The organism is Streptomyces odonnellii (genome assembly GCF_000981895.1).
Taxonomy (GTDB): domain Bacteria; phylum Actinomycetota; class Actinomycetes; order Streptomycetales; family Streptomycetaceae; genus Streptomyces; species Streptomyces odonnellii.
On sequence record NZ_LATD01000024.1, the window covers coordinates 1 to 91,955 of the forward strand.

At 72.0% G+C, this 91,955-nt stretch carries 28 protein-coding genes and 2 pseudogenes; 17 read left to right on the forward strand and 13 right to left on the reverse strand.

What is annotated here, in order from left to right:
- Positions 1-63 precede the first annotated feature (63 nt).
- Together WH07_RS03510 and WH07_RS03515 are read left to right on the forward strand one after the other, a co-directional pair.
- Positions 64-6,249, forward strand: coding sequence for a type I polyketide synthase (locus WH07_RS03510; RefSeq protein WP_046495147.1), 6,186 nt, complete (start codon positions 64-66; stop codon positions 6,247-6,249).
- A gap of 146 nt (positions 6,250-6,395) precedes the next feature.
- Complete coding sequence (locus WH07_RS03515; protein ID WP_046495149.1) at positions 6,396-7,580, forward strand: cytochrome P450; 1,185 nt, start codon at positions 6,396-6,398, stop codon at positions 7,578-7,580.
- A gap of 131 nt (positions 7,581-7,711) precedes the next feature.
- Here WH07_RS03515 and WH07_RS03520 read toward each other — a convergent pair whose 3' ends face one another.
- From WH07_RS03520 to WH07_RS03535, 4 genes are all read right to left on the reverse strand, one after another.
- Complete coding sequence (locus WH07_RS03520) at positions 7,712-7,906, reverse strand: ferredoxin (protein ID WP_198533712.1); 195 nt, start codon at positions 7,904-7,906, stop codon at positions 7,712-7,714.
- Positions 7,907-7,908: 2 nt separating this feature from the next.
- Positions 7,909-9,099, reverse strand: coding sequence for a cytochrome P450 (locus tag WH07_RS03525; RefSeq protein WP_046495153.1), 1,191 nt, complete (start codon positions 9,097-9,099; stop codon positions 7,909-7,911).
- 115 nt (positions 9,100-9,214) lie between these two features.
- Complete coding sequence (locus WH07_RS03530) at positions 9,215-10,273, reverse strand: DegT/DnrJ/EryC1/StrS family aminotransferase (protein ID WP_046495155.1); 1,059 nt, start codon at positions 10,271-10,273, stop codon at positions 9,215-9,217.
- Between the two features lie 12 nt (positions 10,274-10,285).
- The gene (locus tag WH07_RS03535; protein WP_046495157.1) at positions 10,286-11,677 is read right to left on the reverse strand and encodes a glycosyltransferase; all 1,392 of its coding nucleotides are present in this window, start codon (positions 11,675-11,677) and stop codon (positions 10,286-10,288) included.
- A gap of 282 nt (positions 11,678-11,959) precedes the next feature.
- Between WH07_RS03535 and WH07_RS37010 the strand changes: the two are divergent.
- From WH07_RS37010 to WH07_RS03570, 8 genes and pseudogenes are all read left to right on the forward strand, one after another.
- Positions 11,960-16,003 (forward strand): annotated as a pseudogene (locus WH07_RS37010) (type I polyketide synthase); the annotation flags it as partial.
- Positions 16,004-16,343: 340 nt separating this feature from the next.
- Positions 16,344-25,964: a type I polyketide synthase gene (locus tag WH07_RS36055; protein WP_052744222.1), complete on the forward strand. Its 9,621-nt coding sequence runs from the start codon at positions 16,344-16,346 to the stop codon at positions 25,962-25,964.
- Between the two features lie 54 nt (positions 25,965-26,018).
- A complete protein-coding gene (locus WH07_RS03545; RefSeq protein WP_052744223.1) occupies positions 26,019-58,961 on the forward strand; it encodes a type I polyketide synthase in 32,943 nt (10,980 codons plus the stop codon).
- Positions 58,962-59,225: 264 nt separating this feature from the next.
- The gene (locus WH07_RS03550; RefSeq protein WP_046495159.1) at positions 59,226-59,981 is read left to right on the forward strand and encodes a thioesterase II family protein; all 756 of its coding nucleotides are present in this window, start codon (positions 59,226-59,228) and stop codon (positions 59,979-59,981) included.
- A 485-nt stretch (positions 59,982-60,466) separates the two neighbouring features.
- Positions 60,467-63,370 (forward strand): helix-turn-helix transcriptional regulator, encoded by a 2,904-nt coding sequence (locus tag WH07_RS03555; RefSeq protein WP_046495161.1) that lies wholly within the window; start codon positions 60,467-60,469, stop codon positions 63,368-63,370.
- Positions 63,371-63,388: 18 nt separating this feature from the next.
- Positions 63,389-66,370, forward strand: a complete 2,982-nt coding sequence (locus tag WH07_RS03560) for an AAA family ATPase (RefSeq protein WP_052744224.1) — start codon at positions 63,389-63,391, stop codon at positions 66,368-66,370.
- Positions 66,360-69,212, forward strand: a complete 2,853-nt coding sequence (locus WH07_RS03565; RefSeq protein WP_046495163.1) for an ATP-binding protein — start codon at positions 66,360-66,362, stop codon at positions 69,210-69,212. The genes WH07_RS03560 and WH07_RS03565 overlap by 11 nt, the downstream gene beginning before the upstream one ends.
- 404 nt (positions 69,213-69,616) lie before the next feature.
- On the forward strand, positions 69,617-70,291 hold the full coding sequence (locus WH07_RS03570) for a helix-turn-helix transcriptional regulator (RefSeq protein WP_408645795.1): 675 nt from the start codon (positions 69,617-69,619) through the stop codon (positions 70,289-70,291).
- Positions 70,292-70,817: 526 nt separating this feature from the next.
- Here WH07_RS03570 and WH07_RS03575 read toward each other — a convergent pair.
- The 3 genes from WH07_RS03575 to WH07_RS03585 form a co-directional block, all read right to left on the reverse strand.
- Positions 70,818-71,501: a hypothetical protein gene (locus WH07_RS03575; protein WP_046495167.1), complete on the reverse strand. Its 684-nt coding sequence runs from the start codon at positions 71,499-71,501 to the stop codon at positions 70,818-70,820.
- 432 nt (positions 71,502-71,933) lie between these two features.
- Positions 71,934-72,620, reverse strand: a complete 687-nt coding sequence (locus tag WH07_RS03580) for a hypothetical protein (protein WP_157877183.1) — start codon at positions 72,618-72,620, stop codon at positions 71,934-71,936.
- Between the two features lie 124 nt (positions 72,621-72,744).
- The gene (locus tag WH07_RS03585; protein ID WP_232788700.1) at positions 72,745-74,328 is read right to left on the reverse strand and encodes a glycosyltransferase family 39 protein; all 1,584 of its coding nucleotides are present in this window, start codon (positions 74,326-74,328) and stop codon (positions 72,745-72,747) included.
- A gap of 379 nt (positions 74,329-74,707) precedes the next feature.
- Here WH07_RS03585 and WH07_RS03590 point away from each other — a divergent pair, with 379 nt between their 5' ends.
- Together WH07_RS03590 and WH07_RS03595 are read left to right on the forward strand one after the other, a co-directional pair.
- Positions 74,708-75,976 carry a hypothetical protein gene (locus WH07_RS03590; RefSeq protein ID WP_046495172.1) on the forward strand — a complete coding sequence of 423 codons (1,269 nt, stop codon included), beginning with the start codon at positions 74,708-74,710 and terminating at the stop codon, positions 75,974-75,976.
- A 74-nt stretch (positions 75,977-76,050) separates the two neighbouring features.
- A complete protein-coding gene (locus tag WH07_RS03595; protein ID WP_046495174.1) occupies positions 76,051-76,869 on the forward strand; it encodes a M23 family metallopeptidase in 819 nt (272 codons plus the stop codon).
- 153 nt (positions 76,870-77,022) lie between these two features.
- Here WH07_RS03595 and WH07_RS03600 read toward each other — a convergent pair whose 3' ends face one another.
- Positions 77,023-77,805 (reverse strand): FAD:protein FMN transferase, encoded by a 783-nt coding sequence (locus tag WH07_RS03600; protein WP_332836339.1) that lies wholly within the window; start codon positions 77,803-77,805, stop codon positions 77,023-77,025.
- A 178-nt stretch (positions 77,806-77,983) separates the two neighbouring features.
- Between WH07_RS03600 and WH07_RS03605 the strand changes: the two genes are divergently transcribed.
- The 5 genes from WH07_RS03605 to WH07_RS03625 all read left to right on the forward strand — a co-directional run bounded on the left by WH07_RS03605 (position 77,984) and on the right by WH07_RS03625 (position 84,686).
- Entirely contained in the window at positions 77,984-78,733 is a 750-nt protein-coding gene (locus tag WH07_RS03605) for a response regulator transcription factor (protein ID WP_046495176.1), read from the forward strand.
- Positions 78,734-78,774: 41 nt separating this feature from the next.
- Positions 78,775-80,280: a sensor histidine kinase gene (locus WH07_RS03610; protein WP_046495178.1), complete on the forward strand. Its 1,506-nt coding sequence runs from the start codon at positions 78,775-78,777 to the stop codon at positions 80,278-80,280.
- Between the two features lie 114 nt (positions 80,281-80,394).
- Positions 80,395-81,741, forward strand: coding sequence for a 6-phospho-beta-glucosidase (locus WH07_RS03615; protein ID WP_046495180.1), 1,347 nt, complete (start codon positions 80,395-80,397; stop codon positions 81,739-81,741).
- Positions 81,742-82,082: 341 nt separating this feature from the next.
- Positions 82,083-83,555, forward strand: a complete 1,473-nt coding sequence (locus tag WH07_RS03620; protein ID WP_046495182.1) for a DUF2252 domain-containing protein — start codon at positions 82,083-82,085, stop codon at positions 83,553-83,555.
- 81 nt (positions 83,556-83,636) lie between these two features.
- Positions 83,637-84,686 carry a zinc-binding alcohol dehydrogenase family protein gene (locus tag WH07_RS03625; protein WP_046495184.1) on the forward strand — a complete coding sequence of 350 codons (1,050 nt, stop codon included), beginning with the start codon at positions 83,637-83,639 and terminating at the stop codon, positions 84,684-84,686.
- Between the two features lie 36 nt (positions 84,687-84,722).
- Here WH07_RS03625 and WH07_RS03630 read toward each other — a convergent pair whose 3' ends face one another.
- The 5 genes and pseudogenes from WH07_RS03630 to WH07_RS03650 form a co-directional block, all read right to left on the reverse strand.
- Complete coding sequence (locus WH07_RS03630) at positions 84,723-87,128, reverse strand: glycoside hydrolase family 65 protein (protein WP_046495186.1); 2,406 nt, start codon at positions 87,126-87,128, stop codon at positions 84,723-84,725.
- 2 nt (positions 87,129-87,130) lie between these two features.
- A complete protein-coding gene (locus tag WH07_RS03635) occupies positions 87,131-87,892 on the reverse strand; it encodes an HAD family hydrolase (protein WP_046495188.1) in 762 nt (253 codons plus the stop codon).
- 251 nt (positions 87,893-88,143) lie between these two features.
- Positions 88,144-90,609, reverse strand: coding sequence for a phosphoketolase family protein (locus WH07_RS03640; protein ID WP_079022916.1), 2,466 nt, complete (start codon positions 90,607-90,609; stop codon positions 88,144-88,146).
- Between the two features lie 155 nt (positions 90,610-90,764).
- Positions 90,765-91,565 carry a hypothetical protein gene (locus tag WH07_RS03645; protein WP_079022917.1) on the reverse strand — a complete coding sequence of 267 codons (801 nt, stop codon included), beginning with the start codon at positions 91,563-91,565 and terminating at the stop codon, positions 90,765-90,767.
- A pseudogene (locus WH07_RS03650) lies at positions 91,562-91,955 on the reverse strand (serine/threonine protein kinase); the annotation flags it as partial. The pseudogene WH07_RS03650 and the gene WH07_RS03645, both read right to left, overlap by 4 nt.

Genomic DNA, 91,955 nt, shown 5'->3' on the forward strand with positions numbered 1-91,955 from the left:
CCCCCGACCATCCCCGCCGCCGCACTCCCTTCGCACGCGAAACATCTCAGGAAGGTTCGGACCATGCCGGACGAAAAGAAGCTCGTCGATTACCTGAAGTGGGTCACGGCGGATCTGCACCAGACCCGCCAACGGGCCCGAGAAGCCGAATCCGGCCGCCACGAACCGGTGGCGATCGTCGGGATGGGATGCAGGCTCCCCGGCGGGGTCCGGTCCCCCGAGGACCTGTGGGAGCTGCTCGCCTCCGGCCGCAGCGCCATCTCCGGCTTCCCCGCGGACCGCGGCTGGGACCTGGAGGCCCTCGCCGGGGACGGCCCGGGCGGCAGCGCCACCCAGGAGGGCGGCTTCGTCCACGAGGCACCGGACTTTGACCCGGGATTCTTCGGGATCTCGCCGCGCGAGGCCCTCGCCATGGACCCGCAGCAGCGGCTCCTCCTCGAAGTGTCCTGGGAGGCGTTCGAGCGCGCCGGTATCGACCCGGGCGGGCTGCGCGGCAGCAGGACCGGGGTGTTCGTCGGCACCAACTCCCAGGACTACGCGCATCTCGTCCTCGCCTCACGGGACGACATGGGCGGCTACGCGAGCAACGGTCTCGCCGCGAGCGTCCTGTCCGGCAGGCTCTCCTTCGTCCTCGGGCTCGAAGGGCCCGCGGTCACCCTCGACACCGCCTGCTCGTCGTCGCTGGTGACCCTTCATCTCGCCGCGCAGGCCGTACGGAACGGCGAGTGCGCGCTGGCGCTGGCCGGCGGGGTGACCCTGATGGCCACCCCGGCGAGCTTCGCCGGGTTCAGTGTCCAGGGCGGACTCGCCGCCGACGGGCGCTGCAAGGCGTTCTCCGACGCGGCCGACGGCACCGCCTGGTCCGAGGGCGTCGGCATGCTGGTGGTCGAGCGCCTGTCGGACGCCCAGCGCAACGGGCACCCCGTCCTCGCGGTGCTGCGCGGCAGCGCGGTCAACCAGGACGGCGCCTCCAACGGTCTGAGCGCGCCCAACGGCCCCTCCCAGCAACGGGTGATCCGCCAGGCCCTGGCCGGTGCCGGACTTACCCCGGCCGATGTGGACGCGGTCGAGGCGCACGGTACGGGCACCACCCTGGGCGACCCCATCGAGGCGGGCGCACTGCTCGCCGCCTACGGCCAGGAGCGCGAACCCGGCCGCCCCCTGTGGCTCGGCACGGTCAAGTCGAACATCGGGCACACCCAGGCCGCGGCCGGTGCCGCGGGCGTGATGAAGATGGTGATGGCGCTCCGCAACGGTGTCCTCCCGGGGACCCTCCATGTGGACACGCCCTCCTCGCACGTGGACTGGTCGGCCGGTGACGTACGGCTGCTCACCAAGGCCGTGGAGTGGCCCGAGGGCGAGCGGGTGCGCCGCGCCGGAGTGTCGTCCTTCGGGATCAGCGGCACCAACGCGCATGTGATCATCGAGCAGGCCCCGCCGACGGCGCCCGAACTGGACGAGGAGACGGCCCCACGGGTGGCGCTCACCGCCGTACCGTGGCCCGTGTCGGGCAGAAGCGCCGCGGCGCTGGACGCCCAGCTCGACCGGATCCGCTCCTTCGCCGAGGCTCCGGCGGCCTCCGGTCCCCTCGACATCGGTCACTCGCTGGCCACCACCCGCTCCGCCTTCGAGCACCGCGCCGTGCTCCTCGCCCACGCCGACGGCGCGACGCCCGCCGAGGTGGCCCGCGGGGTGACCGGCAAGGGCCCGCTGGCCGTCCTGTTCACCGGCCAGGGATCCCAGCGCCTCGGGATGGGCCGGGAGCTGTACGCGCGCTTTCCCGTCTTCGCGGAGGCACTGGACTCCGTACTGGCGGAGCTGGACGGGCGGTTGGACCGTCCGCTGCGCGAGGTGATCTGGGGCGACGACGAAAGCCTGCTGAACGACACCGGGTTCACCCAGCCCGCGCTGTTCGCCGTCGAGGTGGCGCTCTTCCGGCTGGTCGGCTCCTGGGGAGTCAAGCCCGACTTCGTGGCCGGTCACTCCATCGGCGAGATCACCGCCGCGCATGTGGCCGGGGTGTTCTCCCTCGCCGACGCCTGCCGGCTGGTGGCCGCGCGGGCGAAGCTGATGCGCGCGCTGCCGGCCGGCGGCGCCATGGTGGCCGTACGGGCCACCGAGGACGAAGTGGCCCCGCTGCTGACCGGCCGGGTCTCCCTCGCCGCTGTCAACGGCCCGGACTCCGTGGTGATCTCGGGAGCCGAGAACGAGGTGAACGGGGTCGCGGAGCGGCTCGCGGCCCAGGGGCGCAAGACCACCCGGCTCTCGGTGAGCCACGCCTTCCATTCGCCGCTGATGGAGCCGATGCTCGACGAGTTCCGCGCCGTCGCGGCCTCCCTCGACTTCCGGCGCCCGGCCGTACCCGTCGTCTCGAATCTGACCGGGGAGTTCGCCTCGCCGGACGGACTCGGCTCCGCCGACTACTGGGTACGCCATGTCCGCGAGGCCGTACGGTTCGGCGACGGGGTACGGACGCTCGCCGCGCGCGGAGTGAAGACCTTCCTCGAACTCGGCCCGGACGGTGTGCTCTCCGCCCTCGTGGCGGAATGCCTTCAGGACCCGGCCGTCACCGCCGTGCCCGTACTGCGCAAGGACCGGCCCGAGGAGACCGCGGCCGTCACCGCGCTCGCCGGGCTGTACGTTCGGGGGACCGCGGTCGACTGGGCGGAGTTCTTCTCAGGTACGGGCGCCCGCCGGACGGATCTGCCGACGTACGCGTTCCAGCGCGAGCGGTTCTGGCCCACCGTCGCCGCCGTCAGCGGGGACGCCGCCGGGCTGGGGCTGGCCGCCACCGGGCATCCGCTGCTGGGTGCGGCCATGACGATCGCCGACTCGGACGAGACCGTACTGACCGGCAGTCTGTCCCCGCGCGCGCACCCCTGGCTCGCCGATCACCGGATCGAGGGCCGGACCGTGCTGCCCGGCACCGCCTTCGCCGAACTCGCGATCCGAGCGGGCGACCAGACCGGACAGGACCGGGTGGCGGAACTCACCCTGCTCGCCCCGCTCGCACTGCCCGAACGCGGCGCGGTCACCGTACAGGTACGGGTCGGCGCTGCCGACGAGCAGGGGCGGCGCCCCGTGAGCGTCCACTCGCGGCCCGCCGTCGAGGAGGGTCAGGACGCGCGGCCCTGGACCGCGCACGCACGCGGGGTGCTCGCCCCGGCCGACGACACGTCCACCGCGGACGCGGGGGCCCTTGACACCGGCGAGTGGCCGCCGCGCGACGCGAAGCCGGCCGGTCGGGCCGAACTGCACGAGCGGCTCGCCGCCGCCGGACTCGCCCACGGACCCGCCTTCCAGGGCCTCACCGGACTGTGGCGGCGCGAGGGCGAGGTGTTCGCCGAGGCGGCCCTGCCCGCCGAAGCCGGTGACACCGCCGGGTTCGGCATCCACCCCGCGCTCCTGGACGCCGCGCTCCGCGCCGCCGGGGCCCTGGACGCGGCGGGCGCGCCCGCCGCCCCGGTCCCGCTGGCCTGGACCGGACTGACCCTGCACGCCGCGGCGGCCACCGCGCTGCGCGTACGGATCACCCCGGCCGGCGAGGACTCGGTGACCCTCACCGCCGTCGACACGGGCGGCGCCCCCGTCCTCACCGTGGACTCGCTGCGCCTCGGCACGCTCTCCGGACAGCAGCGGCCCGAGCCCGCCGGGGGCGGCGCCGACCAGGGCACGCTCTTCGCTCTCGACTGGGTGCCCGCCGCCCTCGCGGCGCCCGCCACCGGCACCCGCTGGGCGGTCGTCGGCGCCGACGAACTCGACCTCGGGTACGCCATGCACCGCGCCGACGAGACCGTCAGCGCCTACGCGGAGTCCCTGAGCGGCGCGGTCGGCGACAGTGGAGTCGCGCCCGATGTCTTCCTGGTGCCCGTGGTCGGCGACCCGGCGCTCGACGGGCCCGAGGCGGTGCGGGCGCTGACCGCCTCGGTGCTGGGCCTCCTTCAGGAGTGGCTCGGCGAGCCCCGGCTAGCGGGCTCCCGGATGGTCTTCGTCACGCGTGGTGCCGTCGCCGTCGACGGCGAGAAGATCCAGGACCTGGCCGCGGCCGCCGTGTGGGGCCTCGTACGGTCCGCGCAGACCGAGAACCCGGGCAGCTTCCTCCTTGTCGACATGGACGACACGTTCCTGTCGGCCGGGGTCCTGCCCGGTCTGCTCGCCCTCGACGAGCAGCAGATGGTCGTACGCGCCAACACCGTCCGCGTCGGGCGCCTCACCAGGGCGCCCGAGGGCGACCGTGCCGCCACGGTCCCGGGCGCCCCGGCCACCTGGAACCGCGAGGGCACCGTACTGATCACCGGTGGTACGGGCGGACTCGGCGGACAGCTCGCCCGGCATCTCGCCGCCCGGCACGGCGTACGGCATCTGCTGCTGGCGAGCCGTCGCGGCCCCGGCGCGCCCGGCGCGGCGGAACTCCTCGCGGACCTGGCCGAATCGGGCGCCGAGGCCTCCGCCGTCGCCTGTGACCTGGGCGACCCGGATGCGGTCGCCGCACTGCTCGCCGCCGTGCCCGCCGCGCGTCCGCTGACCGCGGTGGTGCACACGGCCGGTGTGCTGGACGACGCGATGACCGGCTCGCTGACCCCCGGGGCACTGGAGCGCGTCCTGCGTCCCAAGGCCGACGCCGCCTGGTATCTGCACGAGGCCACTCGCGGGCTGGATCTGTCCGCGTTCGTGCTGTACTCCTCGGTCTCCGGTGTCCTGGGCAGCCCCGGACAGGCCAACTACGCGGCCGCCAACGCCTACTTGGATGCCCTGGCCAGGCACCGCAGGGACGAGGGGCTGCCCGCGGTCTCCCTCGACTGGGGTCCCTGGGGCCGGGGCAGCGGGATGACCAGCCATGTCAGCGAGGCCGATCTGGAGCGGATGGCGCGGGGCGGCATGCCGGCCCTCGCCCTCGACGAGGGCCTGGCCCTCTTCGACGCCGCCACCGGGCACGGCGCCGAGGCGCTCGTTCCGGCCAGGATCAATGTGGCGGGGCTCCGCGCCCAGCAGGGCCTGCCCGCGCTCTGGCGCGAGCTGGTGCCCCGTACCCGGCGCGCCGTGTCGGCCGGTGACCGGTCGCCGGTCACCCTGCGGGAGCGGCTGCGGAATCTCGTCCCCGCCGAACAGGAAAGCCTTCTGGTCGAGCTGGTGACCGGCTACACCGCCGGGCTGCTCGGCCACCGTGACGCGAGCGGTGTCGACCCCGAACGCAGCTTCCTGGAGCTGGGGTTCGACTCGCTGGTCTCCGTCTCGCTGCGCAACCAGCTCGCCGAAGCACTCGGGCTGCGGCTGCCGACCTCGGTGGTGTTCGACAACGAGACACCCGTCAAACTCGCCCGGTGGCTGCACGGAGAGATCGCCGGGCAGCTCGCCCCGGCCCCCGGCCCCGGCGTGGGTTCCTCCGGCGCCTCCGTGGCGGCCCGGCCGGCCCATGACCCGGGCGAGACCCTGGAGGGCCTCTTCCACAGTGCGGTCCAGGGCGGCAAGCTGGTCGAGGCGATGCGGATGCTGGTGGCCGTCGCCAAGACCCGGCCGACCTTCGAGACCCCGGCCGATCTCGAGGAACTGTCGCTGCCCGTCACCCTCGCCGAGGGCCCGAGCAGCCCCCGTCTGGTCTTCGTCAGCGCGCCCGGCGCCACCGGCGGTGTCCACCAGTACGCCCGGATCGCCGCGCACTTCCGCGGCAAGCGGCATGTCTCCGCCCTGCCGCTGATGGGCTTCGCGCCCGGTGAGCTGCTGCCCGCCACCAGCGAGGCCGCGGCGCGAGTGGTGGCGGAGAGCGTCCTGCACGCCAGCGACGGCGAACCCTTCGTCCTGGCCGGCCACTCCACGGGCGGCTCGCTCGCCTATCTCGCCGCCGGGGTGCTGGAGGAGACCTGGGGGATCAGGCCCGAGGCCGTCGTCCTGCTGGACACCGCGAGCATCCGCTACCGGGTGGGCGAGGGCAACGACCTGGACAGGACCACCCAGTACTACCTCGCCGACATCGACTCGCCGTCGGTCACCCTGAACAGCGCCCGGCTGTCGGCGATGGCGCACTGGTTCATGGCCATGACCGACATCGAGACGGTGCCCACCACCGCCCCGACCCTGCTGGTGCGGTGCACCCGGTCCTTCGGCGGATTCCTCTTCGACACCGCGTCGGTGCCCGCGGACGAGATCCGGGACATCGACGCGAACCATCTCTCCCTCGCCAAGGAACACTCCGCGCTGACCGCGAGGGCCATGGAGGAGTGGCTCGGCGCCCTCCCCGCCGGCGGCGCGTAGCCCCGGCTCCGCACCGACTCGCCGCACCGGCTCCACCCGTACATCCCGGGGCGGCCCCCGTACCGTCGTACGCGACAACGGCGGGGGCCGCCCCGGGCCGGGCGCGGCGAGCACCCACAGGCACCCACCGTCCGAGGAGACACCCGATGACCACATCCCCCGAGCTGCCCGCCCTCACCGCACGGCCGCCGTCCGTCCTGCGGCTCAGCCCGCTGCTGCGCGACCTCCAGACCAGGAGCCCCATCTGCAAGGTGCGCACCCCCGCCGGCGACGAAGGCTGGCTGGTGACCCGGCACGCCGAACTCAAGGAACTGCTCCACGACGAGCGTCTCGGCCGTGCCCACCCCACCCCCGCCACCGCTCCCCGCTATGTGCAGAACCCTTTCCTTGACATGCTCGTCACGGACGACTTCGCGCTGGCCCACAAACTGCACACCGAGACCCGCGCGCTGCTCACCCCCAACTTCTCCGCCCGCCGTGTCCTCAACCTGATGCCCAAGGTCGAGGCCATAGCGGAAGGCGTGCTGGAGAGCTTCATCGCCCAGGGGCCGCCCGCCGATCTGCACGGCGGCTTCTCGCTGCCGTTCTCCCTGGCCGTCCTCTGCGAACTGATCGGCATCCCCGCCGAGGACCAGGGACTGCTGGTCGTGCTGCTCTCCCGGATGGGCGGACTCGACGACCCGGCCGCCGTCCAGGGCGGACAGCAGGACCTCTTCCGCTATCTGGTGGAGCTGGCGGGCCGCAAGCGGGCCGAGCCCGGCGACGACGTCATCTCCCGGCTCTGCGAGAGCGACCCGTCCGACGAGCGCATCGGCCCCATCGCGGCCGGGGTGCTCTTCGCCGGGCTGGAGGCCGTCGCCAGCCATGTCGACCTCGGGATCATCCTGTTCACGCTCCACCCCGACCAGCGCGACGCCGCGCTGGGGGACCCCAAGCTGATGGCCGGCGCCGTCGAGGAGATCCTCCGCTCGGCGAAGGGCGGCGGCTCGGTACTGCCGCGGTACGCGGGCGAGGACGTCGAGATCGGCGATGTGACGATACGCGCCGGAGACCTGGTGCTGCTGGACTTCACCCTCTCCAACTTCGACCGGCAGGTCTTCGACGAGCCCGAACTCTTCGACATCAACCGCTCGCCCAACCCGCATCTCACCTTCGGCCACGGCATGTGGCACTGCATCGGCGCCCCGCTGGCCCGGATGCAGCTCAGGACCGCGTACACCCTGCTCTTCACCCGACTCCCCGAACTGCGCCTCGCGCTTCCGGTGGAGCAGCTCCAGGTGCTGGGCGGCCAGCTCTCCGCCGGCCTCACCGAGCTGCCGGTCACCTGGTAGCGGCGCACCTCCCGCGGAAACGGCGAACGGGCCCTGCTCCCCGTGGCTTCGGGGGCAGGGCCCGTTCCGTGTTCCCGGGCGCCGTACGACGCTGTACGGCGCCCGGTGTCAGGGGCCGGTACGGACAGCCGTCAGCTCTCCGCGACCGTGATCGCCTGCGACGGGCAGACCAGTCCGGCCTGCCGAGCCGCGTCCCGCGCCGGCTCGTCCGCCGGCTCCTCCAGCACCGTCACGATGCCGTGGTCGTCCTGGTCGAAGACATCGGGAGCCGACAGCACACACTGCCCCGCCCCCACACAGCGCTCGGTGTCCACGCTGATGCGCACCATCACTCCTCCGTCGATGACCAGCGGACGGGCAGCTCGTGCAGCCCGAACAGCACTCCGTCGTACTTCAGACTCAGCTCCTCGACCGGCACCGCCAGCTCCAGCGTGGGGATACGGGAGAACAGCGTCCGGTACGCGATGTCCATCTCGACCCGGACCAGGTTCTGCCCGAGGCACTGGTGCACCCCGTACCCGAACGCGACATGCGACCGGGCGGACCGCTCCGGGTCGAACTCGTCGGGCCGGTCGAAGACGGTTCCGTCATGGTTGGCCGCGGCGACCAGCGGCACGATGCCCTCGCCCGCGGCGATGAGCTGCCCGCCGATCTCCACATCCTCGACGGCCACCCGGAACGCCACCAGATCCGCCACCGAGTAGTAGCGCAGCAGCTCCTCCACCGCGCGCTCGTCACCGATCCACCGCGGATTGCTCAGCAGCGTGACCACGCCGAGCCCGATGTTGTTCGCCGTCGTCTCATGGCCCGCGATCAGCAGCAGCATCGACACCCCGGTCAGCTCCTGCCGGGAGATGGTGCCGTCGGCCAGCAGCCGGCTGATCAGATCGTCGCCCGGCCGCCGCTGCTTGATGGTGATCAGCCGGTTGAGATAGCGCATCAGCGCCTTGGTCGCCGACTCCCGCTCCGCGTCCGTGGAGGTGAGCGTGACCAGGACCCGGGTCTTCGCCTCGAAGAAGTCACGGTCCACATGGGGCACCCCGAGCAGATCGGAGATCACCAGGGACGGCACGGACAGCGCGAAGTCCGCGATCAGATCGGCCGTGTTCCCCGCCGCGAGCAGGGCGTCGATACGGGCGTCCACGATCTGCTGGATGGCGGGCCGCATCTCCCTGACCTTGCGGACCGTGAACTCCGGGATCAGCGTCTTGCGGAACCGGCCGTGCTCCGGCGGGTCCAGCGCCACGAACCAGCCGGGCACCTGGTCCTGCGAGGGCACCCCGCCCGTCTTCGCCGCCCGGGGAAAGCCCGGATGGGACGGATTGGAGCTGATCCTCGGATCGGTCAGCACGGTCCGTACGTCCTCGTGCCGGGTCACCAGCCAGACCGGGACCCCGCTGGGCAGCGTCGACTTGACCAGCCCCTCCGTGCGCCGGAAGTCCGCGTACTCCACTGGTGGAAAGGGCCGGCCCGGCCGCCGCAGCGGGAAGGCGACCGGGCACCTGTCGGTAGTTGTCATGTCTCGGATTCCCCTGGGGATCGGAACTGCCCGTGCTGGACTCGGAACTGCCCGTGCGGTACGGAGCTGGGCGCGTGCCGTACGGAGACGGGCGCCGCCGTCCCCCGCACGGGCCTCACGCCGCGCCGTAGAACTTGCGGATCCTGCCGGTGATGAACTCCTGGTCCTCAGCGGTCAGTCCGGTGTGCGTCGGCAGATAGAAGCCGTCCTCGCTGAACCGACTGGCGTTCAGCGACGGCCAGTCGGCGTCGTAGTAGCCGGGCTGCCGGCTCATCGGCTTGAAGAACAGCCGGGTCTCGACGCCCTCGGCCGCGAGGAACTCCCGCAGCTCGTCCCGGCGTTCGGCGCGGACGTCGTACATCCACAGCACATCGCGCGGCGGCATCATGGTGATCCCGTCGATGCCCCGCAGCCCCTCGTCGTAGCGGCGCTCGATCTCCCGGCGCAGCTCCAGGATCGTGTCGAGCCGCTCGGTCTGCGCCAGCGCCACCGCCGCCTGCATGCTGGTCATACGGAAGTTGTAGGCCAGCTTCTTGTGCAGGAAGCTGTGGTCCTTCGTGAACGCCATCGCGCGCAGATGCGCCATCTGCTCGGCGAGCCGCGGGTCCTCCGTCAGACAGATACCGCCCTCGCCGGCTGTGATGATCTTGTTGGCGAAGAGCGAGAAACACGCGATGTCGGCGACCGGCCGCACGCCGTGCGCCTCGGCGGAGTCCTCCACCACCCGGAGGTTGTACTGCAGGGCGAGATCCATGATCGCGTCCATGTCGCAGCGGCGCCCGTAGATGTGCACCGGCAGGATCACCTTGGTGCGCGGGGTGATCTTCTCCTCGATCAGCGAGACATCGATATTGAGATCGTCCCCGCAGTCCACGAAGACCGGTGTCGCCCCCGTGTACGTCACCGCCCACGCGCTCGCGATCATCGTGAACTCGGGAACGATCACCTCGTCGCCCGGGCCGACCCCGAGCGCCCGCAGCGCCAGGGTCAGCGCCGTCGTCCCCGAGGAACAGGCGACGCCGTGCGCCACCCCGTTGTACCGGGCGAACTCCTCCTCGAACCGCCGTACATACGGTCCCTGCGACGAGATCCAGCCGTCGCTGACGGCCTCCGTCACATAGTCGAGCTCCCGCCCGCCGAGCCAGGGCCGGGAAACCGGATGGGTGAATGACATGGAATACCCCGATCAGTGGGAGGCGAGTACGGGCAGGCCGAGCAGCAGATCCGCCGCGGCGCCCCGGCCGCCCGCCGCGCGCAGCAGCTCCCCGAAGTGCTCCGCGCGCTCGCTGAAGGAACGGTCGTCGAGCACCCGGGTGAGCTTGTCGAAGACATCGTCGGGATCGACGGTCTCCGGACGGTCGAGGGTCAGGCTGACTCCGAAGTCCTGGCCACGGACGGCCTGGTCGTCGCAGTCCACCCAGAGCGGGCGCACCACCAGCGGCTTCCCGAAGTACAGCCCCTCGTGATAGCCGTTGCCGCCGGCGTGCGTGAAGAACACCCGGACATTCGGATGGGCCAGAACGTCGAGCTGCGAGGGGACCCAGCTCTCGATCCGCAGATTCCCGGGCAGCGAGTCCCGCGGCGGCAGCAGCTCCTGCTGGTCCTTGGGGAGTTTCCACAGCACCGAGTGGCGCCCCGCCAGCCGCCGGGTGACGTCCACCAGCGAGCCGACCTGCTCCCGCGTCAGCCGGGTGATCGTACCGAACCCCATGTACACCACGGACTCCTGCGCCGACAGCCAGTCGGACAGACCGTCGTCGTCAGGGGCCTGCGGCAGCGGCGGCACCATCGCGCCGACCAGCCGCATCTTCTCCGGCATCGGGAACGGATAGTCCAGTTCGGGCACCGAATAGCACAGCACCATCTCGGCGTGGTCGACACGGGCCATCATCTGACGCGCCTCGGGCGCGATGCCCAGCTCCTCGCGGATCCGGTTGTCCACCTCGACCACCTTCCGCATCGAAGGGGCCATGAACATCCCCAGAGTCCGCAGCCGGAAGAGCTGGTTGGCCACCCGCTGGGCGAGGCTCATCTCCAGCGGCAGGCCCGAGTGCGGCACCGGGAAGCCCGCCGGGGTGTACGACTTGGCGAACGGCACATGCGAGGTGAGGACATTGCTGGGTACGAACGGCACACCCAGCACGAACGGAATGTTCTTGGTGATCGCCAGCTCGTACCCGAACTGGCACATGCTCTCTATCACCATCAGCGCCGGCTTGACCTCGTCGACGATCGCCTCGAGCCGCCGGTACTTCTCCACCCGTGCCTCGGGCGCGAAGGAGTGCCTGATGACCGCGCGATGCGCCTTGAACCGGGAGCGCTGCGTCACCTCGCGGTAGGTCTCGTCGTCCCAGGTGACGGCCGACATCTCGGAGACGACCTCACCGAGTGACGCGAACTCCACGGGAGTTCCCGCTTTGCCCGCCGCCGCAATGTCGTCGCGCGCCTTTTCGTCGGCCGCGAACCACAGATCCTCCACCCCGCGCCGGGACAATTCCTCCGCCAGCACGAGCAGTGGATTGAGAAGACCGCTTTCGGCATAGCTGACAAACAGGATCGGCCGCCGGATCGAGCCCATGGACAACACCCTTCGGAAGTGGCGGTCCGATGGCTCGGCGCCACAAGTACCCACCCGGCGGGTCGCCGGGTGGCCGCGCCGCGCGATCGGGCGGGACAGTTACTTGGTCTCACACCAGGCTCCGGAGAATCCCTAGTCTTCGGAGCTCCTCCGCCCACAGGCCCGGGCCAAGGCCCCTGAATTCCTTAGGGAAAAGTACAGCCCCGCCCCCCATACGATCCGGCACGGAGAGGTGTCCCAGGCCCGACTTTCCGAGGGGTGTGCATCGTCATGACGATCGGAGCCGACGAAGACCCGGTAGTGGTCGTCGGGATGGCATGCCGTTATCCGGGCGGAGTCCGTTCCCCGGAGGAACTGTGGGAACTGGTCCTGGCCGGCCGTGACGCGATCTCCGGATTCCCCGCCGACCGCGGCTGGGACCTGGAGGCGCTCACCGGTGAGGGACCGGGCGCGAGCGTGACCCGAGAAGGCGGATTTCTGCATGACGCCGCCGACTTCGACGCCGGATTCTTCGGCATGTCACCGCGCGAGGCGGTCTCCACCGACCCCCAGCAGCGGCTGATCCTCGAAACGTCCTGGGAGGCGGTGGAACGGGCCGGGACCGACCCGTACAGCCTGCGCGGCACCCGTACCGGCGTCTTCGTCGGCACCAACGGGCAGGACTACTCCACCGTCACCCAGCGCTCGGCGGAGGACCTCGCGGGCCACGCCGTGACCGGCCTCTCGCCCGGTGTCGCGTCCGGGCGGCTCGCCTACACCCTCGGCCTCGAAGGACCCGCGGTCACCGTCGACACCACGTCCTCCTCCTCACTGGTCGCGCTGCACTGGGCGGCGGGTTCGCTGCGCGCGGGGGAGTGCTCGACGGCCCTCGCGGGCGGAGTGACCGTCATGTCCACACCGGTCGGCTTCATCGGCTACTCCCGGCAGGGCGGTCTCGCACCCGACGGGCGCTGCAAGGCGTTCTCGGACGACGCCGACGGCACCGCCTGGGCCGAGGGCGCCGGCATCGTCGTCCTGCGGCGGCTCTCCGACGCGCGGCGCGACGGGCAGCCGGTCCTCGCGGTGGTACGCGGCTCCGCCGTCAACCAGGACGGCGCCTCCAACGGGCTGACCTCGCCCAGCGGTCCGGCACAGGAGCGGGTCATCCGCCAGGCGCTGGCCGACGCGGGACTCTCCCCGGCCGAGGTGGACGCGGTGGAGGCGCACGGTACGGGTACGAAGCTGGGCGACCCGATCGAGGCGCACGCGCTGCTCGCCACCTACGGCAGGGACCGCGACCCCGGGCGCCCGCTGCGGCTCGGCTCCCTCAAGTCGAACATCGGCCACGCGCAGGCGGCGGCCGGTGTCGCGGGGGTCATCAAGATGGTGATGGCGATGCGCGAGGGCGTCCTGCCCAGGACGCTCCACGCCGGGCGGCGGACCTTGCGGGTGGACTGGTCGGACGGGGTGGAACTGCTCACCGAGGCGGCCCCCTGGCCCGGGACGGACCGGCCGCGGCGCGCGGGCGTGTCGTCCTTCGGCATCAGCGGCACGAACGCGCATCTGATCCTGGAGCAGGCGCCGGCCGAGGCTTCCGGCTCCGCGGCGGTGCCGTTCTCCGGCCCCGCGCCGACCGCGCGGCCCGTACCGGCGCCGCGCGCGGGTTCCGGCCGTGCCCTGGCCGCGAGCCCCGCCCCGGCTGCGGTCCCGAGCGAGGAGTCCGCACCGGCCTCCGGCGCGACCCCGGCCGGCGCCACAGCTTCCGGGCCCGCCCCCGCGCCGGAGTCCGGGCCCGCCACGGTCCCGGACCTCGCACCGGCCCGGGACGCGGCCACCGTGCCCGCGCCGGTCGTGCCGGCCGTTGTGCCCTGGCCGGTGTCGGCCAAGTCCGAGGCCGCTCTTGACGCACAGATCGCCCGCCTCACCGACTTCGTGGCCGCCCGGCCCGGCACCCGGCCTGTCGACATCGGCTACTCGCTCGCCACCGGCCGGGCCGCCCTGCGCCACCGGGCCGTCCTGCTCGCCGACGGCGACGTGGTCACCCCGGTCGCCCGTGGCGCCGCCGCGGACGGCACCACCGCCGTGCTCTTCTCCGGACAGGGCAGCCAGCGGCTCGGGATGGGGCGCGGACTGTACGGGCGGTTCCCGGTCTTCGCGGGCGCCCTCGACACCGTACTGTCCACGCTGGACCGCCATCTCGACGGTTCTCTGCGCGGGGTCATGTGGGGCGACGACCCCGAGCCGCTGAACCGCACCGGCTGGACCCAGCCCGCCCTCTTCGCCGTCGAAGTCGCCCTCTTCCGGCTGGTGGAGTCGCTGGGCGTACGGCCCGCCGTCGTCGGCGGGCACTCGATCGGCGAGATCGCCGCGGCCCATGTGGCGGGCGTGTTCGCGCTGGAGGACGCCTGCCGACTGGTCGCGGCCCGCGCGAAGCTGATGCAGGCGCTGCCCTCCGGCGGTGCGATGGCCGCCGTACAGGCCGCGGAGGACGAGGTCGTACCGCTGCTCGCGGGCCATGAGGACCAGGCGTCCGTCGCCGCCGTCAACGGCCCCGAGTCCGTCGTGGTCGCGGGCGAGGAGAGCGCCGTGCTGGAGATCGTCGCGCACTTCGCGGGCCAGGGGCGCAGGACCAGCAGGCTGCCGGTGTCGCACGCCTTCCACTCCCCGCTGATGGACCCGATGCTCACTGAATTCCGGGCCGTGGCGGAGTCACTGACCTACCACGAGCCCGTCGTCCCCGTCGTCTCCAACCTCACCGGGGAACTGGCGACCGGACAGCTCGGCACCCCCGGCTACTGGGTACGGCATGTCCGGCAGGCCGTACGCTTCGCCGACGGCATCCGGGCGCTGCGCGACGAGAACATCGACGTCCTGCTGGAGCTGGGCCCCGGCAGCGTCCTGTCCGCGATGGCCCAGGACACCCTCGGCGAGGCCGCCCGCCGTATCACCGTCGTACCGGCCCTGCGCAAGGACCGTGCGGAGGAAGCCGCCCTCGTCTCCACCCTGGGCCGCCTCCACACCGCCGGTGTCCCGCTCGACTGGCCCGCCTTCTTCACGGGCACCGGAGCCCGCCGGGTGGATCTGCCGACCTATGCCTTCCAGCGCGAGCGCTACTGGCCGGCCCCGCCGCCCGGCGGCGCCGGGGCGACCGGCGCGGGCGCCACCGGACACCCACTGCTGGGCTTCGCGCTCGAACTCCCCGCAGGCGAGGGGCTGGTGTTCACCGGCAGCGTCTCCGTCCGCACCCACCCCTGGCTCGCCCAGCACACCGTCGCCGGACGGATCACCCTGCCCGGAACGGCACTGGTGGAGCTGGCGGTCCGCGCGGGCGACGAGGCGGGCTGCGACCGCGTCCAGGACCTGGTCCTCGCCGAGCCGCTCGTCCTGCCCGAGCACGGCGCGGTGCGGCTGAACGTACGCCTCTCCGCGCCGGACGGCATCGGCTGGCGCACCGTCACGGTCCACTCCAGGCCCGAAGGAGCCGCCCACCGGACCTGGACGCGGCACGCCAGCGGCGTACTGACCCCGGGCTACGGCGAGCCCGGAGAGGCCCTGGGGAACTGGCCGCCCGAGGGCGCCGAGCCCGTCGACCTCGAAGACCACTACGAGCGCCTCGCCGACCGGGGCTTCGACTACGGCCCGGCCTTCCGGGGACTGCGGGCGCTCTGGCGGTACGAGAACGAGCTGTACGCCGAGGCCGCGCTGCCCGCCGACATGACCGACGCGGAGGCGTACGGGCTGCACCCGGCCCTGCTGGACGCCGCCCGGCACGCCGCCATGACCGACGGCGGCACCCTCCCGGCCCGCTGGCGGGGCGTGTCCCTGCACGCCTCCGGCGCCACCGCGCTGCGGATCCGGCTCACCCCGGCCCACGACGGGGCGTTCGCGCTGAAGGCCTTCGACGTCTCCGGGGCACCGGTGCTCACCGCCGAGGAACTGCGCGTACGGCCGCTCTCCCCCCAGGAGACGGCATCCGCCCCCCGGGGAACCCGCGAGGTCCGGGCCGCCCAGGAGTCCCGCGGCCGGACGCCGTCCGCGGAGACGAGGAGCGTACGCCCGCCCGCGGCACGGCCCGGTATGGCGGGCACCGGAACGCCCGAGCTCATCGGGCGGCTGGCGGAGATGCCCGAGGCCAGGCGGGCCCGCCATCTGCTCGATCTCGTACGGACCGAAGCCGCGGCCGTCCTCGGCCATGGCACCCCGGACGCGGTCGGCCCCCATCACGCCTTCAAGGAAATGGGCTTCGACTCGCTGGCCGGGGTCGAACTCCGCGACCGGCTGTCCGCTCTCACCGGCCGCGACTTCCCCAGCACGCTCGTCTTCAACTTCCCGACCCCGGTCCTGGTCGCCGGCCATCTCGCCGCGGTCCTCACCGAACCCGTCACCGCCGCGACGGGTTCCGCGGACGACGAACTCACCCGGTTCGAGTCCGTCATCCAGTCGGTGCCGGCGGACGGTTTCGAACGCCAGGTGATAGCCGACCGCCTGGAGAAAATCATCTCCTCGCTGCGGCGGTCCGCACCCTTCACCTCCCCGGAAACGGAAACAACCGCCGAGGACATCGAGACGGTGTCGGTCGACCGGCTGCTCGACATCATCGACGAAGAGTTCGAAACCACTTAGAGAATCGCTGAGATCCGCTGCTTTCGTTTGTGACCCGACGCGACCCGATGACGAGGACGGACCGGTGCCAGAAGACCAGCAGGAAAAAGTCGTCGATTACCTGAGGCGGGTCACTTCCGATCTCCGCCGCGCGCGCCAGCGCATAGGAGAACTGGAACTCAAGAACAACGAACCCATCGCACTCGTGGGAATGAGCTGCCGCCTCCCCGGCGGAGTCCGCTCCCCGGAGGCCCTGTGGGATCTGGTCGACTCCGGTGGCGACGCCATATCCGGATTCCCCGGCGACCGCGGCTGGAATCTGGAGCGGCTCACCGGCGACGGCGAAGGAAGCAGCGCCACCCACGAAGGCGGATTTCTCTACGAGGCGGCGGAATTCGACGCCGGATTCTTCGGGATCTCCCCGCGCGAGGCGCTCGCGATGGACCCCCAGCAGCGCATGCTCCTGGAAGTGTCCTGGGAGGCGCTGGAGCGCGCCGGAATCGCCCCCACCTCCCTGCGCGGCAGCCAGACCGGAGTCTTCGTCGGCGCCTACCACTGGGGCCAGCCGTCGGCCGCCGCGGCCGGTGAACTCCAGGGGCACGCGCTGACCGGCACCGCCGCCAGCGTGCTGTCGGGTCGGCTCGCCTACACCCTCGGTCTCGAAGGCCCCGCCATCACGGTCGACACCGCCTGCTCCTCCTCCCTGGTGGCGCTGCATGTGGCGGCCCAGTCGCTGCGCAACGGCGAGTCCTCGCTCGCCGTCATCGGCGGTGTCACCGTACTGAGCGAACCCTCCGTCTTCGTCGAGTTCAGCAAGCAGGGCGGTCTCGCCCCCGACGGCCGCTGCAAGGCGTTCTCGGACGACGCCGACGGTACGGGCTGGGGCGAGGGCGTCGGCGTGCTCGTCGCGGAACGCCTCTCCGACGCGCGGCGCAACGGGCATCGGATCCTGGCGGTGCTGCGCGGCAGCGCGGTCAACCAGGACGGCGCGTCCAACGGGCTGACCGCGCCCAACGGCCCCTCGCAGGAGCGCGTGATCCGCCAGGTCCTCACGGCGGCCGGGCTGTCTCCGGCCGATGTGGACGCGGTGGAGGCGCACGGTACGGGGACGAGACTCGGCGACCCGATCGAGGCGCAGGCGCTGCTCGCGACCTATGGTCGTGAGCGTGATCCGGAGAGTCCGCTGTGGCTGGGGTCGCTGAAGTCCAACATCGGGCACACGCAGGCGGCGGCCGGTGTGGCCGGTGTGATCAAGATGGTGATGGCGCTGCGGAGCGGTGTTCTGCCGAGGACGCTGCATGCGGAGGTTCCGTCGTCGCATGTGGACTGGTCGTCGGGTGCGGTGCGGTTGTTGTCGGAGGCGGTGGAGTGGCCTGATACGGGCCGTCCGCGCAGGTGTGCGGTCTCGTCCTTCGGTATCAGCGGCACCAATGCCCACGCGGTACTGGAACAGGCCCCCGCCGACCAGGAGCCGGAGTCCGGGGCCGAAGCGGCGCCCGAGCCGGGTGTCCCCGCCACCGGCCCGGTGCCCTGGGTGGTGTCCGGGCGCGGCACGTCCGCGCTCCGCGACCAGGCGGAGGCACTCGTCACCTGGCTGGAGACCGCCCCGCGGCCCCGGCCGGCCGACACCGGGCTCTCGCTCGTCTCGACCCGCGCGCTCTTCGAACACCGCGCCGTCGCGGTCGGCACGGACCATGACGAACTCCTGGCCGCTGCCCAGGCGTTGGCCGCGGGACGCTCCTCGGCCGAGCTGACCGAAGGGGTCGCCGATGTCGAGGGCAAAACGGTGTTCGTCTTCCCCGGGCAGGGTTCGCAGTGGGCGGGCATGGGTGCGCAACTGCTCGATGAATCACCGGTGTTCGCGGCACGGATCGCCGAATGCGCCGAGGCACTCGGTGAGTTCGTCGACTGGTCGCTGGTGGATGTGCTGCGCGGGGCCGAGGGTGCTCCGACGCTGGAGCGGGTGGATGTGGTGCAGCCGGCGTCGTTCGCGGTGATGGTGTCGCTCGCGGCGGTGTGGCGCTCGTACGGCGTCGAGCCCGAGGCCGTGGTGGGCCACTCGCAGGGCGAGATCGCGGCGGCTGTCGTGTCGGGCGCGCTGTCCCTGGAGGACGGTGCGCGGGTGGTGGCGCTGCGGAGTCAGGCGATCGGGCGGCGGCTGGCGGGGCGTGGCGGGATGATGTCGGTGCCGCTTCCGGTGGCCGAGGTCGAGAGCGGACTGGAGGCCTGGTCCGGCCGGATCTCCATCGCCGCTGTGAACGGCCCGCGTTCGGCGGTGGTCTCGGGTGAGCCGGAGGCCCTGGACGGACTGTTCGCGGAGCTGACCGCTCAGGAGGTACGGGTCCGCCGCATTGCCGTCGACTACGCGTCGCACTCGGCGCAGGTCGAGGATCTGCGCGACGAACTCCTCGATGTGCTCGGCCCGGTGCGTCCTCGTGCGTCGCAAGTTCCGTTCTTCTCCACCATGACCGGTGGGTGGCTGGACACCGAGGAGATGGACGCCGGCTACTGGTTCCGCAACCTGCGGCAGCGCGTCCTCTTCGCCGACGCCGTGACCGAACTCCTCGCCGCCGAGCACCGCGCTTTCATCGAGGTCAGCTCGCACCCCGTACTGGCCATGCCCGTACAGGACATGATCGAGGAGTACGGCGAACCGGCCGTCGTCGCGGGCACCCTGCGGCGGGACCGGGGCGGGCTCGCCCGCTTCCTGCTCTCCGCGGCCGAGGTCTTCGTACGCGGCGTCGAGGTCGACTGGGCCCCGGTGTTCGCGGGTACGGACGCCCGGCGGGTGGATCTGCCGACGTACGCCTTCCAGCGCGAGCGCTTCTGGAACCTCCCCTCCGCCGCCGACGAGACCGTCGCGGCCGATCCGCTGGACGAGGAGTTCTGGGCGGCGGTCGAGCAGGAGGACGTCTCGGCGCTGACCTCGGCGCTGGGTACGGACGAGGGTTCGGTGGCTGCGGTGCTGCCCGCGCTGTCGTCGTGGCGCAGGTCGCGCAAGGACCGTACGACCGTCGACTCCTGGCGCTACCGCGTCACCTGGTCCCCGCTGGGACATGTCCCGCCGACACCGCTGACCGGCACCTGGCTGGTGGTGTCCGCCGAGGGCACCGACGACACCGAGACCGTGAACACCCTGAACGGCCGGGGCGCCGAGGTACGGCGGCTCGTCCTCGACGAGGCCTGTGTGGAGCGGGAGGTGCTCGCCGGGCGGCTGGCCGGTCTCGACGGGATCACCGGAATCGTGTCGGTGCTCGCCACGGCCGAGGAGCCCGGCGAGCGCTACCCGGGCCTCGCGCTCGGTCTGGCCCTGACCGTTTCGCTGGTCCAGGCGCTCGGCGACGCCGAAGTGGATGCCCCGCTCTGGTTCCTGACCCGGGGAGCGTTCTCCACCGGCCGCAACGACGAGATCACCTCGCCCGTTCAGGCACAGGTCGCCGGAGTGGGCTGGACGGCCGCGCTGGAACACCCGCAGCGCTGGGGCGGCGTCGTCGACCTGCCCGGGACCCTGGACGACCGCGCCGCCGGCCGGCTCGCCTCGGTCCTGGCCGGGGCCGCCGGTCAGGAGGACCAGCTCGCCATCCGCTCCTCCGGGGTGCTCACCCGCCGTATCGTGCGTGCCGGATCCGGCAGCCCGAGCCCCTCCCGTACCTGGACACCGCGCGGCACCACCCTCGTCACCGGCGGATCCGGGACGCTCGCCCCCGATCTCGCACGCTGGCTCGCCGCGCAGGGCGCCGGACATGTGGTGCTGGCCAGCCGCCGGGGCATGGACGCGCCGGGCGCGGCCGAACTCGTCGCGGAACTCGCCGAGTCGGGCACCGAAGCCGTCGCGGTCGCCTGCGATGTGACCGACCGGGACGCGGTCGCCGCACTGCTGGCGGGACTCAAGGCCGAAGGCCGTACCGTACGGACCGTCATCCACACCGCGGCCGTCATCGAGCTGTACACCCTGGCCGAGACCACGATGGAGTCCTTCTCCGACGTCGTGCACGCCAAGGTCGCCGGGGCCCGCCATCTCGACGAGCTGCTCGACAACGACGAGCTGGACGACTTCATCCTCTACTCGTCCACGGCCGGCATGTGGGGCAGCGGCCACCACGCGGCCTATGTGGCGGGCAACGCCTATCTCGCCGCGCTCGCCGTCGACCGCCGCGCCCGCGGTCTGCGCGCCACCTCGGTGCACTGGGGCAAGTGGCCCGACGACATCGAGCGCGAGCTGGCCGACCCGCACCACATCCGCCGCAGCGGGCTGCGCTATCTGGACCCGAGGCTCGCGCTGAACGGCCTGCGGAAGGTCCTGGACGACGACGAGACCGTCATCGGCCTCACCGACATCGACTGGGACACGTACCACGCCGTCTTCACCGCGGGCCGACCCACCCGTCTCTTCGACGAGGTGCCCGAGGTGGCGCGTCGGCTCGCCGAGAACGAGGAACGCGCCACCGCACGGCCGGAGACCAGCGATCTCGCCGCGCGGCTGCGCGACCTGGCCGCCCCCGAGCAGGAGCGTCTTCTGCTGTCCCTGGTCCGTACGGAGGCGGCGGCCGTCCTCGGCCATGCCTCGGCCGAGGCGTTCCCCGAGCGGCGCGCCTTCCGCGACATCGGCTTCGACTCGGTCACCGCCGTGGATCTGCGCAACCGCGTCGTGGCCGCCACCGGTCTGCCGCTGCCGTCGACCATGGTCTTCGACTACCCCAACGCCGTCGCGCTGGCCGGCTTCCTGAAGTCGGCGGCCCTGGGCGGCGACGGTACGGACACGGCCCCGGCGCGGCCGGCGGCGGCCGGTCCGGCCGGCACCGACGACGATCCGATCGCCATCATCGGCATGAGCTGCCGCTACCCCGGCGGTGCGGACACGCCCGAGGAGCTGATGCGGCTCGCCCTGGACGGCGCCGATGTGATCTCGGAGTTCCCCGCCGACCGCGGCTGGGACGGGGCGGGCATCTACGACCCGGACCCGGACCGGCAGGGCAGGACCTACTCGCTCCAGGGCGGATTCCTGCACGAGGCCGCGGAGTTCGACCCCGGCTTCTTCGGGATCTCGCCGCGCGAGGCGGTCGCCATGGACCCGCAGCAGCGGCTGCTGCTGGAGACGTCCTGGGAGGCCTTCGAGCGCGCCGGGATCGAACTGGACTCCCTGCGCGGCAGCGCGGCCGGCACCTTCTTCGGCGCCAGCTACCAGGACTACTCGTCGAGTGTGCAGAACGGCACCGAGGGGTCCGAGGTGCACATGGTCACCGGCACGGCCGCCAGTGTGCTGTCCGGGCGGGTGTCGTACCTCTTCGGGTTCGAGGGCCCGGCGGTCACCGTCGACACCGCGTGCTCGTCCTCGCTCGTCGCGATGCATCTCGCCTGCCAGTCGCTGCGCAGCGGTGAGAGTTCCCTGGCGCTCGCGGGCGGCGCGGCCGTGATGGCCACCCCGCATGCCTTCGTGGGCTTCAGCAGGCAGCGGGCCCTCGCGCTCGACGGCCGCTGCAAGCCGTTCGCCGAGGCCGCCGACGGGATGACCCTGGCCGAGGGGGTCGGTGTGGTGCTGCTGGAGCGGCTCTCGGACGCGCGGCGCAACGGACACCGGGTCCTCGCGGTCGTACGGGGCTCGGCGATGAACCAGGACGGCGCGTCCAACGGGCTGACCGCCCCCAACGGCCCGTCCCAGCAGCGGGTCATCCGCCAGGCCCTCGCCAACGCCGGTCTGACGTCCGCCGATGTGGACGCGGTGGAGGCGCACGGTACGGGTACGAAGCTGGGCGACCCGATCGAGGCGCAGGCGCTGCTCGCCACATACGGCCGTGACCGGGATCCGGAGCGTCCGCTGTGGCTGGGGTCGCTGAAGTCCAACATCGGGCACACGCAGGCCGCCGCCGGTGTGGCCGGTGTGATCAAGATGGTCATGGCCATGCGCGAGGGTGTCCTGCCCAGGACGCTGCACACCGGGACCCCGTCGTCGCACGTGGACTGGTCGGCGGGCGCGGTGGAGCTGCTGCGCGAGCAGACCGAGTGGCCGGACGCCGGCCGCCCGAGGCGCGCCGGGGTGTCGTCCTTCGGGATCAGCGGCACCAACGCGCATCTGATCCTGGAACAGGCCCCCGAGCCCGACGAGGCCGAGACCGCTCGGGCGACCGCGGACGCCACGGACGGAGCGGGCGTGGTGCCCTGGCTGATCTCCGCCAAGTCCGCTGCTGCCCTGCGTGAGCAGGCGGCCCGGCTGCTCGCCCGCGCCGACGCCGACCCCGCGCTGTCGCCCGCGCGTATCGGCTGGTCGCTGGCGACCACCCGGTGCACCTTCGACCACCGCGCGGTGGTCCTCGGCGGGAGCCGGGACGACCTGCTGCGCTCCCTCGACGCCGTCGTCACCGCGGGCAGCGCGCCCGGTGCGGTGAGCGGCGCCGTCGGCGAGGGCTCCGCGCGGCCGGTCTTCGTCTTCCCCGGCCAGGGTTCCCAGTGGTGGGGCATGGGCCGCGAACTCCTCGACTCCTCCGCGGTGTTCAGGGAGTCCGTCGACGCCTGCGCCGCCGCCCTCGCCCCGTACACCGACTGGTCCCTGCACGAGGTGCTGGCCGGTGAGGGAGACCCCGCGCTGCTCGAACGGGTCGACGTGGTCCAGCCCGCGCTCTTCTCGATGATGGTGGCGCTGTCCGCGCTCTGGCGCTCGTACGGTGTCGAGCCCGCGGCAGTCGTCGGACACTCCCAGGGCGAGATCGCCGCCGCCCATGTGGCGGGCGCCCTGACCCTGGAGGACGCCGCCGCCGTGGTCGCCCTGCGCAGCCAGGCGCTGCCCCGGCTGTCCGGTCTCGGCGGGATGATGTCGGTGGCCGCCCCGGTCGACAAGGTCACCGCACTGCTGGAGCCCTGGGCCGAGCAGCTCTCCGTCGCGGCCGTCAACGGTCCCTCCTCGGTGATCGTCTCCGGTGACACGGCGGCGCTCGACGAGCTGCTCGCCGTCTGCGAGAAGCAAGGGGTCCGGGCCCGCAAGGTGTCCGTGGACTACGCCTCGCACGGCGCGCATGTCGAAGCCGTACGCGACGAACTGGCCCGGGTCCTCGCCCCGGTCACCTCCTCCGCTCCGCAGGTGCCGTTCTACTCGACGGTCAGCGGCGGCCGGGTGGAGGACGCGGTCTTCGACGGCGCCTACTGGTACACGAACCTCCGGCAGACCGTACGGATGGAGGAGGCGACCCGGGCACTGCTGGCCGACGGACACCGGGTCTTCATCGAGCTGAGCCCCCATCCCGTACTGGCCGCGCCCATCCAGGAGACCCAGGAGAGCGAGGAGACGGCGGCCGGAGCCGTGGTCCTCGGATCGCTGCGCAGGGACGAGGGCGGCCTCAGGCGCTTCCTGACCTCGCTGGCCGAGGCCCATGTCCACGGCACACCGGTCGACTGGCGCACCGCCTTCCCCGAGGGCGGTCACGAACCGGTCGAGCTGCCGACGTACGCGTTCCAGCGGCGCCGGTACTGGCCCGAGCCCGCGGCCGGAACCGGCAGCACCGGCTCCGGGACCGGCGTGGGCTCCGGTGGCGAGGCCGACGCGGCGTTCTGGCGGCTCGTCGAGAGCCAGGACCTGGAGTCCCTCGCCGGTGAACTCGGTGTCGACGCCCATGGCGAACTGTCCTCGCTGGGCGCGGTCCTGCCCGCCCTCTCCGCCTGGCGCGCCAAGGCGCGCGAACGCACCACCGTCAACGCGTGGCGCTACCGCGTCGACTGGACCCGGCTGCCCGAACCCGGCGCCACCGCGCGCCCCGCCGGCCGCTGGCTCGCGGTGGTGCCGGCAGGCCAGGCCGCCGACGATCCCTGGGCCGCCGCCGCGCTCGCCGCGCTGGGCCCCGACACCGTACGGTTCAAGGCCGATCCCGGCGCCGACCGGGCGGCCTGGGCCAAGCGGCTGGCCGAACTGGCCGCCGAAGAAGGGGAGTTCACCGGCGTACTGGCGCTGCTGGCCCCGGCCGAGGAACGGCACACCGGCTTCGGCTCGGTGCCTGTCGGCCTGGCCCTCACCCTCACCCTCGTCCAGGCGCTCGGCGACGCCGGACTGCGCGCCCCCCTGTGGTGCGCCACCCGCGGCGCCGTCTCCGTGGGCCACGACGACCGGCTCGCCCACCCGGTGCAAGGAGCGCTGTGGGGCCTCGGCCGGGTCGTCGCCCTGGAACACCCGGACCGCTGGGGCGGTCTCGTCGACATCCCCGAGACCCTCGACACCAGGGCCTGCGCCAGGCTGGCCTCCGTACTGGCCGGCCTGGACGGCGAGGACCAGCTCGCCGTCCGCACCTCCGGTGTGTACGCCCGGCGCCTGGTGCACGCCGCGCCCGCGGACGCCGCCCCCGACCGCCCCTGGCGGGCCCGCGGCACAGTGCTGATCACCGGCGGTACGGGCGGTATCGGCGGCCGGGTCGCCCGCTGGCTGGCCGAGAGCGGCGCCGCGCATCTGGTGCTCACCAGCCGGCGCGGCGAAGAAGCGCCCGGCGCGGCGGCACTCCGCGCGGAACTGGAGGCGCTGGGCGCCCGGGTCACCATCGCCGCCTGCGACGCCGCCGACCGCGTCGCGCTCACCACCGTACTCGCCGCGATCCCCGCCGACACCCCGCTGACCTCGGTGTTCCATGCCGCGGGAGTCGCCGACGGCGACGATTCCGTGGAGGCGCTGACACTGGCGCAGCTCGACGCGCTGATGCGTTCGAAGCTGACCGCCGCCCTGCACCTGCACGAACTGACCCGTGACAGCGGCCTGGACGCCTTCGTGCTCTTCTCCTCGGGCGCGGCGGTCTGGGGCAGCGGCGGCCAGCCCGGTTACGCGGCGGCCAACGCGTTCCTCGACGCCCTGGCCGAGCACCGCAGGGCCGAGGGCCTCCCCGCTGCCTCCGTCGCGTGGGGCACCTGGGCCGAGGTCGGCATGGCCACCGTCGACGAGGTCCACGAGCGGCTCCGCCGCCAGGGCGTCATGCCGATGGAACCGCCGCTGGCCATCGCCGCGCTCCAGCGGATGCTGGAGGACGGCGACACGCAGCTCACCGTCACCCTGATGGACTGGGACAGGTTCACCCCCAGCTTCACCGCGACCCGCCGCAGCCCGCTGCTCTCCGGGATCCCGGAGGCCGGCCGGGCGCTGGCCGCCGGGGACTCCGTACCCGAGGGCGACGGCGCGACAGCCGCCCCGCCGCTCAGGCAGCGGCTCGACACGCTGCCGGCCGCCGAACGTGCCCGCACCCTGCTCGACGCCGTACGGGCCGATGCCGCCTCGACACTCGGCCACGACTCGGCCGGCGCGATCCCCGCGACCCGCGCCTTCCGTGACGTCGGCTTCGACTCGGTGACCGCCGTCGAACTGCGCAACCGGCTGCGGTCCGCCCTCGGACTGCCGCTGCCCGCCGCCCTGGTCTTCGACCACCCCACCCCGGCGGCCCTCGCGGACCACCTGGGTTCGCTCCTCTTCGGCACCGCCCCCGGTACGGACGGAGCGGACCGCTCCGACCGGGCGGCCCGCGCGGACGACCCGGACGCGCGGATCCGCGACGCCCTCGCCTCCGTTCCCATCAGCCGGCTCCGTACGGCGGGACTCCTGGACACGGTGCTCGAACTCGCCGACCCCTACGCCGACGCCGCGAACGGGGCCCCCGCCCCGGCCGCGGCCGACGGGAACGGCTCGCTCGACGACCTCGACGACATGGACGCCGAAAGCCTGCTGCGGCTCGCCACCGACATTCAGTGACCGCCCGGCGCGGACCGTCCGGCGATGCGAACTGAAAGAGATCTGGAGAGAACGATGAGCACGTCCACCAACAAGTACGTCGAGGCGCTGCGGTCGTCACTGAAGGAGATCGAGCGGCTCCGTCAGCAGAACCAGCGGCTGGTGGCGGCCGCCGAGGAGCCCATCGCCGTCGTCGGGATCGGCTGCCGCTACCCCGGCGGTGTGACCTCCCCCGAGGACCTGTGGGAGCTGGTCACCGAGGGCCGCGACGTCATGGCGGACTTCCCCGCCGACCGGGGCTGGGACCTGGACCGCCTGGCCGGTGAAGGACCCGGCCACAGCCTCGCCCAGCAGGGCGGATTCCTCTACGACATGGCGGAGTTCGACCCCGGCTTCTTCGGTGTCTCACCGCGCGAGGCCGTCGCCATGGACCCCCAGCAGCGGCTGCTGCTGGAGGTCGCCTGGGAGGCGCTGGAGCGGGCCGGGCTCGACCCCGGCACCCTGCGCGGCAGCCGGGCGGGCGTCTTCGTCGGCACCGCCGGGCAGGACTACGGCACGGTCATCAGGGCGTCCGACGAGGACACCGAGCTGTACGCGATGACCGGGCACGCCGCCAGTGTGATCTCGGGCCGGCTCTCCTACACCCTCGGCGCCGAGGGGCCCGCCGTCACGGTCGACACGGCCTGCTCCTCCTCGCTGGTCGCCCTGCACTGGGCGGCCCAGGCCCTGCGCAACGGCGAGTGCACCATGGCGCTGGCCGGCGGCGCGTCCGTGATGGCCACCCCGGGCCCCTTCGTCTCCTTCACCGCACAGGGCGGCATGGCCGCCGACGGGCGCTGCAAGTCGTTCGCCGACACCGCCGACGGCACCGGCTGGGGCGAGGGCGCCGCCGTCCTCGTACTGGAACGGCTCTCCGACGCCCGCCGCGCCGGGCATCCGGTGCTGGCGGTCATGCGCGGCAGCGCGATCAACCAGGACGGCGCCTCCAACGGCCTGTCCGCGCCGCACGGCCCGTCCCAGCGCCGGGTCATCCGGGCCGCCCTGGAGAACGCCCGGCTGACGCCCGCCGACGTGGACATCGTCGAGGCGCACGGTACGGGCACGACCCTCGGCGACCCCATCGAGGCGCAGGCGCTGCTCGCCACCTACGGCCAGGACCGCGAACGCCCGCTGCGGCTGGGATCCCTCAAGTCGAACATCGGGCACACGCAGGCCGCTTCCGGCGCCGCCGGAGTGATCAAGATGATCATGGCGATGCGGCACGGGCTGATGCCGCGCACCCTGCACGCGGCCGAGCCGTCCGCCGACGTGGACTGGACGGCCGGCTCCGTGGAACTGCTGCGCGAGCCCCTCGCCTGGCCGGAGACCGGCCGGGCCCGGCGGGCCGCCGTCTCGTCCTTCGGTGTCAGCGGTACGAACGCGCACGTCATCCTGGAGCAGGCCCCGGCCGACGACGAACCGGAGAGCGCCGTCGGCGACGCGGGCTCCGTGGTGCCGGGGGTCATCCCCTGGACGCTCTCGGGCCGGACCGCCGCCGCCCTGGAGGCGCAGCGGGCACGGCTGCTGTCGTACATCGAGCGCAACCCCGGTGTGCGGCCCGTCGATGTGGGCTACTCCCTCGCCACGGGACGCTCGGCGTTCGAGCACCGGGCGGTGCTGTTCCCCCAGGGAAGCGATCACACCGCCGAGGTCACCGAGGAGGCCCAGCGCGTCACCGAGGCCGCCCGGGGCGTCGTCGACGAAGGGCTGCTCGCCGTCCTGTTCTCCGGCCAGGGCTCTCAGCGCCTCGGCATGGGCCGCGAACTCCACGCCCGCTTCCCGGTGTTCGCCGAAGCCCTGGACTCCGTACTGGCGCTGCTGGACGGCGGTCCCGAGCCGGAGCGCCCGCTGCGCGACATCATCTGGGGAACCGACGCCGCCGAACTCAACCGGACCCGCTGGACCCAGCCCGCGCTCTTCGCGATCGAGGTGGCCCTCTTCCGCCTCGTCGCCTCCCTCGGCATCACCCCCGACTTCGTCGGCGGGCACTCCATCGGCGAGATCGCCGCGGCCCATGTGGCGGGCGTGTTCCCGCTGGAGGACGCCTGCCGTCTGGTGACCGCGCGCGCCTCACTGATGCAGGACCTGCCGGCCGGCGGTGCCATGATCGCCGTCCAGGCCACCGAGGACGAGATCGTCCCGCTTCTCACCGGACAGGTGTCGGTCGCCGCGGTCAACGGCCCCCGGTCCACGGTGATCGCGGGCGACGAGAGCGCCGCACTGGAGATCGCCGCGCACTTCACGGAACTCGGCCGCAGGACCAGCCGCCTCCGCGTCTCGCACGCCTTCCACTCCCCGCTGATGCGGCCCATGCTGGCGGACTTCCGCACCGTGGCCGAGAGCCTCACGTACCACGAACCCCATATCCCGGTCGTCTCCCATCTCACCGGCCGGATCGCCGCCGTCGAGGAGCTGTGCTCGGCCGACTACTGGGTACGGCACGTCGCCGAGCCCGTGCGGTTCGCCGACGGCGTCCGCACCCTCAGCGGCCGGGGCGTCACCACCCTGCTGGAACTGGGCCCCGACGGAGTGCTCTCCGCCATGGCACAGGAATCGCTCCCGGACGGCGCGCTGACCGTACCGCTGCTCCGCAAGGACCGCCCCGAGGAAGCCGCCGCCGTCACCGCCCTCGCGCAGGCGCACGTCCGGGGCGCCACCGTACGTTGGGCCGCCCTGTACGAGGGCTGCGGCGCCCGGCGTGTGGACCTGCCCACCTACCCGTTCCAGAAACAGCGCTACTGGCCCGCCACCTCACTCAACAAGGCCGGTGACATGCGGGCCGCCGGGCTCGGCTCCGCCGGGCACCCGCTGCTCGGCGCGGCCGTCGAACTCGCCGACGGCGAAGGCGCTCTGTTCACCAGCAGACTGTCCGTCCAGACCCACCCCTGGCTCGCCGACCACGGAGTCGGGGGCCGGGTGCTCCTGCCGGGCACCGCCTTCGTCGAACTCGCCGTCCGCGCCGGGGACCAGGTCGACTGCGACCGTATCGACGAACTCACCCTCGCCGCGCCGCTGGCCCTGCCCGAGCACGGCGCCGTACAGCTCCAGGTCCGCGTCGGCGCCGCCGATGCCACCGGCCGCCGCCCGCTGGGCATCCACTCGCGCCCCGAGGACGGCCCCGACCTGCCCTGGGCGCAGCACGCGAGCGGCTTCCTCGCCCCCGGTGCCGGAGCGCCCGCCGCCGACTTCGACGCGACCGTATGGCCCCCGGCCGGTGCGGAACCCGTCGACCTGGACGGCTGCTACGAGCGGCTCGCCGGGCTCGGCTTCGACTACGGCCCGGTGTTCCAGGGCCTGCGGGCCGCCTGGCGGCTCGGCGACGAGGTGTACGCCGAGGTCGCCCTGCCCGACGGCGCGGGCCCCGACGCGAGCGCCTTCGGCCTGCACCCCGCGCTGCTCGACGCCGCCCAGCACGCCGCGGCCTACACCGACCTCGGCGCCATCAGCACAGGCGGACTGCCCTTCGCCTGGGAAGGCGTGTCACTGACCGCCTCCGGCGCCTCCTCGGTCCGCGCCCGGATCGCCCCGGCCGGCGACGACACCGTCTCCATCGCGGTGTACGACATGGCCGGCGGCCCGGTCCTCTCCGTGGACTCCCTCGTCTCCCGCCCGGTTCCCACCGAGCCGCGGCACGACAGCGGCGCCGTGCACCCGGACTCGCTGTTCCGCGTGGAGTGGACCGGGCTCAGGGGCGCGGCCCCCGCAGGATCCGGCGGTGCGGTGGCCGTGGTCGGCGCGGACCCCTTCGATGTCGCCGGTGCGCTGCGCGCCGGTGGCACGACCGTGACGGTCCACCCCGGCCTGGCGTCGCTCGCCGCGGCGGACGGCCCGGTGCCGGAAGTGGTCCTGATGGCCGTCTCCGGCGTGCCGGAGGACGACCGTACCGCCGCGGCACCGGTCGTCGAGGCCACCCACAGACTCGGCGCCCTTGTCCTCGGCCATGTCCAGCAGTGGCTGGACGACGACCGGTTCGCCGGCTCCCGCCTGGTCTTCGTGACCCGCGGCGCCGTCGGCGGCGCGGACCTGGCCGCCGCCTCCGTGCACGGACTCGTACGGACGGCCCGCACCGAGAACCCGGGGCGCTTCGGCCTCCTGGACCTGGACCCCGGCACGGCCTCACTCCCCCCGGAGGCCGTGCCGGCCGCCGTCGTGTCCGCCGTGGCGGCCGCCCCCGACGAGCCGGACCTCGTGGTCCGCGACGGCACCCCGCTCGCCGCCCGGCTGGCCCGCGTCCCCGCACCCGCCGAACGCGTCGCGTGGAACGCCGACGGTACGGTGCTGATCACCGGCGGCACCGGCGGTCTGGGCGGCGCCCTCGCCCGGCACCTGGTCGCCGAACGCGGCGTACGGCACCTCCTGCTCGTCAGCCGCAGCGGCCTCGCCGCCGAGGGAGCTGGCGCGCTGGCCGCCGAACTGATCGGCCTGGGCGCCGAGGTGAGCGTCGCCCCCTGCGATGTCAGCGACCGCAGCGCACTCGCCGAACTCCTGACGACCGTGCCGGCCGCCCATCCGCTGACCGCCGTCATCCACACCGCGGGTGTGGTCGATGACGGTGTGATCGGCTCGCTGACCCCGGAACGGCTGTCCGGTGTGCTGCGGCCCAAGACCGACGCCGCCTGGCATCTGCACGAGCTGACCCGCGAACCGGACCTCGCCGCCTTCGTCCTGTTCTCGTCCGTCGCCGCCACCCTCGGCAGCCCCGGCCAGGCCAACTACGCGGCGGGCAACGCCTTCCTCGACGCCCTGGCCCGGCACCGGCGGGCGGCGGGACTGCCCGGACTGGCCCTCGCCTGGGGACCGTGGACCCAGAGCGTCGGAATGACCAGCACACTCACCGACATCGACGTCGAGCGCATCGCACGCTCCGGAATGCCCCCGCTCTCCCTCACCCAGGGCATGGCCCTCTTCGACGCCGCGCTCGCCACCGGCGAGGCCGCTCTCGCACCCGTACGGCTCGACCTCCCGGTCCTGCGTGCCAAGGGCGACATCCCGCCGCTGCTGCGCGGCCTGATGCGAGCACCTGCCCGTCGCGCCGCCGCCCCGGCCGCCGTCTCCGAGACGGCCGGGGGCCTGGCCCAGCGCCTCGCGGGACTCAACGCGGCCGAACGCCGCGAGCTGCTGCTCGAACTCGTACGCGGCCAGATCGCCCGCGTCCTGGGGCACACCGACCCGGCGGCGGTCGAGGCCTCGCGCCAGTTCCAGGACCTCGGCTTCGACTCCCTCACCGCCGTCGAACTGCGCAACGGCCTCAACACCGTCACCGGCCTGCGCCTCCCCGCCACCATGGTCTTCGACCACCCGACCCCGAGCGCGCTCGCCGAGCATATGCGCGACGAACTCCTCGGCGAGGAAGCGGATTTGGGGACGGACCTGAGGACCGGCGCGGCGGTGGCCCCGGTCGCCGCCCTGCCCCCGGCGGGCGACGATCCCGTCGTGATCGTCGGCATGGCCTGCCGCTACCCGGGCGGGGTGACCTCCCCCGAGGACCTGTGGCGCCTGGTCACCGAGGGCACGGACGCCATCTCCCCGTTCCCGGTCAACCGGGGCTGGGACATCGAAGGACTGTACGACGCGGACCCCGACCGCCCCGGCAGGACCTATGTCCGCGACGGCGGATTCCTGCACACCGCGGGCGAGTTCGACCCCGGCTTCTTCGGGATGTCACCGCGCGAGGCGATGGCGACGGACTCGCAGCAGCGGCTTCTGCTGGAGACGTCGTGGGAGGCGATCGAGCGGGCGGGCATCGACCCGCTCTCGCTGCGCGACAGCCGCACCGGTGTGTTCGCCGGTGTGATGTACAACGACTACGGTCCCATGCTCACGGGCGAGGAGTACGAAGCCTTCCGTGGCAACGGCAGCGCACCGAGCATCGCCTCGGGCCGGGTCTCGTACACACTGGGCCTCGAAGGCCCGGCCGTGACCGTCGACACCGCCTGCTCCTCCTCCCTGGTCGGTATGCACCTCGCCGCGCAGGCGCTGCGCGGCGGCGAATGCTCGCTGGCGCTGGCCGGCGGTGTGACGGTCATGTCCACCCCGAGCACCTTCGTGGAGTTCTCGCGGCAGCGCGGTCTCGCGCCCGACGGCCGCTCCAAGGCGTTCTCCGAGTCGGCCGACGGCGTGGGCTGGTCGGAGGGCGTGGGCGTGGTGGTGCTGGAGCGTCTGTCGGACGCCCGGCGCAACGGGCACCAGGTGCTGGCCTTACTGCGTGGGTCGGCGGTGAACCAGGACGGCGCTTCGAATGGTCTGACGGCTCCGAACGGTCCTTCGCAGCAGCGGGTGATCCGGCAGGCGTTGGCCAGCGGCGGTCTGTCCGCCGCCGATGTGGACGTGGTCGAGGCGCATGGCACGGGTACGACGCTGGGTGACCCGATCGAGGCGCAGGCCCTGCTTGCCACGTACGGACGCGACCGGGATCCGGAGCGTCCGCTGCTGCTGGGGTCGGTGAAGTCCAATATCGGGCACACGCAGGCGGCTGCCGGTGTGGCCGGTGTGATCAAGATGGTGCTGGCGATGCGGCATGGAGTGCTGCCGCGGACGCTGCATGTGACCGAGCCGTCGTCGCATGTGGACTGGTCGGCGGGCGCGGTGGAACTGCTGACCGAGCAGACCCGGTGGCCGGAGGTCGACCGCGCACGACGTGCGGCGGTGTCGTCGTTCGGAATCAGCGGTACGAACGCGCACGTCATCCTGGAGCAGCCGTCGGCCGGGGCCGCGGAGCCGGAGGTCTCTTCGGAGGCGTCGGCCGGTGTGGCTGAGCCCGCTGTGGTGCCGTGGGTGCTGTCGGGGAAGTCGCCGGAGGCGCTGCGGGACCAGGCGGCGCGGCTGATGTCACTGGTCGAGTCGCGGCCGTCCGGGCTGCGTCCGGTGGATGTCGGTTTCTCGCTGGCGACGGGCCGGTCGGCGTTCGACCACCGCGCGGTGGTCCTGACGGGCGGCGGAACCGCGAGTGCGGTGGATGCCCTGAGCGCGCTGGTGTCCGGTGAGCCGGATCCGTTGGCGGTGTCGGGTGCGGTTGTCGTCGGTAAGTCGGCGGTGTTGTTCTCGGGTCAGGGTTCGCAGCGGCTGGGTATGGGCCGTGAGCTGTACGGGCGGTTCCCGGTGTTCGCGGAGGCGCTGGATTCCGTACTGGCGCTGCTGGATGAGCAGTTGGGTGGTTCGCTGCGGGAGGTGATCTGGGGTGAGGACGCGGACCGTCTGAATGAGACGGGGGTTACTCAGCCGGCGCTTTTCTCGATCGAGGTGGCGCTGTTCCGGTTGGTCGAGTCGTGGGGTGTGCGGCCCGATTTTGTGGCCGGTCATTCGATCGGTGAGATCGCGGCGGCTCATGTGGCGGGGGTGTTTTCGCTGGAGGACGCCTGCCGTCTGGTGGTGGCGCGGGGCTCGCTGATGCAGGCGCTGCCGGCCGGTGGTGCGATGGTGGCGGTCCAGGCGAAGGAGGACGAGGTCACCCCGTACCTGTCCGACCAGGTCTCCGTCGCGGCCGTCAACGGCCCGTCCTCGGTGGTGTTGTCCGGCGCTGAGAGCGCGGTCGTGGAGGCTGCGGCAGCGCTGGAGGCCCTGGGTCGCAAGACGAGCCGTCTGCGGGTTTCGCACGCTTTCCATTCGCCGCTGATGGATCCGATGCTGGATGACTTCCGGGCGGTGGCCGAGGGCCTGGCCTTTGAGGCGCCTCGTATTCCGGTGATCTCGAATGTGAGCGGTGCTCTCGCTTCCGCCGATGAGCTGTGCTCGCCCGAGTACTGGGTACGGCATGTCCGCGAAGCCGTCCGGTTCGCGGACGGTGTGCGGGCGCTGGGGGAGCGGGGCGTACGGACGTTCCTGGAACTGGGCCCCGACGGCGTGCTGTCCGCGATGGCTCAGGAGTCGGTGCCCGACGGCTCGGCGACCGTACCGGTACTCCGCAAGGACCGCCCGGAGGAGAACGCGGCGCTCACGGCCCTCGCTCAACTCCATGTGCGCGGCACGGCCATTGAATGGCCGGTGGTCTTCTTCCAGGGCACGGACGCCCGGCGGGTGGACCTTCCCACGTACGCCTTCCAGCACCGCTGGTTCTGGCCGTCCGGGCAACTCGGCGGTACGGGCGACATGCGCGCGGCCGGCCTCGGCTCCGCCGGGCACCCGCTGCTGGGCGCCGCTGTTGAACTGGCCGAGGGCGAAGGGGTGTTGTTCACCGGCCGGCTCTCGGTCGGTACCCACCCCTGGCTTGTCGATCACACCGTCATGGGCCGGGTGCTGCTGCCCGGGACCGGGCTGCTGGAGCTGGCGTTCCGGGCGGGTGACGAGGTGGGCTGTGACCGGATCGAGGAGCTGACCCTTGCCGCGCCGCTGGTCCTGCCCGAGCAGGGCGCGGTGCGGGTGCAGGTGCGTGTCGGAGTCGCCGACGACACCGGCCGCCGCCCGATCGCCGTCCACTCCCGCCCCAACGGGGCCGACGAACGGCCCTGGACCCAGCATGCGACAGGTGTGCTGACCGTCGGCGCCCAGGAGCCCGTCACCGGCTTCGACGCCACCCAGTGGCCGCCAACAGGTGCCGAAACACTGACGGTTGACGGCTGCTACGAGCACTTCGCGGAGATCGGCTTCTCGTACGGTCCGGTGTTCCAGGGGCTGCGGGCCGCCTGGCGCCTTGATGGTGAGATCTTCGCGGAGGTGAGTCTCCCCGAGGGCACTGAGCCGGGTGCGTTCGGTCTGCACCCCGCCCTGCTCGACTCCGCCCTCCACGCCTCCCTCCTCGCGAGCCAGGACGGACAAGGCGGCGGGCTGCCCTTCTCCTGGGAAGGCGTCTCGCTGCACGCGACCGGCGCCTCGGCCCTGCGCGTACGGATCGCCCCCGCCGACGGCAAGGATGCCGTATCGATCGCCGTCGCCGACACGGCCGGTGCGCCCGTCGCCTCGGTCGACGCACTCCTCGTACGGGCCGTGTCGGGCGAACAGCTCAGCGGCGCCGCCGAGTCGGCACGCGACGCGCTGTTCGCACTGGAGTGGGTACCGGTTCCCGAGGCCGCCCGGCCCGGGGCGGACCGGCTCGCACTGGTCGGCCCCGACATCATCGGGCTGGCCGGAGGCCTGGACGGCACGGGCATCGAGGTCGAGGCATACCCCGATCTGGCGTCGCTGGCGGCGGACGAGTCCCCGATGCCCGGCACCGTACTGGTCGGCATCGACGGCACGCACAACACCGAGGCGGCACAGTCGGCCCACACCCTGACCGCCGAAGCCCTGGCACTGGTCCAGGAGTGGCTGTCCGGGGAGCGGTTCGCCGGCTCCCGGCTGGTGTTCGTGACACGGGGAGCGGTGGCGGCCGGCGACGAGCAGGTCACCGACGTGGCCGCCGCCGCGGTCTGGGGCCTGGTCCGCTCAGCCCAGACGGAGAACCCCGGCTGCTTCGGCCTGCTCGACCTCGGTTTCGAGGACGACGGCCTCGCCCGGCTCGCGGACTCGCTTGCTACGGACGAACCGCAGGTGGCCGTCCGCGACGGAGGACTCCGGGCCGGCCGCCTCGCGCGCCTCGACTCCGGTACGGGACTGGTCCCGCCGGCCGGAGTGCCCTGGCGGCTCGACAGCCGGGAGAAGGGCAGTCTGGACGGCCTGGCCCTGGAGCCCTTCCCCGAGGTGCTCGATCCGCTGACCGGCCACGAGGTACGGGTGGAGGTCCGTGCGGCCGGAGTGAACTTCCGCGATGTCCTCAAGGCGCTCGACATGTATCCCGGCGACGCCGGGCGCATGGGGCGCGAGGCCTCCGGGGTGGTCGTCGAGGTCGGCCCCGAGGTGACCGGGCTGCGCCCGGGAGACCGGGTCACCGGACTGGTCTCGGGCGGTTTCGGCTCACTGGTGGTGGGCGACGCGCGGCTTCTCGCCCCGCTGCCCGAGGAGTGGTCGTGGGAGACGGCGGCCTCGATGCCGCTGGTGTTCCTGACGGCCTATCACGCCCTTGTCGAACTGGCGGGCTTGAGCCGGGGCGAGCGGGTACTGATCCACGCCGGTGCCGGTGGTGTGGGTATGGCGGCCGTGCAACTGGCCCAGCACCTGGGCGCCGAGGTGTTCGCGACGGCGAGCGAGGGCAAGTGGGACGTCCTGCGCGGGCTGGGCGTGACGGACGACCACATCGCGTCGTCCCGTACCACCGACTTCGAAGCGGCCTTCTCCCGGGTCACCGACGGTGAGGGAGTCGATGTCGTTCTGAACTCGCTGGCCGGTGAGTTCGTAGACGCGTCGCTGCGGCTGATGAGCCCCGGCGGGCGGTTCCTGGAGATGGGCAAGACGGACATCCGCGAGGCAGACGGCCTGCCCGAAGGCGTGGACTACCAGGCCTTCGACCTCGGCTGGGTGGAGCCCGAGGGCATTCAGCGGATGCTTGTCTCCCTGATTGGTCTGTTCGGCCGGGGTGTGCTGGAGCCGCTGCCGGTGCGGTCGTGGGATGTGCGGCGGGCGCGGGACGCGTTTCGTTTCATGAGTATGGCCAGGCATGTGGGCAAGATCGTGCTGACGATGCCGCGGGTGTGGGATCCGGAGGGTACGGTCCTGATCACCGGCGGCACCGGAGGCCTGGGGGGTCTGCTGGCCCGGCATCTGGTCCAGGAGCGGGGTGTCCGGCGTCTGCTGCTGACCAGCCGTCGTGGCCCGGCTGCCGAGGGTGCTGAGGAACTGGCTTCTGGGTTGCGGGAGTTGGGGGCTGATGTCTCGATCGCGGCGTGTGATGTGGCGGATCGTGAGGCGCTGGCCGGACTGTTGGCGTCGGTGCCTGCTGAGTATCCGCTGACGGCTGTGGTGCATACGGCGGGTGTACTGGACGACGGTGTGGTCGGTTCGTTGACGCCCGAGCGGCTCGCTTCCGTACTCCGTCCCAAGGTCGACGCAGCCTGGCACCTTCATGAACTGACCCGGGATCTCGACCTGGCCGGGTTTGTGGTGTTCTCATCGGTCGCAGGCACGTTCGGCGGCCCCGGGCAGGCCAACTATGCGGCGGGCAACGCCTTCCTGGATGCCCTGGCCGCCCGGCGACAGGCCGAGGGCCTGCCGGGTCTCTCGCTCGCCTGGGGGCCCTGGGGCCAGGGCGCGGGCATGACCAGCGGGCTCGACGAGCGCGATGTGCGCAGGGCCGCCGAGTCGGGCATGCCGCTGCTCTCGGTGGAGCAGGGCCTGGCCTTGTTCGACGCGGCACTCGCGACCGGCGACGCCGCTGTCGTACCCGTACGGCTCGACCTGCCCGTCCTGCGGGCCAAGGGCTCCGTACCCGCAGTCCTGCGCGGGCTGGTCCGCACGGGCACCCGGCGGGCCGTGGCGACCGGCACCGGAGCGGCCGGAGCGGGCGCGGACGGCGGTCTGGCCGAGCGCCTCAGGCGGCTGGAGCGCGCCGAACGGCACACCGCACTGCTCACTCTGGTCCGTGACCAGGCGGCCATGGTGCTGGGCCATGCGAGCGGCGACGGGGTCGACCCGGCGCGTGCTTTCCGCGATCTCGGCTTCGACTCCCTTACCGCAGTCGAACTGCGCAACCGGCTCAACAGCGCGACCGGGCTGCGGCTGCCCGCCACCATGGTCTTCGACTACCCGACGATCGTGGCCCTGGCCGATCACCTCCTCGAAGAACTCCTCGGCCCGGACACCGACTTGGCTGCCACCGTTCCCGAACTCTCCCCGGCCCTGCTCGACGACGACCCGGTTGTGGTGGTCGGTATGGCCTGCCGCTTCCCCGGCGGCATCGGTTCGCCGGAGGATCTGTGGCGCGTGGTGTCGGAGGGTGCGGATGTGGTGTCGGACTTCCCGGTGAACCGTGGCTGGGACGTGGAGGCGCTCTACGATCCGGATCCGGAGCACAGCGGTACGTCGTACACCCGCCGGGGCGGATTCCTGCACGACGCGGGGGAGTTCGATCCCGCGTTCTTCGGGATGAGTCCACGCGAGGCGATGGCCACGGACTCGCAGCAGCGGTTGCTGCTGGAGACCTCGTGGGAGGCCATCGAACAGGCCGGAATCGACCCGCTCTCACTGCGCGACAGTCAGACCGGTGTCTTCGCCGGTGTGATGTACAGCGGCTACAACACCACTTTGAACGGCAAGGAGTTCGAGGGTTTCCAGGGCCAGGGCAGCGCACTGAGTGTGGCCTCGGGCCGTGTCTCGTACACCTTCGGCTTTGAAGGCCCCGCGATGACGGTGGACACGGCGTGCTCGTCGTCGCTCGTCGCGATGCATCTCGCGGCCCAGGCGCTACGGAGCGGCGAATGCTCGCTCGCGCTGGCCGGCGGTGTCACCGTCATGTCCGTCCCGGACACCTTTGTGGAGTTCTCGCGGCAGCGCGGTCTCGCCCCCGACGGCCGCTCCAAGCCCTTCTCCGAGTCGGCCGACGGCGTCGGCTGGTCCGAGGGCATCGGCATGCTCCTCCTGGAACGCATGTCGGACGCGCGCCGTAACGGTCACGAGATTCTGGCTGTCGTGCGGGGCAGTGCGGTCAACCAGGACGGCGCGTCGAATGGTTTGACGGCGCCAAATGGTCCTTCGCAGCAGCGGGTGATCCGGCAGGCGCTGGCCAGTGGTGGGTTGTCGGCCGATGACGTGGACGCGGTGGAGGCGCACGGTACGGGTACGACATTGGGCGACCCGATCGAGGCGCAAGCACTGCTTGCCACATACGGACGGGACCGCGACCCGGAGCGTCCGCTGCTGCTCGGCTCGGTGAAGTCCAACCTCGGCCACACCCAGGCCGCCGCCGGCGCCGCGGGCGTGATCAAGATGGTCATGGCGATGCGGCACGGCACCTTCCCGCGCACACTCAATGTCACCGAACCCTCCTCCCACGTCGACTGGTCGGCGGGCGCGGTGGAACTGGTCACCGAGCCGACCGCGTGGCCGGAGACCGACCGGGCGCGGCGGGCCGGTGTGTCGTCCTTCGGTATCAGCGGGACGAACGCCCACGTCATCCTTGAGCAGCCGCCCACCGTGATCGGCGAGACGGTGGCCGAAGGCGCCGAAGCGCCGATGGCCGAGCCCGCTGTGGTGCCATGGGTACTCTCGGGCAAGACTCCCGAGGCGCTGCGCGGCCAGGCCGCCCGTCTCCTCTCGTATCTCCAGGCCCGGCCCGGACTGCGGCCGGTGGACATCGGTTTCTCGCTGGCCACGGGCCGGTCGAGGTTCGAGCACCGCGCGGTGGTGTCGGCCGGTGAACCCACGGACACGGTACGGGCGTTGGCGGCGCTCGCGGTGGGCGAGCCGGATCCGCTGGCGGTGTCGGGCTCGGTCGTCGGCGGGAAGACGGCGTTCCTGTTCACCGGCCAGGGGTCGCAGCGGCTGGGCATGGGCCGCGAGTTGTACGGGCGGTTCCCGGCGTTCGCGGAGGCGCTTGACTCCGTACTCGCCGTACTGGACAGGGAGTTGCGGCTCCCGCTACGGGAGGTGATCTGGGGCGAGGACGCCGAGACGCTGAACGACACCGGCTTCACCCAGCCCGCGTTGTTCGCGATCGAGGTGGCGCTGTTCCGGCTGGTGGAGTCGTGGGGCATGATTCCGGACTTTGTGGCGGGTCATTCGATCGGTGAGATCGCCGCCGCCCACGTGGCCGGAGTGTTCTCGCTGGAGGACGCCTGTGCGCTGGTGGTGGCGAGGGCCTCGCTGATGCGGGCACTCCCGGACGGCGGCGCGATGGTCGCGGTCCAGGCCACCGAGGACGAGGTCACGCCGTATCTGTCCGACCGCGTCTCGATCGCGGCTGTCAACGGCCCGTCCTCGGTGGTCATCTCCGGCGACGAGGACGTTGTGCAGGAGGTCGCGGCGCGTCTGGAGCAGCAGGGCCGAAAGACCAGCCGGCTACGGGTCTCGCACGCCTTCCACTCGCCTCTGATGGATCCGATGCTGGACGACTTCCGCGCGGTGGCCGAGGGCCTGGCCTTCGCCGAGCCGACCATCCCGGTGATCTCGAATGTGAGCGGTGCTCTCGCATCGGCCGGGGAGCTGCGCTCGCCCGAGTACTGGGTACGGCATGTCCGCGAAGCGGTCCGGTTCGCGGACGGCGTTCGTACCCTCGCCGATCAAGGCGTCACCGTACTGCTGGAGTTGGGCCCCGACGGAGTCCTCTCCGCGATGGCCCGTGAGTCGTTGCCCGACGGTGCGATCACTGTGCCGGTACTCCGTAAGAACCGTTCCGAGGAACTGTCGGCCGTCACGGCACTCGCTCAGCTCCATGTGAGCGGTACCGCCGTCGACTGGCACCGGTACTTCGCCGGGACCGGCGCCTCCCGCGTGGAACTGCCCACCTACGCCTTCGAACACCAGCCGTTCTGGCCGGACGGAGCACGCGGCACCGCCGACGCGGCCGCGGTCGGACTGATGTCCGCGGGGCACCCGCTGCTCAACGGGGTGGTCGAACTGGCCGAGGACGAAGGCGTGTTGTTCACCGGCCGCCTCTCCGTACGATCGCACCCCTGGCTGGCCGACCACGCGGTCATGGGCCGGATCCTGCTGCCCGGGACCGCCCTGCTGGAACTGGCGATCCGCGCCGGTGACGAGGTCGGCAGCGACCGCGTCGAAGAGCTGACGCTCGCCGCCCCGCTGGTGCTGCCGGAGCGCGGCGCCACACAGACACAGGTACGTGTCGGTGTCGCCGACGAGCGCGGCCGGCGTACGGTCACCATCCACTCGCGGCCCGAAGGCGCGGCCGAGGAACCCTGGACCCAGCACGCCACGGGCGTACTGGCCGTCGACCCGCACACCGCCGCCACCGACTTCGATGCCACGGTCTGGCCACCGGCGGGTGCAGAACCCGTCGATCTGGACGGTTTCTACGAAGCCCGAGCCGAGCACGGTTTCGCGTACGGTCCGGTCTTCCAGGGCTTGCGCGCCGTCTGGCGGCTCGACGGCGACGTCTTCGCCGAACTGAGCCTGCCCGAAGGTGACGTGGGCGACGCGGACGCGTTCGGACTGCACCCCGCGCTGCTGGACGCGGGCCTCCACGCGGCCTGGTTCATCGACGCGCCCGCCGAAGGGGCGGAGCGGCAGGGCGGCCGTATCCCCTTCTCGTGGAGCGGAGTGTCCCTGCGGGCTTCGGGGGCGTCGTCCGTACGGGTCAGGCTGTCCCGTACCGGCGATGGCGCGGTGTCCATCGCCGTCGCCGACACCACGGGCGCGCCGGTCGCGTCGGTGGAGTCGCTGGCGATGCGGGCACTGTCCACCGACACGCTCGACGACTCCGCGGCCCTGACACGGGACGCGCTGTTCCGGCTGGACTGGACACCGGTCGCGGCTCCGACGTCCGGTGCGGTTGCGGGACCGGGCCGTACGGTGGTGGTGACCGGCCCGGACACCCTGGGGCTGACCGGTGCCCTGACCGACGCCCTGGTCGGCGCGTCGGCCGAAGTGCTGCCCGACTCCCCGCATGACTCGGCCGCCTCCCCGCATGACGCGGCCGCCGATGTGGTGCTGATCCCGGTGGCGGGAGCGCCCGACACCGACACCGCCGACTCCGCGCACGCCCTCACCCACCAGGTCCTGGCGCGGATCCAGGAGCGCCTGACCGAGGAGCGCTTCACCGGTTCCCGCTTTGTCTTCGTCACACGCGGCGCCGTGGGCGGGCACGATCCGGCGGCGGCCACAGCCAGGGGCCTCGTACGGTCAGCGCAGTCGGAGAACCCTGGCTGCTTCGGCCTGATCGATCTCGACCCACGCGTCGATCCCGGTGTCGACCCCGCCGTCGTTCCCGGCCTCGCACGCGATGAGACGGCGGATCTTCCGCTGTGGGCACTGGACCTGGACGAACCACAACTGCTCGTACGAGGCGGCGAGGTCCGCGCCGGACGCCTGGTGCGCAGGCCGGCCGCCGACCGCGACGCGCGCCCCGCCTGGGACACCGATGGCGGCACTGTACTGATCACCGGTGGTACGGGCGGTCTGGGCGCCCTGCTGGCACGTCACCTGGTGGCGGAACACAACGTACGACGGCTCCTGCTGGTCAGCAGGCGGGGCCCGGCCGCCGAGGGCGCCGCGGAACTCGTCGCAGAGCTGGAGTCGCAAGGCGTCGACGCCACCGCGGAAGCCTGCGATGTGACGGACCGCGACGCACTCGCGGAACTGCTCGACCGGCACCGGATCTCCGCCGTCGTACACGCGGCTGGCGTCCTGGACGACGGTCTGGCCGGCTCGCTCACCCCGGAGCGGCTGGACCATGTGCTGCGGCCCAAGGTCGACGCGGCCTGGCACCTGCACGAACTGACCCGGGAACTCGACCTCACCGCGTTCGTCGTCTTCTCCTCGGCGGCGGCCATGTTCGGCAGCCCGGGGCAAGGCAACTACGCGGCCGGCAACGCCTTCCTGGACGCGCTCATCGAGCGGCGCCGGGCCGAGGGGCTGCCAGGAGTCTCGCTGGCCTGGGGCCCATGGGACCAGTCCGGCGGTATGACCGGCACACTGACGGACGCCGACACCGACCGGATGGCCCGCTCGGGCGTGCCGCCGCTGCCGGTGGCCCAGGGCCTCGCGGTGTTCGAAGCGGCACTGGCCACCGGGGACGCCGTACTGGCGCCGGTACGACTGGACCTGCCGGCACTTCGCGCACAGGGCGAAGTCCCGCCGTTGCTGCGGGCGTTGATCCGTACCCGTTCCCGGCGGGCGGCGGTGGCCGCGTCGGCCGCGGCGACAGGACTGGTGGAACGACTGACCGGCCTCACCGGTGTCGAGCGTCAAGAGGTGCTGCTGGATCTTGTACGCGGGCAGGTCGCCCTCGTCCTGGGCCACGCCGACGCGGCGGCCGTCCATCCGGGGCGCGCCTTCCGCGAGCTGGGCTTCGACTCGCTCACAGCAGTGGAACTGCGGAATCGGCTCAGCACTGTCACCGGGCTCCGGCTGCCCGCCACAATGGCCTTCGACTACCCGACCGTCCAGACACTCGTCGACCATCTTCTCGATGAACTGCTCGGCTCCGCAGCCGAGTTGGCGGCACCCGTCGCCGTACGGCCGGCCGCGGTGGCCGACGATCCGATCGTGGTCGTCGGGATGAGCTGCCGGTATCCCGGCGGTGTGACCTCGCCCGAGGACCTGTGGCAGCTTGTCACGGAGGGCGGGGACGCCATCTCGGGCTTCCCGACCAACCGTGGCTGGGACGTCGACGGACTGTTCCACCCGGACCCCGACCACTTGGGCACCTCCTACACCCGCGAAGGCGGATTCCTGCACCAGGCGGGCGAATTCGACCCGGACTTCTTCGGAATGTCACCGCGCGAGGCGCTCGCCACGGACTCACAGCAGCGGTTGCTCCTGGAAGCGTCCTGGGAGGCCGTCGAGCGGGCCGGGATCGACCCGGTCTCGCTGCGGGGCACGGCGACCGGTGTGTTCGCCGGTGTGATGTACAGCGACTACACCGCGGTCCTGGCGAGCCCCGAGTTCGAGGGCTTCCAGGGCGGAGGCAGCACCAGCCTGGCGTCGGGCCGGGTGTCGTACACCTTGGGTCTTGAGGGTCCGGCGGTGACGGTGGATACGGCGTGTTCGTCGTCGCTTGTGGCGATGCACTGGGCGATGCAGGCGCTGCGGAGTGGTGAGTGCTCGTTGGCGCTGGCCGGCGGTGTGACGGTCATGTCGACACCGACGGTCTTCGTGGACTTCTCCCGCCAGCGGGGCCTGGCCCCCGACGGGCGGTGCAAGGCGTTCTCGGATGCGGCTGATGGTGTGGGCTGGTCGGAGGGTGTGGGCATGCTGGTGCTTGAGCGTCTTTCGGACGCTCGGCGCAATGGGCACCAGGTGCTGGCTGTGGTGCGGGGCAGTGCGGTGAATCAGGATGGCGCTTCGAATGGTCTGACGGCGCCGAATGGTCCTTCGCAGCAGCGGGTGATCCGGCAGGCGCTGGCCAGTGGCGGGTTGTCGGCCGATGACGTCGATGTCGTGGAGGCGCATGGCACGGGTACGACGTTGGGTGACCCGATCGAGGCGCAGGCGTTGCTTGCGACGTATGGTCGCGACCGTGACCCCGAGCGTCCGCTGCTGCTGGGGTCGGTCAAGTCCAACATCGGGCACACCCAGGCCGCGGCCGGTGTCGCGGGCGTCATCAAGATGGTCATGGCGATGCGCCATGGACTGCTGCCGCAGTCGCTCCACGCCGATGTGCCGTCCTCGCATGTCGACTGGTCGGAGGGCGCGGTGGAGCTGCTGTCCGAGCAGACCGCCTGGCCGCAGGTCGACCGGGCACGACGAGCGGCGGTGTCGTCCTTCGGTATCAGCGGTACGAACGCGCATGTGATCTTGGAGCAACCGGCGGCTGTGGCTGAGCCTGTGACCTCTTCCGGGGAATCGGTTGATGCGGGTGTGGTGCCGTGGGTGTTGTCGGGTAAGTCGTCGGAGGCGTTGCGGGATCAGGCGGTGCGGTTGCTGGCTCTGGTGGAGGAGGCCGGGCCTCGGTCGCTGGATCTTGGTTTCTCGTTGGCGACGGGCCGGTCGGTGTTCGATCAGCGTGCGGTGGTGCTGGCGGGTGATCGGACGGATGCGGTACGGGCCCTGTCGGCGCTGGCGTCCGGTGAGCCGGATCCGCTGGCGGTGTCGGGTGCGGTTGTCGTCGGTAAGTCGGCGGTCTTGTTCTCGGGGCAGGGTTCGCAGCGGCTCGGCATGGGGCGTGAGCTGTACGGGCGGTTCCCGGTGTTCGCGGAGGCGCTGGACTCCGTACTGGCGCTGCTGGATGGCGAGTTGGGTGGTTCGCTGCGGGAAGTGATCTGGGGTGAGGACGCGGACCGTCTGAATGAGACCGGCTTTACTCAGCCGGCGCTCTTCGCCATCGAGGTGGCTTTGTTCCGGTTGGTGGAGTCGTGGGGTGTGCGGCCTGATTTTGTGGCCGGGCATTCGATTGGTGAGATCGCGGCGGCTCATGTGGCGGGTGTGTTTTCGCTGGAGGATGCGTGCCGTCTGGTGGTGGCGCGGGCGTCGCTGATGCAGGCGCTGCCGGCCGGTGGTGCGATGGTGGCGGTGCGGGCGACGGAGGACGAGGTTACCCCGTACCTGTCCGACCAGGTCTCGATCGCTGCGGTCAACGGTCCGACCTCGGTGGTGTTGTCCGGCGCTGAGAGCGCGGTCGTGGAGGCTGCGGCAGCGCTGGAGGCCCTGGGCCGCAAGACCAGTCGGCTGCGGGTCTCACACGCCTTCCATTCGCCTCTGATGGATCCGATGCTCGATAGCTTCCGGGCGGTGGCCGAGGGTCTGGCCTTCCGGCCGCCGTCCATTCCGGTGATCTCGAATGTGAGCGGTGCTCTCGCTTCCGCCTATGAGCTGTGCTCTCCCGAGTACTGGGTACGCCATGTCCGCGAAGCCGTCCGCTTCGCCGATGGAGTACGGGCCTTGGAGGCCGCGGGCGTACGGACGTATCTGGAGCTCGGGCCCGACGGAGTGCTCTCCGCCCTGGCGCGCGAGTCCGCCGGGGACGACGCGGTCATGGTGCCTGTCCTCCGCAAGGACCGGCCGGAGGAACTGACCGCCCTCACCGCCTGGGCGTCCCTCCATGTGCGGGGCGTACCCCTGGACCGGGCCGCGGTGTTCGCCGGTACCGGTGCCCGGCGGGTGGATCTGCCGACGTACGCCTTCCAGCACCGGTGGTTCTGGCCGGTGGGCGCGCTCGGCGGCGGTACGGGAGATATGCGGGCCGCGGGCCTTGGTCCGGCCGGGCATCCGCTCCTTGGAGCCGCTGTCGAACTGGCCGAGGGCGAAGGGGTGTTGTTCACCGGCCGGCTGTCGGTGCAGTCGCATCCCTGGCTGGCCGACCACGCGGTGATGGGCCGGGTGCTGCTGCCTGGGACCGGGCTGCTGGAGCTGGCGTTCCGGGCGGGTGACGAGGTGGGCTGTGACCGGGTCGAGGAGCTGACCCTTGCCGCGCCGCTGGTTCTGCCCGAGCAGGGCGCGGTGCGGGTGCAGGTGCGTGTCGGAGTCGCCGACGGAACCGGCCGCCGCGCGATGGTGGTCCATTCCCGCCCGGACGGAGCCGACGAGCGGCCGTGGACACAGCATGCCGCGGGTGTGCTGCTGACCGCCGGTGTTCGCACCGGGTCCACCGACTTCGATGCCACGGTGTGGCCGCCGACGAACGCCGAAGCCCTGGATGTCGAGGGTTGCTACGAGCGATTCGTGGAGGCCGGGTTCTCGTACGGTCCGGTGTTCCAGGGGCTGCGGGCCGCCTGGCGCCGTGATGGTGAGATCTTCGCGGAGGTGAGTCTCCCCGAGGGCACCGAGCCGGGTGCGTTCGGTCTGCACCCCGCCCTGCTCGACTCCGCCCTGCACGCCTCCCTCCTCGCGAGCCAGGACGGACAAGGCGGCGGGCTGCCGTTCTCCTGGGAAGGCGTCTCGCTGTACGCCACCGGCGCTTCGACGCTGCGCGTACGGATCGCCCCGGCCGGCAACGAAGCGCTCTCGCTCGCTGTCGCCGACACGGCCGGTGCCCCGGTCGCCGCTGTCGACTCGCTCCTTGTACGGGCCGTGTCGGGCGAGCAGTTGAGCGGCGCCGCCGCGCAAGTCCAGGACGCGCTGTTCGGGGTCGGCTGGGTGCCGGTCGCGCTGCCGTCCGAAGCGCTTTCCGGCACGGTCGCACTGGTCGGGCCGGATGTCGTCGGACTGGCCGAGGGACTAGAACGTACGGGCACCGAGGTCACCCGGCACACCGATCTGGCCTCGCTCGCGGCAGGGGATTCCCCGGTGCCGGGCGCCGTGCTGGTGGGCATGGCCAGCGTGTACGGAGCCGAAGTCGTCCAGTCGGTCCATGCGTTGACCACGCGCACCCTGGCCCTGGTGCAGGAATGGCTCGCCGAGGACCGGTTCGCCGGCTCCCGGCTGGTGTTCGTCACCACGGGCGCGGTCGCGGGCGGCGGCGAGGAGGTCACCGATGTGGCCGCGGCCTCCGTCTGGGGCCTGGTGCGCTCCGCGCAGACGGAGAACCCGGGCAGCTTCGGACTGATCGACCTGGACTCCGACGAATCGTCAGTCCCTCTGCTGCCAAGGGCACTTGGTGTTGAAGAGCCACAACTTCTCGTCCGCGACGCGAGCATCCGCGCCGGGCGCCTCACCCGGATGACCGTGACCGAGCCCACCATGGAAGGCCTCGCTTGGGACCCCGAGGGCACGGTACTGATCACGGGCGGTACGGGCGGTCTCGGTGGTGTGCTGGCCCGGCATCTGGTCCAGGAGCGGGGTGTCCGGCGTCTGCTGCTGACCAGCCGTCGTGGCCCGGCCGCCGAGGGTGCTGAGGAACTGGCCTCTGGGCTGCAAGAGTTGGGGGCTGATGTCTCGATCGCGGCGTGTGATGTGGCGGATCGTGAGGCGCTGGCCGGACTGTTGGCGTCGGTGCCTGCTGAGCATCCGCTGACGGCTGTCGTACATACGGCGGGTGTGCTGGACGACGGTGTGGTCGGCTCGTTGACGCCGGAGCGGCTGGTGCGGGTGCTGCGGCCGAAGGCGGACGCGGCCTGGAATCTGCATGAGCTGACCCGGGATCTTGATCTGGCCGGGTTTGTGGTGTTCTCCTCGGTCGCCGGTACGTTCGGTGGTGCGGGGCAGTCGAATTACGCGGCGGGCAATGCCTTCCTGGATGCCCTGGCCGCCCGTCGGCGGGCCGAGGGCCTGCCCGGGTTGTCGCTCGCCTGGGGTCCCTGGGGCCAGGGCGCGGGCATGACCAGCACCCTCGACGAGCGTGATGTACGGCGGGCCGCGGACGCGGGCATGCCGCTGCTGCCGGTGGAGCAGGGCCTGGCTTTGTTCGACGCGGCGCTCGCTACCGGTGAGGCCGCTGTCGTACCCGTACGGCTCGACCTGCCCGTCCTGCGGGCCCTGGGCACCGTACCGGCGCTCCTGCGCGGGCTGATCCGGACACCGTCGCGCCGTGCGGCGACGGCCGGTTCGGGTGCGGACGGCGGTCTGGTACGGCGGCTGGGCCGGCTGGAGACGGCAGACCAGAAGGAAGTGGTGCTGGATCTCGTACGGGCCCAGGCGGCCTTGGTACTGGGGCATGCCGGCGGTGCCGACATCGACTCGGGCCGGGCGTTCCGCGACCTCGGCTTCGACTCCCTCACAGCAGTGGAACTGCGCAACCGGCTCAACACCGCGACCGGCCTGCGGCTGCCCGCCACGATGGTGTTCGACTACCCGACACTGTCGGCGCTCGCGGACCATCTCCTCGATGAACTGCTCGGCACCGAGGCCGAGGTGGCGATCCCGGTGTCCTCACTGCCGCCGATGGGCGACGACCCTGTTGTGGTGGTCGGTATGGCCTGCCGGTTCCCGGGTGGTGTGGCGTCGCCGGAGGATCTGTGGCGTGTGGTGTCGGAGGGTGCGGATGTGGTGTCGGACTTCCCGGTGAACCGTGGCTGGGATGTGGAGGCGCTCTACGATCCGGATCCGGAGCACAGCGGTACGTCGTACACGCGTCGGGGCGGGTTCCTGCATGATGCGGGGGAGTTCGATCCGGCGTTCTTCGGGATGAGTCCGCGGGAGGCGATGGCGACGGACTCGCAGCAGCGGTTGTTGCTGGAGACGTCGTGGGAGGCGATCGAGCGGGCGGGCATTGACCCGGTGTCGTTGCGCGACAGCCAGACCGGTGTCTTCGCCGGTGTGATGTACAACGACTACGGGACGACGCTCAACGGCGAGGAATTCGAAGGGTTCCAGGGCCAGGGCAGCGCGGGCAGTGTCGCCTCGGGCCGGGTGTCGTACACCTTGGGTCTTGAGGGTCCGGCGGTGACGGTGGATACGGCGTGTTCGTCGTCGTTGGTGGCGATGCACTGGGCGATGCAGGCGCTGCGGAGTGGTGAGTGCTCGTTGGCGCTGGCCGGTGGTGTGACGGTGATGTCGACTCCGGGCACGTTTGTGGAGTTCTCGCGGCAGCGCGGTCTCGCGCCTGACGGGCGGTGCAAGGCGTTCTCGGATGCGGCTGATGGTGTGGGCTGGTCGGAGGGTGTGGGCATGCTGGTGCTTGAGCGTCTTTCGGACGCTCGGCGCAATGGGCACCAGGTGCTGGCGGTGGTGCGTGGGTCGGCGGTGAATCAGGATGGTGCGTCGAATGGTTTGACGGCGCCGAATGGTCCTTCGCAGCAGCGGGTGATCCGGCAGGCGTTGGCCAGCGGTGGGTTGGCGGCCGATGACGTCGATGTGGTGGAGGCGCATGGTACGGGTACGACGTTGGGTGATCCGATCGAGGCGCAGGCTCTGCTTGCGACGTATGGCCGTGAGCGGGATCCGGAGCGTCCGCTGCTGCTGGGGTCGGTGAAGTCCAATATCGGGCACACGCAGGCGGCTGCCGGTGTGGCCGGTGTGATCAAGATGGTGCTGGCGATGCGCTACGGCGTGCTGCCGCAGACGCTCCACGTCGACGCTCCTTCGTCACATGTGGACTGGTCGGAAGGCGCGGTCGAACTGCTCACCGAGCAGACCGCCTGGCCGGAGGCGGGGCGTGCGCGGCGAGCTGGTGTGTCGTCGTTCGGTATCAGTGGTACGAACGCGCACGTCATCCTGGAGCAGCCAACGAGTGTGAGCGAACCGGAGACCTCTTCGGAGGTACTGGCCGAGCCTGCGGTGGTGCCGTGGGTGTTGTCGGGTAAGTCGTCGGAGGCGTTGCGGGATCAGGCGGTGCGGTTGCTGGCTCTGGTGGAGGAGGCCGGGTCCCGGTCGCTGGATCTTGGTTTTTCGTTGGCGACGGGTCGGTCGCTGTTCGATCAGCGTGCGGTGGTGCTGGCGGGTGATCGGGCGGATGCGGTACGGGCGTTGTCGGCGCTGGTGTCCGGTGAGCCGGATCCGTTGGCGGTGTCGGGTGCGGTGCTCGGTGGTAAGTCGGCGGTGTTGTTCTCGGGGCAGGGTTCGCAGCGGCTCGGTATGGGCCGGGAGTTGTACGAGCGGTTCCGCGTCTTCGCCGAGGCATTTGACTCTGTACTGGCGCTGCTGGATGGCGAGTTGGGTGGTTCGCTGCGGGGTGTGATCTGGGGTGAGGACGCGGACCGTCTGAATGAGACCGCCTTCACTCAGCCCGCGTTGTTCGCGGTGGAGGTGGCGCTGTTCCGGTTGGTGGAGTCGTGGGGTGTGCGGCCTGATTTTGTGGCCGGGCATTCGATTGGCGAGATCGCGGCGGCTCATGTGGCGGGTGTGTTTTCGCTGGAGGATGCGTGCCGTCTGGTGGTGGCGCGGGGCTCGCTGATGCAGGCGCTGCCGGCCGGTGGTGCGATGGTCGCGGTCCAGGCAACGGAGGACGAGGTCACCCCGTATCTGTCCGAGCGGGTCTCGATTGCTGCGGTCAACGGTCCGACTTCGGTGGTGTTGTCCGGCGCTGAGAGCGCGGTATTGGAGGCTGCGGCAGCGCTGGAGGCCCTGGGTCGCAAGACGAGCCGGCTGCGGGTTTCGCACGCCTTCCATTCGCCGCTGATGGATCCGATGCTGGATGACTTCCGGGACGTTGCCGAGGGTCTGGCCTTCCGTCCGCCGTCGATGCCGGTGATCTCGAATGTGAGCGGTGCTCTCGCTTCCGCCGATGAGCTGTGCTCGCCCGAGTACTGGGTACGCCACGTTCGCGAAGCCGTACGCTTCGCAGATGGCATCGGCGCGTTGACCGGCCAAGGCGTAACGAAGTTCGTGGAGTTGGGCCCGGACGGGGTGCTCTCCGCCATGGCCCAGGAGTCCGTGCCGGACGGGGCGGTCACCGTACCGGTTCTGCGCAAGGACCGGCCGGAGGAGCTGGCCGCCGTCACCGCGCTGGCACAGATGCATACGCGGGGTGTGGTGGTCGACTGGGCCCGGTTCTTCGCCGGAACAGGCGCCCGACGCGTGGATCTGCCGACGTACGCCTTCCAGCACCAGTGGTTCTGGCCGGCCGGTCAGTCCGGCGGTGGCGTCGGTGCGGGTGATGTGCGTGCGGCCGGCCTCGGCTCCGCCGGGCATCCCCTGCTCGGTGCCGCGGTCGAACTGGCCGAGGGCGAGGGCATGCTCTTCACCGGCCGGCTCTCGGTCGGTACCCACCCCTGGCTCGTCGATCACACCGTCATGGGCCGGATCCTGCTGCCGGGAACCGCCCTGCTGGAGCTGGCCTTCCGGGCCGGCGACGAGGTCGGCTGCGACCGCGTCGACGAGCTGACCCTCGCGGCCCCGCTCGTCCTGCCCGAGCGCGGAGCCGTCCAGACGCAGGTACGGGTCGGAGTCGCCGATGACACCGGTCGGCGTACCGTCACCATTCACTCACGCCCCGAAGGCGCCACGGATGTCCCATGGACCCAGCACGCCACCGGCGTACTGACGGCCGACCCCCGGGCCCAGGCGTCTGCTGGGTTCGATGCCGCGCAATGGCCGCCGACGAACGCCGAAGCCCTGGATGTCGAGGGTTGCTACGAGCGATTCGCGGAGATCGGGTTCTCGTACGGTCCGGTGTTCCAGGGGCTGCGGGCCGCCTGGCGCCGTGATGGTGAGATCTTCGCCGAGGTGAGCCTCCCCGAAGGCACTGAGCCGGGTGCGTTCGGTCTGCATCCCGCTCTGCTCGACTCCGCCCTCCACGCCTCCCTCCTCGCGGGGGAGAGCACGGAGAACAGCGGCGGCGGACTGCCCTTCTCCTGGCAAGGCGTCTCGCTGTATGCCACAGGTGCCTCGGCGCTCCGTGTACGCATTGCGCCAGCCGGCAATGAGGCACTCTCGATCAGCGTCGCAGACACAACCGGTGCACCGGTCGCCACGGTCGACTCGCTCCTCGTACGAGCCATGTCGGGCGACGGACTCGGTGACACCGGAGCTGCCGCCGCCGCGAACTCCCTGTTCCGGCTCACCTGGACCGCGGTGCCCGCCGTCGGCGCGGATGCCCTGCCCTCGGTCGCTGTTCTCGGCACCGACGCACTGGGCCTCGCCGCAGGGCTGGCGCGGCAGGACGCTCCCGTCGGGCCGGCCGAGACAGTCGGGACATTCGCCGACCTCGCCGCTCTCGCAGCGGGGGAGGGCCCGATGCCGGACACTGTCCTGGTGGGCATGACGGCTGAGCCTGATGGGCAAGTGGCGGAATCCGCCCACACGTTGACCGCGCAAGCGCTCGCGCTGATCCACGGATGGCTCGCCGAAGAGCGGTTCAGCGACTCCCGGCTGGTGTTTGTGACGCGTGGCGCGATCGCGGGCGGAGGCCAGGAGGTCACCGATGTGGCCGCCGCCTCGGTCTGGGGCCTGGTGCGCTCCGCCCAGACCGAACACCCGTGCAGCTTCGGTCTGTTGGACATCGGCTCCGACGAGGCGTCGCTCACCGCCCTGCCGCAGGCACTCGCACTCGGCACGGCTGAGTCCCAACTCCTCATCCGCGAAGGCAAGTTCCTCGCCGGTCGACTGACCCGTACAACCAGCACCAGTACCAGTACCAGCACCGACACCGGCTCCGGCACAGGACATCTCTGGGACGCCCACGGTACGGTCCTGATCACCGGCGGTACGGGCGGCCTCGGCGCGGTATTCGCCCGGCATCTCGTGACCCAGCGGGGAGTACGGCATCTCCTGCTGGCGAGCCGGCGGGGCGCCGAGGCACCCGGCGCGTCCGAACTGGTCGCCGAACTCACCGCGTACGGCGCCGAGATCACCCTGTTCGCCTGCGATCTCGCCGACCGGTCCGCGACTTCGGACCTGCTTGCTTCTGTGCCGTCCGAGCATCCGCTGACGGCCGTCGTGCACACGGCGGGCGTGCTGGACGACGGGACGATCGGTTTGCTGACCCCGGAGAGGCTGGACACCGTACTGCGCCCGAAGGCGGACGCGGCCTGGCATCTGCACGAACTGACCAAGGACCTCGACCTCACCGCCTTTGTCGTCTTCTCCTCCGTGGCCGGTCTGCTCGGAGGGGCGGGCCAGGCCAACTACGCCGCCGCGAACGCCTTCCTGGACGCACTGGCCGCGCACCGCAGGGCCGAGGGGCTGCCGGGGCTGTCACTCGCCTGGGGCCCCTGGGACCAGACGGGAGGCATGACCGGCAGCGTCACCGAGGCCGATATGCGGCGCATGGCCCGCTCGGGTATGCCGCCGCTCTCCATCGACCAGGGCGTGGCGCTCTTCGACACCGCGCTCGCCGGCGACGAGGCGGCGCTCGTACCCGTACGGCTGGATCTTCCGGCGCTCCGAGCACAGGGCGAAGTACCGCCGCTGCTCCGGGCGTTGGTTCGTAACCGCGCCCGCCGGAACGCCACGGCCGGATCGGCCGCCGCCACCGGACTGCTGAGCCGGCTGGAGGGACTGACCTCCGCCGAGCGGCGTGCGGAACTGCTGGACCTCGTACGGAGTCAGGTCGCCCTGGTGCTCGGCCACGCCGATGGGCAGGCGGTCGACGCGGTCGCCCCGTTCCGCGACCTGGGCTTCGACTCGCTGACGGCGGTCGAGCTGCGGAACCGGCTGAGTACGGTGACCGGGCTGCGGCTCACCGCGACACTGATCTTCGACTACCCGACCGCGGCGGCGCTGGCGGACCATCTCCGCGACGAGCTGTTCGGCACGGAGCCCGAGGAGTCGGTCCCGGTCCGGCTGCTGCCGCCGACGGCCGACGATCCGATCGTGGTCGTGGGAATGAGCTGCCGGTTCCCGGGCGGGGTGACCTCGCCGGAGGATCTGTGGCGGCTGGTCACCGAAGGTACGGACGCGATCTCCGGGTTCCCCGCCAACCGCGGCTGGGACATCGAGTCGCTGTACCACCCCGACCCGGACCACGCCGGAACCGCCTACACCCGCTCCGGCGGCTTCCTTGAGAACGCGGGGGAGTTCGACGCCGCGTTCTTCGGGATGAGTCCGCGGGAGGCGATGGCGACGGACTCGCAGCAGCGGCTTCTGCTGGAAGCCTCGTGGGAGGCGATCGAGCGGGCCGGAATCGACCCGGTGTCGTTGCGGGACAGTCAGACCGGTGTGTTCGCCGGTGTGATGTACAACGACTACGGGACGACTCTCAACGGCAAGGAGTTCGAAGGCCATCAGGGCCAGGGCAGCGCGGGCAGCGTGGCCTCTGGCCGGGTGTCGTACACATTGGGCCTCGAAGGCCCCGCGATGACCGTGGATACGGCGTGTTCGTCGTCGCTCGTGGCGATGCATCTCGCGGCCCAGGCCCTGCGGGGCGGTGAGTGCTCGTTGGCGCTGGCCGGTGGTGTGACGGTGATGTCGACTCCGGGCACGTTTGTGGAGTTCTCGCGGCAGCGTGGGCTTTCGCCCGACGGGCGGTGCAAGGCGTTCTCGGATACGGCTGATGGTGTGGGCTGGTCGGAGGGTGTGGGCATGCTCGTTCTGGAGCGCCTGTCGGACGCTCGGCGCAATGGGCATGAGGTGCTGGCCGTAGTACGTGGGTCGGCCGTCAACCAGGACGGTGCGTCGAATGGTCTGACGGCGCCGAATGGTCCTTCGCAGCAGCGGGTGATCCGGCAGGCGTTGGCCAGTGGTGGGTTGTCGGCCGATGACGTCGATGTGGTCGAGGCGCATGGTACGGGTACGACGTTGGGTGACCCGATCGAGGCGCAGGCCCTGCTTGCCACGTACGGACGCGACCGGGATCCCGAGCGTCCGCTCCTGCTGGGGTCGGTGAAGTCCAATATCGGGCACACTCAGGCGGCTGCCGGTGTGGCCGGTGTGATCAAGATGGTCATGGCGATGCGGCACGGGATGCTGCCCCGGACGCTGCATGTGACCGAGCCGTCGTCGCATGTGGACTGGTCGGCGGGCGCGGTCGAGCTGCTGACCGAGCAGACCGCCTGGCCCGAGACCGAGCGGGTCCGGCGAGCTGGTGTGTCGTCGTTCGGTATCAGTGGTACGAACGCGCACATCATCCTGGAGCAGCCGGTGGCTGTGGCGGAGCCTGCGACGTCTTCCGGGGAACTGGTTGATGCGGGTGTGGTGCCGTGGGTGTTGTCGGGTAGGTCGCCGGAGGCGTTGCGGGATCAGGCGGTGCGGTTGCTGGCTCTGGTGGAGGAGGCCGGGCCTCGGTCGCTGGATCTTGGTTTTTCGTTGGCGACGGGTCGGTCGCTGTTTGAGCATCGTGCGGTGGTGCTGGTGGGTGATCGGGCGGATGCGGTACGGGCGTTGTCGGCGCTGGCGTCCGGTGAGCCGGATCCGTTGGCGGTGTCGGGTGCGGTGCTCGGTGGTAAGTCGGCGGTGCTGTTCTCGGGTCAAGGTTCGCAGCGGCTCGGTATGGGCCGGGAGTTGTACGAGCGGTTCCGCGTCTTCGCCGAGGCATTTGACTCTGTACTGGCGCTGCTGGAGGGGGAGTTGGGTGGTTCGCTGCGGGGTGTCATCTGGGGTGAGGATGCCGATCGTCTGAATGAGACCGGCTTTACTCAGCCGGCGCTCTTCGCCATCGAGGTGGCCTTGTTCCGGCTCGTCGAGTCGTGGGGTGTGCGGCCCGATTTTGTTGCCGGGCATTCGATCGGTGAGATCGCGGCGGCTCATGTGGCGGGTGTGTTCTCGCTGGAGGATGCGTGCCGTCTGGTGGTGGCGCGCGGTTCGCTGATGCAGGGGCTGCCGGCCGGTGGTGCGATGGTCGCGGTCCAGGCGACGGAGGACGAGGTCACCCTGTACCTCTCCGACCAGGTCTCCATCGCAGCCGTCAACGGCCCCTCCTCGGTCGTGCTTTCCGGTGCCGAGGACGCGGTCGTGGAGGCTGCGGCGGAACTCGAAACCCTCGGCCGCAAGACCAGCCGGCTGCGGGTCTCGCACGCTTTCCACTCGCCTCTGATGGATCCGATGCTGGATGACTTCCGGGCGGTTGCCGAGGGTCTGGCCTTCCAGTCGCCGTCGATTCCGCTGATCTCGAATGTGAGCGGTGCTCTCGCCTCGGCCGAGGAGCTGTGCTCGCCCGAGTACTGGGTACGCCATGTCCGCGAAGCCGTCCGGTTCGCCGAAGGCGTCCGCACCCTCACCGACCAGGGCGTGACCACCCTCCTGGAGCTGGGCCCGGACGGAGTACTCTCCGCCATGGCCCAGGAGTCCGCGCCCGAAGGGACGGTCACCGTACCGGTTCTGCGCAAGGGCAGGCCGGAGGAGCTGACCGCCCTCACCGCGCTGGCCCGGGCCCACGCACACGGTGTATCGGTCGACTGGGGCCAGTTCTTCGCCGGAACAGGCGCGCGACGCGTGGATCTGCCGACGTATGCCTTCCAGCACCAGTGGTTCTGGCCGGCCGGTCAGTCCGGCGGTGGCGTCGGTGCGGGTGATGTGCGCGCGGCCGGCCTCGGCTCCGCCGGGCATCCCCTGCTCGGCGCCGCAGTCGAACTGGCCGCCGGACAAGGCGTGTTGTTCACCGGACGGCTCTCCGTACAGTCCCATCCCTGGCTCGCAGACCACGCGGTCATGGACCGGATCCTGCTGCCCGGAACCGCCCTGCTCGAACTGGCCCTGCGCGTCGGCGACGAGGTCGGCGCCGACCGTGTAGAGGAACTGATTCTTGCCGCCCCGTTGGTCCTGCCCGAGCGCGGCGCCGTACAGGTGCAGGTAGCGGTGGGCAACCCCGATGAGTCGGACCGCCGCACGGTGGGCGTCTACTCGCGGCCCGAGGGCGCCGCCGACGCCCCCTGGGCCCAGCACGCCACCGGCACCCTCACCGGCAGTACCCACTCGTCGGACGTCGACTTCGATGCCGTGCAATGGCCTCCGAAGGGGGCCGAGGCGCTTGAACTCGACGGCTGCTACGAGCGGTTCGCGGAGATCGGGTTCTCGTACGGTCCGGTGTTCCAGGGGCTGCGGGCCGCCTGGCGACGCGACGGCGAGATCTTCGCCGAGGTGAGCCTCCCCGAGGGCACCGAGCCCGACGCGTTCGGTCTGCACCCGGCTCTGCTCGACTCCGCCCTCCACGCCTCCCTCCTCGCGGGCGAGAGCACGGAGAACAGCGGCGGCGGGCTGCCCTTCTCCTGGGAAGGCGTCTCGCTCCACGCGACCGGCGCCGCCTCGCTACGAGTGCGGATCACGCCCTCCGGCGGCAAGGACGCCGTGGCGATCGCCGTCGCGGACAGCTCCGGTGCGCCGGTCGCCACGGTCGACTCGCTGCTCGTACGGGCCGTGTCCAGCGAGCAGTTGAACCAGTCAGCGGGCACCGCCCACGACGCGCTGTTCGGGGTGGAGTGGATCACCGTACCGGCGGCTGTGGCCGTTCCCGAATCGGTCGCCCTGGTCGGGCCGGATCCTTTCGGGCTCGCCGAGACCGTCGTCGAGTCGGGGGTCTGGGCCGAGACGTACGACGATCTCGCCTCGCTCGCCGCGGCCACGGAAGGCGGCCCGGTACCGGATGCCGCGCTGGTGACCGTACGCGGTGACTCGGCGGCCGGTGCCATGCCCGGATCCGTACGGACGGCCCTGGACCGGACGCTGGAACAGGTGCGGCAGTGGTCGGCCGAGGAGCGGTTCGCCGGATCGCGCCTGGTGTTCGTCACCCGGGGCGCGGTGGCCGTAGACGGCGGAGGAGTGCCCGACCTGGCCGCCGCAGCGGTCTGGGGTCTGGTGCGCTCGGCGCAGTCCGAGCATCCGGGCAGCTTCGGCCTGCTGGATCTCGACCCGGCGACGCACCCGGCGACGCACCCCGCAGCGGATGCCGAAGCGGATACCGAAGCCTCCGGAGTCCCACGGGCCATCGGCTCCGACGAACCCCAACTCGCCCTCCGCGCAGGGCAGATCAAGGCCGCACGGCTCGACCGGATCTCCCGACCCGAGCCGGCCACGGCCGACGGACAGCCCGGCCCGGCCGGCGAAGACCCGTGGGAGCGCGGCGGCACCGTACTGATCACCGGCGGAACGGGCGGTCTGGGCGGAATCCTGGCCCGGCATCTCGTCGCCGACCGCGGCGTACGGCGTCTCCTTCTGCTCAGCCGCCGCGGCCCGGGCGCCGAAGGCGCCGCGCACCTCGTCGGCGCACTCGAAGAACTCGGTGCCGACGTCACACTCGCGGCCTGCGACGTCGCCGACCGCGCGGCCCTCGCCGAGGTGCTCGCCGCCGTGCCTGCCGAGCACCCGCTGACCGCCGTGGTGCATACCGCGGGAGTACTGGACGACGGCACCATCGGTTCACTGACGTCCGAGCAGCTCGACACCGTACTGCGGCCCAAGGCCGATGCCGCCTGGCATCTGCACGAACTGACCCGGGATCTCGACCTCGGCGCCTTCGTGGTCTTCTCCTCCGTGGCAGGCGTGTTCGGCGGCGCCGGACAGGCCAACTACGCCGCCGCCAACACCTTCCTGGACGCCCTGATGGAACACCGCAGGGCCGAAGGGCTGCCCGGCGTATCACTCGCCTGGGGCCCCTGGGAGCAGACAGGAGGGATGACCGGAAGCGTCACCGAGGCCGACATGGAACGGCTGGCGCGCTCGGGAATGCCACCGCTCTCCGCCGGCCAGGGCGTGGCGCTGTTCGACGCCGCGGTCACCGGCGCGCGGGCGCTGGTGGTACCCGTACGGCTGGATCTGGCGGCCCTGCGCGCGCGGGGCGACGTCCCTGCGCTGCTCCGGGGTCTCGTCCGCACCCCGTCCCGGCGGGCCGCGACAGCCGCTCCGCAGACGGCCGCGGAGCTCGCCCGGCGGCTGACCGGACTGCCCGACGAGGAGCGCCGCGAGGTGCTGCTCAAGCTGGTACGGGACCAGGCCGCTCTGGTGCTCGGCCACGCGGACGGTACGGCGATCGGCGCCACGCGCCAGTTCCAGGAACTGGGCTTCGACTCGCTGACGGCGGTGGACTTCCGGAACCGGTTGAACACCGCGACCGGACTGCGGCTGTCGGCCACCCTGCTGTTCGACTACCCCACGGCGGCCGATGTCGTCGGCCATCTCCACTCGCAGCTCGTCACGGAGGAGGTCACCGGAGCGGGCTCCGTACTCGCCACGCTCGACCAGTTGGAGAAGGCGATCGCCGAAATGACCGTCGACGCACAGGAGTTCAAGCATGTGGCCGGACGGATCGAGGTACTGAGGACCAAGTGGGCGGCGCTGCGGCAGGATTCGGCCGGCGGCACCGGTGAGTTCGATCTGGACACCGCCTCCGACGACGATGTGTTCGCTCTCCTCGACGACGAACTGGGCCTGTCCTGAAAGTGATACGGGTACCTGGCCGGATCGCGGTCCGGCCGGTACCCGTGCCCGGCACGGAGTGGGTTCTGGCACTGTGGAACGCGAAGAGACTAGGGAATCACCCACTGTCCGCCCTAGTGGAATGGGGTGGCCGCGCACGGGAGCGTGGTGGCCGTCGGCCGGAGTGCGCATGCCCGGCCACGCTGCCGTACGAGTCCGAACGTCGATGGCAGGGACCGCCGGCCGGTCCGGATCGCCTGCCCAGGTCTAGGAGGATGCGACACGATGACGACGTCCACGGAGGAGAGCCTGTGGGCACGGTGCTTTCATCCGGCACCCGAGAGCCCCAGACAGCTCTTCTGTTTCCCCCACGCGGGTGGCTCGGCGTCTTTCTACTTCCCGGTCTCCGCTCAACTGTCGTCCGTGGCCGAGGTGTTCTCGGTGCAGTACCCGGGGCGGCAGGACCGGCGCAAGGAGACCAGCCCCGACGACCTCAACACCATGGCCGACCAGGTCTACGCGGCGCTGCGCGAGCAGTTCCACGCCCGGCCGACCACCTTCTTCGGGCACAGCATGGGCGCCACGATCGCCTTCGAGGTCGCGCGGCGGTTCGAGGCCGACGGTGGTGAGCTGTCGCACCTCTTCGCCTCGGGGCGGCGCGCGCCGTCGCGCTTCCGCGACGAGAATGTGCACCGGCGCAGCGACGACGGGATCGTCGCGGAGCTGAAGCTGCTCTCCGGTACGAACACGGCACTCCTCGGTGACGAGGAGATCCTGCGCATGATCCTGCCGGCGATCCGCAGCGACTACCGGGCCATCGAGACCTACCGGTGCGAGCCCGGTACGGCCGTCCGCGCCCCCATCTCCGCGCTCACCGGCGACAGCGACCCGAAGACCACGCTGGACGAGGCCGAGGACTGGCGCGGGCACACCACAGGGGCGTTTGACCTGAAGGTGTTCCCCGGCGGGCACTTCTTCCTGGGCAGCCAGGCGCCCGCTGTGATCGCGCTGCTGCGCCAGCACCTCTCGTCCTCCGGCTGACCGGGCCCCGGGAACCACAACTCCTCCTCCCCCCCACCAACCGACATCCACCGCCCACCGGGACTCAGGACACCCGACACCCGACACCGGAGACCAGGGGACACGACAGACAGACACCGGACCACAGCGCAGGGCGCGCCGGAATCCCGCACACCGGAAGGGAGTTGCTCTTCCGGCGCGGTGTCCTGCCCCGAAAGCGACGGTGTTCACCGAAAGGTGTGCTGTCGTCTCCTGAACGACTTCTGGCGTCTGGGAGACGGTGGTGAGTGATCCAGTCCGCGCGGGGTAGTCCCCAGGCATCGATCGGTCGATGACCTGCTCAGCGCGCCCGGAGCCACCGGCGCCGGGGCTCCGGAGGCTCAAGGGGCAAACGGGATCCTGAGATCACGTACCCTCGCGTCCGGTCGATTGTTGTTCCTGTTGTGCGGGATGTCATCGACGAGTCATCGCGTCTGTTGTGTCCCCCGAGCTGCGAGGAGACCTTGATGCTGGACCAGGCCGATCTCAGGGGTTTGTCCAGCGCTCTGCTCGGCCGCGCCGAGGAGCTGCGGGTGCTGGCCCGCCATGCCGAGGCGGCGCGCGCCCGGCGCGCGGGACTGGTGCACCTGTCGGGGCCGGCCGGCATCGGCAAGACCAGTCTGCTCCGGGCGTTCCTGAAGAGCGACGCCTGCCGGAACATGGCCGTGCTGTACGGATCGTGCCGCCAGGTCGTCGGAGGCGCCGGATACGGCGGGGTGCGCGAGCTGTTCGGCTCCCTCGGCCTCAGCGGCGAGGACGCCAGGAACTCCCCCCTGCTGCGCGGGCTCGCCCGGCGCGCGCTGCCCGCGCTCACCTCGGGACCGGCCGACGAGGGGACACCCGGCGGCCCCGGTGTCTACCCCGTCCTGCACGGGCTCTACTGGCTCGTGGCGAACCTGATGGCGGACCGCCCGCTCGTTCTCGTGCTCGACGACGTCCAGTGGTGCGACGAACGTTCGCTCTGCTGGGTCGACTTCCTGCTCCGCCGCGCCGAGGGCCTGCCCCTGCTCGTCGTCCTCGCGCAGCGCGGCGAGGCCGAGCCCGTCGCACCCGTGGCCCTCGCCGACATCGTCGCCCAGCGCGGCCCCACCCTGCTCCGGCTGGCGCCGCTGGCCACGCGGGAGGTCGCCGAGATGGCCCGCCGGGTCTTCCCGGGACCGGTCGAACCGTGCTTCGTCGAGCGGGCCGCCACGGTCTCCGGCGGCAACCCCTTCACCCTCAGCCGGCTGCTGACCGAACTGCGCGCCGAAGGCGTCCAGCCCGACGAGAAGGGCGCGCGCAGACTCGCCGAGGTGGGCGGCCAGGTGGTCAGCCTGTCCGTCGGCGCGCTGCTCGACCGGCAGCCGCCGTGGGTCCGCGAGGTCGCCAGAGCCATCGCCGTCCTCGGCGAGGAGTCCCCGGAGCTGATCGCCACCCTGGCAGAGGTGCCGCCCTCGCTCGTGGCCGACGCGGTGCTCGTCCTGCGGCGCGCCGAGCTGATGGCGCCCGACCGGCCCGATCTGGTGCACGACATGGTCCGCTGCGCCGTCCTCGGACCCGCGGGCGCCGAAGCGGCGGCCGAGCTGCGGACCAGAGCGGCCCTGCTGCTGAGCGACGCCGGCCGGCCCGCCGAGGACGTCGCGGGCCAGCTCATGCTGCTGCCCGCGGTGAGCCAGCCCTGGATGCCGGGCGTGCTCCGCGAGGCCGCCGCCCAGGCCGAGAGCCGGGGCGCGCCGGAAGCCGCGGTGCGCTATCTGTACCGGGTGCTCGAAGTCGAGCCGCACAGCGTGCCCGTCCGTGTCCAGATGGCCACCTCGCTCGCGGAGATCAACCCGGCCGAGGCCCTCCGGCTGCTGGAGGAGGCGCTCGACCGGGTCGGCGACATCCGTACGAGAGCGGCGGTCGCCGTGCGGTACGGGATGACCTGCCTCGCCGTACAGCAGTCGCCGGCCGGGGCCCGGGTGCTGGAGGAGGTCCTGGAGGCGCTGGAGGCCGGTCTCGGACCGGAGCCCGATCCCGCCGATCGCGAGCTGCACACCCTGGTCGAATCGGTCCTGCTGATCATCGGGACCGACGAGAAGTCCACCGTCTCCGCGGCCCGGGAGCGGGCCGCGCGGCTGCCCGAACCGCCCGGTGACACCCCCGCCCAGCGGCAGATGCTCGCCATGATGTCCGTACTGAACGCGATGGAGGGCCGGTGCGCCGGGCGGACGGCCGAACAGGCCCGGCGCGCGCTGTCCTTCCCGGGCACCGGGCTGGAGAGCTGGTCGCTGATCTCCTCGTCGTTCGCGCTCAGTCTCGCCGACGAGGTGGGCGAGGCACTGGACGCGCTGGACGGACTGCTCCAGCACAGCCGGGCGACCGCCGCCGTCTGGACCTATGTGCTCGGGCTCTCCGCCCGTACGTTCATCCTGCACAGCGCGGGTGCCATTCCCGACGCGCTGGCCGACGCGCAGACGGCCATCGAGATCATCGGCGAGGAGCGGTGGGGCGACGGCGCAGTGATGCCGCAGGCCGCGCTCGCCACCGTCCTCGTCGACCGCGGCGAACCCCGGCGCGCCGAGGAACTGCTGCTCGGCATCAAACGGCCGGACCTGGACCGGTTCGTGCTCCAGTACCACTGGTATCTGATGGCCCGTGCCCGGGCCCGCCGGGCACTCGGCGACCGCGAGGCGGCGCTGGCGCTGTTCCTCGAATGCGGCGACTCGCTGGAGAAGTCCCGGTTCACCAACCCGTCGTTCCTGCCCTGGTGGGCGGAGGCCGTCCGGCTGCTCGTGAAGATGAACCGCGCCGACGAGGCGCGGGAGATCGTCGAGTACGGAAGCGAACTGGCCGAGCGCTGGGGCACCCCCCGCGCGCTCGGCCTCGCCGCCCTCTCCCGGGGAATGGTCACCCCCGGCGGGGCGGGCGTCGAACTGCTCACCGAATCGGTACGGCTCCTGGCGGAATCGCCCGCCCGGTCCACGCACGCCGACGCCGAATACCTGCTCGGCCGGGCCCTGCTGAAGACCGGCGACCAGCGCGGCGCCCGTGAGCGGCTGCGCGCCGCCACCGACCTCGCCCAGCGCTGCGGCGCGCTCGCTCTCGCAGGGGCCTCCCGCAAACTGCTGGTCACGGCAGGCGGCAGGATGCGGAAGATGAGTGCCTCGCCGCTGGACATGCTGACCGGAATGGAGCGCAGAGTGGCCGGCCTCGCCGCCGCGGGGGAGAGCAACCGCTCCATCGCGGAATCCCTCTTCGTGACCGTGAGAACCATCGAGACGCATCTCACGAGCGTCTACCGGAAGCTGGGCGTCAGCCGCCGGACCGAACTGGGCGCGGTGCTGCACACTCCGGACATCCCCGATGGACAACCGCCCGGTTGGGTACTCGAATCACGCTGGCGACGCTGAAGCGATCGGAGCGAGGCGGTGCGAGGGACTGGCCGGAACGACGAATGCCTGAGCACGCGGTCCACCGAGTGGACGCGCGCTCCGGGCGACCACAGCGAAGAACTCCCCCTGCTCGAACGGCGGTCCGAGCAGAAGACGCTCCAGTCGGTGCTCGTCGGGCTGTGCGGCGGACACGGGTCGGTCGTGACCCTCGGCGGCAAACCGGGCCACGGGCAGAACGCCCTGCTGGGCTGGGCCGCCCGGCTCGCCCACGAGACCGGGCTGCGGGTGCTGCGCGCACAAGCCACCCCGGCGGAGCGGGAGTTGTCGTACGGAGCGATCCTCCAGCTCATGACAGCGCTGTACGGATCGGCCCCGACGGAGGGCCTCGCGGCGCCGGACGGACCGGCTCCGGGGGACGAAGCGGCTCCGCCGGAGGCGGACGCCCCACCGGGCGGACGGACCCCGGAGAACGGCTGTGCTCCACCGGGCCCGGAGTCCCCGTCCGGCGGACCGACTCCACCGGGCCCGGAGACGCCGCCGGGCGGGCACACGTCGGCGGGCCTCCGGCCGGCCCCAGGACTCGACGGCCTCCTGAGCGCCGCGCGTACCGTACCGACGCTGGTGGTCGTCGAGGACACACAGTGGCTCGACCGCGCGTCCCTCAACTGGCTTGAGACGCTTGTCCGGCGGCTGACCCCGGACACCCCTCTCGTACTGATGGCGAGCGGCAGCGGCCTCGCCGCCCGGGGCCACGACTGGCTGCACAACCTCCCCCCGGCCCGTGTTCCCGCCAAGAACCTCGTCGTCCGCGGCCTCAGCGAGGGCGGTGTCGCCGCGGCGGTCAAGCTGGTCTGCGGCACCTCCGGCGATCCGCGCTTCACCCGCGCCGCCCGCATCGGCACCGCGGGCAATCCGGCCGTGCTGTACGAAGTGCTGAGGCGGTTCAGCAGCCATGGCCATGAACCGGTCGCGGCACGGCTGGCCGAGCTGAGGAGCATCACCGGCGCGGTCGCGGGCGACCTCATCGCCCGTACCCTGAGCGGGCTGCCCGCCGAACTGACCACGTTCCTCGGCGTCCTCGCCGTCTGCGGCGATCTGCTGCCCTTCTCGCTCGTCCCCACCCTGGCCGGGCTGGAGCCCGACTCCGGCCGGGACCTTCGCGCGACGCTGGAGTCCACCGGCCTTGTCAGCTCCGTGGGCATGAAGGTCCTGCTCTGCCCGGTGGTGAAGGCCCGGCTGCTGGAGGACATGCCGCCCGGTGAACGTGCCTCTCTGCGCTCCCGCGCCGCCGAACTGGCCCACCGCGCGTCCGTCAAGGACGAGGACCTCACCCGCGTCCTGCTCATGTCCCCGCCGCTGGGACTGCCCTGGGTCGTCCCCGCACTGCGCCGGGGCTTCGCCGCCGCCCTGCGCGCGGACCACCCCGAGCACGCCGCGGCCTGTCTGGCCCGGGCGCTGCGCGAACCGCTGGAGCCGGACGAGCGCGCCCGGCTGACCCTGGAACTCGCCGCCGTCGAAGCCGTCTCCGTACCCGACGCCGCGGACCGCAGACTCGGCGAACTCGTCAGAGGGGGCGGACTCCCCGCCGGACTGACCGCCCGCGCCGCCGATCTCGCCCTCGCCCGCGGCAACAGCGACGGAGTGCGCCGAGAGGTGGCAGCGGCCCTGCACGACGTCGGCGACGACGAACGGGAGGACCTGATCGCGCTGTTCTGGCTGGCCGACGAAGCCAGGGACGAGTCCGAGCCGATGGTGCCCGAGGTGCCCGCGCTCCGGGACCGTCCCGTACGGCCCGCCCAGGCGGCGGTACGGGCCTGGTGGCTCGCCGCGAGAGGCGAAGACCCGGAGACCGTACGGGAGTTGGCCCGCGCGGCCGTCGCCCGCAGCGGACCCGGGGCCGTGCCGGTCCTGCCCCGGCTGGCCGCCTGCAAGGCGCTGATCCTCACCGACGACTGGGCGGAGGCGGGTATCGAACTGGACGCCCTGCTCACCGCCGCCCGGCGTGACCACCTCCGGGCCGCGACCGCCCGGGTGCTCACCGTACGGGCAGGACTGCATCTGAACGCCGGCCGGCTCGACGCGGCCGCCCGGGACGCCGAGGCCGCCGAACGCGCACTGCCGACGGCGAGCCGTCACCCGCTGGTCGCACCCGAGCTGGTGTCGCTGCGGATCGTCATCGCCCTGGAGTCGGGGCACCACGAACGGGCGAGGTCGCTGGCCGAACTGCCGCTGCCCGCCGGGGCCGAGGACGGTGTGGCGTGGTCCGGGCTGCTGCTCGCCAGGGCGCGGCTGGCCGCCGCGGACGAACGCTGGACCGAGGTCCTGGAACTGTCCAAGGAGAGCGGCCGGCTGCTGCTGCGCCGGGGGTGGCACAACCCCGCGCTGCTGCCCTGGCGCGCGTCGGCCGCCGAGGCCTGCCAGTTCCTCGGCGACCGCGAGGAGGCGACCAGGCTGAGCTTCTCGGAGCTGGCGGCGGCCCGCCGCTGGGGTACGGCGAGCGCGCTCGGCCTGGCCGAGCTGTGGGCCGGGCCGCTGACGGGCACGGGCGGCAGGCCGGTGGCCGGGGCCCGCTCGGCGGCCCTCCTGCTGCGGGACTCACCGGCCCGGCTGGCCCATCTCTGGGCGCTCGCCCGGCTCGCCGGCGCCGAACTGGACGAGGGCGACCGGCAGGCCGCCGCCCGTACCGCCGCCGAACTGTCGGCCTTCACCGCCGCCCACCCGTCGAGCCGACTCGCCATGTCGCTGCGCCATTTCGTCGAGCGGCTGGAGAAGCCGGTACGGCCGTCGCAGCCAGCGCCGCCCCGGGGCTGGACGACCCTCACGCCCGCCGAGCAGCGCACGGCGACCCTCGCCGGGCGCGGGCACGGCAACCGGGAGATCGCCGAACTGCTGTCGGTGAGCAGACGCACGGTGGAGCTGCGGCTGAGCAATACGTACCGCAAGCTGCGTATCACCGGCCGTGAGGAACTGTGCGAGTTGGTGACGACCATGGAAGGACGGCCGGCGGATGCTTCTTGAGCGGGAGACCGAACTCGCGCGTGTGAGCGCCGCCCTGAGAGCCGCCCGCGAGGGCACGTCGGCGTCGATACTGCTGTCGGGACCGCTCGGTATCGGGCGGTCCGCGCTGCTGCGGCGGCTGCCCGCCCTGTGCGAGGGCGAGGACGTACGGGTACTGCGCGCCAACGCGGCGCCGATGGAGGAGGACTTCGCGTTCGGGGTGGTGCGGCAGCTCTTCGACAGCGCGGCCGCGGGTGCCCCGGACGGCGACGGTACGCACTGGGCGCGGGAAGCCGCCTGCGTCAGCGGGATGTTCACCGCCGACGGCTCCGTCGACGACTTCGGCGAGGGCATCGGTCAGGGCGTCGGTGAGGGAAATACCGACGGCGGCGGCGACGGCTCCGGTCGTGGTGACGGCGGGCCCGCCACGTCCGAGGTGATCCTGCACGGTCCCCGGTCGCTGACGGCCGGGCTCGGCGAGAACGCCCGGCTGCTCATCCTCGTCGACGATCTGCAATGGGTAGACACGCCCTCGTTGCGCTGGCTCGCCCACCTCGTCAAACGGCTGCACGGCCTGCGCGCCGTCCTCGTCTGCGCACTCCGCGACGGAGAGCCCAGGACCCGCCACCCCCTCGTCCGCGAGATCGCCCACGCCGCCACCCGCGTACTGCGTCCCGAACCGCTGTCCCTCGACGCCACCAGAACCCTCGTCCGCGCACGCCACGGCCGCCCGGCGCACGAGGAGTACGCGCGCGCCTGCCACGAAGCCTCCGGTGGCAACCCGCTGTTCCTGATGTCGGTGTTACGGGGCACGGTGGCCCGGGGGCTGACACCGACCGCGGACCACTCCGGCCAAGTGCGCGCCCTGCGGCCCGCGGAGCTGCGGGAGCGGCTGGCCAGCCATCTGCGTACCCAGGCACCGGCCGTACGGAAACTCGCCGCGGCGATCGCGGCCTTCGGCGACCACGCCGACCCCGCTCTCGTCGCCCAGCTCGCCGGACTCGACGAGACCGGCTTCGGCGCCGCGCGCCGCGCGCTCCACGAGACCGGACTGCTCACCGGCGGGCGCGAGCCGCGCTTCACCCACCGCGTCGTGAGGGACGCCGTCGAATCCTCCATGACCCCGGCCGAACGCGAGCGTTCGCACGCCGCCGCGGCCGACCTGCTCTACCGCAGCGGCCGTCCGGCCGAACAGGTCGCCGCCCATCTCATGGCGGCCACCGGCCCGGGACGCCCCTGGACGGTGCCGATGCTGCGGTCCGCGGCCGACACCGCGGTGCGCCGGGGCGCGCCCGAGACCGCGGCCCGCTATCTGCGCCGCGCGCTGCTCGCCCACCGCACCCAGGACGCGGGCCGGGCCCGGCTGCTGATCGATCTGGCCACCGTGGAGCGGGGATTCGACCCCGGCGCCTGCGAACGCCATATCGTCCAGGCGGTGCCGCTGCTGGCCACCCCCAGGGACCGGGCCGCCGCCGCACTGCGGATCCCGCCGACCCTGCTGGGCGCCGTGCCCCCGGCGACCGACGCTCTGCTGCGCGCGGCAGCCGCCGAACTCGGCGCGCCCGCGTCCCTGGACGAACCGACCCGCGAACTGGCCCTGCGGCTGGAGGCCCGGCTGCGGCACCACGGCCACGAGAATCCCGGCGAACTGGCCTCGGCGGCCGAACGACTGAGGGACATGGGCGACGAGCCGCCCCTCGGCTCGGCCGCCGAACGCGAACTCGTCGGCACGCTGCTCTGCGCGGGCACCCTCACCGGCCGCCTCACCGCCGTCTGGGCGGCCCGTACGGCCAACCGCGTCCTGGAGCGCGAACCCGCCACCTCCGCCGGCGCGTACACCGGACTGCCACTGGTCGTGATCACCCTCTTCGCCGCTGAATCGATTCGGGGCGTCACCTCCTGGCTGTCCAGCGAGCAGCAGACCCGCCGCCAGAACACCACCGGCGCCGACGGCGTACTCCTCTTCGCCGAACGGGCGATGGCCCTGGCCATACAGGGCAGGCCCGCGCAGGCGCGCGAATACGCCGAGCGCGCCCTGGGACTGGACGGCGCCGAATGGCGTGAGCCCGCCATCCTCGTCCTCAGCGCGGTCGCACTCGAACTGCGCGACCCGGCGTTCAGCGAACGGATCCTGGACCGGGCCCACGACCGCAGGCCCGCGGGCCTCGCCCTGACCGCGGCTCTCCAGATCCTCCAGGCGTCCGTGGACGCCCAGCGCGGCCACCGGGCCAAGGCTCTGGAGAGCGTGCTGGCCTGTGGCCGGCGGCTGGAGACCTCGGGCTGGCGGAACTCGGCGCTCTTCCCCTGGCGCCCCCAGGCGATCGGCCTCCACCACCGGCTCGGCGACTCGGCCTCCGCGCTGCGACTGGCCGAGGAGGAGCACACCTGGACCGCGGCCTGGGGAGCGCCCACCGGACTCGGCCGCGCCCTGCGCCTCAAGGGCTGGCTCCACGGCAGCGAGGGTGTCCCGCTGCTGCGCGAGGCCGTCGGCGTACTGCGCGGCTCCACGCACAGCCTCGAACTCGCCAGAACCCTGGTGCTGTTGGGCCGCAGGCTCGGCAGCGGCCCGGAAGCGGAGTCCGCGCTGCGCGAGGCGGGCGCCCTCGCCGCGGCCTCCGGCGCCCCCTGGCTGGTCGAGCAGGCCGAGCACGGCCTCGGCACGCCCCCTCCGCCGCCCAGGACCGCCGTGCTCACCCGCAGTGAGCGGCGGGTCGTCTCCCTCGTCGGCCGCGGCCTCACCAATCAGGAAATTGCGGGTGAACTGGGTGTGAGTTCACGGGCGGTCGAGAAACATCTTACGAATTCCTATCGGAAACTTGGCATCTCGGGACGGCATGAGCTGGCGGATGCGCTCCCGGCGTAGCGTGCGAACACATTTGTGTTAACGGCGTGCTACGGACAGTGTGACCTCTGCGACGACTGCGCCCGCTGGTTCGGGCCGCCCGCGCCGGGCAAACCTCAGGAGAACCTCAAAGGAGGCTCATTTGAGGGATGCACGCCCTGTCGGCCCCGCCCGGCATGCCGGGATTTTCCCGTCCCGCGTCGCCGTCATTGCGGACCGAACCTCCCCCGCGTTCGACCACAGCTTTAGCACGATGAGCAGGGGAGCTTGTTGACGGGCGAGTGCGAAGTTATCTAGTCTCAATTCGGTAAATCGATAACCGGTCAATCAGTACGCGTAGGCCGGATGCCGCTTTATTCGACGCATAGCGTCACTGTCAATTTCCAGAGAACCGGGGGACCCGAAAGGATGGCGGTCTCGTGGCGATTGCTGCACTTGCAGACTCGGCGCAGCTCCACCCCAGCGAACTACCCGACCAGGACGGGCACGGAGGCGCCCAGCAGTTCGACCAGCCGGGGCTCTGTATGGCCTCGCTCGACCCGGCTCTGACCATCCAGCAGGCGAACCAGGAGTTCTTCCGCCGGTTCGGCGACTCCTCGTCCGACCTGTGCGGACGCAGCTTCCGTGAGCTGGTCCACCCCAGTGTGCAGCAGCCGCTGATGAGACAGTTCTCCCGGCTGGTCGAAGGCAAACGGCAGCGGTTCGCCTCACATGTGGTGGCCCTGGGCCCGGAGGACTCCGCGTTCGCAGGCACCCTGACGGCCGCGGCCGTAAGCGGGGAGAGCCCCGACGTGGCCGCGATCCTGGTGCTGATGCGCTCGTCGCAGGACTCGGCCGACGCGGGTGTGCTGACCAGCCAGAAGAAGATCCTCACCGAGATCGACGCCCGGATCCTCGAAGGCATAGCGGCGGGTCTGTCGACCATTCCGCTGGCCTCACGGCTCTATCTCAGCCGGCAGGGTGTCGAATACCACGTCACCGGTCTGCTCCGGAAGCTGAGGGTTCCCAACCGGGCCGCCCTGGTCTCCCGCGCGTACTCGATGGGCGTTCTCAACGTCGGTACCTGGCCGCCCAAGGTTGTCGAGGACTTCATCAAGTGATATGGCCGGTCCGCCGGACCGTAGGGACTGGCCCGGCGCGAAAGGCTCCGCCCGCACAGAACTGTGGACCCCCACCGGGGCACCGCTGCTCTGTGCGGGCTTCCGCGTTTTCGCGGGACCCGGCGGGCGGGATCGCGGGCTTATTGGCGCAGACCTATCCGTACGCCTGCCCGTTTTTGGCCACTCGTTGCCTGTTCGCGCGATCATGGAGCCCACCGCAATTGCGCTCCGAACGCCGGGTTTCCGGTTATGAATTCGAACAAATTGACCGCCGTGTGGTTTTACTCACCTGGCCGTGTGGTTTTACTGCCCGATTCGACCGGCGATTTCTGATAGGGCGCCGACGGGCCGGTTCCGTGAGCCGGGAACCGTGATCCGGTGTGCGATGCACGCAGATATGTTTCCCTGACACGGCGCACGACCGGCCTTTCCCGTACATTGCCCGGTATTCCGGCCGGTGACAGCAGAATCCGGACGGACGGTAACCGCGGCCTCCGGGGCCGGGCGGCCCCGGACGGGTCCACGGTCAGTCCTGGACGGCCTGGTAGAGACCGCGGCCGGCGCGATGGGCCCGCGACGAGCCGACAAGACGGTCGAGGGTGCTCCGTACGGCGTTGATACTGCCCGGACTGTCGTCCCGGCCCAGCACCTGCGCCACATCACGGGCCCGGACCGGGGTGTCGCCCGCGTCGGCCAGGACCGTGAGGATCTGCTCGGTCAGACCCCCGGCGGGCTGGTCCGCCGTACCGGTGTCCGCGACCGCCTTCTTCGCCGTGCGCCGCTTCCGCTCCTTCGGCGCGTCCTCGGGCGCGGCGTCCTCCGCCGCCTTCCGTCCCGCACGGGCCCGTGGAATTCTCGGCCGCACAGGTGCTTCCTCGGTGTCCGTACCGTCGGTGTCCGTACCGGCTTCCGAGTCCGCCTCCCCGTCGGGCGCCTCGGCCGACGGCTCCGCGGGCTCCGCGGCCGGGGTGTCGCTCTCCGCCGGTGTCACGGCCTCGGCCGCCTCGGACGCGGCACCTTCCGTCACCTGGGGAGCGAGTGACAACGCCTGCAAGGCGCTCAGCGCGGCACGCACCGAGTCCAGGCGTTCGGTGACGGTCGCCAGTTCCGTCTGAAGTGTCCGCTGTTGTGCTTCCAGCTTGGGGAGTTCGCCCAGGAGGAGAGCTGTGGTCGTCTCGATGCTGCCCGGCACGCCGGATACGGATGTCATGGTGTCGCCCTTTCGTTCCGGGTCACCACTTGACCCGTCGGTGACCGCTGTACAGCAGCCTAGGGCGTGTCGTGTTGGGTCGGTCAACACGCGGCCCACTGTCGTTGTCGCCGGGTCAAGGCGAAATGCGGACATCCCCGGTGGCTCAACGGCATCGCGGACGGAAAACGCTGCTGATACGGCATGACACCGGATCCAGGTCCGATGACACCGAAGGTCCGTGCCCGGTGTTTTCGCTAGTGTTTTCGTACCGTCCGCAAGTCACGGTGGGGCGCGCCCAGTTCGGCCCTGAGCCGGGCAGTGTCCAGCGGTTCGTGGCACCGCCCGGCGACCGGGTGTTTTCCTGCCCCCGGCCGCCGCCACCCCGTACCGAGGTGCTCGGGAGGTCACTCCTCCTCCGAGCCCTCGTCCTCCCCCTCGCCCTCGAAGGCGTCACCCAGCGGTCGACCTCGGTGTTCCATTCCATGTGCGGGACGTTGTGCGCGTACCGGGACGGCGGGGGCAGCTCCGTGTGCGGGGACCTCCGGCGGTTATACGGGGCCGGAGGGCGCGGTCGGTGCCGGGACGGCCAGGGCGAGGTTTCCGGATGGCGAGTTGGTGATGTGCAGCTCTGCAGGTGGTCCACCGTGGTGCCGTGCCGGGCTCGTCGGAGGACGGGAGTTCGGCAGCAGCCGATTCGGGAGCGGCCGATTCGGTCGGGGGCAGCTGGGCGGAGAGGAGTCCGGTGGAGGGCAGTTCGGTCGAGAGCGCCGTCAGCAGTCCGGCGACCATCTCCCCGGCGCTCCGCACACCCGGCATCCCGAGACCGCTGTCCTCGTCCTCCGGAAGCTCGGCGAGCACCCGCAGTTCGCACAGCGGATCGGTCAGCAGGAGCAGCCACTCGGCCGCCTCCTGGTCCAGTGGCCCAGCCACTGGACCACCGTCGGCCGCGCGCGTTCCGTCGACTCCGGGGATGGACCTGCCTCCGGCGCCGAGAGCGGCGCCATGCGTGCCGCCCCAGTAGCAGGGGACGAACGAGGCGTCCGGGAAGCGTTTGGCGAGTGCCGTGGTGATCAGCGTGGACAACTGGTCGTAGCGCTTGCGGCGCACACCGGTTCCATGGACGAAAATGAAACGCACGCCGACAAGCCCCCCGATCTTCACTGCCAGTCAGAAAATGAGGATAGTCCGTGAACGGCCCGCGGGCAGACGCTTGCGGTTTTGCCCGTACGGTACGAGTGCCGTGCCACGGGCCCCAGTTGGGTCAACAGGTGCCGGGTCGCGCGTACACCGTGATCCGGGCCTCCGTCACCGTACGGCCCGCACACTCCTCGAAGTGGTCCCGCAGTGTCTCGCGCTTGACGACCTCCCCCTCGGCCTCCTCCAGCGGCTGCCCGGGCAGATCGTGCACGGCGACGATCCGCCGGGCGGCCAGGACGCGGGCCCTGATCCGGCCGGGGGTGAACTCCGTACCGTGCAAGGTGTCCGAGGCGACCGGGGAACGCTCCAGCGCGAGATCCGACAGCCCCCGGAACTCCTCGGGCCGCGCCAGCGTCCACACCCGCCGCCGGGCCGGCATGAAGAGCAGACCGTCCCCGGGCCGCCCCGCCTCCCGTACCGCCCGTGCCACCGCGACGGCGTCGTTCAGGCGGCTCTGCGGAGTCCGCAGATACGCGCCCACCGGGAACAGCGCGGCCAGCGCCGCCCCCGCTGCCGCCACGGTCACCGACACGCGCAGCGCCCGGGGGCGGTCGGCCTCGCGCCAGATCCGGTCGAGCGCAGCGCCGACGAGCAGGGCGAGGCCGATGGTGTACGAGAGCACATAGCGGTCCACATACAGCGGCCGCACGGGGATCAGCAGGATGAGCAGCGCGGTCGGCAGGACCAGCAGGGAGAGCGCGAGCGTCCGCAGCGCGACCGCCCCCCGCTGCCCCGCATCGGACAGCACCGCATCGGACAGCACCGCATCGGACCGCATCCCATTGGACCGCACCGCACCGGAGGACCGCCCCGCGCCCGCGGACCCCGCGGGCCCCAGAACCCGCGCGCACAGCAGCCCCACCAGCGCCGCGATCACCCACTGCGCCGTCTGCCAGGGGTCGGGAAAGCCGATCCAGTCGACCTGTCCGGACTGCGTGGCACTGAAGGCCGCGAGCGGAAGCACCCCGGCGATCACACTCCCCGCGGCGATGCCCCAGCCGCGGATCACCGCGTGCGGCAGCCCGGACCGGAACACCGCCGCCCCGTGCGCCAGCAAGGTCAGGACCGCCAGCTCATGGAGCAGACAGGCGGTCAGCAGAAGGGCGGCGTACGCGGTCCAGCGGAGCTTTCCCGGCCGGGCCGACGCGGCCGGGAGCAGACAGGTCGCCCAGGCGATCAGTATGCACACCAGCGCGTACGAACGCCCCTCCTGCGCATACCGCTGCACCGCCGGGATCAGCGGAAAGACCAGACCGGCCAGCACGCCGGCGCGGGGCCCGGCGAGATTCCGCCCGAGCAGGGTGACCGCCACGGCGGCCACGGCCACCGCGACGACGGACGGCAGCCGCAGGACCGCCTCCCCGCCGTCCCGGAGCGCGAACACCCCGTGCATCAGCAGGTAGTAGAGACCGTGCACGGCGTCGGCGTGCCCCAGCGTCCGCAGGATCTGCGGAACGTCGCGGTGCGCCATCTCGTACGTGACCGCCTCGTCCGCCCAGAGCGTGCCCCGGCGCCGGATCCCCCACAGCCCGAGGACCAGCGCGAGGGTGAACGGCGCGACGGCGAGGGCGAGCGCGACCCGCGACGGCTCGCTTCGCGGCAGCGCGCCGGGCACCGCCTCCCGGCCCGGTTCCACTGGTAGGGACACAGGTCGACCATGCGTGCCGTGCCCGGTGTCCGCGAGCAGGGGACGGCCAATGGGTGGCGCCGGTCCCGCCCGGAGAGCCGCCGGAGCCCCGAACCGGCCCTGCCGGCACCGCTGTTCGTCGGACCTCGGCCGAACGGCGGCCGGGCCCCGGTCGGCCACCGGCCGTCGGCCCGCCGAACGGATCCGTCCGGACGTGAAGAACCCTGGCATCTCTTGTCGTGGACATGGCGGGATCGCTACGGTGTGCCGGGCCGTGCCATCCCGGCGCGGCCCGTTCACCACGCCCTGCGCCGGCCGCCCCCCACGCGTGCGCCACGGGAACCCCCTGCGTGCGTCACCGGGAGGGCGTTCGCCCGGCCCGGAACGCGAGAGGTATCCGATGCGCCAGAGACGTCAGCTCCACCGTTCACTGACCGGAGCCCTGTCCGCACTCGTCTGTCTGGGGCTGGCGGTGACCGCGCCACCGGCCGGGGCCGCCGACACCCAAAAATCCACGCGCGTAGCGTCCGACGCCACGCCCGCCCCCGTCACCTGGAACGCGGGTCTCTCCCGCGTCGACGCCGACGATGTCAACGTCCGCTACACGCACGGCGCGCTCCGCGTGGAGCAGCGCGGCTTCCGCCCCGCAGCCGAAGGCGGCGACGCGGGATACGGCTCGCAGGTGCTCGCGCCCAGGACGCTCGACAGCCCCGTCAACCGGGTCGAGGCGCGGCTCTCCGCCGACGTCCCCTCCGGAGCGCGCGTGGCCGTCGACGTCCGTGGGCGTGCCGAGGACGGCTCCTGGACCGAGTGGCGCGAAACCGCCGCCGACGGGGCCGCGGTGACCCTGCCCCGTACCGTCACCGCTGTCCAGGCCCGGATCACCCTCTGGGACACCGAAGGACTGATACGGGTCCGTGGCCTGCGGCTGACCGCCGACCGGGGCCCCGAGCCGCGTACGCCCCGCGCCGCCGCCGCGTTCAGCGCCCGGGTCTTCGCCACCCGCGAGGGGCTCGTCGGCAGGACCACCGCCAACGGCCATGTCATCCAGCCGAACGACCACTTCGTGGCGCTGCCCTCGCGCCGCGGCCTCTCGCCCAACGGCAGCGGCCAGTACTCCGTGCAGGTCTGCGGCCCCGCCCGCTGCGAGACCGCGCCCGTCTGGGACGTCGGCCCGTGGAACACCCGGGACGACTACTGGAACCCCTCCTCGGTACGGGAGAGCTTCAAGGACCTGCCGCAGGGCAAGCCCGAGGCGCAGGCCGCGTACGAGAACGGCTACAACGGCGGACTCGACGGCTCGGGACGGCGGGTGCTCAACCCGGCCGGCATCGACCTGGCCGACGGCACCTTCGCCAATGTCGGCCTGCGGGACAACGGATGGGTGACCGTCACCTACCTCTGGACCGGCCCGCAGACGGGCAAGTCCTTCCCCACCTGGGGCACCGACGTACGCATCAGGCAGCAGGCCACGACGGCGTCCCCCGAGGTGGCACGGCTCGCCGGGCCCACCCAGGTCAACGTCAGGTGCCAGGTCCACGGGCAGCGGATCACGGTCGACGGCATCACCAATGACGCCTGGTCCTATCTGCCGGACTACGGCGGCTACATCACCAACATCTACATCGATGTCCCCGAGCAGTGGCTGCCGGGCGTCCCCCAGTGCTGACCCGGCCGAGCAGTCCGTACACCGCCGCGCACCGGCGCGCCCCCGCACACCGCCACGGAAAAGGAGCACTCCCCATGCGTACGCGTTCCCGACGGCTGCTGACCGTCCTCGCCGCCGTGCTCCTGGCACTCGTCGGCCTCACCGCCGCCCCTGCCCAGGCGCGTCCCGGGCCTGGCGCGGACATCGCGCTCGCGGCCCCGAACTTCAAGGCGCCCTACCCGTGCGGGCAGCGGTGGACCCTCAGCCACCACTCCGCCGAGGTGCGCCGGGCCCTGGACTTCGTACGCGCCGACGGCGGCGCGACCGCCGGAACCCCGGTCCTGGCCTCCGCCGCCGGCACCGCGACCCGGATGTCCCAGCCCAGCGGCGCCGGAAACTACATCGTCATCGACCACGGCGGCGGCTGGACCACCTACTACTTCCACCTGGCGTCCTACTCGGTGCCCAGCGGCGCCGTCGTCGCCCAGGGCCAGCAGATCGGTGTCACCGGCTCCACCGGCAACTCCACCGGGGCACACATCCACTACGAGCAGCTCCTGAACGGCGTGGGCCAGAACATCGTCATCAACGGGGCGGGCCTGCCGTACCCCTCGCAGTACAACCAGTCGTACCTGACCAGTGACAACGGCTGCGGCGGGGGCGGCGGGAGCAACTTCCGCACCTGGGGTACGGACATCAGGGTCAGGGCCGACGCCTATCTGACCTCGCCGGTCGTCACCGTCCTCGCGGGACCGACCAATGTCGTGGTGCTCTGCCAGAAGCAGGGCAGCACCGTCACCGCCGAGGGCTACACCAACAACTGGTGGAGCAAGCTCCGTGACCAGGGCGGCTACATCTCCAACATCTACATCGACCACCCGGCCGCACAGTTGCCGGGCGTGCCCGTCTGCTGACGGCTTCCGGACGGTACCGGTACGACAGGCGGTACCGGTACGACAGGGCCCCCGCCCCGAGGGGACACTCCGGGGCGGGGGCAGTCATTCGCACACTCCGCGGCGTACAGGACTTCGGAGGAACGGGACTCCGGCGGAACCGGAACGGGACTCCTACGCGGGGAACCCGGCGCTCCGCCACGTCTCGCCGTCCGCCGTGACGGCCAGCAGCTCGTACCCGTCCTGGGACGCGATCCACGACCGCGCCAGATCGCCCATCGCGAAGGCGGCCGTGGCGAAAGCGTCCGCCTGGGCGAGCCGGGCGCCCGCCACCGTGGCCGACAGCAGCTCCGACGCCGGCAGGCCCGTACGCGGATCGATGATGTGGCCGCTCCGCTCCGCCGAACCCGAGGTCGCCACCGCCAGATCCTGGCCATGGACCACCGCGATGAGCTGATCCCGGTACACCGGGTGGGCGATACCGACCCGCCAGGCCACGCCCGGCGCTGTCTCGCCCCGGAGCTGGAGATCGCCTCCGGCGTCGATGTACGTATTGCGCGCCCCGGCCTCGTACAGCATCCGCGAGGCGTGTTCCACCGCCCATCCCGTGACCACACCGGACGGATCGAGCCGGCCGGACGCGGTGGCGGTGAAGAACCCGTTCGTGTCCCGGGTCGCCACATCGCAGAGCGCGAGGACCTCCGCCACCATGTCCGGACACTCCTCCAGGGTCGTCTCACCGTGCGCGAGCCGGTTGATGGTGCTGTCGGCGCGGTGCGTGGAGAAGACCGCGTCCACTTCGTGCAGCCAGAGCACCGCGTCCGTGAGCGCCCGCCCCACCTGCTGGGTGACGGGGTCATGGATGTCGAAGGAGAACACCGTCCCCATGGCGTGCTCGAAGTGGCGCAGACCCGGATGAGGACTCTGCTTGCTCTGCGGGTCCTGTTGGGTGATCACCGCGTTTCCCTCTCTTGGCGAGGCATGGTGCCGTTTAGTGGCGTAAGTCACACCGTCGCAAGCCGACCTCTGAGGAACCTCTGAAGACGCGGGAGCCGGCCCCGCGCGCCGCCACGCCGGTGACGCGGGGGCCTGCCTGCCGGTGTCGGTGATCGGGGCGAGGGAAGCTGGAACCACCATGCACAGTGACGCCTATGACGCGAGCTCCGCCGCCTCTCCCGCCCTGAGCAGGCCCGACGGCACTCCGGTGCGGGTCCTGGTCGTCGACGACGAGCCCGACCTGACCGAGGTCCTCGGCGCGGCGCTCCGCTACGAACAGTGGGAGGTACGGAGCGCGGGTGACGGCGCCTCGGCGGTCCGTATCGCCGGTACGTTCCGCCCCGACGCGGTCGTGCTCGACTGGATGCTTCCCGACATGAACGGCCTGCGGGTCCTGCGTGAGCTGCGGGCCGTCCTGCCGGACGTCTGTGTGCTCTTCCTGACCGCCCGCGACACCGTGGAGGAGCGGATCAGGGGCATCACCGCAGGCGGCGACGACTATGTGACCAAGCCCTTCAGCCTGGAGGAGGTGCTGGCCCGGCTGCGCGGACTGCTGCGCAGGGCCGGTATGGCCCGGGAGCCGGGCGGCGACCGGCTGGAGGTGGGGGATCTGGTGATGGACGAGGACGCCCGCGAGGTCAGCAGGGCGGGCGTCCCGGTGGAACTGTCCCGTACCGAGTTCGAACTGCTGCGCTTCCTGATGCGCAACCCGCGCCGGGTGCTGTCCAAGGACCAGATCCTGGACCGGGTCTGGTCGTACGACTTCGGCGGCCAGGCGCATGTCGTCGAGCTGTACATCAGCTACCTGCGCAAGAAGATCGACGCCGGCCGCACCCCGCTGATCCACACGGTGCGCGGGGTCGGTTACGTACTGAAGCCGGACGCGTGAGCGGCGTGGACCCCGTCGGACCCACGAGTCCTCCGGGCACCATGGGCCGCGCGGCCCGGGCGGTCCGCGCGACGCGCGCCCTGCTCGACCGGCTGCCGCTGCCGCGCACCCTCAAGGCCCGGCTGACCATCGGGCTGCTGGCGCTGCTCGCCCTCGCCTGCCTCGCCGTGGGGCTGATCACCGTCACGGCGCTCGAAAGGTTTCTGCTCAACAAACTGGACCGCCAACTGATCGCGGCCGACGGCCGGTTCGCGGAGAGCCTGGAGCACGAGGCGCACCCGGATGCGCAGTATGTCGCCGACACCCGGGGCCAGGCGGAGGGCACCTTCGGCGCCCGGCTGCTGTTCGGCGTCGTGACCCAGGCGTCCATGGTGCACGGCGAGACGCATGTGCCGGTGCCGGTCACCCCCGCCGACCGGGCCGCGCTCGCCGCCGTGCCCCGCGACGGCAAGGGCCACACCATCCATCTCTCCGCCCTCGGCGACTACCGCATGGTCTCCGAGGGGGGCGACGAGGGCGACACACTCCTCACCGGGCTGCCGTTCGCCCGCGTCATGGACACCGTGCACCGGCTGGAAGCCGTGGAGACGGCCGTCTTCGCCGCCGCGCTGCTGATCACCGGGGTGCTGGGGGCGCTGCTGGTACGGCTGTCCCTGCGGCCCCTCAGCCGGGTAGCCGCGACCGCCACCGAGGTGACCCGGCTGCCCCTGGCCAGCGGCGAGGTCGCCATGCCGCCCCCGGTGCCGGACACCGACACCCGTACCGAGGTCGGCAGGGTCGGTGCCGCGCTCAACCGGATGCTCGGCCATGTCGGCGACGCCCTCTCCCGCCGCCACGCCAGCGAGGAGCGGCTGCGCCACTTCGCGGCCGACGCCAGCCACGAACTGCGCACGCCCGTCGCCACCGTGCGCGCCCACGCGGAACTCGCCCTGCGCCATCCCGGGGCCGTGCCCGACGACGTCCTGCACGCCCTGGAGCGCATCCACTACGAGAGCGAACGGATGAGCGGTCTGGTCGACGATCTCCTGCTGCTGGCCCGCCTCGACGCGGGACGTCCGCTGGGGCGCGGCACCGTCGACCTCACCCGGCTCGCCCTTGACGCCGTCAGCGACGCGCGCGCCGCCTCGCCGGACCACCGCTGGCTGCTGGAACTGCCCCGGGAACCGGTGACCGTCACGGGCGACGATCACCGCCTCTACCAGGTCGTGGCGAACCTCCTGGGCAACGCGGGTACGCACACCCCGCCGGACACCACCGTGACCCTGGGTATCGCTGCCGCCGGGGCCTTCGCCGAACTCACCGTGACGGACACCGGACCCGGCATCCCCGAGGAATTCCAGTCGGAGGTCTTCCAGCGGTTCAGCCGCGCCGACCAGGCGAGGCAGCGGACCGCCGGGGGCACCGGCCTTGGCCTTGCGATCGTCGCCGCGGTGGTCGCCGCCCACGGCGGCACGGTGGAGGTGACCAGCCGTCCCGGACGCACGGCCTTCGTGGTACGGCTGCCGCTCCCCGGGCCGGATGCGGAGACCGGGGACGCCGGCCCGTAATGTTGCACGCTGTGCCGGACGAGTGACGGCACGGATGGACGACCATGCCTCCGCGGGGGAGGCCGGAGCGAAGGTGGTACGGGGCATGATGCCGGTCAAGAAGGCGGTCTCGGCGTGCAGTTGACGATTCTCGGCGGCGGCGGCTTCCGGGTGCCGCTGGTGTACGGCGCGCTCCTCACCGACCGTGGAGAGGGCCGTGTCACCCGGGTCACCCTCCACGACCTCGACCCCGCCCGGCTCTCGGCCGTCGCCCGGGTCCTGGCCGAACAGGCCGCGGGCATCCCCGACGCCCCCGAGGTCACGGCCACCACCGATCTCGACGAGGCGCTGCGCGGCGCCGACTTCGTCTTCTCGGCGATCCGCGTCGGAGGGCTCGAAGGGCGCGCGGCCGACGAGCGGGTCGCCCTGGAGCTGGGCGTCCTGGGCCAGGAGACGGTCGGCGCGGGCGGCATCGCGTACGGACTGCGGACCGTGCCCGTCGCCGTGGACATCGCGCGGCGCGTGGCCCGGCTCGCCCCCGACGCCTGGGTCATCAACTTCACCAACCCGGCCGGTCTGGTCACCGAGGCGATGTCCCACCACCTCGGCGACCGCGTCATCGGCATCTGCGACTCGCCCGTGGGCCTCGCCCGCCGCGTCGCCCGGATCCTCGGAGCCGACCCGGACCGGGCCTCGGCGGACTATGTGGGCCTCAACCACCTGGGCTGGCTGCGCGGACTGCGGGTCGACGGACGCGACGAACTCCCGCGTCTGCTCGCGGACCCCGAGGCCCTGGGCTCCTTCGAGGAGGGCAGGCTCTTCGGCCCCGAGTGGCTCATGTCCCTCGGCGCGATCCCCAACGAGTATCTGCACTACTACTACTTCAACCGGGAGACGGTCCGCGCCTACCAGGAGGCCGAGCAGACCCGCGGCGCGTTCCTCCGCGACCAGCAGGCCCGCTTCTACGACGAGATGGCTCTGCCGGACACCCCCGCCCTGGCGGCCTGGGACCGTACCCGCGCCGAACGGGAAGCGACGTACATGGCGGAGAACCGGGACGCGGCGGGCGTCGGCGAACGGGACGCCGACGACCTGGAGTCCGGCGGCTACGAGAAGGTCGCCCTCGCCCTGATGCGTGCCATCGCCCGCGACGAACGCACCACGCTGATCCTCAATGTCCGCAACCGCACCACCCTGCGGGTGCTCGACGAGGATGCGGTCATCGAGGTGCCCTGCCTGGTGGACGCCAACGGCGCCCACCCGCTCTCCGTCGCGCCCCTGCCCGGCCACGCCACCGGACTGGTGTGCGCCGTCAAGGCCGTCGAACGCGAGGTCCTCGCCGCCGCCGGGAGCGGCTCCCGCGCCACCGCCGCGAAGGCGTTCGCGCTGCACCCGCTGGTGGACTCGGTGACCGTGGCACACCGCCTGGTCGAGGGCTACACGAGCGTCCACCCCGGCCTCGCGTATCTGAAGCGGCCCTAGGGCGTGTCTTCAAAGTCCCGTCTGCCCGACGACGCCTGGCACGCACGCTCGCCGCGTTGTCGGGATCATCCAAGTACGTCCAGTACGAGGATGACCCTCCGCCTTGCGATCGCACGCACCAGACGCCGTCGGCCCCGCCCTTCGGGCGGACGACGCTACTTTGAAGACACGCCCTAGGGCCTCTCGTTTGGATCTTGCTGGGCTCTCCAGCCAGATCCAAACGAAAGACCCTAGGCGCCCGCGGGGCCACGGAGCGGAGATGCGGGCGGTACCGGCCCGCGGGGAGAATGGGAGGGCGGCGGACCCGGGGGAGTCCGGCGAGCGCATGGGAGGAGCACGCCATGAACCGCGCCAGCGAGAGCCCGGCCCACGCATCGCACCTTCCGCCCGGGGAACGCAGGGACCACCGGGACCACCTCGACCACTGGCCCCACCTCACGCCCCGCGAACGCGCCGACCGCGGCAGGGCCGCCCGTAAACAGGTGCCCCGGTCCAGCCACGCAGGATTCGCCCCGGACATGGGCCGCCCCGACCCCCTCAAGATCATCGAGGAGCAGTCCGCCGCCCGCGTCCCCGAACTCGTCCCCATCCGCTACGGCCGGATGGCGGAGTCACCGTTCCGCTTCTACCGGGGCGCCGCCGCGATCATGGCCGGCGACCTGGCCACCACCCCCTCCTCCGGCCTCACCGCGCAGCTCTGCGGAGACGCGCATCTGCTGAACTTCCGGCTGCTCGCCTCCCCGGAGCGGCGCCTCGTCTTCGACATCAACGACTTCGACGAAACACTTCCCGGCCCCTGGGAGTGGGACGTCAAACGCCTCGCCACCAGCCTGGTGATCGCCGGGCGGGAGAACGGCTTCCCGGAGCGGGACCGCGCGGGAATCGTCGGCGCCGCCGTACGGTCGTACCGCACGCACATGCGGACCTACGCCGGCATGGGCAACCTCGACGTCTGGTACGCCCGCGGCGACGCCGAGGAGCTGCGGGCGGTGACGGACACCCAGCTCGGCAAGCGGGGCCGCGGCCAGTTCACCAGGGCCATGACCAAGGCCCGCGGCAGGGACAACCTCAAGGCCTTCGCGAAGCTCACCTGCCTGGTCGACGGCGAGCGCAGGTTCGCCCCCGATCCGCCGCTGGTCGTACGGCTCGACGACATGCTCCCGGGCACCGGACGGGACATCCTCGCGGGCGAGCTGCGCGACCTCGTCAACCGGTACGGGCGGAGCCTGTCCTCGGACCGCAGACACCTCCTGCACGGATACCGCGTGGCCGACATGGCCCGCAAGGTCGTCGGCGTGGGCAGCGTCGGAACGCGCTGCTGGATCCTGCTGCTGCTCGGCAAGGACGACGAGGACCCGCTGATCCTCCAGGCCAAGGAGGCCGACCGGTCGGTGCTCGCCGAGCACGTCGCCCCGAGCGCCTACGACAACCAGGGACACCGCGTGGTCGCGGGACAGCGCCTGATGCAGGCCGTCGGCGACATCTTCCTGGGCTGGGACCGGGTGTACGGGCTCGACGACCGGCGCAGGGACTTCTATGTGCGCCAGTTGCACGACTGGAAGGGCATCGCCGAGCCGCAGGGCATGCTGCCCCGGGGGATGCGCGTGTTCGGCGGACTCTGCGGTGCCACCCTCGCCCGCGCCCATGCCCGCTCCGGGGACCGGATCGCCATCGCCGCCTACCTCGGCTCCGGTGACACCTTCGACCGCGCGCTCGCCGCGTTCGCGGAGAGCTACGCCGATCTGAACGAGGCCGACCACCGCGTGCTGACGGACGCGGTGAAGTCCGGCCGGCTGCCCGCACAGGCCGCGTGAGCGCCTCGGCCGCCCGAGTATGAGCCCCGGCAGCGGCGGTGACCGTTTGCCTCGTACACGTACCCGCCGCACGCTGGACATATGGCTTCTCCCGCGTCCACCGCCCGCACCGCGCCCGTCCCGGACACCCTTGGTGCCTGGGCCGTCGAGACGCCAGGCCCGATCGCCACAGGCCCGCTGGTCCATCTCCGCCGCAGAACACCCGTCCCCGGCCCGGGCGACCTGCTCGTACGGATCGAGGCCTGCGGTGTGTGCCGTACGGACCTGCATCTCGCCGAGGGCGACCTGGCCCCGCACCACCCCTCCACCGTCCCCGGCCACGAGATCGTCGGCCGGGTGATCGCCGTCGGCGACGCCGTCACCTCGTACCGCACCGGCGACCGGGTCGGCGGTGCCTGGCTGCGAGGCACCTGCGGGACCTGCCGCTACTGCCGTTCGGGCCGCGAGAACCTCTGCCCCTGGTCCGTCTACACCGGCTGGGACGCCGACGGCGGCTTCGCCGATCTGACCCTGATCCCCGAGGCCTTCGCCTACCGGCTGCCGGTGTCCCGGGACCCCGCCCTCCTCGCGCCCCTCCTCTGCGCCGGGATCATCGGCTACCGGTCGCTGCGCCGCAGCGCGCTGCCCGAGGGAGGCCGTCTCGGACTGTACGGATTCGGCGCCTCCGCCCATCTCGCCGCCCAGGTCGCCATCGCCGAGGGCGCCACCGTCCATGTGCTGACCCGGTCGCCGCAGGCCCGTGAACTCGCCCTGGAACTGGGCGCCGCCTCGGCCGCCGACGCCTACGACCGGCCTCCCGAGCCGCTGGACTCGGCGATCCTGTTCGCCCCGGTCGGCGATCTCGTACCGGTGGCGATGGAGGCCCTGGACCGCTCCGGCACCCTCGCCATCGCCGGAATCCACCTCACCGACATCCCGGGGCTGAACTACGAGCGCCATCTCTTCCAGGAGCGGAATCTGCGCAGCGTCACCTCCAACACCCGTCAGGACGGCCGTGGCTTCCTGGCGCTGGCCGATCGCATCGGCATCCGGGTCACCACCACCCCGTACCCGCTGAGCCGTGCCGACCGGGCGCTCGCGGACCTGGCGGCCGACCGTGTCCAGGGCGCCGCCGTCCTCGTACCCGGCTGACGTAAGGGGGCCGCTGTACGGGACGGAGCGCCCGCCTCATCCGCCGGGCAGCTCCAGCCAGCGGGTCGCGCCCGGCGCGACCGTCGACACCCGGCCGCCCAGCACCACCCGTACCGGCTCCCCGTCCGGCGCCGGCACCCCGATCCGTACCCGCCCCGTCCGGATCCGCAGGTCCACGTCCCAGTGGTTCCGGTACCGGATGCCCACCCGGAACTTGGAGAGCTGCGGCAGCGGCGCCGGATCCAGCCACAGCGCGTTCTCCCGGGTCTCCAGACCGGTCAGTCCGCGCTGCACGAAGTCCAGGGTCCCCGCCATCGCGCCCAGATGGATGCCCTCCGCCGTGGTGCCGCCCTGCACGTCCGCGACATCCCCGGTCAGCGCCTCCCTTGCATACGTCCACGCCTCGTCCCGGTGGATCCGCGCCAGCACCCACGCGTGCACCAGCGCGCTCAGCGTGGAGCCATGGCTCGTACGACGCTCGTAGTACTCGACGGTGGTACGCCAGAAGTCGTCGTCGAGCCGGTGGCCCAGCCGCCGGAAGAGACCGGACAGCTCGCCGGGCGAGAACAGATAGCCCAGCATCAGCACATCGGCCTGCTTGGACACCTGGTAGCGGTTGACCGTGTCGCCCTCGGCCTCCAGGATCCGGTCCAGCCGCCGGATGTCGCCGTACCGCCTCCGGTACGCCGCCCAGTCCAGCTCGGCCAGCCTGCCGTACCCCGCGAACTGGCTGATGACACCGCGGTGGAACGGCACATGGAGCCTGCGCGAGATGTCCTCCCAGCGGTCCGTCTCCTGCCGGTCGAGCTGGAGCCGTTCGAAGAGCCGGCGGCGCCGCGAGGCGGGCAGCGCCCGGCACAGCTCACGGGCCCGCGCCAGCACCCAGGCCGCGGTGACATTCGTATAGGCGTTGTCGTCGAGCCCCGGCGCGGTCGCCCCCGGATAGGCGTCGTGGTACTCGTCGGGGCCCATGACACCGCGGATCCGGTACCGCTCCAGCGCCGGGTCCCACTCCGCGATCGCCGCCCAGAACCGGGCGATCTGGAGCAGTGTCTCCGCGCCTTTCGTGTGCAGGAACTCCAGATCGCCACTGGCCTGGCAGTACTGCCACACGTTGTACGCGACCGCCGAGCCGACATGGTGCTGGAGGCGGGAATGGTCGGCCACCCAGCGGCCGGAGCGCGGATTGAGATGCAGCTCCTGGCTCTCCTCGCGCCCGTCGCTGCCGCTCTGCCACGGGAACATCGCCCCCACCCGGCCCGCCTCCCGCGCCGCGCGGCAGGCCGCGGGCAGCCGCCGGTGGCGGTAGCCCAGCAGCGCCCGGGAGACCTCGGGGAAGTGCAGATTCAGATACGGCAGGACGAACAGCTCGTCCCAGAAGACATGCCCGCGGTACGCCTCGCCGTGCAGCCCCCGCGCGGGCACCCCCACATCCAGCTCGGCCGTGTGCGGGGAGAGCGTCTGGAGGACATGGAAGAGGTGCAGGCGCAGGATCCGGCCCGCCTCGCCCGGTACGTCCAGCGTCGACCTGCGCCAGATGTCCTCCCAGGCACGCTGGTGCGAGGCGAGCAGCCGCGAGAAGCCGGGCGCCCGCAGCGCCCCCTCGACGGCGGCGGTCAGCGGATCGCTGATCGCCGGGTCGCGCGAGGTGTACAGCGCGACCGTCTTGTCGACGGTCACCGTCTCGCCCGGCGCCATCGGGACCGTCAGCCTCTGGAAGGCCCGCCGGGCCGTCAGCCGGGTACGCGGCCGGCCCGCCGCGACGCCCCCGCGCGAGGCCCGGGTGCGCGCGGCGAGCGCCACCCCGATTCCGGAGTTGACGGTCAGGCAGCGCAGCCAGAGGGTGTCGCCGTGCTCCAAGCCGGTGTGCCAGTGGGCGAGATGACGGTTCGCGAGATCGCCGTAACGTTCCACCCCCGCGTTGCGCACATCGCCGTCGAGCCCCGACTCCACCTCGACGCTCCCCGCCCACCCCTCGGCCGTGAACGCCGTGCGCTGCGCGGCGAGATGCGGCTCTCCCATGTGCACCAGCCGGCACTGCTCCACCGTCAGCCGCCGCCCGGCGCCGTCCTCGTACACCGAACCGCGGACGAGGGTGCCCTGCCGCAGATCCAGGGTCCGCCGGTGCTCGACCAGCCCGGCGCCGTCGGGCGACAGCCACGGACCCGGCTCCCCGCCCTCGGGGATCACCCGGTACCGCAGCGGCAGCCAGTCGGGGAGATTGACCAGGTCCTCGTTCTCGATCCGGCGTCCGGCCACCGTGGACACCAGCCGGTTGTAGCAGCCCGCCACATAGGTGCCCGGGTAGTGCGCGGGACCCGAGGAGGTCTCGGAGGCCGCGCCCCGGGTGGCGAAATAGCCGTTGCCCAGCGTGCACAGCGCCTCGCGCAGCCGCTCCGATTCCGGGTCGTACCCCTCGTACGTCCAGGTCCAGGCACGCATGGTCAGTCCCCGCCCGCGGTCAGCAGCTCGCCGGGGTCCCCGACCACCGCGTCGGCGCCGTGCCGCCGCAGATCGGCCGCGCTCGTCGGCCCCGCCGTACGGTCCACACCGATCACCAGGCCGAAGCCGCCGCGCCTGCCCGCCTCCACCCCGGCCAGCGCGTCCTCCACGACCGCCGCGTCCCGCGCCGCCACGCCGAGACGGTGCGCGGCTTCGAGGAAGAGCGCCGGATCCGGCTTGCCGGGCAGACCGAGCCGCGCGGCCTCCCTGCCGTCCACCACCGCCCGCAGCAGACCGAGCACACCGGCCGTGTCGAGCAGCTCGGTCGCGTGCCGGGACGCCGACACGGCCGCGCACGGCACCGCCGCGTCACGCAGCGCCTTCAGCAGACGTACGGTCCCGGGCCAGACCGCGACCCCGTCGGTCCGCAGCCGTGCGGTGAACAGCTCCTCCTTGCGGGCCGCGACCGCCCGCACCGTACCCGTGCCCGGCGGGTCGTCCGGTGCGCCGAGAGGCAGGGACAGCCCGCGCGCGGCCAGGAACGCCGCCGCCCCGTCCTCGCGGGAGCGGCCGTCGACATGGCGGCGGTACTCCTCCACCGCGTCGAACGGCGGGGCCGCCCCCGCGACGGCCAGAGCGGCGTCGAACGCGCCCTTCCAGGCCGCCGCGTGGAGCCGGGCGGTATCGGTGATCACCCCGTCGGTGTCGAGGACCACGGCCCGCACGGAGCGCAGCAGCGGTGCCGGGAACGGCGCACCGGCCATGGACCGTCCCTTCGTGGAAGTACCAGGCGTCGCGAGCCGGACAGGGCCGAGGGCGTGTTGCGAAAGTAGCGCCGTCCGCCCGGAGGGCGGGGCCTGCGGCGTCCGGTGCGTGCGATCGCAAGGCGGAGGATCGCCCGCGTACTGGACGTACTCAGGCGACTCCGACAACGCCGCGAGCGTGCGTGCCGGGTGTCGCGGGCCAGGCGGGACTTTCGCGACACGCCCTCGTCCCATGGCACCACGACTTCCCGTCACAGGCGCGTCGTGGGATAGATCTCGCTGTCCACCGGAAGCGGCTGCCAGGTCCAGTCGGTCACCTCGGGCAGATCCGTACCGTGCTCCCGGATCCAGGCCTGGTGCCGGAACCGGGCGTCCTCCATCGCCTGCCGCGCGTGGGTGGCGCGCACCGCCAGCCCAGGGACCCGGTCGATGACATCCATGACCAGCCGGTAGCGGTCCAGGTTGTTGCGGACCACCATGTCGAACGGCGTTGTGGTGGTGCCCGACTCCTCGTAGCCGCGCACATGCAGATTCCCGTGGCCGGTGTGGCGGTAGGCGAGACGGTGGATCAGCCAGGGATAGCCGTGGTACGCGAAGATCACCGGCTTGTCGCGGGTGAACAGCGCGTCGTACTGGCTGTCGGACAGACCGTGCGGATGCCGGCTCTCCGGCAGCAGCCGGGCCAGATCCACCACATTGACCACCCGGACCGCGAGCCGCGGCAGATGGCGCCGGATCAGCAGCGCGGCGGCCAGCACCTCCTGGGTCGGCACATCGCCCGCGCAGGCCAGCACCACGTCCGGCTCCTCGCCCTCGCGCTCGGTGCCCGCCCAGGACCACACTCCCGCGCCCCGTGCGCAGTGGGCGCGCGCCTCGTCCAGGGTGAGCCAGTCGTAGCAGGGCTGCTTCCCCGCGACGACGACATTGACGTAGTCCCGGCTGCGCAGCACATGGTCGGCCACGCAGAGCAGGGAGTTGGTGTCCGGCGGCAGATAGACCCGTACGACCTCGGGCGCCTTGTTCAGCACATGGTCGATGAAACCGGGGTCCTGGTGGGAGAAGCCGTTGTGGTCCTGGCGCCATACGTGCGAGGTGAGCAGATAGTTGAACGAGGCGATCGGGCGCCGCCAGGGCAGCCCGCGGGACACCTTCAGCCACTTGATGTGCTGGTTGACCATCGAGTCGACGATATGCACGAAGGCCTCGTAGCAGGAGAACAGCCCGTGCCTGCCGGTGAGGAGATAGCCCTCCAGCCAGCCCTGGCAGGTGTGTTCGGAGAGGATCTCCATGACCCGGCCGTGCCGGTCGAGATGCTCGTCGACACTCAGCGTCCCCGCCTGCCACGCCTTGCCCGACGCCTTGTAGAGGCCCTGGAGCCGGTTGGACGCCGTCTCGTCCGGGCCCACCACCCGGAAGTCGCGGCGCCCGCTGGTCGCCTCCATGACAGCTTCGAGCACATCGCCCAGCACCCGCGTCGGCTCGTGCAGGGTGACACCGGGCCGGTCGACCTTCACCGCGTACGGTTCGAGCTCCGGCACGGGCAGATCGCGCAGCAGCAGACCGCCGTTGGCGTACGGAGTGGCGCCGAGCCGCAGTGTGCCCTCGGGGACACAGGCGAGGACCTGGGGGCGGGGCCGCCCATGGCCGTCGAAGAGTTCCTCAGGGCGGTACGAGCGCAGCCACGCCTCCAGTTGCCGCAGATGCTCCGGGTTCTCGCGGACGCCCGCGAGCGGCACCTGATGGGCGCGCCAGGTCCCCTCGACCGGCAGTCCGTCCACGGTGGCGGGCCCGGTCCATCCCTTCGGCGTCCGCAGGACGATCACCGGCCAGCGGGCCCGCCCGGTGGCGCCCTCCTCCCTGGCCGTGCGCTGGATCAGCGCGATCCGGTCCAGCGCGGTGTCCATCGCGCGGGCCATGTCCCGGTGCACCGTGTCCGGATCGTCGCCGCCGACATGCAGCACCTCATGGCCGTAACCGCGCAGCAGCTCGTCCAGCTCCGCCTCGGGGATACGGGCGAGCACAGCCGGATTGGCGATCTTGTAGCCGTTGAGATGGAGGATCGGCAGCACCGCGCCGTCGTGCACCGGGTCGAGGAACTTGTTCGAGTGCCAGGACGCGGCCAGCGGTCCGGTCTCCGCCTCGCCGTCGCCGATCACACACGCCACCAGCAGATCCGGATGGTCGAACGCGGCGCCGTAGGCATGGGAGAGGGAGTAGCCCAGCTCGCCGCCCTCATGGATCGAGCCGGGCGTCTCGGGCGCCACATGGCTGGGCACCCCGCCGGGGAAGGAGAACTGGCGGAAGAGCCGGGCCATGCCCTCCCGGTCCCTGCTGACGTCCGGGTATACCTCCGAATAGCTGCCTTCCAGCCAGGAGTTGGCCAGGACCGCCGGGCCGCCGTGGCCCGGCCCCCAGACACAGACGGTGTCCCCGCGCCGCGCCTTGATGACCCGGTTGAGATGGGTGTGGACGAGATTCAGTCCGGGGGCGGTGCCCCAGTGGCCCAGCAGCCGGGGTTTGATGTGTTCGGGGCGTAGCGGCTCGGTCAGCAGCGGATTGCCCATGAGATAGATCTGGCCGGCCGCCAGATAGTTGGCGGCACGCCAGTGGGCCACCAGGGCGGCCAGTTCCTCGTCGGTGACGGCGGCCGCCGCGCCGTCCGTGGGCTCGGTCGTTGGGGTGGCCGTGGTCCGTTCCGACGTACTCGCCTCGCGCATGGCTCTCCTCCGCGGCTGGTCGATGTCCCGGCCAGCCTTGTTGCGGGCGAGCGGCGCCCGCTAGGGCCGTTCGGGCAACGGGCCAGGCCCGAACGGGTGATGCCGGTCGGGCCGGCCGCCTCGGCGCCGGTCTTCCGCGGATGCGGTGGGCGGGGTCAGGGACAGCGGTAGGTGATGTGGGTGACCGCCGTGTGCCGGGAGGGTTCGGTGATCCGCAGCTCGGCCGTGGCGCGGTACTCGCCCCGGCCCCGGAAGGTCCACAACAGACGCAGCCGCGTCTCGCCCTGGCCCTGTGCCAGCTTCTCGTGCAGCGTGCCGGAGGAGGTGCCGTCGCTGCGTATCCAGCGGTAAGTGAGGGTGCCGGGGCGGCCGTTGGTCCGCACGGTGGCGACGATGTCCGACGTGCCGTCACACTCCGGCCCGCGTGCGGCGGTCCGTACGGTCACGTCCCGCACGGCGAGGGCGGGCCCGTACCGCTGCCAGGCGAGATACAGCAGTACGGCGAGCAGGACCGCGGCGGCGAGCGCGTACCGGCGCAGGCCTCCGGCGCGGCGTTCGGGCTGGCGCCGCGGTTCCGCGGGCTGTCCGGGCGGGCTGCCGGCCCAGAGGGCCGCGGTGGTGTTCGCGTGGTGACGGTTCCGTACGGCGGCGGTCACCCCCGGTCCGAAGCGGAGGATCTCCCCCTCGATCCGGTCGGGCGCCGGCACGGGTGCGGCCGACGGTGCGGGCACTGGATCCGGGGCCGGTTCGGAGGCGGGGCCGGCGTCGGAGTCAGGGCCCTGGAACCAGTGGCTGCCGAGCACGGTCGCGCTGTACGTATCGGCTGCGGAGCCCGATCCGGCCCCGGCCCCGATCTCGGCCCCGGTCGCCGGTTCGGGGCGGATGTCCTCCGGCGGTCCGTCCGGGCGTCCGGGTTTTCCGCCGTCGTGGCCGTAGGGGATACGTGGATCGCTCATGAGATCGTGCACCGCCGGGTCAGGATCTGCTGAGAGGCGGCGCCGCTCGCGGCGGCCGGGTCCGTGGCCGCCTGCATGCCCCAGTAGCAGCCCTGCTGCCGGAAGGTGTGGTCGAGCGGGACCGAGTACTGCGTGGCGCCCTCGCGCCGGACGGTCTCCGCGCCGTCCTGGGCGCCGAGCTGACCGTATGCCTCGCCGGTGAACCAGGTGACGACGACGGTGATGGGACCGGTCCCGTCCGTGACGATCTCGACCGTGCCCGTGGCGCTCGCCGTACCCGTCTGCCGCAGACCCGTGACGGAAATGGCCTTCACCTGTACGGGCTGTTCCGTCGGAGCGGTGGTGCTGGGCGTGACCGAGGGGGTCGGCGTGGACGGGGCGGGTGTGGAG

Coding starts and splice junctions, on each gene's coding strand:
- WH07_RS03510 (WP_046495147.1), top strand. CDS start 64: ATGCCGGACGAAAAGAAGCTCGTCGATTACCTGAAGTGGGTCACGGCG.
- WH07_RS03515 (WP_046495149.1), top strand. CDS start 6,396: ATGACCACATCCCCCGAGCTGCCCGCCCTCACCGCACGGCCGCCGTCC.
- WH07_RS03525 (WP_046495153.1), bottom strand. CDS start 9,099: ATGACAACTACCGACAGGTGCCCGGTCGCCTTCCCGCTGCGGCGGCCG.
- WH07_RS03530 (WP_046495155.1), bottom strand. CDS start 10,273: ATGTCATTCACCCATCCGGTTTCCCGGCCCTGGCTCGGCGGGCGGGAG.
- WH07_RS03535 (WP_046495157.1), bottom strand. CDS start 11,677: ATGGGCTCGATCCGGCGGCCGATCCTGTTTGTCAGCTATGCCGAAAGC.
- WH07_RS03545 (WP_052744223.1), top strand. CDS start 26,019: ATGAGCACGTCCACCAACAAGTACGTCGAGGCGCTGCGGTCGTCACTG.
- WH07_RS03550 (WP_046495159.1), top strand. CDS start 59,226: ATGACGACGTCCACGGAGGAGAGCCTGTGGGCACGGTGCTTTCATCCG.
- WH07_RS03555 (WP_046495161.1), top strand. CDS start 60,467: ATGCTGGACCAGGCCGATCTCAGGGGTTTGTCCAGCGCTCTGCTCGGC.
- WH07_RS03565 (WP_046495163.1), top strand. CDS start 66,360: ATGCTTCTTGAGCGGGAGACCGAACTCGCGCGTGTGAGCGCCGCCCTG.
- WH07_RS03575 (WP_046495167.1), bottom strand. CDS start 71,501: ATGACATCCGTATCCGGCGTGCCGGGCAGCATCGAGACGACCACAGCT.
- WH07_RS03590 (WP_046495172.1), top strand. CDS start 74,708: ATGCGCCAGAGACGTCAGCTCCACCGTTCACTGACCGGAGCCCTGTCC.
- WH07_RS03595 (WP_046495174.1), top strand. CDS start 76,051: ATGCGTACGCGTTCCCGACGGCTGCTGACCGTCCTCGCCGCCGTGCTC.
- WH07_RS03605 (WP_046495176.1), top strand. CDS start 77,984: ATGCACAGTGACGCCTATGACGCGAGCTCCGCCGCCTCTCCCGCCCTG.
- WH07_RS03610 (WP_046495178.1), top strand. CDS start 78,775: ATGGGCCGCGCGGCCCGGGCGGTCCGCGCGACGCGCGCCCTGCTCGAC.
- WH07_RS03620 (WP_046495182.1), top strand. CDS start 82,083: ATGAACCGCGCCAGCGAGAGCCCGGCCCACGCATCGCACCTTCCGCCC.
- WH07_RS03625 (WP_046495184.1), top strand. CDS start 83,637: ATGGCTTCTCCCGCGTCCACCGCCCGCACCGCGCCCGTCCCGGACACC.
- WH07_RS03630 (WP_046495186.1), bottom strand. CDS start 87,128: ATGCGTGCCTGGACCTGGACGTACGAGGGGTACGACCCGGAATCGGAG.
- WH07_RS03635 (WP_046495188.1), bottom strand. CDS start 87,892: ATGGCCGGTGCGCCGTTCCCGGCACCGCTGCTGCGCTCCGTGCGGGCC.
- WH07_RS03640 (WP_079022916.1), bottom strand. CDS start 90,609: ATGCGCGAGGCGAGTACGTCGGAACGGACCACGGCCACCCCAACGACC.
- WH07_RS03645 (WP_079022917.1), bottom strand. CDS start 91,565: ATGAGCGATCCACGTATCCCCTACGGCCACGACGGCGGAAAACCCGGA.